The sequence below is a fragment of the Variovorax sp. PBS-H4 genome, assembly GCF_901827205.1.
Taxonomy (GTDB): domain Bacteria; phylum Pseudomonadota; class Gammaproteobacteria; order Burkholderiales; family Burkholderiaceae_C; genus Variovorax.
In genome coordinates, this window is the sequence record NZ_LR594675.1 from 2,231,235 (window position 1) to 2,343,513 (window position 112,279).

The window sequence follows — 112,279 nt, forward strand, 5'->3', positions numbered from 1 at the left end:
TGGGCGTGACCGGGCCGTACGGCACCTGCCGGCTGCCCGAGGGCGAGGGTCCGGTGCTAGGCCTCGCGGGCGGCACCGGCCTGGCGCCGGTGCTCTCGATCATGGAGGACGCGCTCTCGAACGGCGACACAAGCCAGATGACGCTGGTGTTCTCGGTGCGCGACGACGCCGAGCTGATGTTGATGGACCGCCTCGCGCGGCTGGCCCGTGCACATCCGAACTTCCGCTACGCGCTGCTGGTGACCGAGGCGCGCAGCCGCTTCTGTCCGAAGCAGCAGTACGCGCCCTCCTGGCTGCGCGAGAACCATGGCTCGCTGGCGGGCGCACGGGCGGTGATCGGAGGCTCGCCGGGCTTCGTTACCGCCTGTTCCGACACCTGCATCGCGTTGGGCATGGCGAGCACGGCGATCTCGGCCGACAGCTTCACGCCGGTGGCGCAGACCTAGCTTTTCGATTTTTTCCCGGCACGACAGACACATAAAAGGAGACAACGATGATCAAGATTGCAAAGGCCCGCTTCCGGGCTGCCGCCTTCGGCGCGGCACTGTGCTTCGCGGCGCTCTCGGGCGCGCGGGCGGACATCAACGTGGGCGTGGTGGTCTCGGCCACCGGGCCCGCGGCCTCGGTGGGCGTGACCCAGCAGCGAACGGTAGCGGTGCTGCCCGCCACCGCGGGCGGCGAGAAGATCAACTACATCCTGCTCGACGACGCCTCCGACACCTCGACCACGGTCAAGAACGTGCGCAAGCTGATCTCCGAGTCGGCGATCGACCTGCTGATCGGGCCGAGCCTCACGCCCAACTCGCTGGCCGTGCTCGACGTGCTGGTGGAGAGCGGCACGCCGATGATCAGCCTCGCGGGGTCGGGCGCCATCGTCGAACCGGTGGACGATCGCAAGCGCTGGGCCTTCAAGACGCCGCAGAGCGACACCCACATGGCGACCGGCATCGTCAAGCACATGGCCGACAACGGCGTGAAGCGCGTGGCCTTCATCGGCTTCAACGACGCCTACGGCGAAGGCTGGTGGCGCGAGTTCGGCAAGCTCGCCGAGCTGCGCGGAATCGAGGTGGTCGCGAACGAGCGCTACACGCGCACCGACGCCTCGGTCACCGGGCAGGTACTCAAGCTGCTGGCCTCGCAGCCCGACGCGGTGTTCATCGCGGCCTCGGGCACGCCCGCGGTGCTGCCGCAGGCCACGCTGTTCGACCGCGGCTACCGCGGCAAGGTCTACCAGACCCATGGCGTGGCGAACAACGATTTCCTGCGCGTGGGCGGCACCAAGCTCGAGGGCACCTTCGTGCCGGCCGGCCCGGTGCTGGTGGCCGAGCAGCTGCCCGACAGCCACCCGGCGAAGAAGCCCTCGCTCGAATTCATCCGCAAGTACGAGGCGCTGCCCAATGCGGGCCAGCGCTCCACCTTCGCGGCCTACCTCTGGGATGCGGCGCTGATCCTGCAGGACGCGGCGCCGCGCGCGCTCAAGGGCGCCAGGCCCGGCACGCCCGAATTCCGCAAGGCGCTGCGCGACGCGATCGAGTCCACGCAGGACCTGCATGCCACCAACGGCGTCTACAGCCTCGGGCCCAAGGACCACATCGGCCTGGATCAGCGCAGCCGAGTGATGGTGCGCATCGAGAAGGGCAGCTGGAAGTACATCCCCTGACGCGCGGCGGACCCGACAGATCATGGACATGCAGATCTTCGGCCTGCTGGTGCAGGACGGCCTCGCGAGCGGCGCCGTCTACGTGCTGCTGGCGCTGGCGCTCGTGATGGTCTTCACCGTGACGCGCATCGTGTTCGTTCCGCAGGGCGAATTCGTCAGCTGCAGCGTGCTGACCATCGCGGCCTTCCAGCAGGGCCAGGCTCCGGGGCTGGCGGTGCCGGTCGCGGCGGTGGCCCTGCTGGCCTGCGGCATGGAAACCGCCGAGCGCCTGCGACAGCGCAACCTCGCGGGGCTCGGTGCCCGGCTCGCGCTGCTCGGCGCGCTGCCGCTGGCGGCCTGCGCCTTCGCCTGGTTCGGCGTCGATGCGCGCTCGCCGGCCTGGATGCAGACGGCCGCTGCGGTGGCGCTGGTCACGGTGATGGGGCCGCTGATCTACCGCACGGTGTTCCGGCCGATGGGCAATGCCTCGCCGCTGGTGCTGCTGGTGGCGGCGATCGCGCTGCACTTCGTGCTGGTGGCGCTGGGCCTGTACGTGTTCGGGCCCGAGGGCTCGCGGCTGCCAGGCTTCGAACTGCCGGCCGGCCTGCTCGCGGGACTGCCGGTGGCGCCGCAGACGCTGGCGGTGGTGGCGGCGAGCGCCGTGCTGGTGGCCGTGTTCTTCGCCTTCTTCGGCCACACCCTGAGCGGCAAGGCGCTGCGCGCCACCGCCGTGTGCCGCGACGGCGCGCGGCTGGTCGGCATCTCGCCCGACCACTCGGGCGAACTGGCGCTGACCATCGCCGCCTTCATCGGCGCGGTCTCGGGCGTGCTGATTGGTCCGTTCACCACCATCTACTACGACTCGGGCTTCCTGCTCGCGCTCAAGGGCTTCGTCGGCGCGATCGTCGGTGGTCTCTCGGGCTACGTCCTCGCCGCCGCGGGCTCCCTCGTGGTGGGCCTGCTCGAGGCCTTCTCGTCCTACGGCGCGAGTGCCGCCAAGGAGATCATCGTGTTCGCATTGATCGTGCCGCTGCTCTTGTGGCGTTCGCTGGCCGACCCGCATTCGCAGGAGGCTTCATGACCTTTCGTTCCTGGGTGCTCGCGGCCGTCGCCGTGGCGGCCGCCGCCGGCGTAGCGCTGTTCGCCTCGAGCTACTACGTCACGCTCGCGAGCTTCGTGCTGCTCTACGCCACGGTGGCGCTGGGGCTCACCTTGATGACCGGCTTCGCGGGCCTGATCTCCTTCGGGCAGGCGGCCTTCGTCGGCATCGGCGCCTACGCGGCCGGCTACCTCGCGGTGGCGCACGGCGTGCCGGGCTGGGCCACGCTGCTGGCCGGCGTCGCTCTCGCCACGCTGGCGGCCGCAGCCATCGGCGCGCTCACGCTCTCGATGGGCGGGCACTACCTGTCGCTGGCCACGCTGGCCTGGGGCGTCGTCGTCTATTACGGGCTGGGCATCGTCGAGCCGCTGGGCGGCTTCAACGGCTTGTCGGGCACTCCCGCGCTGACGCTGTTCGGCTTCGACTTCGCCTCGGAGCGTTCGATGTTCTGCCTGATCGCGCTGGGCTTCGCGCTCGCCTTCTGGCTGGTGCGCAACCTGCTCGATTCGCGCCTGGGCCGCGCGGTGCGCGCGCTGCGCGCCGGCGGCGACCTGCCCGAGGCTTTCGGCGCACATGCGTTCCGGCTCAAGGTCGCGGTGTTCTGCACCGCTGCGGGCTTGGCCGGCATGGCGGGCTGGCTCTACGTCTACATGCAGCGCTTCCTCAATCCCACGCCCTTCGGGCTGCAGATGAGCATCGAGTACCTGTTCATGGCGGTGATGGGCGGCGTGGGCGCGTTGTGGGGCGCGCTCGCGGGCGCCGGCCTGGTGGTGGTGCTCAAGCAGGTGCTGCAGGATGTGCTGCCGGCATTGCTCGGCCGCTCGGGCAACTTCGAGATGGCGGTGTTCGGCCTGCTGATGCTGCTGATCCTCGCACGCGCCAACGCGGGGCTGTGGCCGCTGCTCGCGCGCTGGACGCGTGCAACGCCCGCCGCGCCGCTGCGACCCGTGCCGCGCGGCGAACCGGCCGTGCTGCATGCGCCCGCGGGGCGCGCATCCGGCGCGCCGGGCGAGGTGCTGCTGCGCGTCGACGGTGCCGAGAAGCGCTTCGGCGGGCTGGTGGCGGTCAACCGCGTCTCCTTCGAGGTGCGCGGCGGCGAGATCGTCGCGCTGCTCGGGCCCAACGGCGCGGGCAAGAGCACGCTGTTCAACCTGATCACCGGCCTGCTGCCCGCCAGCGCCGGCGCGATCACGCTGCGCGGCCAGCGCATCGATGCGCTCGGCGCGCGCCACGTGGCCGCGCGCGGCGTGGCGCGGACCTTCCAGCACGTGAAGTTGGTGGCCGACATGAGCGTGCGCGACAACGCGGCGCTCGGCTGCCACCTGCTCGGGCGCGATGGCTGGCTGCGAGCCATGCTGCGGCTCGACCGCCGCGAGGAGGCTGCGATCGAGGCCATGGCGCTGGCGCAGCTGCGGCGCTGCGGCCTCGAGGACCTCGCGGACGCGCCCGCCGCCAGCCTGCCGCTGGGCAAGCAGCGCGTCCTGGAAATCGCGCGCGCCCTGTGCGCCCGTCCGCAGCTGCTGCTGCTCGACGAGCCCGCAGCGGGTCTGCGGCACCAGGAGAAGAAGACCCTGGCCGCGCTGCTCAAGCAGCTGCGCGGCGAGGGCGTCACCGTGCTCATCGTGGACCACGACATGGAATTCATCATGGACATCGCCGACCGCCTGGTCGTGATGCAGTTCGGCCAGAAGATCGCCGAGGGCGAGGCGCAGGCGGTGCGCGACGACCCGCGCGTGCAGCAGGCCTACCTCGGGAGCGCGGCATGACGCTGGAAGCCCGCGCCCTGTGCGCCTTCCATGGCCGCATCCCGGCGCTGCACGAGGTCGACGTGGCGGTGCCGCCCTCGGGCATCGTCACCGTGGTCGGTCCCAACGGCGCCGGCAAGTCCACGCTGCTGGCCGCGCTCATGGGCCGCCTGCCGATGAGCGGCGAGGTCCGGCTCGACGGCACCGACCTGCGCTTCGTCTCGCCCGAGCGCCGCGTGGCCATGGGCCTGGCGCTGGTGCCCGAGCAGCGCGACCTGTTCGGCACCATGAGCGTGGCCGACAACCTCGAGCTCGGCGCCTTCTGCTGGCGCCGCGCGGGCCGACGGGCGATCGCGGCCGAGATGGGGCGCGTGTACGCGCTGTTCCCGCGCCTGGGCGAGCGGCACGCGCAGCTCGCGCACACGCTCTCGGGCGGCGAGCGGCAGATGCTCGCGCTGGGGCGCGCGCTGATGGCGCGCCCGCGCATCCTGCTGCTCGACGAGCCGAGCCTGGGGCTTGCGCCGCTGGTGGTGCGCGACATCTTCGCGACCGTGCGGCGGCTGCAGGCGCAGGGCGTGGCGATCCTGCTGGTCGAGCAGAACGCGCGCGCCGCCTTCGAGGTGGCCGACCATGCCTACGTGCTCGAGATGGGTCGCGTGAGCTTGCAGGGGCCGGCCGCCGAGGTCGCGCGCGATGCGCGGGTCGCCGACAGCTACCTGGGGCGGGCTGCGGCGCCCTTGGCCCCTGTCGAATCGATGCCGCCGGTCAAGCGGGTGGCCTGAAGGAGATCCTCGATGAACGAAGCATCCCTCGCGCCGCGCGCGCGCCCAGTCGCCGCTGTGATCCGCCAACTGCGCGGACGCTTCAGCGATCGCTGCGCAACCGGCCAGGCGCTGCGCGACCAGCACGGCAAGGACGTGTCCTTCCACCCGCTGCATGCGCCCGACGCGGTGGTGTTCGCCGAATCGACCGAGGAGGTGTCCGCCATCGCGCGGCTGTGCCACGCGGCCTCGGTGCCGATGATCCCGTTCGGCACCGGCACCTCGTGCGAAGGCGGCGTCGCGGCGCTGCATGGCGGCATCTGCATCGATCTTTCGCGCATGAATGCCGTGCTCGAGATCCACGAGGCCGACTTCGATTGCCGCGTGCAGGCCGGCGTGACGCGCAAGCAGCTCAATGCGGCGCTGCACGGCAGCGGCCTGCATTTCCCGATCGACCCCGGCGCCGATGCCTCGATCGGCGGCATGGTGTCGACGCGCGCCTCGGGCACCAACGCCGTGCGCTACGGCACCATGCGCGAGAGCGTGATGTCGCTCGAGGTGGTGCTGCCCGACGGCGAGGTGGTGCGCACCGGCGGCCGCGCCCGCAAGTCGGCCGCGGGCTACGACCTCACACACCTGTTCACCGGTGCCGAGGGCACGCTGGGCATCGTGACCGAGGTAGGCCTGCGGCTGCATCCGCTGCCGGAGCAGATCGCGGCCGCGCGCTGCGGCTTTCCCGATCTGCGCGCGGCCATCGACGCGGTCACCGCGATCATGCAGACCGGGGTGCCGGTGGGCCGCATCGAGTTCCTCGATGCGCAGCAGGTCGAGGCCTGCAACCGCTACGCGAAGCTCGGGCTGCCGGTCATGCCCACCCTGTTCCTCGAGTTCCACGGCGCGCCCGAGAGCGTGGTGCAGCAGGTGCGCGTGGCCGAGGAACTCGCGGCCGAGCACGGCGGCGTGGGCTTTGCCTGGGCCGACACGCCCGAGGCGCGCAGCCGGCTCTGGCAGGCGCGCCACGATGTGTGGTGGGCCGCGCTCGCGCTGCGCCCCGGCTGCCAGGGCATGCCCACCGATGCCTGCGTCCCGATCTCGCGCCTGAGCGAGGCGGTGCTGGCGGCGCGCGCGGACGTCGAGGAACTCGGGCTCACGGCGCCGATGTGCGGCCACGTGGGCGACGGCAACTTCCACCTGTGCGTGGTGGTCGATCCCGCCGATGCCGACGAGATGGCGCGCGCCGAGACGCTCAACGCGCGGCTGATGCGCCGCGCCATCGCGATGGGCGGCACCTGCACCGGCGAGCACGGCATCGGCTACGGCAAGATCGACTTCCTCGAGCTCGAGCGCGGCGCCTCGATGCGCGTGATGGCGGCGATCAAGCAGGCGCTCGATCCGCGCGGGGTCATGAACCCCGGCAAGGTGCTGCGGCAACGCAGCGTCTGAACCGTTCCCCTAGAGCGGCACCCGCGTCAGGTCGAGCCGGGTGTCGTTCTTCACCTCGCGCAGCGCGACCGAGGTCTTGATCTGCCGGATGCCCTCGAGCTTCAGCATGAAGCGGTGCAGGAAGCGGTCGAAGGCCAGCGGGTCGGGCACCACGATCTTGAGGATGTAGTCGCCGTCGCCGGTCGTGACCCAGCACTCGAGGATCTCGGGTGTGGCCTGCACCGCGCGCTCGAAGGCCGCCACCACCGATTCCGAATGCCGCTCCAGGCTGATCTGCGTGAACATGCAGCCATGCAGCCCGACCTTGTTGCGGTCGACCAGCGCCACGAAGCGGCGGATGATGCCGCTGTCCTCGAGCTCGCGCAGCCGGCGCCAGCAGGGCGCCGAGGACAGGCCCACCTCGTCGGCCAGCGCCTGCACCGTCATGCGGCCATCGGCCTGCAGCAGGTCGAGGATGCGGCGGGTGGGCGCGTCGGACAGCGGCGTCGAATCGGTCTTTCGCATGGCGGCGATCTCCGGAATGAAACATGCCGGGTTGTCACCAACGCCGCACGGATTGCAATTATATATGCTGTCCAGACGGATTAATATTTGATCTACCCCCCGACGGACGGATCCCCACCATGCAGACAGAAGAAGCAGCGCCCGCGCTGGAGACAGCCTACCGGCTCGAAGACAACCGCACCGCGCGCGAAGGCCGCGTGTTCCTTACCGGCACGCAGGCGCTGGTGCGCCTGCTGTTCCGCCAGCAGCAGGAGGACCAGGCTCGCGGCTGGAACACGGCCGGCTACGTGAGCGGCTATCGCGGCTCGCCGCTCGCGGGCGTCGACACCGAGCTGTGGCGCGCCAAGTCGGACCTGGCCGAGCACGGCATCCGGTTCCTGCCGGCGATCAATGAGGACCTGGCCGCCACTGCGGTGATGGGCACGCAACAGGTCGGCCTGGACCCCGAGCGCCAGGTCGATGGTGTGTTCGCCATGTGGTACGGCAAGGGGCCGGGCGTGGACCGCGCGGGCGATGCGATCCGCCATGGCCACGCGGCCGGCACCTCGCGCCGCGGCGGCGTGCTGATGGTGGTGGGCGACGACCATGCGGCCACCTCGTCGTCGATTCCCCATGCGAGCGACCTGTCGCTGATGGGCTGGGGCATCCCGATCGTGCATCCGGCCTCGGTCGACGAGTACGAAGCTTTTGGCCTCTGGGGCTGGGCCGCCTCGCGCCATGCCAGCACCTGGGTTGCGTTCAAGGCGATCTCGGAGACGGTCGAGAGCGCGCGCTCGGTCGAGGCCTCCGCCGGCGCGGCGTTCGCATTGCCCGAAGCGTCCGAATTGCCGGACACCTCCGCGCTCGAATACCGCACCGACGACTTCCTCACGCCGGCCGTCGAGCTGCGGCTGGCCGCCAGGCTCGAGGCCTTCAGCGCCTTCGCGCGCGGCAACCCGCTCGACCGCCTGGTGGTGGCAGCGCCCGGGGCCACGGCCGGCATCCTGGCGGTCGGCAAGTCCTTCCACGACTTGATGGAAGTGCTCCAGCGTTGCGGCCTCGAGGCCGACGACCTGCCCGCGCTCGGCCTGCGGCTCTACAAGCCCGGCCTTGTGTTCCCGCTCGATGCCGAGGGCGCCGACCGTTTCTGCGAAGGGCTGTCGCACGTGCTGGTCATCGAGGAGAAGGCCTCTGTGGTCGAGCAGCAGCTCAAGGACCGGGTGTTCAACCGCGCACGGCGGCCCACGGTCTGCGGCAAACAGGACCTCGAGGGGCATCCGCTGCTGGCCTGGACCGGCCAGCTCTCGCCCACGAGCATCGCCGCCGCGCTGCTCGCCTGGCTGCGCGCCGTCGACCATCCGCTGGCCGAGCGCATCGACACCGCGCGCTTCACCGCGCGCGCGGCGCTGTCGAACGAGGCCGACGGCATGCGGCGGCTGCCGTACTTCTGCTCGGGTTGCCCGCACAACAGCTCGACCAAGGTGCCCGAGGGCAGCCAGGCGCAGGCCGGCGTGGGCTGCCACTACATGGCGAGCTGGATGGACCGCGGCACGGGCGGCCTCACGCAGATGGGCGGCGAGGGCACCGACTGGCTCGGGCGCGGCGCCTTCACGCGCGTGCCGCACGTGTTCCAGAACATGGGCGAGGGCACCTACTTCCACTCGGGCTACCTCGCGATCCGGCAGGCGGTCGCGGGCGGTGCCAACATCACCTACAAGATCCTGTTCAACGACGCGGTGGCCATGACCGGCGGCCAGCCCGTCGACGGCCAGACCAGCGTGCCGCAGATCTGCACCCAGGTCGCGAGCGAAGGTGCGCGCAAGGTGGTGGTGGTCACCGACGAGCCGCAGCGCTACCACGGCGTGGCGCTGGCCGCGGGCGTGCACGTGCGCCACCGGCGCGAGCTCGACGCGGTGCAGCGCGAGCTGCGCGAGATCGCCGGCGTCACGGTGCTGGTCTACGATCAGACCTGTGCCGCCGAGAAGCGCCGCCGCCGCAAGCGCAAGGGCTATCCCGATCCGGTGCGGCGCGTGCTCATCAATCCCGAGGTCTGCGAAGGCTGCGGCGATTGCGGCACGCAGTCGAACTGCCTGTCGGTCGCGCCGCTCGAGACCTCGTTCGGCCGCAAGCGCCAGATCGACCAGTCGAGCTGCAACAAGGACTATTCGTGCGCCGAGGGCTTCTGTCCCAGCTTCGTGAGCGTGCTCGGCGGCAGCCTGCGCAAGGGAACAGCGGCTGCGCCCGCGCAGGACCCCGAGGCGCTGGCGGCAGCGCTGCCGTCGCCCGCGCTGCCTTCGCTCGCGCAGCCCTTCGACCTCATGATCGCGGGCGTGGGCGGCACCGGCGTCATCACGCTCGGCGCGCTGGTCGCGATGGGCGCGCACCTCGAGGGCAAGGGCATCTCGGTGCTCGACTTCACCGCGCTCGCGCAGAAGGGAGGCTCGGTGGTGAGCCACGTGCGTCTGGCCGACACGCCCGATCGCCTGCACGCAGTGCGCCTGCTGCCGGGCACCGCGCGCACCCTGATCGCGGCCGACCTCGTGGTGGGCGTGCTGCCCGACGTGCTGGGCGTGATCGGCGAGGGCCGCACGCGCGTGGTGGTCAACACCCACCTGCAGACTCTGGCCGAGTTCACGCGCCAGCCCGACCTGCCTTATCGCGAGGACGCGCTGCTCGCCAAGATCGAGGCCGCCGCGGGCGCCGCGCAGGTCGAGCGAATCGATGCGCACGCCACCGCCAAGGCGCTGCTGGGCGATGCCATCGGGGCCAACATGCTGATGCTGGGCCATGCCTGGCAGCAGGGCGGCGTGCCGGTGAGCCTGGCGGCGCTGATGCGCGCTATCGAGCTCAACGGCGTGGCCGTGGCCGCCAACAAGCGCGCCTTCGCGGCCGGCCGACTCACGGCCGCCGACCCGCAATGGCGCCAGACGCTGATGGGCGAGCAGCGCAGCGTCGTCACGCTGAACCTGCCGCAGTCCTTCGAGAAGCTGCTCGAGGAGCGCGTGCGCTTCCTCACCGACTACCAGGACGCGCGCTATGCGCGCCGCTACCTGGACACCGTGCGCCGGGTCGAGGCTGCCGAGCGCGGCATCGCGCCCGGTGCACGGCGGCCGCGGCTCGCGGAGGCGGTGGCGCGTTCGCTGTTCAAGCTGATGGCCTACAAGGACGAGTACGAAGTCGCGCGGCTGCATGCGCGGCCCGAGTTCCTGCAGAACCTGCGCAGCCAGTTCGAGGGCGACTTCAAGCTGCAATTCCACCTGGCGCCGCCGATCTTCGAGAAGCGCGGTGCCGACGGAAAGGTGCTGAAGCGCAGCTTCGGGGCCTGGATGCTGCCGGTGTTCCGCACGCTCGCGGCGCTGCGCCGCCTGCGCGGCACGCCGCTGGATCCTTTCGGCTTGATGGCCGAGCGGCGCGAGGAACGCGCGTTGGTGGTGGAGTACGAGGGACTCGTCGCGCGCCTGCTCGACGGACTGACGAGCGAGCGCATCGGCAGCGCGGTGGCGATCGCGGTCCTGCCCGAGAAGATCCGCGGCTATGGGCACGTGAAGGCGCGCGGCATCGCCGCGTATCGCCACAACCTGGCCACGCTGCTGGCCGCGCACGATGCACCGCCGCCCACGATGCAGCCACCCGCGTTGAAGACCGCCTGATCCAGAAGACGTCCCATGCCCATCGCTCTCGATTGCTACTACCGCCCCGGCGGCGCGCAGGACCGTCTGCCGATCCGTGCTGTCCACCTGGACTACATGATCGCGAACCGGGAACGCGTGCTGCACGGCGGTCCGTCGCTGGCCGACGGCGAACTGGTCGGCATGTTCCTGCTGCTGGCCACCGACGATCCCGCGCAGTCCGACGACTTTCTGGCCAGCGAGCCCTATGCGCGCGCCGGTCTTTTCGCCGAGGTGAGACGAACGCTCTTCACGGGCTTCCTGCCCGAGCCGCGCGAAGGCTTCTTGCAGGAACTCCGGCATGAGGCATCGCGTGGGCTCGCGGCGTCGGATTAATGCGGCATGGCGGCCAGCCAGCGGCATGGGCCTGCTGATGGCATTGCTCAAACCTCGTGTTTCCTGCGACTCGATGAGCACTGTTGCGCTCGCCTGCCTCACCATGCCAGAGCTCGCCGTTTCATCTGCTCTTCAGCGCACGCGCGCGTTTCGACTGCGGGCTGCACCGGCGCAAGCCGCCGTCACTGCAGTATCGGTCGAAGACCTTGAAGAGGTACGTCGAAAGGACGGACAGGCCTTGCGGCTCGCCGGGCACGAGAGGAAGTCCGAACAGCTCGATGCCGAGGAACAGCATCAGCACGGTGCAACAGCGAATCGGATCAGCGCGATGCGAAGCTTGCGAGGCATCGACTACCTGCCCCGCAGGACGGTTTTCATTCGTGTTGGGGATATCTTGCAGAAGTCCTTCGTGCTCGAGGGCCAACGAGTGCACCAGCGGCAGGATCCGCTCACCGAGCTCGGTGAGCGCCATGCCCCTGCCGGTGCGAAAGAACCAGGCTCTCAGCAGCTTGTTCTGTGAAAACAAACTCGTAGTTTGGCGACTAGAGTCGCAGTCCTTTGATAAAGACGTAGAGAAGTGCCTGGCAACTCACCCCGCTGCGTCAACGCATGCTCCAGGACATGCGGTTGCGCAAGTTCGAGCCTCGAACTCAGGAGGCCGACGTGCGCGCCGGCGCTCCAACCGACCCGCCAACTCACCTACCCGCCTTAGCGCCTGCCGGTGCGGCTCGTCCCACTCGCCGCCCAGTCCCAACCTGATGCAGTGCCGGAAGTGGTCGGTCGCGCTGAACATCGTCCCCGGCGCGATAACGATGTGTTCTTCCAGGCAAGCATGGAATAGTGCAAGGGCGTCGACTTCCCGGGGCAGCTCCACCCAGAGGAAGAGGCCACTGGCAGGGTTGGTGACCCGCGTGCTCGTCGGGAAGTGCCGCGCAATGATTTCGCGAGCTTCATCAAGGCGGGCTGCCAACGCCGTGCGCAATCGTCGGCGTCCCGCCTCGACACCCGGGCGGGTGAGCAGCGCCGCCAGAGCAACTTCCAGCACCGCGGCCTGAGCGCCGCTGGTGGCCTGCTTGAGTCGAGCAACGTCGGAACTCCAGCGACCGGCCTCGACCCAGCCCAGGCGCAAACCAGGCGCCACGGTTTTGGAGAATGAGCCGCAAAGCATCACGTGGCCGGTGGCATCGAAGGCGCGCACCGCATTCCGATGCTCGTCGCTCTGCGCGAGGTCATTGCAAAGCACGTCTTCGATCAGCGGCACTCGGCGCTGCGTCACCATCTGAGCCAGGCGCTGCCGCTCGGCCACGGGCATGCAGGCGCCGATGGGGTTGGACAGCGTGGGAACTGTCAGCACGACCTTGACTGGTTGGGTGTCGAAGGCGAGCTGCAGCGCGTCCAACGACATCCCCGTGCGCGGATGCGTCGGGATTTCCAACGCCCTGAGGCCCAGGCTCTCCAGGATCACCAGAAAGCTGAACAGCGTGGGCGACTCCAGCGCCACGACATCGCCGGGTTGCGTGACAGAGCGCAGGCAGAGCGTGATCGACTCCAGGCAGCTGTTGGTGACGACGATGTCGCGTGCGTCAAGCTGGCAACCCAGGCCCAGCGCATGCCGCGCGATGGCTCGGCGCAGCACGTCGTGGCCGGGGCCGATGGCATAACGCGTCAGCGCCGCGCCTTGGTGTTCGGCGGCGCGCCTGACGGCGCGACGCACGAGATCCTCGGAGAACAGCTCGGGACTGGGGCACGCCGCGCCGAAGGAAATGCATTTGGGGTCGTGCGCGAGCTGCATGACGCGCTCTGCCAAGGAGCTGACGTCCACGGCCAGTGAGCTGGCCGGCGGGTTGGACAGCTCCGGCTCCGGTGGTCCCGAGGGACGCGGCGCGACGAAGTAGCCGGAGCGCGGCCGCGCTTCGATGAGGCGAGAGTCCTCGAGCACCCGATAGGCCTGCACCACGGTGCCCAGCGACACGCCGTGCCGCCGCGACAGCTCGCGCACCGACGGAATGCGTTCGCCGCTGGCCAGCGTTCCGCTGCGTATCGGCGCGGCAATGCTGTCCGCGATTTGCAAGTACAGCGTCGTGGGCTCGCGTGGACCGGGTGGGCGTGACATGAGGCCATTTTCTATCGCTACCGCCGCTGCGACTGGTACAGAAGACCGCCATCGCAGCTGGTACAGGGCAGGCGAGCACCGGATCTGTACCAGTCGGAGCGGACTGTCGTTGTGGCTGTGCGGCGCGCTATGGGGTTGTTATCGTGCCCTTCAGTCGAAATGCAACACAACAGGAGCCCTGCATGCTCAAGCTCTACGGTTTTTCCAAGGTCAACGCCGGCGCCCGCACTCACACCCGAGATCTTCGGGTGCTGTGGGCACTGGAGGAAATGCAGCTGCCCTTCGAAATGGTGGGCATGGATCATCCGGCAGGCGACCTGAGCTCAGGGGCCTACCACCGGCTCAGCCCCTTTGATCAGATCCCCGCCATCGACGACGACGGGCTGGTGCTGTCCGAGTCCGGGGCCATCCTGGTTCATCTTGCGAAGAAGGTGGGCCGACTGATCCCCGGCGACAGTGCGGGCGAGGCGCAGGTGCTGCGCTGGTGCTTCGCCGCGCTGGCCACGGTCGAGCTGCCGCTGATGGCGCTGATGGTGCACGACTGGACGGCCGACGGCGGCTGCGCCAAGCCGCGCGAGTTCCTGGTGGGATGGGGGCATCGGGCGCTGGGAAATCTCGAGGGCTGGCTCGCCGGCCGCGAGTTCGTCGCCACCGATGAATTCACCGTGGCCGACATCCTGATGGCCCACGTGCTGTCGGCGGGTATCAAGGATTCGACGCTGATCGCGCCATACCCGAGCCTCAAGGCTTACCGTGACCGCTGTCTGGCCCGGCCCGCCTGGACGCGGGCCTTCCAAGCCTATTGCCAGCGGGTCGAGGCGGCTTGAGGTACCCATGCGATGGGCTTGCACACTTGGCTCCTGTACGTCGCCGCGGTCCTGGGCCTGTCGATGTCGCCTGGCCCGAACGGCCTGTTGGCGCTCACGCATGGGGCCGCCTGCGGCTGGCACAAGACGACATTCACGGTCCTCGGGGGCGTGATCGGCTTCGTTGCCCTCATCGCGATGTCCATGTTCGGGATCGGCGCGCTGCTGCAAGCCTCTGCCACCGCGCTGACGGTCATGAAATGGCTGGGGGGCGCCTACCTGGTGGGGCTCGGCTTCCATGTCTGGCGTTCCCCTCCCGTGGGCGTGCAGACCCACGCCGAACAAGGAGCAGGTTCGGGCAAGGCCATGTTCCTGCAGGGCTTGCTGTCGGCAGGCACCAACCCCAAGGTGCTGCTGTTCTTCACGGCCTTCCTGCCCGGCTTCATCGACCCGGTGCGCAGCCTCTTCACGCAATTCCTGATCATCGCGAGCACCTTCGCTGCCATCGAGTTCGCTTGCGAGATGCTGATCGCCGGCATGGCGCAGAGGATCAACGCCTGGCTGGCCCGCGTGGGGCGCACGTTCAACCACGTGTGCGGCGGGATCATCGTGGTCATCGGGGTCACGTTGCCGCTCCTGTGATTCAAGCAACCACTTTCACAAGCGATGAACCGCCGACTGATCGTGCAGATGCAGATGTCGAGCCGGACGAAGCCAACCGGGATCAGCAGCTCCGCTCCGCGATGGCGAACGCCTCCGCCTTGAAGAACGCAGCCTCCGCTTCCAGGGCCCGCTCGATGTTGTGGGCTTGCCGAAAGCCATGCTGCTCGCCCGCAAAGAGCAGGTACAGCGTCGGGATGCCTCGGGCACGCAGGGCGGACACCATCTTCTCGGTTTGGCTCGGCGGCACGATCCTGTCCTCCGCGCCCTGAAAGAATGCGACGGGCACGTTCAAGCGCTCGGCGTGGTGCAGCGGGGCTCGGTCAAAGTAGGCCTGGGCATCGGAGATCGGGCCTACCAGCCAGTCCAGATAGCGCGATTCGAACTTGTGTGTGTCGCGCGCGAGTGCGCTCAGGTCGCTCACGCCATAGTGGCTTGCACCGGCCTTGAAGCAGTTCCGGATGGCCGGGTCCTCGTGGGTGAGGCAGCGCAGGGCGGTAAACCCGCCGGCACTGCCGCCGGTGATCACGATGCGCCTCTTGTCGACCCGTCCCGCATCGGCCAGGTACGACGCCGCGGCCGCGCAGTCCTGCGCATCCACGAGTCCCCATTTCCCCTTCAGGCGCTCGCGGTAGGCCCGGCCGTAGCCCGTGCTTCCGCCGTAGTCGACATCGACGACGGCAACGCCGCGGCTGGTCCAGAACTGCGTTCGCAAGTCCAGGCTTCTCGATGCCGCAGAAGTCGGCCCCCCGTGGCACTTGACCACCAGCGGCGGCAAGGTGCCCTGCGGCGCGCAGAAGCCGGCATTGGCCGGCGGATAGAACAGGGCGAAGGCGCTGTTGCCCCCCGAGGTCGGGAACTCGATGAGCTGCGGCGACGAGAGACACCCGCGCAGTGACGTGTCATGCGCTGCGCCTGCGGCGCACCAGACGAGGCTGGCGGCGCCGGTGGCCGCATCGATCACGAGCACGGCCGCCGCCGTGGCTGGGCCGCCGGCCTTGACCGCCACCTTGCCGCCGCTGGCGCGCACCGCCGAGAACTCGGTGTAGGGCAGGTCGAAGGGATCGAGCGTGCCGTCGCGCAGGTCCAGCCGGGCGAGCCTGCCGACGCCGTCTTCGACGTAGGTGCACACGAGCGCATGCGCCGACAGGAACGCATAGGTCGACATGCCCAGGCTCCATTGCGCACGGCCGAACTCCGCCGCCATCGGGCATACGTTGGTGTGGCTGCCGTCCGCATGGCGCCGATAGAGGTTCCACCAGCCTGACCGGTCCGAGACATAGTGGAGCAGGCCGTCGGGTGACCATTCGGGCTGGAACACCGATTCACCCGCGCCCCCCGCGATGCGGGTTGCGTTGGACACCGTGGTGCCGTCGAACTCCCCGAGCCAGAGTTCTGCCGCAGTCCAGGGCATGTCGGGATGGTCCCATGCCAGCCACGCCAGCCGTGTTCCGTCAGGGCTCAGGCGCGGCGCCGCGTAGAAGTCGCGCCCGTGCAGGATCACGCGGCCGGCATCGCCGCCGTCCAGGCTCACGGCAACGATGTCGTTGATCGCCTCGGCGCCGCTCGCGCGGTGGTCCTCGCGAGCGCCGATCCAAAGCCGGCGCCGGGTGTCGATCAGGCCGTCGCCATAGCGCAGGGCGGCGCCTTCGGTGGGAGGCGTCAGCGCCACCGGGACGCCGTCGCCGCCGAGGCGGTACAGGCGCTGGTCCGCGAAGTTCGAGAAGTACGCGGTGCCCCGCGACACCAGGGCGGCGCCACCGCCGTACTCGTGCACCCGCGTGCGGGCGGAAAAGGGCGCCGGGACAAAGTCGGACGGGACGCCGGCCCGGCTGCGCCGCACCAGCACCTGCCGCCCGGCCTCCAGCGGCCTGCCCTCGATCCACCAGACCTCGTCGCCGTCCAGCAGCACGTCGGCGAGCGTGACCTGGGCCGACGCGACGTGCTCTGCCGTGATGGGCGAAGCCCAGGTGCCGAAGGGGGCGCAGACGGGCTCGGCGGCGGGGTCGGCGACGGGGACAGTGACGACAGGATCGGACATGCGTCGATTGTTCCATCGGCGGACGTCCCAGGCCGCCATGGCCACTGTGGCGCGAGGGCACGCCGCTGGCGGCCCAGTGTTCTGCCTTGGAGCAGTTCAACGGGAAAACCCGCACGCCGACCCTGCCCCGAAGTTGGTTGCGCGGCCGCGAGATGCCTTTGCGCCCATGGCATGGCATTTGCCCCTGCGAGGGGCGGAGGGCGCGCACTTTCAGCGCTCCCGTGACCACGATCCCACCAAGGAGACCCCATGCAACTGAAGCTCTTGACGGCCCTCATCGCGGCTGGCCTTGCCGCCGCGACGGCCCACGCACAGGTCACGGACCGGATGATCCAGTCCGAAGCCACATCCAAAGGCAACGTCCTGACCTGGGGGATCAACACCCAGGGGCAGCGCTATTCGCCGCTCAGGCAGATTACGGCCGGCAACGCCTCGAAGCTGCTGCCCGTCTGGGCCTTCTCCTTCGGCGGCGAGAAGCAGCGCGGCCAGGAATCCCAGCCGGTGATCGCGAACGGCAAGATGTTCGTGACCGCGTCGTACTCGCGCATCTTTGCGCTGGACGCGGCCACCGGCAAGAAGCTGTGGAAGTACGAGCATCGCCTGCCCGAAGGCATCATGCCCTGCTGCGACGTGGTCAACCGCGGCGCTGCGCTCTACGACAACCTCGTCATCTTCGCGACGCTGGACGCCCAGCTCGTGGCGCTCGACCAGAACACCGGCGACGTGGTCTGGAAGGAGAAGATCGACGACTACGCCGCCGGCTACTCGGCCACCGCCGCGCCCATCATTGCCGAGGGCGTGATGCTCACCGGCGTGTCGGGCGGCGAGTTCGGCGTGGTCGGCCGCGTCGAGGCGCGCGACCCGAAGACAGGCAAGCTGCTGTGGACGCGCCCGACCGTGGAAGGCCACATGGGCTACGTCTACGACAAGGACGGCAACAAGAAGGAGAACGGCGTCTCCGGCACCGTCAACAAGAGCTGGCCCGGCGACCTGTGGAAGACCGGCGGCGCCGCGACCTGGCTGGGCGGCACCTACGATGCCAAGACCGGCCTGGCGTATTTCGGCACCGGCAACCCTGCCCCGTGGAACAGCCATCTGCGCGAGGGGGACAACCTCTACTCCTGCTCGACCGTGGCCATCGACGTCAAGACCGGCCAGATCAAGTGGAGCTATCAGGGCACGCCCAACGACAGCTGGGACTTCGACGGTGTCAACGAGTTCGTCACCTTCGACATGGACGGCAAGCGCGTGGGCGGCAAGGCCGACCGCAACGGCTTCTTCTACGTGAACGACGCCAGCACGGGCCAGCTCATCAACGCCTTTCCCTTCGTCAAGAAGATCACCTGGGCCAGCAGCATCGACCTGAAGACGGGGCGCCCCAACTTCATCGCCGACAACCGCCCCGGCAGCCCCACGGCCACGCCCGAAGGCAACAAGGGCAGCCCCGTGTTCGCGGCGCCGGGCTTCCTGGGCGGCAAGAACCAGATGCCGATGGCCTACAGCCCCGACACCAAGATGTTCTACGTGCCGGCGAACGAATGGGGCATGGACATCTGGAACGAGCCCGTCGCCTACAAGAAGGGGGCCGCCTACCTGGGCGCCGGCTTCACGATCAAGCCCCTGAACGAGGACTACATTGGCGCCCTGCGCGCCATCGACCCCAAGACCGGCAAGATGGCCTGGGAAGTCAAGAACGGGGCGCCGCTGTGGGGCGGCGTGCTCACCACCGGCGGCAACCTGGTGTTCTGGGGCACGCCCGAGGGCTACCTGAAGGCCGCGGACGCCAAGACCGGCAAGGTGGTCTGGGAGTTCCAGACCGGCTCCGGCGTCGTCGCCCCGCCCATCACCTGGATGCAGGGCGGCGAGCAATACGTGGGCGTGGTCTCCGGCTGGGGCGGCGCCGTGCCGCTGTGGGGCGGCGAGGTGGCCAAGAAGGTCAACCTGCTCGAGCAGGGCGGCATGGTCTGGGTCTTCAAGATCCCAGGTGCCGGCGGCACGACGCGCAGCGCGCGGGCAGGCCAGGCCGCCCACGTCGCATCCAACTGAGCGGGGGAGACGGCGATGAGCGACATGGACGAGAACAGGCCTGCGGGCATGACGCGCAGGGCCTTCGCGGGCCGTGCCATGGCCGGCAGCTGCATCGTGGCGCTGGTGCCCGTCGCGGCCCTCGCGGCTGCACCGCGCGTCGAGGAGTCGGACGAGACCGCGGTGAGCCTGGGCTACAAGCACGACACCAAGGCGGTGGACGGCAAGAAGTACCCCAAGCATGCGGCCAGCCAGCGCTGCGTGAACTGCGCCATGTGGCAAGGCACCGCCAGCGACCCTTGGGCCGGATGTGCCATGTTCGGCCGCAAGCAGGTCGCGGCCGAAGGCTGGTGCATGGCGTGGGCCCCCAAGCCCGGCGCCTCCTGACGCGCCGGGCGGGGAGGCGCGCGCATGGCTCGCTTCGCACGACCGGTGCCCGCCGTGGCCGGGCCCACGGCGCCGGGCGGCACGCGACGCCGCGCGTTCGCCCTGGCGCCACTGGCATCGGCGGCAGCGGGCCTGCTGCTGTGCGCGCCGGCCCGGGCCGATGACGCGGCGCCGGCGCCGGCGCGCGAGCTGTCCACCATCGTGGTGGTTGCGCCCACGCCGCTGCCGGGCATCGACGTGCCGCGCGATCAGCTCCCCTCGAACGTGCAGACCGCCACCGGCGCCGATCTGGAGCGGCTGCATTCGCCCGACCTGTCCGGCTACCTGTGGCGGGCCGTCGGCGGCGTGACCGTCAACGAGACCCAGGGCAACCCGTTCCAGCCGGACGTCCACTACCGGGGGTTCTCCGCGTCGCCCTTGCTGGGCACGCCGCAGGGCCTGTCGGTGTACATGGACGGCGTGCGGCTGAACCAGCCCTTCGGCGACGTGGTGAGCTGGGACCTGATCCCCCGCTCGGCCCTGTCGACCATGGCCCTGATGCCCGGCAGCAACCCGCTGTTCGGCCTGAACACGCTCGGCGGCGCGCTGGCCATCCAGACCAAGGACGGGTTGCACGATGCCGGCACCGCGGTGCAGGTGACGGGCGGCTCCTGGGGCCGTGCGGCCGCCGAGTTCGAGACCGGCGGCAGCGACAAGGACAGCGGCTGGAACTGGTTCGTGAGCGGCAACCGCCTGCACGAGCGCGGATGGCGCGTGGACTCGCCCTCGGACCTGCGGCAGCTCTTCGCCAAGGTGGGCCGCGTCACGCGCGACGGCGGCATCTCGCTGACGACGGCCTTCGCCGACAACGACCTCACGGGCAACGGCACGCAGGAGCTCGGCGCATTGCGGCGCGACTGGCACGGCGTGCGCACGGTCCCCGACACCACGCGCAACCAGGCCGCCTTCGTCAACCTGGCGCTCACGCAGGCGCTGAACGCGACCTGGACCTTCAGCGGCAACGCCTACTACCGCAACATCAAGACCCGCACCTTCAATGGCGACGTCAACGACGAGGCGATGAGCGAATCGGTCTACCAGCCGGGCGCGGCCGAACGCGCCGCACTGGCCGCTGCAGGCTTCACGGGCTACCCGGCCAGCGGCGCCAATGCCTCGAACACGCCCTTTCCGAAGTGGCGCTGCATCGCCAACGCCCTGCTCGACACCGAGCCGAACGAGAAGTGCAACGGCCTGCTCAACCGGACCCGGACGAAGCAGCAGAACTACGGCCTCGCCGGGCAGCTGTCCACGGAAGCCAGGACTGGCCCGCTCGAGCACCTGTTCGTGGCCGGCGCGGCCTACGACGGCAGCCGCATCCGGTTCGGGCAAGGCACGCAGTTCGGCTACATCAACCCCGACCGCAGCGTCACGCCGGTGAGCGGACCGGGCGCCTTCGCGGATGGCACGCAGGATTCGGAAAACGCATTCGATGCGCGGGTCGCCCTCAGGAGCCGGTCGCGCACCGTCAGCGTGTTTGCCACCGACACCATCGCGCTGGACCCGCGCACGCACATCACGCTCTCGGGCCGCTACAACCGCACCACCGTCGACAACACCGACGAACTCACCCCCGGCGGCGGGCGCGGGTCGCTGGACGGGCACCATGTCTTCAGCCGCTTCAACCCCGCGGTCGGGCTGACCTTTGCGCCGAGCGAGGCCGTCACGTTCTATGCCGGCGCCAACCAGGGCAACCGCGCGCCGACGGCCATCGAGCTGGGCTGCGCCGACCCGGCGAGTCCGTGCAAGCTGCCCAACGCCTTCGCCGGCGATCCGCCGCTCAAGCAGGTGGTCACGACCACCTTCGAAGCCGGCCTTCGCGGCGTGCTCCAGCCGGACATCGCCTGGAACGCAGGCGTCTTCCGCTCCGACAACCGCGACGACCTGCTGTTCGTGGCGGGCGACTCCAGCGGCTTCGGCTACTTCAAGAACTTCGGCAAGACGCGCCGCCAGGGGCTCGAGTTGGGCCTGAGCACCAAGCCCGCCCGCGGGTTGACGCTGGGCGGCAACCTCATGCTGCTGGACGCGACCTACCGCAGCGCGGAAACGGTCGGCGGCGCCGGCAACAGCAGCAACGACCAGGCGCTGGCCGGGCTCCCGGGGACCGACGGCAACATCCACATCCGGCCCGGCGACCGCATCCCGATGCTGCCTTCGCAAGTGCTGAAGCTGTTCGCCGACTACCAGCCGAATGCCCGGTGGCGGATCGGCATGGACATGCTGGCCACGAGCGGCGCAAAGCTGCGGGGCAACGAGAACGGGCTGCATGCGCCCGACGGCGTGTACTACACGGGGCCGGGGCGAAGCGCGGGCTACGTGGTCTTCAACCTCGGCGTCGACTACAAGCCGCGCCCCGGCCTCAAGTTCTTCGTGCAGGTGACCAACCTGTTCAACACCCGGTACACCACGGGCGGGCAACTGGCGGCGAACGGCTTCACCGGCAGCGGCGCCTACATCGCGCGCGAACTCCCGGCCAATGCCAATGGCGCCTACCCGGTGCGGCGTGCGAGCCTGATGTCGCCGGGTGCGCCGCGCGCGGCCTGGGTGGGTCTGCGCTACACCTTCGATCCCTGAACGTCCGTCAGGCCTTCTCGATCCGAAGGCCGGGCGTGGCCTCCCATCGGCCGGCCTTGTCGACCCACAGCGCATCGACTTTCCAGCGATGGGCCAGCGCGCGTGCCTGCGACGGCCCTGCCACGAAGAAGGCCTTGGTCAAGGCGTCGGCCAGCGCGCCGCTGTCCGCCACCACGGTCACCGCCGACAGCTCCGTCGGCGAATACCCGGTGTGCGGATCGAAGATGTGGTGGTGACGATGGTCCTCGCTGAAGGTCGTGAGGTTGTCGGCCGAGGTCGCAACGCAACGGCCGTCGGTCATCAGGCGGGCGAGCAGCGCGCGCTCCGCGTGCGGGTCGGCGATGCCGAGCGTCCAGGGGCGCCCCAGGCTGTTGGTGCTCAAGGGCGCGAACTCGCCCGCGTCGACCAGCGCATGGCCGACGCCGTAAGAGGCGAGCACCGCGCGCACGCGGTCGGCGGCGTAGCCCTGGGCAATGCCGTTGAGCGTGACGGCCATGCCGGGCCTGTCGAGGCTGATGCGCTGCGCCGAGACCTGCACCGCTCGCCAGTCCACCTTGGCGCGTGCGTCCCGGACTTCCCGGCGATCCGGCAGGCGGCCCTCGCGCTGCGCCGCCGCGAACGCCAGCCACAAGGGCTGCACCGTGACATCGAAGGCGCCGTCGTGGTCGCGCGAGACGTTGTGGGCAATGTCCAGGACTTCGGCCAGCTCGGAAGGCGGCGAAACCAGCTCGCCCTCGCGGTTCAGGCGCGACAGGGCGCTCGCCGGGTCGAAGAGGCTCATCTGGCTTTCGATCCGGCGCAGCGTGTGCACCGCGGCGTCGAGCGCGCGTTCCAGCGTGCGGGCATCCTCGTGGCCGGCCTGCAGCGACAGCGTGGTGCCGAAGCCCAGCAGGGATCGCCGGGCCCAGGTCAGCGAAGCCATGGCCGGCGACAGCTCGGCGAAGCCGGCCAGCGCACCCGCGCCCAGCGCCGCGTGCAGGAACTGGCGCCGCTTCATGCCTTGCTCCCCGCCAGCGCAGGCAGCGCGCGAATCGGAATGGCCTGGCCGCGCTTCTTCGCAATGAGCGGCGCGCAGCGCGTCGGGCTGTCGTGGATGGCCACGCAATCCAGGCACTGGAAGCACTCCTCGTAAACGATCGTCCCGGCAGGCCGGATGGCCTGGTATTCGCAGCGGTGGCGGCACGTCTGGCAGGGCGTTCCGCATTCGGGGCGGCGCGCGATCCAGCGCAGCAGCCGCACACGCCCCATCAGCGCGAGGCCCGCGCCGAGCGGGCACAGGTAGCGGCAATAGCCCTTGTAGACAAAGGCGCCGGCCAGCACGCAGCCGAGCGCCCACGCCACGAAGGGCCAGGAGCGCACGAAGCCCAGGGTGATCGCGGTCTTGAACGGCTCGACTTCCACGGCCCGGTCGCTCCACGCCGGCGACACCACCGCCAGGCCGACGATGACGGCCAGCGCCGCGTACTTGACCCATTTGAGCCGGGCATCGAGCGCGCGGTTCAGCCGGATGCGCCGGATGCCCGCCACCCGGGCCAGCTGGGCAACCAGCTCCTGCAGCGCGCCGAAGGGACAGAGCCAGCCGCAAAAAGTGCCGCGCCCCCAGACGACCAGGGTGAGCGCGACGAATGCCCACAGCGCCACGGTCATCGGGTCGTACAGCAAGAAGCCCAGGCTGCGCCCGGCCATGGCGGCCTGCACCACGCCCGTGATGTTCACGATCGACAGCTGCCCCTGCGCGAACCAGCCGACGAACACGAGCGTGAAGAGCAGGTAGCCGAGCCGGAAGCGCGCCAGCCGCGCCGGCGTGGCGACGATCCAGTTCGGCCGGGCGAGCACCGCCGCGAGCAGCGCCAGTGCGACAGCCAGCACTGCAAGTTCCCAGGCGCGGGCGCGCCAGACGCCCTGCCAGCCCGTGCTGTCGGTGCCGGGCATCGAGACCTGGCTGGCCGGCAGCCGGTAGTGCAAGGCAAAGCTGCGCGCGATGCGCTCGGGATAAATGACGCCCTTGTCCCGCACGACCCGAAGCGCGAAGTCCAGCGGCTGTGCCGGGTCGAGTCCGGCCGGGCCGATCACCCGGAAGACCTTGGCGTCGGCGCCGCGCAGGCCGGGCGGCAGCGCCAGCGGCTCGTCCAGGTCGAGGTCGCGCAGTTCCAGCGGCAACCCGTTCTGCTGGAGGGTCAGCCGGTCGGGCACGGCCCCGCGCACGAAGCGATCGCCCACGAAGGTGCGCGGGCCGGACGCGACCACGAGGAACGCGTGGTCGCCCTCGTCGAGGCGCCCCAGCAGGTGCTTCCAGCCCGGCTCCGACAACAGGTTGCGGCCCACCCGCGGCGAGTTGAGGTAGGCGATGAAGAGGTCCGTGTCGCCTTCCGGCCCGCCGGCGCGGCGTTCGACGCCGCTGCCCTCGAAGGATTTCTCCACCGCGGCCTGCGTGATGCGCTGGTGCTGGACCAGACCTTCCTTGCGCAGGGCGTCCCAGTCGCCGGGCGCGTAGGTGTCGCCTCGCACGCGCGCGAGCTGCCCCGGGTCCCGGCCCGCGGCAAAGCCCAGCCGGGCCCGCGCCACGTGCAAGGCCGAAGACAACAGGCTCTGGTTCAGGATGCGCACCGAGGCCGTCGCCTTGGCCACCCCGTCGATGTAGACATTGGCGCTCGCGCGTTCTTCGCCGCGGTTGGCATTGGTGCCGATCTTGATGTTCTGCTGCAGCGAGAGTCCCTTGTATTGCTCGGCAAAGCGCAGCAGCGGCCCTTCGCCCAGCCCATCGAGGAACACCGGCTCGTGCTGCGACAGCACGCGCACCTCCAGGAAGGTGCCCTTGGGATCCAGCGCGACGAGCAGGTTGAAGGGCGTGCCCGAGAAGCCGGGAATCGGCGCGAAGTCGATCGATTCGAAGACATAGCCGGCCAGCACCGTCGTGGTCGTCTCCTGCCGGAAGATCGGCCAGACCGGCAGCTGCGCATCCCGCTCGCCCACCGTCAGCGGCGCCGGCAGCACCTGCTGCAGCGCGGCGCGCGACATCACCCCGCCGTGCGCACAGACGGCCAGGCACAGCAGCACGGCCGCGATGCAGCACTGCCACGGTCTGCGCACTTGGCTCATGCCGGCGCCAGGCCCAGCCGCTGCACGGTGCGCTTCTCTTCGGCATAGACCTCGCACATGCTGCGTGCGTAGTCGGCGCTGTCGAGATAGGCGACCTCCTGGTCGTACTTGGCGAGTTCCGCGATGTGGCGCGGGTCGAACAGCGCGCTGCGGAAGGCGTCATGCAGGCGCCGCACCACCGGCTCGGGCAGGCCTCGGGGGCCCGCCAGGCCGTAGGGCGACATCGCGACGATGCCATGGCCCAGCTCGCGCATCGTCGGCACGTCCGGCCAGCGCGCGGAGCGGGCGGCGCCGAAGGTGGCCAGCAGGCGCAGGCGCCCCGAATCCACGTAGGGGGCGAAGCCGCTGGCATTGACGCCGGCCATCACGTGGCCCGCCGACAGGGCGACCATCTGCTCGGCCACGCCCTTGTAGGGCACATGGACGAAGCTGAGCCCGTGCCGGGCGAACAGCGCCTCGAGCACCACGTGCGGGGTGGTCCCGATGCCGTTGGTGGCGATGGTCACGCGCCCCGGCTGCGCCGCGGCGCGATCCAGCAGGTCGGCGACGCTGTGCAGCGGGCTGTCGGTGGGCACCAGCAAGCCGAAGGTCACGCCGCTGACCTGCAGGATGGGCGTGATGTCGCGGATGGGGTCCCACGAGACCTTGCGGATGAAGGGTGCGCGGAACACGGTCTGCGGCATCTGCGCCAGGGTGTAGCCGTCCGGCGGCGCCTGCTGCAGCACCGGCATGGCCAGGGTGCCGCCCGCGCCGCCCCGGTTCTCGATGATGATGCGCTGGCCGAGGCGCTCCTGCGCCAGCTCGGCCAACAGGCGCAGCGTGAGGTCGGTCCCGCCGCCGGCCGTCCATGGCACCCAGAGGGTCAGGGCGTGCTGCGGAAACGGTGCGGCCTCGACCGCCCGCGCCGGCGTCCATGGCGCGGCTGCCATCGCCGCCAGCGAGGCAGCCGCGCGCAGCAGGTCGCGCCGCGCCGTCATGCGCCGCCCCGATGCCCCAGGCGGCCGAAGCCGCGCTGCGGGTCGTATCCCCGGCAGGCCAGCGTGAAGCAGACCGCGAGCGTGCCCACCACCACCAGCGGCGCCAGGCCCGGGTCCTTGCCGTAGAGCGCGAAGCGAATCCACTCGACCCCGTGCGTGAACGGGTTGAGCTGCGCCACCCGGTACACCCAGGTCGCGCCCGATTCCTCCAGCTTCCACAGCGGATAGAGCGCCGTCGAGAGGAAGTACATCGGGAAGATCACGAAATTCATCGCACCTGCGAAGTTCTCCAGTTGCCGTACGTGGACGGAAAGCAGCAAACCCACCGATGCCAGCATCAAGGCGCAGGCGAAGGTCGCGAGCAGGGCATGCAGCGAGGCGGGCGGCGCGGCCGGCAGCTCGGTGCCCAGCAGCGCCGCGACCGCCACGAAGGCCAGCACCTGCAGCAGGCTCAGCAGCGCCGTGGCGACCATCTTGGACAGCAGCACCCACCAGCGCGGCAGCGGCGCGGTGAGCAGTAGCCGCATGAGCCCCATCTCGCGGTCGTAGACCATGGCCAGCGAGGACTGCATGCCGTTGAACAGGAGCACCATGCCGATGAGGCCGGGCGCGATGTAGACGTCGTAGGGGATGTAGCTGTCGTAGGGCGCGACGATGGCCACGCCGAAGACGTTGCGGAACCCCGCCGCAAAGACCGTGAGCCAGAGCACCGGGCGCACCAGCGCCGAGACCAGGCGCGTCCTTTGCTGCCAGAAGCGCAGCAGCTCGCGCAGCACGATGGCGCGCAAGGCCTGCAGCGCGTGCGGGACGGCGCCCAGGCGCTGCACGGCGCTCGTTAGATCGACCTCCGCGCGACGCGTTGCGGTGCCGTTCGGCTTGGGAACGGCCGCGCGTCTCATGGCGCGCTCCTGCAGGGCGACTCCGGCGCGTCCGTGCCGAGCGTGTCGAGCACGTTCTTCGGATGCAGCACGCCTTCGACCGGCGCGGTGCCGATCACGCCGACGCCATCCGTCAGCAGCAGCGGCTGGCGCAATTGATGGTCCCACGCCCGGAAGCTCAGCCGCACGCCCTTGAATCCGTCCAGCGTGAAGTCGGGCCGGCCGAGCGCGGCGCCGAGCCTGGCGGACGTCGGCGCGCCCGATGGCTCGAGTGCCGCCTGCAACAGCGCCTTGGCGGCGATGTAGGCGGCCCAGTCGTGCCCGGTCATGGGGCGCTGCGCCGCGCGGGCGAAGCGCCGGGCGAGCTGCGGCGCGCCGTAGCGCTCGAAATGCGGCGCCCAGGCCTGCGCGGTCAGGCCTGCATCGCCGACCACCGGGCGCGGCAAGGCCAGCCGGTAGGGCAGGGTGCGCGCGAACTCGCCGTCGCTGTCGACGGCCCACACCACGTCGTAGTCGCCGCCGACCGCCGCAGGCGCGGTCAGCAGCAGCGGGTTGGCCTGTTCGCGCTCGCGCGGATCCGCGGACAGCCTGAAGGGCCGGGCCGCCACCTGCTTGAGGCCGTAGCGCTTGAGCGCCGCCTGCGCGAGCGCCAGCCGGGCCGCATCCTGCGCGCCGGGCCCGTGGACCAGCAGCACCCGCGTCCACTTGCGCGCGAGCAGCGCCTGCGCAACGGCATCGGCGCGCATCCGGTCGCTGGGCAGCGTATGGAACAGGTTGGCGCTGCAGCCGAGCTGCCTCGCCGCCTCGGCGCTTTCGCCGACGTTGATCAGCGGCAGGGTGTGCATGGACGAGACAGCCGGCGCGATCCAGGCCGCGGGAAGGTCGAGCAGCGCGGCGGCCGCGCCGCCCTGGTCCATCTGGCGCAATTGCTCGGCAGCCTCCTGCGCGGACGCGGCGTCGCGCAGGGTGACCTGCACCTGCAGGCCGGCGGCCGCCAGCGCGAAGCGGCTTTCCTCGATGGCCACGTCGACCCCGTCGCGCGCACGGCCGCCCGGCTGCCCGGGGTAGGCCAGGGCGACGCGCGCCGGATCCAGGCGATCGTCGTCGGCGCGCTGGACGATGCCGATCGTCAGCGTGGCGGCGCTCGCCGCTGCCGCACCGGCCGCCGGGCCGGCCAGGGCGAGCGTCGCCGCCAAGCTCATCGTCGCCACCAGCGCCAGCCCGCGCGGACGAAGGAGGCCGCGGACCGGCTCAGTCATCGACGACCACCGTGTGCGGCACGCGTCCCACCGCCAGGGTCTTGATCGGCTTGGCCGTCGCGGTATCCACCACGGTCATGTCGTCCGACAGGCCATTGACCACGAAGAGCCTCGAGCCGTCGCGGCTGAGGGCGGTGCTCCAGGCGCGCTTGCCCACCAGCGCCAGGGCCGTCGTCTTGCGCGACGCCACGTCCACGAAGGCCACGTGGTTGGCCCGCCCGAGGCCGACGTACATCTTGCGGCCGTCGCGCGACAGCGTCATGCCTACCGGCGTGATGTCGTCGGGCCGCATGCCCTTGACCTCGAAGGCGATCGTGGCGACCACCTTGAGCTCCGCCGTGGAGATCACGCTCACGCTGGCGCCCAGCTCGTTGCTCACCCACAGCTCGCGGCCGTCGGCCGAGAAGGCCAGCCGGCGCGGGCGCTGGCCCACCTGGATGTTGGCGATCACCGCGAGCGTGCGCGCATCGATGACGTGGACCATGTGCGCGACTTCCGAGGTCACGTACACGCGCTTGCCATCGGGCGCCAGCTTGACGCCTTCGGGCTCCTTGCCCACGGGCACGGCCTTGACCAGCTTCCCGGCCGCGAGGTCGTACACGTTGAGCGCGCCGTCGTCCTCTGCGGAGACGTAGGCCGTCTTTCCGTCGGGTGACAGGTCGAACGTCTCGGGGTCCTCGCCCAGCGGCACGCGCGCGACGGACTTGCGCGTGGCCAGGTCGATGATGTCCGCACGTCCCGAGTCGCTGCAAGCCACCATCAGCCGGGTGTCGCCCTGGAGGCGCTGCATGTGGCGCGGCCGCTTGCAGGTGGGAATGACGCCGACCACGGCCAGTGTCTTGAGGTCGACCAGGGTGATGGCGTTGTCCTTCTCGCTGGACACGTAAGCGAGCTGGCTGTCCCTGGCCGACGCGGGCGGTGCAGGGAGCATGGCAGCCAGCGCCAGCAGGCAAGAGGCGGTGCGGGTGGTGCGGGTGGTGCGGGTCATGCGGTGATGTCTCCGGGGTGGTTGCCCATGCCCTGGCGCGTTGCGCTCAGGAAAGCATCCTCCAGCGTGGCGCCGCCCAGTGCGGCAGTCACTTGCAGGGGCGGCCCATCGGCCAGCAGCCGTCCGCGGTGCAGGACCAGCACCTGGTCGGCGTGCTCGGCCTCGGCGACCAGGTGCGTGGCCCACAGCACGGTCACGCCGCGTTCGCTTACCTCGCCGCGCAGGCCGTCGATCAGGTCGCGCCGGGATTTCGGGTCCAGGCCGACCGTTGCCTCGTCCATCAGCAACAGCTGCGGGCGGGTCAGCAAGGCGCGCATCAGCTCCACCTTGCGCCGGGTGCCGCCCGACAGCTCACGCACGCTGCGTTGCAAGTCGGCGCCGATTCCGAAACGGACCGCCTCGCCGGCGATGCGCTCCTGCGTTTCGCGCGCCGGCAATCCCTGCAGGGCGGCATGAAACCGCAGGTTGTGCGCGATGCTCAGGTCCAGGTCCAGCGACTGCTGCTGGAACACCACGCCGATGTTCGCGAGCGCGCGCCGCGCGTCGGTGCGCATGGACAGGCCGGCCACCTCGACCTCCCCCTCATGGGCCGCGAAGAGGCCGGTCAGGACCTGGAACAGGGTCGACTTGCCCGCGCCGTTGGGGCCCAGGAGCACCGCGAAATTTCCGCGCGGGATCGACAGGCTCAACGCGTCGAGGGCGACGCGCGCGCCGTAGCGCTGGGTGAGGCCGCGGACCCTCAGCATGGGGCGGCCTGCGCGGCGCCGAGGGCGCGCGAATTCTCGTCGCTGCGATACACCATCTCGGCAGCGCGCGCCGCGCCCGGCACGAAGCGCAGCGGCTGCGGCGCGGCGGCCGCACGGCGCGCCGCTTCGGCGCCTTCGAGCATCGCGTCGATGCGCCCGCGCTGGTCGCTCTTCGGGCATACGGGGTCCGTCGCCGCCGGGTCGCCCGTCACCAGGTAGGCCTGGCAGCGGCAGCCGCCGACATCGTGGTGGCGCTCGTCGCAGGTGCTGCAGGTCTCACTCATCCACGCCTGGCCGCGGTAGCGGTTGAAGGCCTCGCTGTCGTACCAGGCCTGCCGTACGGGCATCGAGCGCAGGTTCGGCAGAGGCGGGCCGGGCAGCAGCCTGGCGCTGTGGCAGGGCATGGCCAGCCCGTCGGGCGCCACCACCATGAACACCGACCCCCAGCCCGCCATGCAGGGCTTGGGCTTGGCGTCGGCATAGTCCGGCGAGACCCAGATGATCTTCATGCGGCCGGCCAGCCGCGCGCGGTGCGCGTCGACGGCGGCTTCGGCTTCGCGCAGCTCGCCGGCCGTGGGCATCAGCGCAGCGCGGTTGAGCCAGGCCCAGCCGTAGTACTGCGTATTGGCCAGCTCGAGGAAGTCCGCGCCCATGTCCTCGGCCATCTCGATGATGCGGCCCACGTGCTGCAGGTTGTACCGGTGCATCACGCAGTTCAGGACCATGGGGTAGCCCTCGTCCTTGATGATGCGTGCGACCCTGGACTTGAGCTCGAAGGTCCGGGTGGAGCTGAGGAAGTCGTTGAGCTCGCGCGTCGAGTCCTGGAACGACAGCTGGACGTGGTCCAGTCCGGCGGCCTTGAGGTTCCTGGCGCGTGCCGGCGTGAGGCCCACGCCCGAGGTGATGAGGTTGGTGTAGAAGCCGAGCGAGCGCGCATGCGCGACGAGCTCCTCCAGGTCGCCGCGCAGCAGCGGCTCACCCCCCGAGAAGCCCAGTTGCACGGCGCCGAGCGCGCGTGCCTCGGCCAGCACCCGTTTCCAGTCGGCCGTGCCCAGTTCGTCCTCGTGTCGCGCGTAGTCGACCGGGTTGGAGCAGAACACGCAATGCAGCGGACAGCGGTAGGTCAGCTCCGCCAGCAGCCACAGGGGCTGTCGCACCGCGGCGGGGGATGGCGCCGGCATGTCTGTGCTGCGCCTATTGCAGCCAGCCGCGCTGGCGCGCCTGGCTCAGGAAACCCACCACGTCTTCCTGCAGGGAAGGCTGCGCGAAGACCGCCTCGAGCTCGGCCACGATGTCGTCCACCGTGCGCTGGCCGTCGCAGCGCTGCAGGATCTCCGCGGCCGAGCCGTTGAGCCGAACCATTCCTTCGGGGTAGAGCAGGACCCAGTGGTCCTGGCTCGGCTCGAACTGCATGCGGTACAGGCTGGACATGCGGGGACGTTCGTCGCGCGCGATCATGGCCGCAGCTCCTGCGGCATGTCGTCGGGAAAGCCCCGCTCGATGGCGTCGAGCATCGACCACAGGACGTCCAGCTTGAAGTGGAGGATGCCGATCGCGCGCTCCTGCCGGGCACGCGTGGTGCACCAGCGCCGCGCGACCGCCAGGCCGTGCTCGACATCGCGCGTGGCCAGCGGGATCCGGCTGCGGAAGTAGGCCAGCCCCTGCACGTCGATCCACGGGTACAGCTGCGGCCAACCGGCGAGCCGGTCCGCATGGATGCGCGGCGCGAACATCTCGGTCAGCGACGAGATGGCCGCTTCTTCCCACGGCCGCTGCCGCGCGAAATTGACGTAGGCGTCCACGGCGAAGCGAACGCCCGGCAGCACATGGCGGTGTGCCCACAGGTCGGCGCGCTGCAGGCCCACCGCCTCGCCCAGGCGCACCCAGGCCTCGATGCCGCCGGCATCGTCGCCGGTGAAGTCGCCGCGCCCGTCGTGGTCGAGCATGCGCAGGATCCAGCGGCGGCGCTCTTCGCGATCGTCGCAGTTGGACATCACCGCCGCGTCCTTGCGCGGAATGCAGACCTGGTAGTAGAAGCGGTTGGCCACCCAGGCGCGGACCTGGAAGGGCGCCAGCTCGCCGCGGTTGAGCCGCTGGTTGAAGCCGTGGTGGATGTGGTAGCGCGCTTCGCAGGCGCGCAGGTGCGCTTCGAACTCGTCGAAGTCCCACAGGCGCTGCAGCTCGCTGCGGCTCGCTTCGCGGGTGGCCGCGGGGGCTGCCAGTGTTTCCGTCATAGCGTGATCTCCATGCCGTCGTAGGCCACTTCGATGCCATGGCCATCGAGCATGCGGCGCTGCGCGCTCGTCTCGTCCAGGATCGGGTTGCTGTTGTTGATGTGGATCAGCACCTTGCGCCGGGCGCTCGAGCCGAGCATCACGTCGACCATGCCGGCGCGCGCCTCGTCGCCCATCTGGGGCAGGTGGCCCATTTCGCTGGCCGTCTTGCGGCCCAGGCCCGCCTGCAGCATCTCGTCCTCGGCCCAGAAGGTGCCGTCGACGAGCAGGCAGTCGGCGCCGTTCATCCACTGCAGTTCCGTTGCACCCACCGCGGCGAGTCCCGGCGAATAGAACAGCCGGCTGCCGTCGTCCAGGTCTTCGATCAGCAGCGCGATGTTGTCGCCCGTGGTTTGCTCGCCCCGATGCGGCGAGTAGGGCGGTGCCTTGCCCGGGATCGCCACCGCCGTGAAGCGCAGCGAGGCAAAACCCTCGACCGAAAAGGCCGCGCTGCGCACGCTCCCGGCCACGCCGAGCATGTGCCAGCGCGTGCCGCAGTAGTGTTCGAGCACGCTGATGACAGGAAAGACGGTGGTCAGGTCCTCGAAGACGCAGGGCGTCGCGTAGATGTCGATGCACGGGCCTTCGCGCAGGCCCAGCAGTCCCGTCACGTGATCGATCTGCGCATCCATCAGGATGACCGCCTTGATGGGCGTGTCGCGCAGGCCATGGCGTGGATGCAGCTGGGCTTGGCCGCGCAACTGCTGGCCGATGTCGGGCGATGCGTTGAGCAGCACCCAGGCGCTGCCGTCGGCCGAGACGGCCACCGAACTCTGGGTGCGCGCACGTGCCGGGACTTCGCCGATGCGCTGGCCCGCGCACTGCCGGCAATTGCAGTTCCACTGCGGGAAGCCGCCACCGGCGCCGGAGCCGAGCACGAGTATTTTCATGAGAAGCAAGGCAAGGGAATGGGGCCGGTGGCCGCGCACGGGGCGCGGCCACCGGAGGACGCGGTCTTCAGCGGTGCGCGATGTACATCGTGATTTCGAAGCCGAAGCGCAGGTCTTCAAACGCGGGGGTGGTCCATTGCATGGTGTCTCCTTGGATGGCGGAACAGGGCCCGGGCGAAATTGCCGGTCGGGCCTGGACACCTGCGCAAGTCGCATGCCTGTCGCGCCGTGATGCGGCGAGCGTCGGCAGGATTGGGGTTGCCCCTGATACAGCGGGCTTTCGAGGCGATGCGCGCCCCCTCGGCGCCTCGCATCACCGGCGTCCGGGAGCGAGTGCTCCAGGCTGGTACAGCGCCGTTCGACGGCGGTACAGGGTAGACCCTGAACCCGTGTGACGCCCGGCAGGCGCTACATCCGGTGGGGCGTCACTTGCCCCAGCGCAGCTTGCGATAGATGGTGTTGCGGCTGATGCCCAGGCGCTTGGAGGCCACCGAGATGTTCCCGTTGGCCGCGGCGAGTGTGCTGCGGATCAGCTCGACCTCGGCTTCGCCGAGCGTGCGCAGCGGTGCCGGCTCGGGGCTCGCCTGCGCGGAGTGAGGCGCGAGGTCCGCCGGGGCCGGGGCCAGCTCTGCGGCCAGGGGTTCGGGCAGCAGCGGTGCGCGTGCCATTGCGTCCGCCACGGGCGCCGCCATGGCGGCCGTCGTCGCGGGTGCCGCCGCAGGGGCAGGGCGGTTCGGCACAGACAGCTGCGGCGGCTGCGGCGCGCGCCCGTTGCGCACGTCCTCCAGGAAATCGTCGGACAGGTGGTGCTCTTCGATCTGGCCCTCGCCAGCGGCCATGACGGCCGCGGTGCGCAGCACGTTGGCGAGCTGGCGCACGTTGCCGGGCCAGCTGTAGGTCTTGAAAAGCGCCATCACCGCCGGGCTGATTTCCGGCGTGCCGTGCGGGCAGTCGGCCAGCAGGATGCGGCGCGCCACCACTTCGAGATCCTGGCGTTCGCGCAGCGCGGGCAGCTTCACCACCAGCCCGTTCAGCCGGTAGTACAGGTCTTCCCGGAACGAGCCGGCCTCGATCATGTCGCGCAGCTTGCGGTGGGTCGCGCCGATGACCGCGATGTCGACCGGGATGGACTTGAGGCTGGCCAGCGGCGTCACCTGGCGCTCCTGCAGCACGCGCAGGAGCCGCGCCTGCAGGGCGAGCGGCATGTCACCGATCTCGTCCAGGAAGAGCGTGCCGCCGTTGGCCTAGACGATGCGCCCGACCGCGCCCTTGCGGCGCGCGCCGGTGAAGGCGCCGTCCTCGTAGCCGAACAGCTCCGCCTCGATCAGCGACTCGGGAATCGAAGCGCAGTTGACTGCCACGAACGGCTGCCTGGCGCGATTGGAGTCCTGGTGCACGGCGCGCGCGAGCAGTTCCTTGCCCGTGCCCGTCTCGCCCAGCACGAGCAGGGGGATGTCGCGGTTGATGACGCGCTGCACCTTCTGGATCAGCGTGCCGATCTGCGGATCGCCGGTGTTGAGGTAGTGCAGGCTCGAGAAGAGCGTGCCGTCGGCCGAATGGGCCGCGGCGCCGGCCAACATCCCCGCGGGCTTGGGTGAATCGGTGATGGGGGCGTGGTCGTGCGAATCGATCACGATGGCCTGGCCCGGCATCGAGCGCTGGGGGCCGTTGAAGCGCGCGCTGACATGGAACTGGCGGCCGTTGGCCAGGCACAGCGTCATCGGCGTCGCCAGCGGCGCGCGGAAGTGGTCGAAGATGGCCGGCGCCGTCGTGCCGAACAGGCTGACCAGGCTGTGCATGCGCAGCGCGGCGCTGCTCATGTCGAGCTGATCGAGCGCGCTGCGGTTGGCGCCCAGGATCTTGCCGTCCGCCCCCACGACGATGATGCCCTCGAGCAGCGTGCCGATGAATTCCGCCCGGGTATGGAAGTGCAGCCGCAACCGGTTGCCGTAATCGTCGGACAGCCACTGGTTCTCGATCATGCGCGCCGACATGCGCACCAGGCCCATGGTGTGGCGGTGGTAGGAGCGCTGGTCGCCCGTGACGTCCAGCACGCCGAGCATGTTGCCGCGCGGATCGAAGATGGGCGCGGCCGAGCAGGTCAGGAAGTTGTTGGCGTGGATGAAGTGCTCGCCGCCGTGCACGACGGTCGGCGCCTCTTCGAACAGGGCCGTGCCGATCGCGTTGGTGCCCTTGGAATGCTCTGCCCAGTTCACCCCCGGAGACAGCGCGACCTTGTTGGCACGCTGCAGGAACCGGTCGTCGCCCACCGAATGCAGGATGGTGCCCGAGACATCGGCCAGCACGATCATGCTTTCGGTATCGACGATCTGCTCGAACAGCATCTCCATGACGGGGGCCGCATGGGTGAACAGGCGCTGATTGCGCTCGCGCGCCACGGCGAGGTCGGTGCGCATCAGGGGCTCGAAGTCGGGCCGCTCGACGCGGGTCAGGCCCAGCGCCGAGCAGCGCTGGTGCCACTGTTCGATGAGCTCGACCCGTTCCTTCTGCTGCGGGAGCGGCACGGCCTCGGGGGCGGTCCAGGTCCTGGCAGTCGTCGCCAGCGCGTGCGGGGTTGCAACCATGATTTGTCTCCACTGCCTCTTCGGAGCAGGTGATCTGCGTTCTGTCCAAAAGCTCTCGGTCTTGCGGCCAGGCTGTGTTGCGTTTCGGAGCAATGGGACAGCCCGCCCCTGTTACGTCTCGGGTGGCAGCTTCAAAGGATGCCACACGCGGGGCATTTGACGCAATTTGTGTTCCCGCCTGAAACAACCTGGGCATGGCACAGCGTTTGCGCATTTGGCCGCGTCATCAACTGAACGTGAAACGGAGACGAAGCGATGCAAGCCAAGCAAGCGAGAGGCACCCCGCTGCACCGAGGAGCCCGCAAGGGATTGAAACTGGCCGCCGCCGCCCTGGCCATGGCCTGCGCCGGCCTGGCCTGGGCGCACGGCGATGTCACGCCGCAGGCGGTGGACACGTCGAGCCTGCCGCCGCTGGGCAAGGAGTGGCGGGCCGAGAATCCATTTCGCGGGAATGCCGCGGCCATCAAGATCGGCACGTCCGCCTACAACCAGAACTGCGCGCGCTGCCACGGCATCGAGGCCATCTCCGGTGGCATCGCGCCCGACCTTCGCAAGATCGACAACGACTGCGCCACGCAGAAGGACGCCCCCAAGCGCACGGCGTGCGTGAAGGAGATCGACGAGTACTTCCAGACGACCGTGCGCCACGGCCGCACGCGCAACGGTGCGGTGTACATGCCGCCGTTCGAGGGCGTGATGAACCAGGAGGCGATCTGGTCGATCAAGGCCTACCTGGAGACCCGCCGCGACAAGCCGATGTAGGAGGCGACGATGCGCGCTTCCCATCTCTCACGCCGCACCGTCCTGCAATGGATGGGTGCGGCCGGCCTTGGCGCCCCGGCATTCGCGGCGCGCGCGGGCGCACTGGACCGCATCCGCGAGCGCGGCACGCTCGTGGTGGCGCTGTACAAGGACATGCCGCCGTTCCACGTCGACGGCCAGGGCATCGACGTGCAGCTCGCGCAGGCGCTCGCCAGCGCATTGGGCGTGCGCCTGTCGATGCTGCCCTTCATCGCCGACGAAAACATGGGCGATGACCTGCGCAACATGGTCTGGCGCGGCCACTACCTGGGCTTCGGGCCCGCGGACGTGCTGATGCACGTGCCGGTGGACAAGCCGCTCATCGACGAGACGCCCCAGGCCCGCATCTTCGCGCCGTACTACCGCGAACGCGTCGTGCTGGCGCGGCGGCTCGAGCAGCTGCCGCATCTCGACAGCCTGTCGGCGCTCGGAGACGCGAAAGTGGCCGTGCCGGGCCAGACGCTGGCCGGCTGGCTGATGATCGGGGCCGACGGCGGCGCCTACCGCAACCAGCTCACCACGCAGTGGAAAGATGGCACCGAAGCAGCGCGCGCCCTGCAGCGTGGCGAGTTCGCCGCGGCTGCCGGGCTCGCCTCGGAGATGGAATCGGTGCTGCGCGGCGATTCGCGCTTTGCCATCGCGCCGCTGCCGTCCCCGCGTGCGCGGCGCGACGGCTGGGCAGTGGGGATGGCGGTCAAGAAGGACGCGAGCGACCTGGCGCAGGCGCTGCAAGCCGGCATCAACGACCTGCAGGGCAGCGGACAGCTGCGCAGCCTGTTCGAAGGCGCCAAGGTGAACTGGCAGGCGCCTTGAAGGCCGGCCTGGCGGAGGCCCTCCGGCCAGGCCCCCGCTACGGCAGAGGGCCCTGCGCCTGCAGGGCCTGCCATTCTGCATCGCCGTACAGGCGCGAGCGCGTGAGGAAGCGCATTCCGGTGGGCCGCTCCAGCGAGAACATCCCACCGTTGCCGGGCACGGCATCGATGATCAGGTGCGTGTGCTCCCAGTACTCGAACTGCGATCGGCTCATGTAGAAGGGCGTGCCCGCGATCTCGCCCAGGCACACGTCGGCATCGCCGGTGATGAACTCTCCCAGCGCGAAGCACATCGGCGCGCTGCCGTCGCAGCAGCCGCCCGACTGGTGAAACATCAGCGGCCCGTGCGCCGCGCGCAAGCGCTCGATGAGCGCTTGCGCGGCCGGCGTCACGGACACGCGAGCGACTGGTGAATCGCTCATGGACGCACTGCTCAGAAGAAGCCCAGCTTGTTCGGGCTGTAGCTCACCAGCAGGTTCTTGGTCTGCTGGTAGTGGTCGAGCATCATCTTGTGGTTCTCGCGCCCGATGCCCGACTGCTTGTAGCCGCCGAAGGCCGCGTGTGCCGGGTACTGGTGATAGCAGTTGGTCCAGACGCGCCCCGCCTGGATGCCGCGGCCCATGCGGAAGGCACGTGCGCCGTCGCGGCTCCAGACGCCGGCGCCCAGGCCGTAGAGCGTGTCGTTGGCGATCTCCAGCGCTTCCTCCTCGGTCTTGAAGGTCGTCACCGACACCACCGGGCCGAAGATCTCTTCCTGGAAGATCCGCATCTTGTTGTGGCCCTTGAACACGGTCGGCTTGATGTAGTAGCCGCCCGCAAGGTCGCCATTCTTCACGTTGCGCGCGCCGCCGGTCAGGCACTGCGCGCCTTCCTGCTTGCCCAGATCGATGTACGAGAGGATCTTCTCCATCTGCTCCTGCGAGGCCTGCGCGCCGAGCATCGTCGCGGTGTCCAGCGGATGGCCTTGCGTGATGGCTTCGACGCGCTTGATCGCGCGCTCCATGAAGCGCTCGTAGATCGACTCCTGGATCAGCGCGCGGCTCGGGCAGGTGCAGACCTCGCCCTGGTTCAGCGCGAACATCGTGAAGCCTTCCAGCGCCTTGTCGAAGAAGGCGTCGTCGGCCGAGAGCACGTCCTCGAAGAAGATGTTGGGCGACTTGCCGCCCAGCTCCAGCGTCACGGGAATGAGGTTCTGGCTGGCGTACTGGGAGATCAGGCGACCCGTGGTCGTCTCGCCGGTGAAGGCGATCTTGGCAATGCGCGGGCTCGATGCGAGCGGCTTGCCCGCCTCCAGGCCCAAGCCGTTGACGACGTTGATCACGCCCGGCGGCAGCAGGTCGCCGATGATCTCCATCAGCACCAGGATCGATGCGGGCGTCTGCTCCGCGGGCTTGAGCACGACGCAGTTGCCTGCAGCCAGCGCCGGCGCCAGTTTCCACACCGCCATCAGGATCGGAAAGTTCCACGGAATGATCTGGCCGACCACGCCCAGCGGCTCGTGGAAGTGGTACGCGTAGGTCTCATGGTCGATCTCGCTGATGCCGCCTTCCTGGGCCCGCACGCAGGATGCGAAGTAGCGGAAGTGGTCGATCGCCAGGGGCATGTCGGCGGCGAGCGTCTCGCGCAGGGGCTTGCCGTTGTCCAGCGTCTCGGCCACGGCCAGCGTCTGCAGGTTCTGCTCCATGCGATCGGCGATCTTCAGCAGGATGTTGGCACGCTCGGTCGGCGAGGTGCGTCCCCATGACGCCTTGGCCTTGTGCGCCGCATCCAGTGCTGCCTCGATGTCCTTGGCGCTGGAGCGCGGGATGCTGGTGAAGGCGGTGCCCGTGACCGGCGTCAGGTTGTCGAAGTACTGCCCGTCGATCGGTGCCACCCACTGGCCGCCGATGTAGTTGCCGTACTGCTTCTTGAAGGGGTTCGCAATGCCGAGGTTGCGCATTTCAGCCATGTCCATGAAATCATCTCCGTTGAAGTTGAGGGAAGGAATCGCATGGAGCACGTCGCAATCGGCGGGCCAGTGCGTGCCAGCCGCTGGTGTGAACGCGCAAGTCCTTGTCGGGCAACGGATTTGAGGGGCGACGGGCGCGACGGGCGGTCGGCGCTGGCCGGGCCAGGTGTGCCGCCGCGGAGCAGACTGCTGCAGATTGAGCCACGAGGGTGACGTCCCGGACGGCCGATGCTGCTGCTCATGCGCTGTGGCCGGAGCGCCGCGGACCGTGTGCGCGTGGTCCTCGGAGAGCCTTGGCGGGCTCGCCCTCATGCAGGACCTGCTGCTCTTCTTGGTTGCTCGCATTCAGGATTGGATGATCGAGGCACAACACCTTTGTGCTCTTTAGAGCGTTGCGGACTTCTGCTTCCCGCCAGAAGCAGCCCTTCACGACGCCCGAACCCGCAGGCCTCCTGGCCGCGTTGCATTCTCCGGGCGAGGACTGGATAGGCACGCCGCGCAATCCAGAACAGAATGCCGAAAAGGCAAACCATGCAAACGTCCATGACGCCAGCCCACCTGCTCGATACCGTCATCGGCGCCGAGCTGCCGATGTTGAGAAGCGATGCCGAAGTGACTGCCTTCGAAAGCACACCCTATCCCGCTCGCGTCGGTGCGCGCAGCACGTATGAGGCGCTATGCCTGGGTGCGGCGGCGGATCCGGACTCGCCGGCGCTGCACTGTTTGTCGCACGCAGACCCCGATGAAACGCCGCTTGCGCTCTCGCACCGGCAAATGCTCGCACGCATCACGCAGGCGGCCAATCTGTTCCACGAATTGGGGGTGGGGCCGGAGGATGTCGTGAGCGTGCTGTTGCCGCTGCTGCCCCAGGCGTTCTTCGCTGTGTTCGGCGCGCAGGCAGCGGGCATTGCCAATCCCGTGAATCCGATGCTGTCAGCAGCCCAGATCGCGGAAATTCTTCGTGCCGCGCGGACCAAGGTTCTGGTCACGCTCGGGCCGGTGCCGGGGTCGGACATCCATGCCAAGGTACTGCAGATCAAAGACGAGTTGCCGGAACTGAAGGCGATCCTGACCGTGGGAGGGGACAGCCTGGACCCCCTGGGAACGCTTGATTTCGACGCCGCGCTCGCGCGGTGCGCGGATGACCGGCTGGTTAGCGGTCGCAGTATTCGAGCCGAGGACACGGCGGGCTACTTTCATACGGGCGGAACCACCGGCGTGCCGAAGCTGGTGCGGCACACCCATGGCAACCAGGTCTACCAGGCTTGGGCGATGGCGCTGATGCTGCCGTTCGAGCGCAATCCCCTGTTGTTCGGGCTGCCGTTGTTCCATGTGGGCGGCGCGCTGACCCAGGCGCTGGCCGTGTTGTCCGCCGGCGGTTCGCTGGTGGTCCTGGGGCCAGCGGGCTGGCGCCAGCCCAATGCATTCGCGAATGTCTGGAAGCTGGTCGAACGTTTCCGCCCGTCGGTGCTGGCCGCTGTGCCCACGGTGCTCGCCGCTGCCGTCCAGGTCCCGTTGAAGGGCGCCGACATCTTGAGCCTGCGCTGTGCGGCGGCGGGCGGGTCGGCCGTGCCGCTGGCCGTCGGACGTGCTTATGGAGAAATTGGCCTGCCCATGTACGAGGTCTATGGCATGACCGAGACTTCGAGCGTGCTCACCCTCGCTTACCCAGGCCGGCCGCTGCGAATGGGCTCGGCTGGGCACGCATTGCCCTACAGCCGCGTCCGCATCGTCAAGCTGGGCAGCGACGGCCGCGCGGCCGGTAACTGTGCACCCAATGAAATCGGCGTGATCGCGATGGCGGGGCCCGGGGTGTTCTCGGGCTACGTGAACGACGCACACAACCACGATGCTTTCATCGAGCCGGAGTGGGTCAACTCCGGAGACTTGGGACGCATCGATCCAGAGGGTTACCTGTGGGTCACGGGCCGCGCAAAGGATTTGATCATCCGGGGTGGCCACAACATCGACCCCGCGGCGATCGAGGAAGTGTTCTTCCAGCATCCGGGCGTGGCGCTCGCTGCGGTGGTTGGCGAGCCGGACCCGCACGCGGGTGAACTGCCGGTGGCCTTCGTGCAGCTACGGCCCGGCATGGCGCTCGATGCCGCTGCGCTCACAGCGTTTGTGCGCGAGCGGACACCGGAGCGTGCCGCCGTGCCGGTGCAGATTTACTTCACAGACGCAATTCCCCTCACGGCCGTGGGCAAGGTCTTCAAGCCTGCCCTGCGCCTGGACGCAACGGAACGGGCGGTGATGCGGTTGTTGGCCGGGCTCCACTCTCAAGGGGCGCGCATTCGCTGCAGCGCCAGCCAGCACGCCGAACACGGCAACCTGATCACGGTCCGCGTTGCGGGATCTGCGCTGCACGCACGTGAGTCGTTGTCCCACCAGATCAAGCAGCGGCTCGGATCGCTGACGCTCCGCAATGAGATCGTGTGGGATTGAGCTGCGGCGAACGTTGCGCGGGTCATGCGCATCGCAGGCATGGCCGGACTGCCGCTGCCACTCGAGCGCATCGGTCGATGCACGTCGGTGATGCTCCGTCAGCGGCCCACCGGCGGGGAGCCTGCTCTAACCCGCCAAGGCCCGGCAAAGATACCCGGCCAGGTGCCGCTTCAGCTCGCCCGTTTGAGAGGCATCGGCTTGCCCGTTCGACAAGGCGGTCATGCGGTTGGCGGGCCCGATGTCCGTCATCGCCAGCATGACCGTGCCAGTCATCAGGTTGTACCGCCAGAGCCATTCGACCCGGCTGACGCGCTTGTCGGTCAGGCACAGCGCGTCGATGAATTCCATGGCGAATGGGTCCAGGTACTGCACGAACACCCGGCGAGTCATTTCGCTGGGATGCAGCCTGTGCTGGATGATGAAGCGCGCGAGGAGGGCGCCGTGCAAGCCCGGCGCGAAATAGGGCCTGAGGAAGCAATCGATCAGGTCCTCCAGCCGCAGTGACGATTTGCTCTCCCTCGCCGCGTCCATGTACCTGGACAGATCCGCGAGCCGCAGCACGGTGACCCGCTGCGCCAGCCGCATGAAGATCTCTTCGGCCAGCGCTTCCTTGGAGCGGAAGTAGTAATTGATCGAAGCCACGTTCACGCCCGCTTCCGCCGTGATGTCGCGCGTGGACGTCTTGTCCACGCCCTGCTTGGCGAAGAGAAGCTCCGCCGTGACGAGGATCCTCTCGCGCGCATCGCCCCCAGCCTGTGCGGGCACAGGTTCCTTTCGATTCTTCATTCCCGAAGTTTAAACAACCGTTTCAAACGAGCGACTAGGGTTTGCACGAAGTGCTCCATGGGGCCGCGACACCTACATTAAACACGTGTTTGATACGACCGCTTTAAGGAGTCCGAGATGAAGATCGATTGGGATGTCGAGATCACAACCAGCGACGGCTCGATCGTCCGCGCCGACATCTTCCGTCCCGACGGCGAAGGCCCTTTTCCCGTGTTGATGTCGCACGGCCCCTACGCCAAGGGCTTGCACTTCGGGGAAGGCTTCCCGATGCAGTGGAAGGGCCTGACCTCCGACTATCCCGAGGTCTTGCGTGGCAGCTCGGGCCGCTATGCCAACTGGGAGACCGTCGACCCGGAACGGTGGGTGCCCTTCGGCTACGCGTGCGTGCGGGTCGATTCGCGAGGCGCCGGCCGTTCGCCCGGAGTCCTCGACTGCTGGTCGCCCCGCGAGATCGACGACTTCTGCGAATGCATCGAATGGGCTGCCGCCCAGCCGTGGAGCAACGGAAAGATCGGCCTGGCGGGGGTCTCCTACTACGCCAGCACGCAGTGGCAGGTGGCCGCCCGGCGGCCCAGGCATCTGGCGGCCATCTGCCCGTTCGAGGGTTACACCGACATGTACCGCGACGCGTGCCGGCACGGGGGCATCCTCAATACCTTCCTGATGAACTGGTATCCCAACCAGATCGCCAACGTCCAGAACGGGCTGGGTTCGCGCGCCCGGGTCAATCCGAACACGGGGGTTTCCATCGCCGGGCCCGACGACTTGAGCGAAGATGAGTTGCTCGCCAACGGGGTGGATATCCCGGGCAAATTGCTGTCGGCGGAACTCATCACCGACAGCTACTACAAGGAACGCACCCCGGACCTGGCCGCGATCGAGGTGCCGGTGCTTTCCTGCGGCAACTGGGGCGGCCACGGTGTCCACTTGCGTGGCAACGTCCAGGGTTGGCTGGGGGCCGGGTCCAAGCAGAAGTGGATGGAACTCCACGGTCGCGAGCATTGGACGGAGTTCTACACAGACTACGGCGTCGCCCTGCAGAAACGTTTCTTCGACCATTTCCTCAAGGGCGAAGACAACGGCTGGGACCAGCAGCCGCCGATCAGCATGCTGGTGCGGCACGTCGACCGCTTCGTTCAACGCGCGGAGCACGAGTGGCCCTTGGCGCGGACGCAGTGGACGCGCAGCTACCTGGATGCGGCCTCGTTGCGCCTGAAGAGCGAGCCCTCCGGCGTGGACGGGCAAGCGCGAATCGACGGCCTGGACGGGAAGGTCGACTTCAGCACCGCCCCGTTCGAGCAGGAGACGGAAGTGACGGGGCCGCTGGCGGCCACGCTGCATGTCTCGACAACCGCCAAGGACGCCGACCTCTTCGTGACCGTCCGCGCCTATGACACGGCCGGCAAGGAGCATCTCATCGTCGCGGCTTCCGAGCTCAATGCGCCGCTGGCGCAAGGCTGGCTGCGCGCCTCCCATCGCAAGCTGGACCCGGTGAAGTCGAAACCGTGGCAGCCCTGGCACCCGCATGACGAACTGCAGTTTCTCGAACCCGGGCAGATCTACGAACTGCAGATCGAGATCTGGCCGATGTCGTTCGTGTTCCCCAAGGGCTGGCGGCTGGTGTTGACGGTGGGCAGCACGGACTTCCAGCATGACCTCCCGGGGCCTTGGCCGCAAATCTACGGCAAGCCCATGCGGGGCTCTTCCGTTCTCCTGCACGACCACCCCGAAGACCGGACCCCGGAGCGCTTCGGCGGTGAGATCACGATCCACACCGGCGGGGCCCATCCGTCTTTCCTGTTGCTGCCCATCGTGCCCGCCAGACCGTAAAGGAAATCCCATGGCCCTCCAACGCCGCGCAATCATCGTCCGCGCCGCCGCCGCATGCGCGGCGGCCACCCTGCAGCCCTGGCAGAGCGCGTCTGCGCAGCAGCCGTGGCCGTCGCGAACCATCAAGTTCGTGAACATGGCGCCGCCGGGAACTGCGCCCGATACCTACAACCGCATCTACTCGGAGCGGCTGGCCAAGGCGCTGAATGCGCCGGTGATCATCGAGAACCGGCCCGGTGTGGCGGGAAACATCGCGTCGGATGTCGTGGCCAAGGCTGCCCCGGACGGCTACACGTTCCTGTACACCGTCTCGAGTTCGTTCACGGTCAATCCCTGGATCTATCACAAGCTCGGCTTCGACCCAGAGAAGGATCTGCGGCCCGTGACGCCCCTGCTGTCGCAAGGTGCCTTCATCGTGGCGAACAACGCCGTGCCGTTCAAGACGGTGAAGGAACTCGTCGACTACGCCACCGCCCACCCGGGCCAACTGAGCTACGGTACCAACGGCGTGGGCAGCTTCCTGCACTTGATCATGGAACTGTTCAACCAGAGCGCCAACGTGAAGATGCTGCATGTGCCGTACAAAGGCACGGCGCTCGTCGACGTGGTGTCCGGGCAGCTTCCGCTGTGTGTCGAACCCTCCGCGACGGCCATTCCCATGATCGCCTCGGGCAAGGTCCGCGCGATCGCCTATAGCGGCGGCCGCCGCCATGCGCAATTGCCCAACGTGCCGACCATTGCAGAAACCTATCCCGCCGTCGCCGTCGTGGGCTGGCATGGCATCTGGGCGCCGGCCGGCGTGCCGAACGAGGTCGTCCAGAGGCTCAACGCCGAGGTCACGCGCATCACGCAGGCGGCCGACGTGCAGAAGCTGATCGCCGAGACGGGCAGCGAGCCCATGAGCGCAAGCGTCGATGCCATGGCGAACATGGTGCGCCAGGAGAAGCGGACCTGGGGCGCCCTGGTCAAGGCCCGAAACATCACCATCGAGTGAGTAGCCGAAGGACACCATGCCCCGCAGCTTCATCGACCTGTCCATCTACCTGGAGAACGGCGTCCTGAGTGATCCGCCCGCCTTCGCGCCGCACATCGACTACGTGACGCACCAGGATTCGCCGGAGCAGATCGCCGCGTTCTTCCCCGGACTTCGCAAGGGCGATCTGCCCGATGGCGAAGGCTGGGCGGCCGAAACCGTGCGGCTCTCGACGCACAACGGCACGCACCTCGACGCGCCCTATCACTTCCACAGCACGATGAACAAGGCGCTGGGCCAGGCCGAACGCTCCACGACCATCGACGAAGTTCCGCTGGAGTGGTGCTTCCAGCCGGGCGTGAAGTTGGACTTCCGGCATCTGCCGGACGGCCACGTCGTCACGGCCCGGGAGGTCGAGGTGGAACTGGAGCGCATCCAGCACACGCTGCAACCTCTGGAGATCGTGGTGGTCAACACGCGTGCAGGCGACCGATACGGCCAAGCGGACTACCTTTCTGCCGGGTGTGGCATGGGCTACGAGGCGACCATGTACCTGTTGGAACGTGGCGTGCGGCTGACCGGAACGGACGCGTGGAGCTGGGACGCGCCTTTCGTGCACACGGCGAAGAAGTACGAGGCCACGCGCGACCCTTCCCTGATCTGGGAAGGACACAAGGCGGGACGCGACATCGGCTACTGCCACCTCGAGAAGCTGCACAAGCTCGAATCGCTGCCGGCGGACGGCTTCTACATCAGCTGCTTCCCGCACAAGATCCGCGGCGCCTCGGCGGGCTGGACGCGTGCGGTCGCCATCTTCGACGACGCGCTGATGCCCAAGCACAAGCAAGCCTGATGTCGAACTTCACCCATGACCCCACCACCCGCAGCTGGGTCGCCGCCGCGCAGGCGCCCGGCTGCGACTTCACGCTGCAGAACCTGCCCTATGGCGTGTTCTCCCGCAAGGGCGCGCAGGAGCGGCCCCGCGGGGGCGTTGCGATCGGTGACCAGGTGGTCGACCTTGCGCAGCTGGCCGCAAGTGGCCTGCTGCCCGAGCACGCACGGACGGCCTGCAGCGTCGCGGGCGGTGAAACTCTCAACGCATTCATGGGCATGGGGTTGGCTGGCTGGCAGCCCTTGCGGCACGCGCTTTTCAGGCTGCTGTCCGCCGACACCGATCCTGCGACGCAGGCCCAGGTCCGCGACTGCCTCGTCCCACTCGTCGACGCCGAGATGAAGATGCCGGCGCAGGTGCGCAACTACACGGATTTCTACACCTCCCTGCACCATGCGCTCAACGTTGGCCGCGTGATCCGGCCGGAAGACCCTCTGACCCCCAACTTCCAGTGGCTGCCGATTGCCTACCACGGGCGTGCGTCGAGCCTCGTTTTGTCCGGAACGCCTTTTCGCAGGCCCAATGGCCAGTCACGGCCGGCGGCGGGCCAGGTGCCGGCGTTCGGTCCGTGCCGACGGCTCGACTTCGAGCTCGAGATGGGTTTCTTCGTGGGCCCCGGCACCGCGCTCGGCGAGCCCATTCCGCTCGCACGGGCACGTGACCACATCTTCGGGGTGTGCTTGCTCAATGACTGGTCGGCGCGCGACCACCAGTTCTGGGAGATGGACCCGCTGGGGCCCTTCCTCGGCAAGAACTTCTGCACCAGCATCTCTCCGTGGATCGTCTCCATGGAAGCGCTCGAACCGTTCCGCGTCCCCTTCGAGCGCCCCGAAGGAGACCCGCGGCCCTTGCGCTACCTGGACGACACCGCCGACCGCGCGGCGGGCAGCCTCGACGTGCAGCTCGAAGTGCTGTTGCAGACCCGCCGGCACCGTGAGCGGGACCTGCCCGGTGACAACATTTGCGCGACGAGCTTTCGCCACCAGTACTGGACCGTGGCGCAGATGCTCACTCAGCACACGGTCGGCGGCTGCAACGTGCAAAGCGGTGACCTGATGGGCACCGGCACGATCTCGGGCCCCACACCGGGCGAGGCCGGCGCGCTGGTCGAACTGAGTGTCGGCGGCACCCGGGAGGTCCCGTTGCCGGGCACCGGCGAAGTGCGCCACTTCCTCGAGGACGGCGACTGCGTGGTGTTCAAGGGCTGGTGCGAAAAGCCGGGGGCGGCGCGCGTCGGCTTCGGCGAATGCCGTGGCGAAGTGCTGCCTTCCATCGATCTGGATCACGCGTGAGCAGAGCATGACCTCCATCTTCGACCAGCACCTGCCGCGCACGCCCGCTAATCACGCGCCGATGACGCCGCTCGCGTTCCTCGAGCGCTCGGCCGAGGTCCACCCGCAGCGCGTTGCCATCGTCCAGGGTCCGCTCACGCGCACCTGGGCCGAAACCTACGAGCGGTGCCGGCGACTTGCCAGCGCGCTGCGGGCCCGGGGCATCGGCCGCAACGACACCGTCGCCGTCATGCTGCCCAACACGCCCGCGATGGTCGAGGCGCATTTCTTCGTGCCCATGGCCGGCGCCGTCCTCAATGCGCTCAACACCCGCCTCGACGCCGCCACCATCGCCTTCATGCTGGACCACGGCGAGGCCAAGGCCCTGATCGTGGACCCCGAGTTCGCCGGCGGGATCGAGCACGCCCTCTCGCTGCGAAAAAGCCGCGATGCCTTGCTCGTGATCGATGCGGAGGATGCGCAGTTCAACGAAGCGGCCGAGCGCGTGGGTGAGCTGACGTACGAAGAACTCGTGGCCGAGGGAGACCCGGCGTATGCGTGGGAGTGGCCGCAAGACGAGTGGGATGCCATCGCCCTGAACTACACCAGCGGCACGACGGGCAATCCCAAGGGCGTCGTCTACCACCACCGCGGCGCGGCCATGAACGCCGTCTCCAACGTTCTCGAGTGGGACATGCCCAAGCATGCGGTGTACCTGTGGACGCTGCCCATGTTCCACTGCAACGGCTGGTGCTTCCCCTGGACGGTGGCCGCGCGCGCCGGCGTCAACGTCTGCCTGCGCAGGGTCCATGCCGATGCGGTCATCGACGCGATCAAGCGCCATGGCGTGACGCATTACTGCGGCGCGCCCATCGTGCACAGCATGCTGGTGAACGCGCCCCGGGACAAGACGCAAGGCCTGCCCCGCGGCGTGAAGGCGATGGTGGCCGGTGCGGCGCCTCCGGCCTCCATGATCGAAGGCATGGAGCGTCTCGGCTTCGACCTGACGCATGTCTACGGCCTGACCGAGGTGTACGGTCCGGCGACTGTCTGCGCAAAGCACGACAGTTGGGACGACCGCGACATCGGTGAGCGCGCGCAGCTGAACGCCCGACAAGGCGTGCGCTATCACCTGCAGCGGGCCGCGACGGTGATGGACCCCGTCACCATGAGGCCGGTACCCACCGATGGCGAGACCATCGGTGAGGTCATGTTCCGCGGAAACATCACGATGAAAGGCTACCTGAAGAACCCGGCGGCAACGCAGGAAGCGTTTGCCGGCGGTTGGTTTCACACCGGCGACCTCGCGGTTCAGTATCCCGATGGCTACATCAGGATCAAGGACAGGAGCAAGGACGTCATCATCTCCGGGGGAGAGAACATTTCTTCCATCGAGGTGGAAGACGTGATCTACCGCCACTGCGACGTGCTCGCGGCGGCGGTCGTTGCGATGCCGGACAAGAAGTGGGGTGAGACGCCCTGCGCCTTCGTCGAACTCAAGGCCGGGGCGAGTTTGACGCCCTCCGACATCGTGGCGCATTGCCGCCAGCACCTGGCCGCGTTCAAGGTCCCGCGGACGGTGGTCTTCGGTGAACTGCCCAAGACGTCGACCGGCAAGATCCAGAAATTCGAACTGCGTGCCCGGGCGGGCTCGGTCGAAGCGATCACGGCTTCCGAAGGTGCGGCACGAGACTCCGACCAGTAGCGGACCCGTGGGAGAGCTGTTGTCGCCCGAAGTGGCGGCACTTGCTTTATTTGCCCAGCCCGAGTCGCTAGTGGCCGCTGCCAGGAGCGCACCGCGCACGACCTCATAATCGGCCACCCGATGCAAGTTGTCCGCCTTCGATGAGCCAGCCACCCCGAACCGATGCCCCGGCGGCTGGACCGCGCCGGCGCACCGGCGGCCGCAGTGCCCGCGTGATGGCGGCCGTGGCTGACGCGGTGATGAGCGAGCTTACCGAATCGGGCCTCGGCGCCTTCTCGATCCCAAAGGTGGCCGTGCGCTCGGGCGTCAGCAGGTCGTCGATCTATCGCCGCTGGCAGACCAAAACCGACCTGATCACCTTCGCGGCGATCCACCACATCGAAGAGGCGATCCCGATGCCGGACCTGGGCTCGCTGCGCGCCGACCTGCTGCGCATCGTGGAAGAAGTGGCGGTGTTCGTCACGCAGCCAGCCAGCAAGGCGCTGTTCGCCATCGCCTTCGGACCGAATACGGCGGAGAGCGACAGCGTGCAGAACGCGCTGTGGCACATGCGCACCGAGCGGCACCAAGCCGTCTTCGACCGCGCGTTGGCGCGCGGCGAGATCTCGCACGACACCGACACCGGCGAGATCATCGAGCGGGCGATCGGCCCGATCTACATCCGCACCTTCCTCAGCCGCCGTCCGGTCACGCCGGATTTCCTCGAACGGCTCCTCGACGGCACTTTGCCGTCTGCGCCCACGGCCAAGCGCCGCTGAGCCGCGCTTTCCACGCTTCCGTGCCTCTCGGCGCTGCCCGCGAGAAGTTCATCCACGCTCGTCGGAGATAGGTGCTTTCCCTAGATTGCGCAGCCTTCTTGACCGACAACAATGCAACCATTAACGCAGCAAATGTCGCGTTACCGAGTCAAGCCAACTGCTGGAGACACCATGCACCGAGCCCCGTCCCTTTCCCGCGCCCTCGATTCCGGCCGCCGAACCTGGCTGCGCCAGGCAGGCGCGTCGGTGGCCGCATCCATGCTGGGCAGCGGTGCCTTCGCCCAGGACGACACCGTGCGCATCGTCGTGCCTTTCCCCGCGGGCAACCCGATCGATGCCGGCGCGCGCGTGCTCGCCGAATGCCTGCGCGCCACCACCCGGCGCAACCACATCGTGGACAACAAGCCCGGCGCGGGCGGGATCATCGGCAGCGCGGAAGTCGCGCGCGCCAAGCCGGATGGCTCGGTGCTGCTGTTCACCACCGGCGGGCACAACACCACCGCGGTGCTGTACTCCAAGCTGCCCTACGACGTGCTGCGCGACTTCACGCCCATCACGCAGCTGGCCACCTCGCCGGGCTTCGCGCTGCTGGTGCGCAGCGAGTCGCGCTTCAAGACCGTCGCCGACGTGCTGCGCGAAGCCAAGGCCAAGCCCGGGACGGTGAGCTACGGCTCCTTCGGGCCGGGCAACACCACGCACTTGGTCGGCGCGCTGTTCGCCCGCTCCGCCGGCGTCGACCTGCTGCACGTGCCCTTCAAGAGCTCGCCGCTGCAGGACTTGATGGGCGGGCACATCGACCTCACCTGGTTCAACACCTCCGGCGCGCAGGAGTTCATCGACCACGGGAAGATGCGCGCGCTGGCCATCAGCTGGCCGAGCCGCGTGCCGGAGCTGCCCAACGTGCCCACGCTCGCCGAGCTGGGCGTCAAGGACGTGGACATCCCCGCCTGGACCGGCCTGTACGGCCCGCCCCGCATGCCCGCAGCGCTCGTGCAGTCGCTCTACGCCAACGTGGTGGCGGCCTCGCGCCAGCCCGAATACACCACGTGGGCCAAGGGCTCGCGCGTCATCGTCACCAACGTGCCGCCACAGCAGTTCGCCTCGGAAAACGCCGACGAGCTGCGCCGCTACCGCCGCGACATCACGCCGCTGGGCATCAAGCTGGATTGACCCCGGCCCCACCTTTCAACTCCCGAATGCCATGACTTCCTCTCCTTCCTCCTCCACACAAGACACGCAGGTCTTCATCGTCGGCGGCGGGCCCGTCGGCCTCGCCATGGCGGTGCTGCTCGATCGCTTCGAAGTGCCCTTCGTCGTCGTCGAGCGCAACCCGTCCACCACCAACCATCCCAAGTCGCGCGGCTGCTGGCCGCGCACCATGGAGTTGTTCCGCCAGTGGGGTGTGGAAGACAAGATCCGCGCGCGCGGGCTGAACGACGGCACCGACATCTTCGCCTTCGTCGAAAGCATGGCCGGGCGCGAGATCGGCCGCACCACGCCCGAGCCCAGCGCCGCTGCCTTCACGCCGGCGCGCAAGTCGCTGGTCGCGCAGGACGCGGTGGAAGAGGAGCTGTATGCGCTGGCGCGCGAGTCGCGCCACGGACAGGTCCTGTTCTCCACCGAGTGCCTCGGCTTCGAGGATCTCGGCGGCGGCGTGGCGGTGACGACGCGCAACGTGTCCACCGGCGAAGAGCGCCGCTGGCAGGCCAGCTACCTGATCGCGGCCGACGGCGCCGGCAGCTCGGTGCGCCGCAAGCTGGGCATCGAGTTCGACGGCCCCTCGACGCTCGCCGTCATGGCCAACGACTACTGGCGTGCCGATCTTTCGCGCCTGCGCGTCGCGCGCGAGGCCGCGATGTTCCGCGTGCTGCCGAAACAGGAGGGCGTGCCGGTGGCCACCATCCTGAACACCAACGGCCGCGACCGCTGGCTCACGCTGACGCAGATCGGCCTCACGCAGGACGAGCGCGACCACGTGCCGACCGACGACGAAGTCATCGCCATGGTGCGCGCGCACGCCGGCATCCGCGACCTGGAGGTGGAGATCCTCAATCGCTCCACCTGGCGCGTGAGCCGCCAGGTCGCCAAGGAATTCCGCCGCGGCCGCGTGTTCCTGGCGGGTGACGCGGTGCACCGCTTCCCGCCCACGGGTGGCTTCGGACTGAATTCGGGAGTGCAGGACGCGCACAACCTGGCGTGGAAGCTCGCCTACGTGCTCAAGGGGCTGGCGGGCGATCATCTGCTCGACTCGTACGAGGCCGAGCGCCGCCCCGTGGCCGAATCGAACGCGAACTTCAGTTTTGCCAACCGCGAGCGCTACCAGCTGGTGGAGGACGCGATCCGCTCGGGCAACGAGGACCGCATCGCCTTCTGGATCGGCGACTCGGACAACCACCTGCACAGCATCGGCCAGTCGCTGGGCTTCAGCTACGCGAGCGACGCAGTCGTGCCGGACGGCACCGCCGCCAAACCGCTCAATCCGCGCTTCTACGATCCGAGCGACCGGCCCGGTTCGCGCTTTCCGCACATGTGGCTGGATGCCGCGCGGCAGCACTCCACGCTCGACTGGTTCGACCGCGAGTTCGTGCTGGTCGCAGGGCCGCTCGGACACGCTTGGAACGAAGTGGCAGCCCGCGCCGCCGCAGCAGCCGGCGTGGCCGTCCACTTCCGGCAACTGCCGCTGGCCATTCCTTCGCAGGGCTTCCAGATGGGCATGCGCGGGGCGGCGCTGGTGCGCCCCGACGGCCACGTCTGCTATCGCGCCGCATGGCTGCCGCAGGATGCCGCCACTGAAGTGACCGCGGCGCTGGGCAAGGTCCTCGCGCCGGCGGCAAGATCATGAATGTCCTCGGCATCCATCACTTCACCATCCGCTGCCGCCCGGCGGATCTCGAAGGAGTGCGTGCCTTCTACTGCGACGTGCTGGGCATGCGCACGGGGCCGCGGCCCGGGTTCGAGTTCCCCGGGTACTGGCTCTACGTCGGCGACACCGCGGTCGTGCACCTGGCGGCGATCGTGCCGGACGGCGACACGGCCACGCAGGCGGCGGGCAGCGGGTTCGACCACGTGGCCTTGCACGGCACGGACATCGCCGCCACGCGCCAGCGGGTGAGGGCGCTCGGCCTGCCGCTAGAGGAACTGCCGGTGCCAGGTTGGCCGCTGCGGCAGATCTTCCTGAAAGACCCGGTGGGCTCGAAGATCGAACTCACCTTCGACGTGAAGCCCTGAGCGCTTCGGCTCGCGTCGCTAGAGTGCCTGAATGGACCTTCGCCAACTTCGCTATTTCGTCGCGCTCGCCACCCAGCAGCATTACGGCAACGCCGCAGGCGTGCTGCACGTCACGCAGCCCGCGCTCAGCCGCCAGATCCGGCTGCTCGAGGAGGAACTGGGCGTGAAGCTGTTCGAACGCCACGCGCGCGGCGCGGCGCCCACCGACGAGGCGCGGCTGCTGCTCGAACGCGCGATGTTCCTGCTGCGCTATGCGGAGCAGATGAAGTCGGACCTGCAGGCGCGCCAGCGCGAGCCGCGGGGGCCGGTGGCCATCGGCATGTCGCCGGGGCTCGCGCAGCAGCTGTCGGTGATGCTGACCAAGGCGGTGATGCAGAACCTGCCTGAAGTGCGGCTGCGCATCTTCGAGGGCTTCGCGCCTTCGCTGCAGGCGCTGCTGGCCGACGGCGAAGTGGACGTCGCTTTCCTCATCGAGCCCGTCGACCGTTCGAACCTCACCACGGTGCCGCTGCTGAAGGAGCGCATCTGCCTGATCGGCCGGCCTGACGATCCGCGCCTGAACCAGGCGAGCGTGGCCGTGCGGGAGCTCGCGGGCGTGCCGCTCGTGCTGACCGGCATGGTCAAGTCCGGCGTGCGGCTCGAGCTGGAGCTGGCGGCCGCGCGGGCCAAGGTGGAGCTGCGGCACGTGGTGGAGGTGCAGACCGCCGAGGTCGCGCGCAGGCTCGTGCTCGAAGGTGTGGGCCTGGCGGTGCATTTCGCCGCGGCGGTGCAGGAGGACGCGCAGGCGAAGCGGCTGCGCGCCGTGCCGATCGAGGCACTGGCCCTGCAGCGCGTGATCGCGCGCGCGTCGGACCGGCCGGCCTCGCGCGCAACCGAAGGCGTGATGAGCGTCATGCGCATGGTGGTGGAGCGGCACGTGCGGGAAGGCCGGTGGCCGAATGCCGAGCTGTCCTGAAAGCGCACGCCCGATGCCGCCCGGTTATCGAACGAATCAGCCGATTCACTTGGACGTGAACGCGCCGCAAACCTAACCTCCTGCCGTTCCAACGACTGCAGGCAAGCAAGGAGACAAGCCATGATGTACGACCGAAGATTCTTTCTGGCGAGCGCGGCCGCCGCGGCGCTCGCCCCCCATCTCGCGCGAGCCGCGGATCAGGCGCCGCTTCGCATGGTCGTGCCGTTTTCCGCGGGCAGCGGAGCGGACATCCTGGCGCGCGTGCTGGCCGACGCCATCACCACCGGCACCGGGCGTGCGGTCGTGGTGGACAACAAGGCCGGCGCGGGCGGCGTGATCGGCGCGCTCGAAGTGGCGCGCGCGCGGCCCGACGGCAACACGGTGCTCTACACGACAGGCGGCTTCACCACCAATGCGGTGCTGATGAAGAAGCTGCCGTTCGATCCGGTCGCGGACTTCACGCCCATCTCGCGCGTCACGCGAGCCTCGGGGTTCGCGCTGCTGGTGAGCGAGAAGTCGCCCTACAAGACGCTGCACGACTTCGTCGCCGACGCGATGAAGCGGCCGGGCCGGGTCACCTACGGCTCCTCGGGCATCGGCAACACGACGCACGTGATCGGCGCGCTGTTCTGCAAGGGCGTGGGCGTCGATCTGCTGCATATCCCCTTCAAGGGCACACCTTTCACGGACCTGATCGCGCAGACGGTGGATTCGGCCTTCGTCTCGCCGTCGCTGGCCGCCCAGCAGATCCGCTCGGGGCAGCTGCGCGCCCTGGGCATCTCGGGCGACGTGCGCTCGTCGCTGCTGCCCGACACGCCGACCTTCGCGGAGGCGGGCTACAAAGTGCAGGACATCCCTGCCTGGAGCGGTGTGTGGGGGCCGGGCCGGATGACGCCGGCGGCGGTGCAATCGGTCTACGCCGCGCTGGCCAAGGTGGCCAAGGCGCCCGCGATCGAGAAGTACATGCGCGAGAGCGGGGGCGAGCCGGAAGCGTTGCCGCCCGCCGCGTTCGAGGCGTACGTGACGAGCGAGATCGAGCGCTATCGCCGCGTGCTGCCGCCGCTGGGCATCGAGCTCGGCGCTTGAGGAGAAGCACCTTGACGACTTTCATCGATGTGCGCGGAACGCGCACCGCAGTCGAAGTCGAGGGCTCCGGGCCACCGCTCGTGATGCTGCACGGCGCCGAGGGCAGCAGGCGCCAGTTCGCCGCCATCCGGCCGGAGCTCAGTGACCGCTACACCGTCATCACCTACGACCAGCGCGACTGCGGCGAAACCACGGCCCCGGAGGTCGCACCCACGCTCGCCGAGCTGGCCGACGATGCACGCGCGCTGCTCGAAGCGCTGGGCCATGCGTCGGCTTTCGTGTTCGGCACCTCCTTCGGCGGGCGGGTGGCGCAGGCCCTGGCGGTGCGCCATGGCTCCGCGGTGCGCCGCCTCGTGCTGGCCAGCACCTGGCCTTCATCGGTGTCGCTCGCGAGCGCCAACCCGGAGATCGTGCAGGCGCTCGGGCGCCTGCGCGCCGGCCTGCCGGCCACGGCAGAACAGATGGCGGAGATCTTCTTTCCGGCGGATTACCTTCAGGCGCATCCGGACGCGCGCGCGTACTTCAAGTCGGCGCCAGCGCGTTCGGCGCGTTCCGACCGCCGGGCGGCGGCGGTGGGGGACCTGCCCGACCTGGACCTCTCGCGCATCGCGCAGCCCACCTTGGTGATGGCCGGCACGGCCGACCGCCTGGTGCCCGCCGAACTGACGCTGTCGCTGAAGGACCGCGTCGGCGGGGCCGTGCGGACGGTGCTGCTGCCCGGCGTGGGACACCTGAGCGTCGCGCAGGCGCCCAAGGAAGTGGCCTCGCACCTGCGCGAGTTCCTCGTTTGAATTTCCTGGATGACCTTCGGCGCAAGGCGCGCCTGGAGATGCTTCGATGATTGATGTTCCCGTTCTGATCGTGGGGGGCGGCCCGGTGGGCCTGACCGCTTCCATCTACCTGTCGCACTTCGGCATCCGTTCGCTGCTGGTGGAGCGGCACCCGGGCACCGCCGTGCTGCCCAAGGCCCGTGCGCTCAATGCGCGCACGATGGAGATGTACCGGCAGATGGGCCTGGAGGAGGAGATCCGCGCCGTGAGCATGCCGCAGAAGTTCGCGGGCGCGGTGCTCTGGTCCGAGACGCTCGGCGGCCCCGTCATCAAGCGCCTGGAGGCGCCGAGGGGGCATGGCGAGGCGGTTTCATTCTCCGTGTCGGGCAACCTGGGCTGCTCGCAGGACGTGCTGGAACCGGTGCTGCGCCGCCGCGCCGAGGCCGCGAGCGCGGCGCAGGTCTGCTTCGGCACCGAGCTGCTGTCGTTCACCCCTTCGGACGAAGGCGTGCGCGCCACCGTCCGCCATGAGTCGGGCGAGCAGGAAGAAGTCAAGGCGCGTTACCTGGTCGCGGCCGACGGCGCGCGCAGCAAGATCCGCGAGCAGCTGGGCATCGCGCGGCGCGGCGAGCCCGACGTCTACGACAGCGTCAACATCCACTTCCGCGCCGACCTCACGCCCTGGATGGCCGATCGCCCCGCGGCGCTCTACCTGATCGAGCAGCCCGAGCTGCGCGGGACCTTCCTTACCATCAACGGAACGGACCGCTGGGGCTTCCTCGTCACCTCGCTGTCGCACTACGGCTTCACGCCCGAGCAGTTCACGCCCGAGTTCTGCATCGAGATCATCCGCCGCGCGGTGGACGACAAGCAGGTGCCCATCGAGGTGCTGGGCGTGGGCGCGTGGAAGGCTTCGGCCATGGTGGCCGAGCGCTACCGCGCCGGGCCCGTGTTCCTCGCGGGGGATGCGGCGCATGAGATGCCGCCCACCGGCGGCTTCGGCCTGAACACCGGTGTGCAGGATGCGCACAACCTGGCGTGGAAGCTGGCGGCGGTGCTGCGCGGCGAAGCGGGTGAGGCCTTGCTGGACACCTACGATCCCGAGCGCCGCCCCGTGGGCGAAGCCGTGACGCAGTCCAGCCTGCTCAACGCGCTCTCGATGGGCCGCACCTCGAAGCAGGACAAGGCGGTGCTGCCGCGCAAGGAGTTTCTGGCCGAGATCGGCCTGGTGTTCGGCGCGCATTACGCGTCCAGCGCGGTCGTGCCCGAGGGCGGCGCCGCGCCGGCAGGCGACCCCATCCTCGAGTACGTGCCCAGCGCCGCGCCGGGCTGCCGCGCCCCGCACGTGGCGCTGACGAAGTCGGGCCAGCGCTTGTCCACGCTCGACCTGTTCGGCCGCGGCTTCGTGCTGCTGACGGCGCCGCAAGGCGTAGCCTGGCGCGACGCCGCGGGCACGCTGGCCGTGCAAGTCGAAAGCATCGTGATCGGCGAGGCGCTGCGCAGCGAGGAGAACGGGCGCTGGCTCGCTGTCTACGGGCTGCAGCAAGACGGCGCCGTGCTGGTGCGCCCGGACGGCCACGTCGGCTGGCGCTCGACGTCGGCAGCGGACCACCCGGCGCAGGCGCTGCAGGCCGCGCTGGACGCGATTCTTTCGCGGAGCAGCTGATGGCCGTCGCGGTCTCGACCATCCATCACTTCACCATCGGCTGCACCGTCGAGGAGCTCCCGCCGCTGCTGGCGTTCTACACGCGCACGCTGGGCCTGAAGGAGGGCTACCGGCCCGCGCTGCGCCACCCGGGCCACTGGCTCTACGCGGGCGGGCACGCGATCCTGCACCTCAATGCGCTGCTGCAGACCTCCCACGCGCAGTCCGTGGGGCCCGTCGACCACATCGCGCTGAAGGCGACCGGACTGGCGTCCACGCGCGAGGCCCTGCGTGCCGCCGACGTGGCCTTCCGCGAGACGCCGCTCACGGGCACCTCGCTCTACCAGGTGTTTCTGCAGGACCCGCTGGGCCTGACGGTGGAACTCAATTTCGATCTCACCGCGGAAACCTCGGAAGCAGGAACCGTCGCATGAACGAAGCCCCCGAGTGGCGCGTGCCGGTGACGCGCGAATTCATCGCACGCGACTTTCGCTTCCACACCGGCGAGACCGTGCCCGAACTGCGCCTGGGCTACACCGTCCTGGGCAACCCCGAGGGCAAGCCCGTGCTCGCGCTGCACGGCACGGGTGGGCATGGCGCGGGCCTGCTGACGAAGGAATTCGGCGGCGCGCTGTTCGGCTCCGGCGGTGTGCTCGACGCCGCGGAGCACTTCATCGTGCTGCCCGACGCGATCGGCCACGGCCGCAGCGCCAAACCCTCCGACGGGCTGCGCAGGAGCTTCCCGCGCTACAACTACGAAGACATGGTGCAGGGGCAGTACCGCGTGGTGCATGAGGCGCTGGGCCTGCGCCATCTGCGGCTGGTGTTCGGCATCTCCATGGGTGGCATGCACGCGTGGCAATGGGGCATCCGCCATCCGCGGTTCATGGACGCGCTGGTGCCGCTGGCATCGTCGCCCGTGGCCATGGGCGGGCGCAACTGGCTGCTGCGCCGCCTGCTCGTCGACCAGGTTCGCAGCGACCCGGCCAGTGCCCGGCGCGCGTGGGAGTTCTTCAACGTCGCGACCAATGGCGGCACGCTCGCGCTGCAGGCCGCGGCGCCCGACGTCGAGGCCGCCGACCGATGGCTGGCGGCCCGGCGCGCGCAGCCCTTCGAGACCGACGCCGACGACCTGCTGTACCAGTACGACGCCTCGCGCGACTACGACCCGTCGCCCGCGCTCGAAAGCATTCGCGCGCACGTGCTCGCCATCAACTCGGCCGACGACGAGCGCAACCCGCCCGAGCTCGGCGCCACCGAAAGCGCGATGGCGCGCCTGGCCCATGGCCGCCAGCTGCTGATCCCCGGCAGCCGCGAGACCGCCGGCCACGGCACCGTGCGCGCCGCGCGGCTGTGGGTGCAGGCCTGCGGCGATTTCCTGGCTGCCGTGCCTTCACCCGAGAGCCTTACGACATGAAAACGCGAATCACCGAACTCTTCGGCATCGAGCATCCGATCGTGCAAGGCGGCATGCATTGCGTGGGCCTGGCGCCGCTGGCCGCGGCCGTTTCCAACGCCGGCGGGCTGGGCATGGTCACGGCCCTCACGCTGCCCACGCCCGAGGCGCTCGCGGCCGAGATCCGACAGTGCCGTGAGCGCACCGACAAACCCTTCGGCGTGAACCTCACCTTCCTGCCCTCCGTGCGCCAGCCGGACTACCCCGGCTATGTGCGCGCCATCATCGAAGGCGGCGTGAAGATCGTAGAGACCGCGGGCCGCAACCCCGAAAGCGTGCTGCCGACGCTGCACGAGGCGGGCGTGGCGGTCATCCACAAGTGCACCTCGGTGCGGCACGCGCTCAAGGCGCAGAGCCTGGGCTGCGACGCCATCAGCGTGGACGGCTTCGAATGCGCCGGCCACCCCGGCGAGGACGACGTGCCCAACTTCATCCTGCTGCCGCGCGCGGCCGACGAGTTGAAGGTGCCCTTCATCGCCTCGGGCGGCATGGTGGACGGGCGCTCGCTCGTCGCGGCGCTGGCCCTGGGGGCGGCGGGCGTCAACATGGGCACGCGCTTTCTCGCCACCCGGGAGGCGCCCGTGCACCCGAACGTCAAGAACGCGATCGTGCGCGCCACCGAGCTGGACACGCGCCTGGTGATGCGGCCGCTGCGCAACACCGAGCGCGTACTGTCCAACCCCGCGGTCGAGGAGCTGATCGCGCGCGAACGCCGCATCGGCGCCGGCGTGCAGTTCAGCGACATCGCCGACCTGGTGGCCGGCGTTTACCCCAAGGTCATGCACGAAGGCCAAGTGGACGCGGGCGCGTGGAGCTGCGGCATGGCCGCGGGGCTGATCCACGACCTCCCGTCAGTGGCCGAGCTCGTGGCGCGGATCATGGACGAAGCACGCACTCTCGTGCGCACGCGCCTGGCCCGCGTGTTCGACTAACCCTTTCTTTCGGAGACACGCCCATGCTGGGTCTGATGCAGAACCAACCCTTGCTCATTTCCTCGCTGATCGAGTTCGCGCAGCGCCACCACGGCGACGGCGAGATCGTCTCGCGCCGCGTGGAGGGCGACCTGCACCGCTATCGCTGGGCCGACTGCGCGCGGCGCTCGCGCCAGGTCGCGCGCGCGCTGGACGCGATGGGCCTGCAGTTCTCTGACCGCGTGGCCACGCTGGCGTGGAACGGCTACCGGCACCTCGAGCTGTACTTCGGCGTCAGCGGCTCGGGCCGCGTGCTGCACACGCTCAACCCGCGCCTGCACCCCGACCAGGTGATGTGGATCGCGAATCACGCCGAGGACCAGGTGCTGTGCTTCGAGCTGAGCTTCCTGCCGATGGTGCAGGCCATGCACGCGCGCTGCCCCGGCATCCGGCAGTACGTGGCGCTGTGCGACGCCGACCGGCTGCCGGCCGACAGCGGCATCCCCAACCTGGTGAGCTACGAGGCCTGGATCGGCGCGCAGCCCACCGACTATGCGTGGCCCTCGTTCGACGAGAACTCCGCATCGAGCATGTGCTACACGAGCGGCACCACCGGCAACCCTAAGGCGGCGCTGTACAGCCACCGCTCGACAATCCTGCACGCCTACGCCGCGGCGCTGCCGGACGTGATGAACCTGTCGGCATGCGACTCGGTGCTGCCGGTGGTGCCGATGTTCCACGTCAACGCTTGGGGACTGCCATATTCGGCGGCGCTCACGGGCTGCAAGGTGGTCTTCCCTGGCGGCCAGCTCGATGGCAAGTCGGTGTACGAGCTGATCGAGGCCGAAGGCGTGACCTTCGCGGCCGGCGTGCCGACGGTGTGGCAGATGCTGCTGGCGCACATGAAGCCGGACGGCCTGCGCTTTTCCACGCTCCAGCGCACCATCATCGGCGGCTCGGCGTGCCCGCCCGCGATGATCGAAGCCTTCCGCGACGATTACGGCGTGGAGGTGCTGCACGGCTGGGGCATGACCGAGATGAGCCCCCTGGGCACCGTGTGCACGCTCAAGAAGAAGCACGATGCGCTGCCGCGCGAGGAGCAGACCAAGATCCTGCTCAAGCAGGGCCGCGCGCTGTTCGGCGTGGACATGAAGATCGTCGGTCCGGACGGGGCCGAGCTGCCGTGGGACGGCATGACCTTCGGCAACCTGCTGGTCAAGGGCCCATGGGTGCTGCGCGAGTACTTCAAGGGCGAGGGCGGCGATCCGCTGGTCGACGGCTGGTTTCCCACCGGCGACGTGGCCACCATCGATGCCGACGGCTTCATGCAGATCACCGACCGCAGCAAGGACGTGATCAAGTCGGGCGGCGAGTGGATCAGCTCCATCGACGTCGAGAACATCGCGATGGCGCATTCGGCCGTGCAGATGGCCGCATGCATCGGCGTGCGCCACCCCAAGTGGGACGAGCGGCCCATCGTGGTGGTCGTGAAGAAGCCGGGCGCGCAGCTCACGCGCGAGGCGCTGCTGCGGTTCTTCGAGGGCAAGATCGCCAAGTGGCAGATGCCCGACGACGTGGTTTTCGTCGATGCCATCCCGCTGGGCGCCACCGGCAAGATGCTCAAGGCCAGGCTGAGGGAACAGCTCGAAGGCTACCAGCTGCCCAGCCTGCAGGCCGTGGACGCATGAGGAGGCTCGCATGATGGGACTGTCTCCACTGGCCCTGGCCGAGCTTGCGGCTCTGGGCGTCGCCACTGGCTTTCTCGCAGGCCTTCTGGGCATCGGCGGCGGCATGCTGATGGTGCCCTTCATCACCATCATCCTGGCGGGGCGCGGGGTCTCGTCCGCGCTGGCCGTGAAGATCGCGATCGCCACCTCGATGGCCACGATCGTGTTCACGTCGGTGTCGAGCGTGCGCGCGCACCACCAGCGCGGCACGCTGCGCTGGGACATCGTCGGCCGCCTTGCACCCGGCATCGTCGTCGGTAGCCTGGTGAGCAGCATGGGCGTGTTCGCGCACGTCAAGGGCAGCTGGCTGGCCGTGTTCTTCGGCCTGTTCGTGAGCTTCTCGGCCACGCAGATGTTCCTGGACCGCAAGCCGCAGCCCACGCGTCAGATGCCGGGTCGCGGAGGCCAGATCGCTGCGGGCGGCGCCATCGGTTTTCTCTCGGGGCTGGTCGGCGCCGGCGGCGGCTTCATCAGCGTGCCGTTCATGACGTGGTGCAACGTCGCGATTCACAGCGCGGTGGCGACCTCCGCGGCCCTGGGTTTTCCGATCGCGCTGGCCAACGTGCTGGGTTACGTGGTGGCGGGGCAGGGTGTCGCCGATCTGCCGGCGGCCTCGTTCGGCTACATCTGGCTGCCGGCGCTGGCCGTGCTGGCCGCCTGCAGCATCGCCACCGCGCCGCTGGGCGCGCGCGCCGCGCACGCCTTGCCCGTCAAGGTGCTCAAGCGGGTGTTCGCCGCGGTGCTGTACGGGCTGGCGGCGTACATGCTCTACAAGGGCATCGCGACCTGGCACGCCGCATGACGAACCATGATCCACAAGGGCAAGACAGCGCATCGGCGGCGCTGGCCGGCATCGCGTCGGGCGACACCGTGAGGGTCGGCGGATTCGGCAGCGCGGTCCTGCCGGTCGATCTGCTGCATGCGGTGCTGGACAGCGGCGTGCGCGACTTGACGGTGATCTCCAACAACGCGGGCTACGACCGAGAGGGCGTGGCGGACAAACGGATCGCCGCTCCGCATATCGACGGCTATCCGGAGCAATGCTCCGTTAACCCAGTTCCAGGGAAAGGACAAGACGATGACCACCAAGACCACGATGAAGGCGGTGCGCCTGCATGGGTTCGGCGGGCCCGAAGTGCTGCGCTACGAGGATGCGCCGGTGCCTCGACTGCAAGCGGGCGAAGTGCTGGTGCGCGTGCGCGCCGTGGGGCTGAACCCGCCCGACTGGTACCTGCGCGAGGGCTACAAGTCGCTGCCGCCCGAGTGGCGGCCCAAGGGCGCGTTCCCGCTGATTCCGGGCACCGACGTGTCGGGCGTGGTGGATGCCGTCGCGCCGGACGTGAGCGGCTTCGCGCCCGGCGACGAGGTCTATTCGATGGTGCGCTTTCCCAGCGGCGTGTTCGAGGGCAGCAAGGCCTACGCCGAGTACGTGAGCGTGCCGGCCAACGAGCTCGCGCGCAAGCCCACGGCCATTGACCACGTGCATGCGGCGGCGGCGCCGATGTCCCTGCTGACGGCCTGGCAGTTCCTGATCGATCTGGGTCACGACGAGCAGAACCCCCTGCAGCCGCATCAGCACGTGCCGGTGCCGCTGCAGGGGCGCACAGTGCTCGTCAACGGCGCGGCCGGCGGCGTCGGCCACTTCGCGGTGCAGCTGGCGAAGTGGAAGGGCGCACGCGTGATCGCGGTGGCGTCCGGCAGGCACGAGGCGCTGCTGCGCGAACTGGGCGCCGATGAATTCATCGACTACGCGAAGACGAACGCGGATGAAGCGGTGCGCGACATCGATCTCGTCGTTGATTCCATCGGTGGCCCGGCCACGGGTCGCTTCCTGCGCACGATCAAGCGCGGCGGCGCCCTGTTCCCGATCTTCCCTCTCGGCTTCGACGCAATCGAGGAGGCGCGCAACCGGGGCGTGACCGTCTCGGCCACGCAGGTGCGATCGAACGGCGCGCAATTGGCGCAGCTCTCGCGGCTGCTGGACGACGGCACGATCCGCGTCGTGGTGGACAGCACCTTCGCGCTGGCAGATGCGCGCACCGCGCACGAACGCGCCGCGCGCGGGCACATTCAGGGCAAGATCGTCCTCACCGTCGACTGAGCCGCGGAGAGCGTCCCCATGAATCGAATAGAAAAGCCCGAAGATGTGCCTCCAGCGTTTGAAGCCGCTTGGAACACCCACGACATGAAGGCCCTCGGGGCACTATTCCGTGACGATGCGACATTCGTCAACCGGTTCGGGCACTACGTGCGCGGCATCGAGGAGATCGTCAAGCTGCATGCGCCCATCCACGCAACCATCTACAGCGATTCCACGCTGGAGAACGAACTCATCGACGTGGCCCCGATCAGCGACGATGCGGCAGTCATGCACTTCTGGAGTCGCCTCACGGTCGGTGTGGCTCATCCTGCGGGCCCGCACGTTGTCGACACATTGATCCTTGCTGTTCTCACACGGCAGGTTGGCCAGTGGGGAATCAAGGCGCTTGAGAACGTCACGCTGACGAATCCAAGAACGGGAGAAGCCGTGTTGAGAGCCGACCGGGGTTCTTGATCGAGCGGCAGAATGCGGCCAGAAGTGGCCTTCGGGCCACTGCGGCGTCAGCGACCGATCCGAGTAGAAGCGGACGCTGAAGCTCTGCTCCGGTTGGCGGTCGCCACAAGTGCGACAGTGGCGCACGCGCTGCCTGTCTGTCGACTGCAAGCGCCCAGAGAAGACCGGCCAACGTATCGCCGTTCTGCGCGCTTGGCTGAATGACAGTTACTGCGGAGGAGGCAGCTTGATCTGACGCGCGATCCTCGCCCACTCCACCGTCTCGCTGCGAAACGAGCGATCTGTCTCTTCAGGTGTCGAGGTCGCGACATTGAGGCCGAGGTCAGCCAGCTGCCGTTTGACGGCTGGCTCGTTCAGGACTTGGGCGGTATCCTGGTGGATCTTCTGGAGAATCGGGCCCGGCGTTCCCTTGGGGGCGATGAAGGCGAGGTAGGGCGTGATGTCGACGCCGGCATACGACTCGTTGACGGCAGGCACCTTCTCGAAGCCCGCGATCCGCTTCGGGCCGAACGACGCGATCATCTTTATGCGGTTGGCCTTGACGAACTGCACGCTCGAATCATGCGGATTGATGACCAGGTCCAGGCGCCCGCCCATGAGTTCTGACAGCGCTTGCGACCAACCCGGGAAGTTCACATGGACCATGTCAATCCCTGAGGCGTACATGAATTGACGGAATCCCGCGTAGGTGGCGCCGAAGCCGCCCGTGCCCCAGTTGAGTTGGCCCGGATGGGCCTTCGCATAGGCCACCAACTCGGGAATCGAGTTGAACGGGGCATCGTTGCGGGCGACCAGAGCCATCTCCAGGTTCACCACGCGCGTGATTCCACTGAAGTCGTCGTAGGTGTAGGGAATGATCTTGTAGAACAGCGGGTTGTTGGCGACCGTCGCACCGGTCACGCCGATCGTGTAGCCGTCCGGCTTGGACTTGACGATGTAGTCGGTGGCGATGATGTTGCTGGCGCCGGGCTTGTACTCGATGACGACGGGCTGCTTCCACTTTTCCTGCAGCAGCGGCGAGATGATCCGGAACACCTGGTCACCGCCGCCAGGGGTGAACGGCAGGATGATGCGGACCGGCGCCTTGGGCCAGTCCTGGGCAGGAGCCGGGGTGGACATGAGCGTCGTGGCGGCGATGCCGGCCGCGGCACACAGGGACAGCATCGATTTCGTCATCGTCATTTCAAAAGCTCCGCGCGTTGCGTTTCGGTCAGGCTGTCCCGTTCCCAGGCCACCTGCGAACGACAGCGGCTGGGGTCTTGATCCCGGTCTTCGTAGTAGCAGTGGTAGTGGGCGAAGGCGTGGTAGACGCGCCGCAGTTCCTCCACGGCGGTGCGGTGCAGGTCCACGCGCAGGTCCCACAGGGCCTGGGGCTTTTGGGGCCCGGTGACGACCACGCATGCCGAGCGCTCGGCCATGTGCGAGGTGGCGCTGCCCTGGCCTCCGGCGTCGCGGCCGCATTCCAACGACTGGATGAGCCGTTCGACCAGCGGCTGTCCTGGCTCGGCACAGAAGCCTGCGGCCATCGCGTCCAGCACGTGTTCGCCGACCAGGACGTTGCCGAACACCACGTGGTCGGTGCCGACCTTCTGGCCGGCCCATCCGGCGACCGCACTGCCTGTGTGGGCGGCCACGCGTCCATCTCGGGTCATGACAGCGATCTGGCGCAGGCTCTCGTGTGCGTCGTCCTGCACCAGCGCCTGCACGACGCTCTGGCTGGAGTAACCGAGGGCAAGCAGCTTGTTCGCCAAGTGGGCGTTTCCTTTGCGCACGTTTGCCTGCGTCATGGCGACGCCGAAGCCACCGTGGGCGCCCTGGGCAAAAGAACCGCACGCCAGGGAGTAGGTTGCTATTGCGATGCCGACCTCATGGGTCTTTGGGCATCGGCCAATCACGGAGTAGGTCATGTCGGGGAAAGTGGGTTGATGCCCCCGATTCTTCCGATCTCGTTGCGCTGCGAAAAGCAGGAAATCTGGAGTGACCCTTCGGAAAATCCGCTGGCCACAAGGAGGCCTCGGAGCGCAGAAGGCGCTGCGGGACCTTAGCTCACGCGGACCGCAGCTTCGGTCGCTCCTGATGCTCCTGGTTGGCAAGGAAGTCGAGCAGCGCCCGTGACTGCCTGGACAGCTCGTCGCGACTGCGCACGCAGAGCTTCAGCGGGAGCTTGGCCCACGAGTCCTCCAGTTCGGTGACGCGCAAGGGAACGCGCTTTTGCATGCGTTCCGCGGCGGACGCCGGCACGATGCCGATGCCGACCCCATCGGCGACCAGCTCGCAGGTCATCGAGAAGCTCCGCAGCTGCACGCTGTAGCGCAGCGGCTTTCCTTCGTCGGCCGCATGCTGCTGCAGCATGGTGTGCATCCAGCTGCCGCGACCGGGTCCGACAAACTCGAAACCCAGGAAGTCGACGAAGCGCCGGCCGACCAGCGGCGCGACATCCGTGCTGGAAATCACCACGTAACGGTCCAGCGCGAACGGGATCGTCTCCAGCCCCTTGGTGTCCACGGGCTCCGCCACCACCCCGATGTCTGCACTGCCATCGACGACCGCCTGGGGAATCTGGTGGTTGACCAGCTCCTCGATGGTCAACGTCGTGCTGGGATTGCGGCGCAGGTAGGTGCTGATCGGCTTGTGCAGGAACTCGTACAGCGACACCGTGTTGCAGTAGAGCTTGATGAAGCTCTTGGCGCGATTTCCGTACTCCGCCAAGTCGTCGTTCATGCGTTGAACTTCGTTCAGCAGGCGAAAACCGTGCTCCAGCAGCTTGCGGCCTGCCTCGGTGGGCACTACGCCAGTGCGCGCGCGGGTCAGCAAGGGCGTGCCCATCTCGATCTCCATCTCCTTGATGCGAGCGCTGATGGACGCCGCTGCGCGGTGGGACCGCTCGGCGCCCAGTGCGATGCTGCCGGCCTGCACCACGTTGACGAAGATTCGCAGGTCGGAGATGTCGAAGCGCACCATGTCATGGTCCAGAAAGTGATGCAGGAGGAGGAGGGTCGCAGTCGGGGCAAGGCTCGCATGCAAGCTTGGTGCCTGCAACAGGTCAAACGCCAACATCGGATTTTCCGAAGCTTGCCTCGACAGAATCAGTTTGTGCAGTCATTGCGATCGCTGAAGAATGGACCGCGTCACACAACTGCAACACACCGGATTCGACACGGACATACGCCCCAACCTGCAAGCGCTGCAAGCGCTGATCGCGCGCAAGAACATCGACGCACTGGTATGCATGAGCCCGGAGAACTTCACCTATCTGGCCGGCGCCTACATCACCACGCTCAAGACGATCCGCCCGCGGCACGCCTTTGCCATCCTGACCCGGCGAGGCTGCGCCCGCGCTATCGTCTGCGGCATCGAAGAAGACCTGGTGCGCGTCGAAAGTTGGATGGCGGACGTGCTCCCCTACACCGAGTTCCGCGACGATCCCATCACCTGCCTGGCGGATACCTTGCAGGAAATGGGACTGGGCTCCGCCAGCATCGGTTTCGACATGGAGTACGTGCCGGCCGCGGCATTCGCCCGCCTCACCGCCTTGCTGCCCGAAGCGCAGTTCATCGACACCACCGAGGCTGTCGCAGCCGTGCGCGCCATCAAGTCCGCCACCGAGGTTGCGTGGCTGGAGAAGACCACACGCGAGACACACCGGGCCATAGTCGAAGCGCTCGCCGAAAGCCGCCTGGGCGACACCGACCAACTGATCGCCAACCGCATCATCAAGCGCATGTTCGACCAGGGGGCCAGCGGCGTCCAGCATTTTCACTTGGCCTCGGGACCTCGCACGCCGCAGATCCACAACGCACCGTCGCCGGACGCCACCCGCGTCTCGGAGATCCTGCGGCTGGACGTCGGCGGCACCTACGGCGCGTATGCGAGCGATGTTGCACGAACTTATTCCACCGGGGAACCCCGTCCGATGCACCGCGAGGTCTACCGCGCGCTCTGCGAGGTACAGGCGCTGACCATCGCTTCCATCAGGCCCGGCGTCACCGCAGGCGAGTTGTTCGAGACCTGCCGTGCAGCGTTCGCAGACCGTGGCCTGCCCTGCACGCTGCCGCATGTCGGCCATTCCTTCGGCATCGAAGCGCATGAGAGTCCCATGATCCGCCCTGGCGAGGACACGGTGCTGGTGCCCGGCATGGTGATCAACATCGAGCCGCTCACCAGGGACGAGGACGGCAACCTCTACCACACCGAGGACCTGGTGGTCGTCACCGAGGGCGGAACCCGTCTACTCACCCATGGCCTGGCACCGCGCGACATCCCGGTACTCGGACAAGCACTGACGCTGGCGTAGCCGGCCTTCTCCGCAGCCCGTGCGCTGCGGCTTCCGATCCATCCCAGCTATTTCAACCAGGGCAGCGTCCCCCCAGGGGACAGACCACGTCCGCCTCTCGCGCGGCCAGCCCGCATCGCACTTGTGCAGGAGTCTTTCATGCGCTTTCTCAAGACCGGTCTGGTGCTCGCCGCCTTCGCCCTAAGCCCTGCGGCGTTCGCCCTGAAGAAGTGGGACTTGGCCTCGGCCTTCGTCACCAGCAATCTCCATGTGGCCAACCTGGCGGAATTCGCCGCCGATGTCGAGAGGGGAACGCAGGGACAGCTGCGCATCACCCTGCATGCCAATTCCAGTCTGTTCAAGGGCAGCGAGATCAAGCGCGCTGTGCAAGGCGGCCAGGTCCAGGCCGGCGAAATTCTGATGACCGCCTACGAGAACGAAAGTGCCGTCCTGGGCGTTGACGGCGTGCCGTTCCTTGCGACCAGCTACGCCGATGCGCGCAAGCTGTACCAGGTGCAGAAGCCGGTGCTGCAGGCCTACCTGGAGAAGCAGGGCATAGTGCTGTTGTACTGCGTGCCGTGGCCGGCTTCCGGCATCTACAGCAAGCGGGCGGTCGACTCCATCGCCGACATGCGGGGCATCAAATGGCGCGCCTATTCGCCGGCCACGACGCGCATGGGAGAGCTGATGCAGGCGCAGCCGGTGACCGTGCAGCCGGCGGAGCTCAGCCAGGCCCTCATTACTGGCGTGGTCGAGGCCTTCATGACATCCACGCAGACCGGTGTCGACAGCCGCGCATATGAGCAGGTCAAGTATTTCTACGACCTGCAGGCTGGCCTGCCCAAGAACGCCGTCTTCGTGAACGCCAAGGCGTTCCGGTCTCTCAGTGTGGAGCAGCAGCAGGCCGTGATGAAGGCCGCCGAGGCCGCCGAGGACCGGGGCTGGCAACTGAGCAACGAGTGGAACGAGGCTTCGAAAAGAACTCTGCGCGAGAAGGGCATGACCGTCTCCGAGCCCTCGCCAACGCTGCGCGCGGACGTGCAGCGGATGGGCCAGCAGTTGCTGCAGGACTGGCAGAAGAAAGCCGGTCCGGATGCGGCCGGGATCGTCACGCAGTATCAGCAACTGCGCGCCAGCGACAGTCAGGCGGTGCGCAAGTGAGGCGGCTGCTCGACGCCGTCTACGAAGCCTGCGGTTACCTGGGCGCGTTCTGCGTGCTGACCATCTGCGTGGTCATGGTTGGGCAGAGCCTGGGCCGGGTTGCGGGCATGCCCACCGGTGGCGCCAACGACCTGGTCGCGTGGCTGTGCGCAGCGGCCGCGTTCCTGCCCATGGCGCATGCATTCAGGCATGGCGATTTCGTCCGGGTGACCCTGGTCTTCGACAAGCTGGGAGCTCGGTCCGGGCGTGTGCTCGAGGTGGTGGCCCTGTGCGTGGCGTGCATCGCCATCGCCTACCTGGCCTGGTGGGCCACCGTGTTCACCTGGGAAAGCTGGGAGTTCCACGAAATGGGCACCGGCATGCTGGCCTGGCCACTGTGGATTCCCCAACTCAGCTTCGTGGTGGGTGCCTGGGTCTTCTTGATCGCCGTGCTCGACGAGGCCGCCATCGTGCTGCGCGGCGGTGTGCCGACCTACGTCGCCGCCGTCCAGGAACGCCATGCGCGAGGCGACTTCTCTTCCGACATCTGAAAGCACCTTTGCGATGGAAACTCTTGGAATCGGCCTGCTGCTGCTCGTCCTGATGCTGGTGTTGCTGGCAGGCGGCTTGTGGATCGCGATGACGCTCGCCCTCTGTGGTTGGGTCGGGCAGTTCTTCTTCACCGCCACTGAGCCCGGTAAGAATCTGTTCTCGGCGTTCTGGGACAGCAATGCCTCCTGGGAGCTGGCAGCACTGCCCCTGTTTATCTGGATGGGTGAGATTCTTTTCCGGACCAAGCTCAGCGAAGAGATGTTCGAAGGCTTGCGGCCGTGGCTCAACCGCATCCCTGGCCGGCTTATGCACACGACCGTGCTGGGCTGCGGCATCTTCGGGTCGGTCTGTGGCTCTTCGGCCGCCACCTGCGCCACCATCTCCAAGGTCGCCCTGCCGGAACTCAGAAGGCGCGGCTACGACGAGAACCTGGCCTTGGGCGCCCTGGCCACCAGTGGAACCCTGGGCATCCTGATCCCGCCGTCGATCACCATGGTCGTGTACGCCGTGGCTGCCGATGCTTCAGTGATTCGGATCTTTCTGGCCGGCTTCCTGCCCGGGCTGCTTCTGATGGGGCTGTTCATGGGCTACATCGGCTGGTGGTCGGCACGCCATCCTGAGCGCATGCCGCCTGCCGATCCGCCAACCAGTTTGCGCCAGAAGCTGCGCGCGAGCGGCAACCTCATTCCTTGTGCGGCGCTCATCGTCTTCATCGTGTGGGTGCTGGTGGCCGGCTACGCGACGGCGACGGAGTGTGCAGCCTGCGGCGTGGTGGGCTCGCTCGCCATCGCGGCCTGGGGGCGGTCGCTAACCGTGCGCAACTTCATGGACGGGCTGGTCGGCGCCACCCGCGCCAGTTGCATGATCATGTTCATCTTGGGCGGCGCCGCATTCCTGACAAAGACGATGGCGTTCACTGGCATTCCGCTCGCGCTCGCCGGTTGGGTGGACGGCATGCAGCTGTCGCCTCAGGCAATGATTGCTGCCCTGGTTGTGGTCTACCTCGTGTTGGGCACGGCGCTTGACGGCATCTCGATGATCGTGCTGACCACCGCGGTCGTGCTGCCCATGATCCAGAAGGCAGGTTTCGACTTGGTCTGGTTCGGCATCTTCGTCGTCATGCTGGTGGAAATCGCCCAAGTGACGCCCCCGGTCGGCTTCAATCTGTTCGTCCTGCAGAACATGACGGGCAAGGACAGCACCGTCATCGCCAAGGCAGCCATCCCGTTCTTTTTCTGCCTCATCGTCTGCATTGCGCTGCTCACGGTGTTTCCGAGCATCGTGACCGTTCTCCCCAACCTTGTCATGGGGCCTGAGCGATAGCCACGCCCTGCCCATCCATTTGTCTAGAGGGAAATCCGACGATGACTTACCGCTTGATCGCCCGTTGCCAGCGCTCTCAAGGCAGACGAGCTGGTGCGCCGCTGCTCAGGCATCGTCGTCGAGCAGGTTCAGGGAAGGCTCTTCCATGGTTGATCGCAGAGCAAGGCATCCGGCCTCCCAAGCGCTCTTGTCTGTGGTGAAGCTGAGTTCCGAGCGCGCGAAGGCTCAAAGCTGGGCACGTCATCGAGAGTTTCGAGCAGCACCCATTCGAAAGCTCCGGACCGGAGTGCTTCAATCCTCAATACAAGAAAGCGGAAGCGGCTCATGCAGCAATGCTGTCCTCAGCCCCATCACGAGTCGGCGACGCTCTCCCGTACCCTCTTGCGATCGACCTTGCCCGTGCCGTTCTCGGGCAACGATTCGACGAAGTGCATCGTGGCCGGTTGATGGATGGGCGACAGGCGCGCGGCCACGGCGCGCCGGATCGTTTCGCATTCGACGTCCGCGCCTTCGGAACTGCGCTGCCGCACGATGACCGCGACGGGGACTTCACCGAGATCTGCATGAGCCTTCCCCACCACACAGCAGGCCGCCACTCCGGGGACCGCCGAGATCGCTTCTTCGATCAGCCTGGGTGACAGGTTCTCGCCTCCGCGGATGATCACATCCTTCAGCCGCCCGGTCACGAACAGGTAGCCGTCTTCGTCGAAACGGCCTATGTCGCCAGTGCGCACCTCCCCACCAGGCGACTGCGCGACGCCATTGCCGCCTTCCAGGAGATAGCCGCTCATCAAGCTCGGTCCGGCAATGCAGATCTCCCCGTCCACGCCGGGCTCGGGGACCCGTTCACCATCGGCGCTGCGCAGATAGACCGACTGGCCCTGGAGCGGTGTGCCGACGGAGCCGAGCTTGCGTCGTGCTGGAGGATTCATGGTGGACGTGCACGTGGCCTCGGACAAGCCGTATGAAATCACCAGTGGCAGGCCGAACTTGTCCTCGATGCGCCGGTGCAGTTCTTCGGTGATCGGCGCGGAGCCACAGCGCATCATGCGCAGCGAGGCGAGCGACGATCGCGGGAAGTTCAGCGGCAGCATGCGCGCGAACATCGTCGGCACGCCGGTCACGATCGTCGGCTGCGCAGCGGCCATCAGGTCGGGCATCTGCTCTGCCCTGAAGCGGGCCCCCAGTACGACGGCGCTTCCTGCCGCGAGCGGCGCCAGCAGCTGGTTGTTCACGCCGTTCGTGTGGTGCAGCGGCATGATGTGCAGCAGCCGGTCGGCGGGCGCCAGCCCAGTGTGCCGGATCACGCCCAGCGCGTTGGCCAGCATGCCTCGGTGGCCCTGGAGCACGCCTTTCGGCTTGCCGCTGCTGCCCGAAGTGAAGAGCAGGAAACCGTCGCTTTCGGGCGCGAGATCATGGGTCCAGTAGAGGCTGTCGAAGGGCAGGGCTTCAAAAGCCAGGCGGCACTCGGCGGCGATTCCGGTGGCCTCGGCCTCGCGCGCGTTCGCCGCATCCGCGACGATCCAGCGGATGCGGGCGACGTCGATGCGCCGCCGTGCTTCTTCCTCGCTCAGCCTCGGTTCCAGCGGGCAGGGGCAGGCGCCGGCGGCCATGGCGCCCAGGATGCCTATCACCAGCTCGACCGAGCGTTCCATGACGAGTGCGATCCGGTCGCCCTCGCGTACGCCCACGTCACGCAGCCCGCCGGCGCAGCGGCCGACCGCTTGGTGGAGTTCGGCATACGTGCAGCGGCGACGCTCGTCTTGAAGCGCAAGCCTTGAAGCCCAGGAAGGATCGGTCCAGCGCGCCTCGAAGAGCTCCAGCAGGTGCGACGCAGCAACGCCCGCTTCACTCATCACAGCTTCACCGCCGCATCGCGTTCGAAACGTCCCGCCGCGTCCAGCGATGCCAGGGCCTCGCGTTCGCGCGGCGTCGGCGGCTCAGCGGGCGCCGCACCGGTGGCGTCGAAGTCGAATCCGGTGCGCTCCCGCACTTCCTGCAGGCTGGCTTCGGGATGCCACGACTGCAGCGCAAGGTGCCCATCCCGCCTCCTGAAGACGGCGATCGGGGTCACGACACCGTGGAAGCCGCCCCACGACGTGCGGAAGTCGAGCTTGTCGACCAGGGTGCGTTTCGAATGTTCCGTGCGCCACGTGCAGGAGCGCTTCGCGGTCGGCAGCATCACCGCGCCACCGCCGCCACCGGGCAGCCGTACCTTGGGCCTGTGCCAGTCGCCGATAACGGAGTTGTTGGCGCAACCCTCCCCGTCGATCTGCGCGGCGCCCAGGAAGGTCAGGTCCATGCGGCCGCGGGTGCACAGGTCGTAGAAGTCCTCGTTGGCGAAGATGGAGGCGGACTGCTCGGCCAGCACCGGGTCAGAGCTCGACAGGGGAATTTTGGACGGCACCGGGTCGACGCCGCCGGCCACGTTGATGTAGGTGAAGTCGAAGTCGTAGGCGCGCTTGGCGAGCAGGCACGCCAGCATCGGCATCGTCGAGTTGACACCACTGAAGGTGATCTCGTTCGGACGGATGAAGCGCGCGAGGTGGGTGACGATGAAGGAGAAGCCGGACCACTCAGACATGGCTGGCCTCCATCGCTTCCGGTGCCTTCGCCATGTGCGCCGCGAGCACGTCTTCGCCTGGCGGCAGGTAGGCCTCGACTGCTGGATAGTCGATCTCGTACGTCGGCCAGCATGAGCCGGGCCATGCGCCGTGCGGTACGACGGCAAAGGCCTCGACCATGAAGTGCGGAACCAATGTCGCCTCCGGCTGACCCGCAAAGATGGCGGTGTCGACCAGCTTCTCGGCGACCACCAGCACGCTGCCGGCAGCGCGGCTCATGATGCGGTCCCAGTGGTGCGTGCCGGCGACGCGAACGTTGCCCTGCACATCGACCTCGCTCGCGTGGATGACCGCGAAGTCCGGCCGGATCGACGGGATCACCCAAACCGGCTCGCCTCCACCATACGGGTCCTCCAGGCACTTCCAGCCGTTCAGGGCAGGGATGTCGCTGCCGTGCAGCCCGCCGCAGGGCTGGAACGGAATGCCGAAGGCGGCGGCGCGCAGGCCCGCGGTGAGGCTGGCGCAGGCGTGCTCCTCGAGCGTCGTGGCGCCGGTCTCGATGGCGCGGCGGTAGTACGGTGCCAGGCCGAAATTGCCTTCCATCGCCACGATTCCCGCACGCACCTTCTTCACCACGCCGGCACGGCAGAGAATGTCGATGTCGTAGCCGGGCGACTGCTTGATGATTTCGAGCTCCGTCTTCCCCTGGCGGATCAGCTCGCGTACGAACGCGAACGGCCCGCGGTGCAGGAAGCTGCCGCCAAGAGCAAGCGAGGCGCCGTCGGGCACCTTCGCCACCAGTTCTTTCAATTCCAGCTGCTTGCCGGAAGCGCCGAATCCACTGCCCATGTTCTTTCCTTCTAGGTAGAGCGGAGGTAATCCGCGATCCGCTGCTTCAGTCCCGGCCGCGCGGCGGAGCGCACGAGCCAGGCCAAGTCAATGTCCGGCTCCCGCGTCGCGAGCACTTCGTAGAGTGCGCTGCGGCTCCACGCCGGCAGAGCCGACGCCCTGAGGCGGGCCTGCTCGACGAGCGCAGGCCATTCCGCCTGCTCTGCGATGCCGTGCAGGAAGCCGAGCTGCACCGCCTGCGGCGCGTCGAAGGTCGCGGCCGCTTCCTGCAGCGACGCGGCATGCTCGCGCCCGACGATCTCGCCGAAGCGGCGCGTACCGAGGACGAGGCCGAACTTCAGTCCCGGCATGCGGAAGCTGGTGTCGGCCGTGGCATGGCGCTGCCGGCAAGCAGCCACCAGGTCCACGCCCGCGCCGAAGGTGCGGCCGTGCGCGAGCGCCACGGTCAGGCAAGGCGAGGAGGCGACCGCTTGCAGCAGCATCTCCACGCGCACGAAACGCAGCAGGAGATCGCCTTCGGTCTGTTGTTCCACTTCGGAAAAATCGAAGCCGGCGCTGAAGTTCTTCCCTTCACCGCGCAGCACCAGCACCTTCGCGCCCTCCGCGGGCGCGCGTTGCACGAGTTCGATCAACGCCTCGACGAGCTGCGACGAGAGCGCATTGCGCTTGCCGGGGCGCGCGAGCGTCAGGGTCCAGACCTCGCCGTCGCGCTGCAAGGCGACCGCGTCGGTCATGCGCCGGACTCCGCGGCCGCAAGCAGCGCGCCCAGTACCTCGTCGTTGTGCTCGCCCAGGCTCGGCGGACGGCGCGAGACCGGGAGGTTCTTGCCCCGGAAGCGCATCGGCGACGCAAAGGTGCGCGTGCGCACGCCGTTAGGCAGTTCCAGCGGCTGCACCCACTCCATGTGCTCCACCTGGGGATCAGCAAGCACCTGCGAATACCGGTTGATCGGTGCACAAGGCACGCCCGCGTCGCGAAAGCGCACCAGCCAGGTGGCCGTGTCAGTGGATGCGAACTCTTCTTCCAGGATGCCCAGCAGCGCATCCTGATGCCTGGCGCGCAGGGTGGGGGAGCCGAAGCGCTCGTCGGCCAGCAGGTCCTCCCGGCCGATCACGTCGCACACGGACTTCCACAGCGCGTTGTTGCCCGCGGCCATTCCGAAGTAGCCGTCCTTGCTGCGGAACACCCGATAGGGCGCATTGCGCGGGTGCGCGGAGCCAAGCTGGACCGGGTCGCGCCCGCTGCCGAAGTACTCGGAGGTCTGCAAGGCGGCAATGCCCAGCGTGGCGCCGAGCATCGGTACGTCGAGGTGCGTTCCCTCGCCGGTGGCTTCGGCGTGCCGCAGCGCGGACACGATGCCGAACGCGGCGTAGAGGCCGGCGGAGAAATCAGCGAGCGGCACGCCGCATTTCACCGGCGGGCGGTCCGGCTCTCCGGTCACGCTCATGATCCCGCTCATGGCCTGGATGGTCAGGTCGAAGCCGCCTTCCTGCGAGCGCGGCCCGCTCTGGCCATAGGCCGAAATCGAGCAGTAGACGAGTGCCGGATTGAGTGCGCTCAGGCTCTCGTAGCCGACGCCGAGTCGCTCCATCACGCCGGGGCGGTTGTTCTCGATCAACACCTGAGCATCCTGCGCAAGGCGCCGCAACAGCATCACGTCGGCCGGCGCCTTCAGGTCAAGCGTCACCGATCGCTTGTTGCGGTTGAGGGAGGCGAAGTTCTCGCTGAAGCCCTCGTTGATCGGCGGCCAGCTGCGCAGCGTGTCGCCGCCGTCCGGATGCTCGACCTTGACGACGTCGGCGCCCATGTCGGCGAGCAGCATCCCGCAGTAGGGCCCGGCCGCAACATTGCAGACCTCGATGACGCGCACGCCCGCCAGCGGAAGAGGGGAAAGTGCCATGGAAGCTTCTTTCTTCAAAGTTTGATCTGTGCCGTCTTCTGCACACGGGCCCATTTCTCGATTTCGGCCTGGACCATCGCCTGCATGCGTTCGGGCGTGGTCGTGACGACGTCAGCGCCGGCCTTGTTCATCGCGGCCAGCAACTCGGGCTTCTTCGCGACATCCCGCATGGCGGCAGACACCTGGCCGACGATGGCCTTCGGCGTGCCCTTGGGCGCGAGCAGGCCGTAGTAGGTGGTGACATCGAAGTCCGCCACGCCGGCTTCGCGCAGGGTCATCAGCTCGGGCAGCATGCTGCTGCGAGTCCCGCTGGTGACCGCCAGGATCTTGATCTTCGGGTTGGCGTAATGGGCGCTGAGCGCAGGCAGCGTCTCGAAGACCACGTCGATCTGCCCGCCCAGCAGATCCGTCATGGCCGGGCCGCTGCCCTTGTAGGGCACATGCAAGAGGCCGACGTTGGCGGCCTGCTTGAAGTACTCGCCGGTCATGTGCTGCGTCGAGCCGTTGCCTGCGGAACCGTAGGTGAGGGGCTGCTTCTGCGCGCGTGCGTAAACGAGGAATTCCTTGACGCTGTTCACCGGCAGCGATGCGCGCACGGCGAGCGCGAGAGGCACCCCCGCGCCCATGGACACGGGCATCAGGTCGGTGTTGAGGTCGTAAGGCTTGCTCGTCGCAGCCACTGCGTGGATGGTGAGCGTGCCGATCGCGGCGAAGAGCAGCGTGTAGCCGTCGCCCACGGAGTTGGCCGCTGCCTCTGCGCCGATCTCTCCGCCCGCACCCGCCCGGTTGTCGATCACGATCGACTGGCCGAGGGCCGAGCCGAGGTGCTGCCCGTAGATCCGTGCCGTGATGTCGTTGGCGCCGCCCGGCGGGTAGGGAACGATCATCCGGATCGGCTTGGAGGGCCAGGACTGTGCGAACGCAGTACGGGTCGTGGCCACCGCGGCGAGTGTCGCGCAGAGGAAGTTGCGTCGCTGCATATTGTCTCCAGTGAATAGGTATTCGTCGCGGGTGCTGTGCGAGTCCCACTGTTCACAGCAACGGGTCAAACGTTCCGTATTCTGGAACTGGGCCATGGCCATTCTCGCCATCGCCCGCGGTGGTTTCAGCCGTTGTAGAAGCGGCGGCCGCGCGTGCGCAGCCACAGCCGCACGAGGTGACGCTTGCGGTCCTCCTCGGCAAAGTCGGTGTAGCCGGTGCGGCGATGGCCCAGCCGGCGGTTGTCGACGATCTGGATCTGGCCCGGCTCGAAGAAGAACTCGCGGATCAGGTGCGGCTGGTTCATCGTGGCTTCCAGCGCCTCGAGCGCGTCCTCGCCAAGTGCATCGAGTTCGATGCCAGCCATCTTGTAGCCATTGACGACGTGCCGATGCGAGAGCCGGCTTGTTAGCCGCCCGTCCGTCACCTGCATCAGCGGGTGGCTGATGACCGGCGGTGCCTCGGGCGCATGCTCATGGTTGCGGTCGAAGAGGTAGGGCGCGAAGAGCCTGTCGATCAGCTTCGGGTGCTTGGCGAGCATCTCGTTGTAGACCGTGTGAAAGCTGACAATGCTGCTGATGCCGCCTTCCTTGGCCGGACGCAGGCACAGCAGTGCGACGTAGTCGGGCGGGCAGAGGTTGTAGCTGTTGTCGGTGTGGAAGTTCTGCTCGGCGTTGGTCACGTCGGGCCTCACGCCATTGCCCGGCGGTCTTCCGAGGTCGCGCACGTCGTAGATCATCTTCCCGTCCCAGCTCTGCGCGACGGGACGGGACACGAGCTGCGAGAGGATCCAGTAGATCGCCTTGGCATCGTCCTTGGAGAACACGTCCATGGGCAACTTGTCGATGATCACGAAGCCGACACCGGTCTCCAGCGTCTCGCGCACACGCGCCATCATGCGGCGGCACGCGTCGATGCGGAACGCGTCGGGCTCCAGCATCTCGACCGGCAAGGGATTGTCCCGAAGCAGGGCCACCACATCCGCCAGTTCGCGCAGGACCTCGGCTTCGAGCGTCACGATGCCGTCCGTCGGCCGCAGGCTCCTGGCGTCCCACACCACGCTGCCCACGAGCGGCGTGCGGGGAATGTTGGAGGCAGGGCTGTGCTCTGCTTCGCTGAGGATGTTGCCCGTGCCTTGCATGAAGTCTCCTGGGTGCATGTGTTGAATGGATGCGAGGCAGTCTAGGAGCGCTCCGCTAGACTTGCCAACGAATTCGGGCGATGGCTATCCATCGCTGGCGGCGATGAACGTCAAGCAACTAGAAACCTTCCTTCAGGTCGTGGAGAAGGGCAGCTTCGCGGCGGCGGCCGAGGCGCTGCACACCACGCAATCCACGGTCTCCGCGCGGGTGAAAGACCTCGAGCACTATTTCGGTGTCGCGCTGTTCGACCGCAGCACGCACAGGGCGCATCTGACGGCCAAGGGCCGTGAGCTGTTCGCCATGTCGCGGCAGGTGGTGGGCGCACTGGAACAGCTGCGCGAGCGCATTTCCGACCGCGCGTCGCTCACCGGCACCTTGCGGCTCGGCGTGGTGGGCGTGGTGGCTGGCACCTGGCTGCCGCCGCTGGTACGTGAACTGCGCGCCCGGCATGCGGCGCTGCAACTGCAGGTGGAGGTGGCGCTTTCCAAGGTGCTTGCACAGAAGCTGCGCGGCGGCGAGCTTGACGTGGCGATCATCGCGGGGCGCCTGGATGACGACGAGCTGCGATGCGAACTGGTCGGCCAGGAGCGCTTTGCGTGGATGGCGAGCCCCGCGCTCGGCGCCGCGCGGGGCGCGATGACCCCGGGCGATCTGGCGGCCTATCCGGTGATCGCCTTCTCGCAGGAGTCCTTCCACCACGCCGCGATGAAGTCGTGGTTCAAAGCCGGCGGCGTGCGTTTCCAGCCGGCAATCACCTGCAACAGCATGGAAGTCATTGCGCGGCTGGTGGCGCGAGGGGAGGGCGTGGGACTGCTGCCTTGCGACTACTACGGCACCGAAGTGTCCCTGGGCAAGCTGGAAATCCTGAATGTCACGCCTGCGATGCCTGGCGTGGAGCTCACGCTGTTGGCTTTCGCGCAAAGACCGACGGCGTTCGTCTCGGCGGTGACCGAGGCGGTCATGGCAGTGCGCCGCGGGCGGCATGCTGCCGCTTGAGCTGGATCACGTGGGAGGAGCCGAGCTCGTTCCAAACCGCAGCCGATTCAACGCCGCAGGCGACCGCTCGCCCGCCAGCGCGTCGGAGATGTCTGCCGCGGTCGCGATCACGGCATCGGCCCACGCCGGCAGCACCGTCTTGCGGAATCGCTCGGCCGGCCCCGAGATGCCGACGGCAGCGATGACGAATCCGCGTGCGTCCATGATGGGCGCTGCAAGGCCATGGACGCCCTCGCGCCACTCCGCGCGGTTGGTCGCAAAGCCGCGCTGGCGGACCTTGCGCATCTCCTTGAGGAATTCGTCGCGGTCGATGATCGTGGCGTCGGTGTGGCGCTTGAGGGCCGCGCACGCGGATTCCAGCACGTGTTCGCGCGCGAAGGCCAGCTGCACCTTGCCCGTTGCGACGCAATAAGCGGGAACGCGCCCACCGATCTGCGTGTAGGCGCGTACCGGCCGTTCGCTGTCAACCTTGTGAACGTACACCACCTCCGTGCCATCGAGCACCGACAGGTGAACGCTCTCGCCGGCAAACTCCATGAGGCTTTCCATCTGGCGCTCCGCATGTCGGCGCAGGTCCAGCTTGCCGAGTACCGCGGATCCGAGCTCCCAGAGCTTGATGGAAGGCGTGTACGCACCGGTTTGTTCGTCGCGCAGCACGAAGCGCGTTTCCACGAGCGCTTGCATCAGGCGATGCACATTGCTCTTGGACATCTCCAGTTCCTTGCCGATCTGGGTCAACCCGAGCGCCTGGCGGCTGCGCGAAAGAAGTTCGAGAACGGCGAGGCCTTTGAGCAAGGTGTTGTTCATACGCAGCGGGAAGGCTATGCCAGTTCGGCAAACCAGTCCAGTCGTTCTGCAAAATGGAACAAAGAAGTGCGTCGACCTGGGGAAGAGCCGCTCGGGCTGCTCCGGTCGCTTGCCGGGATCGAGTTGATGAGCGACAGCGCGTTGCCGTCGCGGTCCGCCACGCAAAGGCCAAAGGCGCGAGGCGCTGGGGCGGCCGATGTGCTGCGAGGCTTCGTGGACGAATGGGAAACCAGCGAGCATTCAGGACGCGCTCTGTATGAAATCCACAAAGGCCCTTAGCGGCGCGGGCAGCAACCGGCGGCCTGGGTAGTAGAGGTAGGGCCCCGAGAAGCGCGGCCACCAGGGCTCCAGGACCGGTTCGAGCGCACCGCTGTCGAGGTGGGGCCGCAGCCAGTCCTCGAACAGGTAGATCACGCCGGCACCGGCTATCGCCGCATCGACCGAAAGCTCTGCCGCTGCGCCGATCCGCACGACCAGTTGCCCGCCCACGTCGATGCGCAAGGTTTCACCGCCGCGTTCGAACTCCCACGGCGGCATCGACCCGCTGGCGAAACGCCCGCGCAGGCAGTTGTGGCCGAGCAGGTCGCGCGGATGCTCCGGCCTGCCGTGGCGATCGAGGTACAAAGGAGCGGCCGCCACGGCAAAGCGCTGCAAGCGCGGACCGATGGGCACGGCGACCATATCCTGCTCGAGCCGCTCGTCGTAGCGAATGCCGGCATCGCAACCGGCGGCCAGCACATCGACGAAGTCGTCCTCCGCGATCACTTCAAGGGAGATATCAGGGTAGGCGGCAAGGAAGCGCGGCACGATCGATGGCAGCACGAGCCGCGCGGCGCTGATCGGCACGTTCAGCTTGAGCGTGCCGGCGGGCCGATCGCGAAAGCTGTTCACCAGATCGAGCGCGGCTTCGACTTCAGTGAGCGCGGGCCTCAGCCGCTCGAGCAGGCGTTCTCCTGCTTCTGTGGGCCGAACGCTGCGCGTCGTGCGGTGGAGCAACCGTACGCCGACCTGAGCTTCCAGCCTTCGCACTGCTTCGCTCAAGCCCGATGCGCTGGCGCCGCTCAGGCGCGCGCCATCGCGAAACCCCTTGGCTCCGGCGACGGCTACGAAGGCGTTGAGATCTCCGAGGTCGACTTTCATTGTTCCGAATTCTGCACGGCCCGTGCCGATTGCGGCCGCTTATCAAACAGAGGTGCGCTGCCTAGACTGGCTTCACCACCCGTTCGACTCTTCGGCTCCTCAGGAAAAACACCATGTCCACAACGCAAACCCCTGGCACCTACACCCTCGGGGACCGTACGGTCCATCGGCTCGGCTACGGCGCCATGCAGCTCGCCGGACCCGGCGTGTTCGGCCCGCCGAAAGATCGCGCGGCCGCGTTGGCCGTGCTGCGCGAAGCGGTCGCCGGCGGTGTCGATCACATCGACACGAGCGACTTCTACGGCCCGCACATCACGAACCAGATCATCCGGGAGGCCCTCGCGCCCTACGCGAAGGACCTTGTCATCGTTACCAAGATCGGGGCGCGGCGCTCCGACACGGGCGGTTGGCTGCCTGCGTCTTCGCCCGAGGAACTGACACAGGCGGTACACGACAACCTTCGGAACCTCGGACTGGACGTGCTGGACGTGGTGAACCTGCGCATCATGTTCGATGTGCACGGTCCGGCCGAGGGATCGATCGAGGCACCGCTCGCGGCATTGGCCGAGCTGCAGCACCAGGGCCTCGTACGCCAGATCGGCTTGAGCAACGTGACGCACGCACAGGTCGTCGAGGGACGCGGCATCTGCCACATTGCCTGCGTGCAGAACCAGTACAACCTCGTGCACCGCGGCGATGACGCGCTCATCGACGATTTGGCACGCGACGGCATTCCATACGTTCCATTTTTTCCACTCGGCGGCTTTACGCCACTGCAGTCTGCCGGGCTTTCCGACGTCGCGCAGCGTCTGGGCGCCACGCCGATGCAGGTGGCGCTGGCCTGGCTCCTGCAACGCTCACCCAACATCCTTCTGATCCCCGGCACCTCGTCCGTGGGACACCTTCACGAAAACCTCGCTGCCGCGAAGCTGGAGCTGCCCGACGACGCGATCGAAGCGCTCGATCGCGTGGCTGGCCCCGTCGTCGGGTGATGGCTTGCCGACCGCCACGAAGACCGGTTCGGTGCCCGTCGCCAGTGCGTCGTAGGGATAGTCGTCATTCCGAGAAAGCGGTCCTTCGGGTTGTCGCCTCGAGACGTCCGGTGCTTCCGGGCAGTTCTTCTGAAGCGAAGGTCGGAAACGAGTCTCCCTGCAGTTCGGTCCCAGTCAAATCTGCTGACCACCACTCCTCAGGTTGCCTTGATTCCAAACCGCTTGATGATTTCGCCGTAGACCTGGGTCTCCCGGCGCATCCGCTCAGCAAAAGGTCCTGCCGGCATCGCGACGAGGTCAGTGCCGAGAACTGCCAGCCGCGAGCGCGAGTCACTGCGGTTGAGGACGGAGAACGCCGCCTTTGAGAGGACATCGACAATCTCAGGCGGTGTCTTGGCAGGAACAAGCAGGCCGTACCAGGTGACGAAGTCGTCGTTCTGCATCATGCCGAGCGCCTCGCCGAGGGTCGGTACGCTCGGCACCAACGGCGAGCGCTTTGGCTGCGTGACGGCAAATGCGACCAGCTTTCCACTGTTGATGTGCGGCAGTACGGGCGGTGCGCCGACGAGTGCGAAAGTCACCTCCCCGCCGAGCGCGGCGACCGTGGCAGGGCCGGCACCCTTGTACGGCACATGCATGATGTCCATGCCGGTCTGCATGCGCAGAACTTCGACGGCAATGTGCTGTGGCGAGCCATTGCCGGGCGTGCCGATACTGATGGCGCCCTTCTTCTTGGCTGCGTCCAGCGCCTCGCGCAAGCTTTTAGCGCCAAGTGAGGGATTGGCGACCAGGATATTCGGCGACTGGGAAACAAGCACCACGGGCGCAAAGTCGTTCACCGCTGAATAGCTCGTCTTCGCCTGTAGCTGCGGCGTGATGTTGAGTTCCGGATTACCGGCCAGCAGTATCGTGTAGCCGTCAGGCTGCGCTTTCGCCACGACCTCCGCACCAAGCATTCCGCCAGCGCCCGCGCGGTTGTCCACGACGACCGGCTGGTGCAACTCCTCGCCCATGCCCAGGGCCAACATGCGGGCAACTGCATCGATGCCGCCGCCGGCTGAATATGGCACGACCATGCGAACGGCCGCGCTGGGATACGAGGAGCGCGCCGCATACGATGGCGATGCGAGCCAGCCAGCTGACGTTGCGCCCATCAGGGCGAGTAGTGTTCTGCGTTTCATCTCTTGTCTCCTTGGTTCGCCTGATTCATCGCGTTACTCAGCCGAGGATGCGTCCGGGATTGAGGATGTTCGTCGGGTCCAAGGCCTCCTTGAGTTGCCTCATTAGTGCGATTTCCCCTGCGGAGCGAGACACCGAGAGGTAGTCCTTCTTCAGACGACCAACGCCGTGCTCGGCACTCACCGTGCCGCCGCAGCCGCGCAGAGCACCGTACGCGATCTCATCCACCTCATGCACGCCGGCCTCGTCGACCGCGCCGCTGATGAGATGCAGGTTGTTGTCGCCCAGGTGCCCAAGGAACAGGTGCTCGGCTCCCGGCAGCTTCGCCTGCAATTCGGCGTCCACCTTCCTGAGGTATTCACCCGTGCGGGCCCAGGGAAGTCCGATGTCAAGCGTCGCCGCCGGCTTGAGATGCGTGAGGACCTCCGGGATGGCTTCACGAATGCGCCAGAAGGCTCCTCGATGTGCCTCACTTGCAGCGATTGCGCAGTCGCTGACCTCGCCCGTCTCCATGGCGTGCTCAAGGGCCGCCTGCAGCGCCTCCTCCATGGGCTGACCAGCATTTCCGGCGGCCTCAATCAGGACGTGCCATGCGCCTTCGACCGGTACAGGCGCCGCGGCGCCTGTCAATCGGCACGCCAAACGCACATAGCGGTCCGACATGAATTCGAAGGCGCACAGCGCACTGCCCAAGGTTCGCTTGAGCGAACGCAGCAGCCGGGGCAGCGCCTCGAATTCCGAAGCAGCGACCCAAGCCGCCGCCGTCTGCCCCATCGGCGGGTGCAAACGCAAGGTCAATCGCGTGATGATGCCCAGCGTGCCTTCCGTGCCAATGAAGAGGAATCGCGGGTCGAGTCCTGTGCTGTTCTTCACGAGACGGGTAAGGGAGGACACAACGCTCCCGTCCGGCAGCACGGCCTCCACCCCCAGCACCGAATCCCGCATCGTCCCATAGCGAATCACACGAATGCCGCCGGCGTTGGTCGCGGCATTTCCACCGACCTGGCAGCTGCCTCGCGCTCCCAGGTCGACCGCAAACATCCACCCGGCCGCTGCCGCCGCCTCTTGCACTTGTTGAAGCGTTGCGCCGGCTTGCACCTGCATCACGCCTTCCAAGGGGTCGATGTCCTCGATGGCGTTCATTCGCTCGAGGTTGATGACGATGTCGCCATCGGAAGGAACAGCACCTCCGGCCACCCCGGTCATGCCGCCCTGCACGGTGATGGACAAGCCCTCTTGCCTGCAGCGCTGCACCAGGGCAGCCACTTCCTCCGTGCTTCGCGGGCGGTGAACTTCACGCGGTCGCCCGACCGTGAGGCCGCTCCAATCGCTCAGGAAGCGCTCTTCGATTTCCGTGATGGTCGTGCTCATGACAGGCGCTCTTCCGGCTTTGCCGAGACCGGGGTCGAAGTGGACGAGCCGAGCTTGTGCGCAGCGTCGATGCCCCCGTGGCGTTCAATCAGTTCCGCCTGGTCGGCCTTGGCCTGCCTGTCGACGAGCTGCGGGTCGCAGATGGCGTAGAGCGCAAGACGCATGTTTTCCAGCACCCCGGCATAGGCCGGGTCCTCAGCCAGGTCGCGCAGTTCTTCCGGGTCTTCCTGCAGGTCGAACAGCTCGGGGCGGAAGGCCACGTAGTGGTGGTACTTCCATCTGCCCTTGCGCAGCATGAATCCGGCCGAGTTGCTGCCGGCGGCGTGGTACTCGCTGAGAATGGGGCGGTCCGGTTCGGGTTCCGACATCGCGACCTCCAGCAGCGAACGCCCAGGCCGGTCCTGCATCTCAGGCGCGGGGTCAATTCCGGCGCCCTCGAGGATGGTTGGGAACAAGTCCAGCAAGTCGACCGGGGTCTCGCAAACAGATGGTGTGATTCCGGGGCCTGCCATCAGCATGGGAACCTTCACGCTCTCTTCATAAAGCGTTGATTTTCCCCACACGCCGCGAGCGCCCAGGTTGTCGCCGTGGTCCGACGTGTAGATGATCTGCGTGCTGTCCGCCAGCCCCGAGTCGTCGAGGGCACGCACTATCTGCCCGACGTTGTGGTCGAGCCAGCTGCACAAACCGTAGTAGGCCGCGAAGGCGCGTAGGCGCTCCTGCGCGTCGGCGAAGCGGTCCTCCGAGCCCATGAAGTCCGCGTACTCCTGCACCCAGGGGTGCCGTTGATAGCCGTTGCTCGGATGGAGCTTGGGCTCGGGCAAGCTGGCCAGCGGGTACAGGTTGAAGTACTCGTCAGGCACAACGAAGGGGAAGTGCGGCGCGACCAGGCCCACGTACAGCACGAAGCCGTGCTCTTCGTTTCGCGCAGCTGCTTCCTTCAACCACTGCACCGCACGTTGGGTCACGGCACGGTCGTATTGGGTATAGGACGATTCCCCCGCACCGATGCGTTCTCCCAGCATCCGCGGGCCGTCCACTCGGGGACGGAAGGGGTCGCGGATGGAGGCCCATACCATCCCATGGCCGCCGACGACGTGCATCGGCAGGTGCTCTTCGTCGAATCCCGCCGGGTCCTCCACGCTGCGATAGTGCAGCTTGCCGATGCTCTCCACGCGGACATGATGTTCCTGCAGCACATGGCCCCAGCCGCGCTGTTCGCCGGTATAGGGCATGGCGTTGTCCCACAGCCGGACCTGATGCACGCGAAGGCCGGTCGCGAAGGCCGCACGCGCTGGAACGCAAATGGGGCTCGGCGTGTAGGCGTTTGTGAAGCGGATGCCGCGCCTGGCCAGCGCGTCGAGGTGGGGCGTCTTGACGAAGGGATGGCCCGAACACCCCATGATTCGCGGGTCATGCTCATCGGACATGATGACCACAACGTTCTTTCCTGGCATGTCTTGTCTCCGGTTGCCTGAGCCTCAGGGGCTCCCATGCATCGGAGTGTGGGCAATGCCAGCGCTCGAATCCAATACCGTCTTGGACTGGGGGGGCTTCAGATTTTCTTATGGCCTGGTTCGATGAGCCGACCGTACAGCAGGCCCGCCTCCAATTGCTGGCGGACGACCTGTGCGAGAAGGTCTCGTACGGCTGCTGCTGCGGGCGAAAGTGGACGTTCCTGGGGCCAGACGATGGCTTGCACCCGGCTCAGGTTCGTGCCGGCGATGGGGCGACCCACGATTGATTTCGCGGCGACAGCCTCGATGCAACTGCTTGGGGGCAGGATGGCATAGGCCAGTCCCTCCTTCACGACAGCGACCAACATCGGTGGACTATTCAGCTCGTATCGGACGTCCAGCGGTTGATCAATTGCGATGGCCGCACGCTCGATGATTTTGCGCAGGTCGTGGGCGCGGTCGGGTGCTGCCAGCGGCCGCAGGGCAAGCTCTGCAAATGCAATCTCCGCCGGTTCTCGCCGCATCAACTTGGCCGCCCCATAGACCATGAAGTGCTCCTCGAACACCGGCACGGCCTCCATCCCCTGCAACTCTGCGGGACTCGGCATCAGGGCGAGCTGCGCATGACCAGCTTCGACTTCCCTCCGTGCCTCAGACGATAGCGCATCGCTCACGGTGAGCCTGATGTCGGGATACGAGGTGGCAACCGCATGCAGGAGCGGCGCGATGACGACACCGGCCACGGAGCCCGCCACCATCAGTCGGACGGCGCCGGCCGGCTGCGCGTCCCGACCATGAACCTCTCCACGGAGCGTATCGAAGCTCGCGATGAGGTCCAGGGCGCGGTCATAAAGACGTTGGCCTTCCGGCGAGAGGTCGACCCCTTTGGCATGACGTACAAAGAGTTTGGCCCCCAGTTCGTCCTCCAGCGCAGCAATGTTCTGGCTTAGCGCCGGCTGCGCGATCTGGAGACGCTGTGAAGCGCGCGAGAAGCTGCGGCTGCGCGCGATCTCGACGAAGTACTTCAGCTGACGGAGTGTGATGTGCATGGTGACCGGGGAAGAATGGCCCGGAGTCTTATTGCTGGCCGCCCACGCATCCACGGGCTTACCCACGCCAGAACCGTTTTAGGGAGCGACCGCTTTGTGCGCATTTTCCAGGAGTGTGTCCAGTGTCGCCTTCTGGCGCATTCTGCGCGTTGCCGCAGAGGCTTACCTCAGGGCCGGTAGTCGAGCGCCCTCTGACCTGAGGGCATCCCGGATAAGAAGATCGAGACGTCCGACAACTCGGACCAACGGCAAGTTCGCCGGCAATCCGGCGATCGAGCTTCATTCTCTCGACGGCGAGATCACTTGCAGCGGCATTGCAAACACACCTTTGGCCTCATCGCCTTTTTAGCGTCTCGAGGAAGAGGATGAACTGTTCGAATGCGAACAGTGTCTTCTCCAGCCTCTTGTAGTCTTTTGCATCGGTTGCCTTCAGTTCCCTTTGCGATGTGTGCCGCATCAAGAACATGTCCAGCGAAAGGCCTGAGCGACGCAGTCGACTTCACGAATCGCGAAAGATGTACCACTGGGGCTGACGCGCTTTGTCATGATGGTCCTCTTGGCCCCCGCTTTGCCGCGCACGAGTATGCCGTTGCGGGAGCCGGTCGGATAACTTGAAGTACTCAAGCTTCCGAGGGGGAAAAGCCACTCCAGCGAATCGTCCTCGGTTGCCAAGAATCCATCAAGGCTCGTAGATGTGTAGTACTGGGTTTTCAAGGTCTTTCCGATGCAATGGTTGCTTCGTGATTCGGCGGCGCCACGAGTGAGCGAGGATATTGGATCAGCTTGTCGAATGGGTCCCGCGAAGAATCGGCGCACGCCCCAAGGTTCGTCAGCAGGACCGTATTCAATGCCCCAGGGTGCTCGCGGCCTTCACAGGTGCTGGCGACGCTCCTAGCCCTTCACTTTGCTAGGCCGATCAACATGTAGCCCCCGTTCGGCCCGCGTGCACCGACGACTGCGGTGAGCCCCGCGCCTTGCACTGCGAACCAGTGGCCCGGGCCGGCCGTCGTGTCCGCACGGATGTTGAGCGTGGTGGGCTGCCCTATCGGTTGGAGACCGAAGGCGAGCGAGCCGCTGCTGGCGTCCGCGCGGACGAAGTTGTAGCCAAATTGGGTGGTGTCGAGGGCTATGGGCCCCCAGGTTCCGTCGGTGTCAGAAGCGATGCCAGTCGTCAGAGGCCAGGCTGCGACCTGTGGCGTCCCGACGCGGAACACGACGTCACCGTTGGGTGAGCTGCCGGCCGAGAGATAGACGTTCTGCCCGTTGATTGTCGCGACCGAGAAGGCGCCGCTGTCGTTCGGATTCGCCACGTTCACGATGCGCCAGCTCGACGGCGACGTGCCGGGGCTCACCGTGTACGTCATGAGGGAGGCCGGAGGGCAGTTGACAGGCGGCGTGATTGCGACTTCGTTGCACATGAGCACCTGCGCCCCGCCCGCCGTGACCTCGATGCCACGAATGTTGGAGTCGCGACCGCTCGAGTTCAGGTTAATGCCCAGCCTGTTGTAGGTGCCGGCCAACGCGGCCTGCGAGGTAACGAGCGCGTTCGACGCGATAAAGGGCTGTACCGCGAACGTCGGCGTCGCCGCAGTCAGCACGGCGAACGGAAAAGCGCCCACCACAGTGTTGGCCGCCAGCCGGAAGCGCGCGTTGTTCACGGGCGTCGAGATGCGCGAACTCTTGAAAACATAGCCGTCGCTCACCTGAGGATCGGTGACGAAGGCATCGGTCACCACCGCGCCCGCGCCATCCGTCAGCGTGTAGCTCATCGTGTCGAAGTTCAATGCGAGCGTCAGCTGCGAACCATTGGTGGAAAAAACACGATAGGACGCATTGCGCGCATTACCCGCCGCGACCTTGAGCACAGTATCTTTGGCCAGCGACGCGTTTGCGGTGGCCCTGGCAGTGACCGTGAAGGTGGCCGCATCCGTAGTCGTGTTAACGATCTGGGCGCTCCACTTGGTGCTCGTCGTATCGGGATTGCGCAGCGTTACCGCGTCGGCAGGAGCGCTGGCACTGCTCCAGTTGGCGTCCTGGTTCGGCGCGACCTCCACGGTGTCGCCCGGCTTCACGGGAAACTGGCCGTTGGCGTCAGCCGCAGCGGTCGCACCGTTGACCTTGACCGTCGTGCTCATAGATGCCGGTGCGGTCGGCAAGATGGGCAGCATGCCGCCGCCGCCTCCACCCCCTCCGCCTCCGCATCCGACCAGTCCCATCGTCAGCATCGCCCACGCAGCGACCGCACTCCACAGTTTCATTTGTTGGTTCCTGAAGTTCATCGTCATCGCAGCCCCGGCCCGAAGGGCTCGGCACTCGCGCCGCAGAATGTAACTGCTTGAGACATTGAAACATCAAGAATGGACCAAAGTACTAGTTCTGCGTCGCGTGAAGTTGCGTCTCTACAACGGTTCGCCTACAGATTAGTCGGCGTATTCGCCGGCGTCCTTGATTGCCTTCGCCCATCGCTTCTTCTCCGCTTCGACGAACTTCTTGTGGTTTGCCGGGTCGAGGCGCTCGTCGGTGACGACGGTCAGGCCAAGCGCCTCCTCACGCTTGATCAATTCGGGGTCTTTCAGGGCGGCGCGCAGTGCGCTGTTCAGCGTGGCCAGGACTGGCGCTGGCGTTCCCTTCGGCGCGTATAGCCCATGCCACACCTGGACATTGAAATCCTTGAGACCCGACTCGGAGAGGGTCGGCGTGTCCCTGAGCGCCGGCAGTGGCAGGCGCTGCAGGCTTGTGATGCCATACGTCTTGACCTTCTTACCCTCGATCTGCGGCACAGCGTTGACCGCCTGCTCGCACATCAGGTCCACCTGGCCACCGATAAGGTCGGTCATGGCCGGCGCCGTTCCCTTGTAGGGGACGGTTGTCATGGTGATCTTCAGCGCGTCCTGGAACATCAGGCCGCAGAGGTGCGAGGCGGAGCCTAGGCCGGCATTGGCAATGTTCACAGACTTTCCGTTTGCAGCGATCCATTGTCGCAAGTCGGCGAAGTTATTCGCCCCGAGCGATGGCTTGCCGATCACTACCGACGGGGCTTCATTGATGAGACCTAGCGGCTCGAAGTCATCGGGCACCTTGTAGCTCAGCTTCCGGTACAGCGCAGGGGCTGTGGCCATGCCGATGTGGTTGACCAGCAGGGTATAGCCGTCCGGGGTTGCTCGCGCTACCTTGGCAGAGCCGATCGTCCCGCCCGCACCAACGGTGTTGTCGACGATGATCGTCTGACCCAGCGGTTTGCGGAGTGCCTCGGCAAGATCTCGGGCTATCTTGTCCGTCGGCCCGCCTGCCGCGAATGGCACCACCAGGGTGATCGGCTTGTCGGGGAACTCGGCCAGCGCCAGTGAGGCGGCGCTGGCCAGCGCCAGTCCGGCGACGAAGCGCATCGAGTTTGTCATGTTTGTCTCCAATTCATGTTGTCGAGGTTCACGCCGATAGGGCCGCCATCTCGCGGTACAGGTCCGCCTTGCCTTCGAAGCCAATGCCAGGCAGATCCGGCAGCGTGACAAAGCTGTTCTCGACTCTCACGCCATCCGGGAAGCCACCGAAAGGCTGGAAAAGGTCCGGGTACGACTCGTTCCCGCCCAATCCGAGGCCGGCCGCGATGTTCAGCGACATCTGATGGCCACCGTGAGGGATGCAGCGACTGGCCGACCAACCGTGTTCCTTGAGCATGTCGAGCGTGCGCAGGTACTCCACCAAGCCGTAGCTGAGGGCGCAGTCGAATTGCAGCCAATCACGGTCGGGGCGCATGCCGCCGTAGCGGATCAGGTTGCGTGCGTCCTGCATCGAGAACAGATCCTCGCCCGTGGCCATCGGGTTCTTGTAGAAGTTGCGCAGCGCCGCCTGCAGTTCGAAATCGAGCGGGTCGCCCGGCTCTTCGTACCAGAAGAGGTCGTATTGCGACAAGGCCTTGGCGTAGGCGATGGCGGTCTCCAGGTCGAAGCGGCCGTTGGCGTCGACGCAGAGCTTCTGGCCGTCCTGCAGCACTTCCATGATCGAGTCGATGCGGCGCAGGTCCTCATCGAGCGAGGCGCCGCCGATCTTCTTCTTGACGACGGTGTAGCCGCGGTCGATGTAGCTGCGCATCTCGTCCTTGAGCTTGTTGTGGTCCTGACCGGGGTAGTAGTAGCCGCCGGCCGCATAGACGAAGATCTTGCGGTTCGGCTTGCCATCGCCGTAGCGGTCGGCCAGCAGTTGAAACAACGGTTTGCCCTCGATCTTTGCGGCCGCATCCCAGACCGCCATGTCGATCGTGCCGATCGCCACCGAGCGCTCACCGTGGCCGCCGGGCTTCTCGTTGGTGAACATGGTGTTCCAGATCTTGTGCGGATCGAGGTTGTCGCCGGTGGCGTCCACCAGCGCTGCCGGATCCGCTTCGAGGATGCGGGGGATGAAGCGCTCGCGCATCAGCTTGCCCTGGCCATAGCGGCCGTTCGAGTTGAAGCCGTATCCCACCACCGGCTTGCCGTCACGGATCACGTCCGTTACGACGGCGACCAGGCTCAGGGTCATCTTGCTAAAGTCGATGTAGGCGTTGCGGATGGGCGAGCTGATGGGGATAGTCTTCTCGCGGATTTCGACGATCTTCATGGTTGTCTTCAGGCGGGTTGGATGGCGAGACTGAATGGTCGGCGACGCATGCTTTTTCGGCCAATGTTCAATTTCTCAACTTCTATGCGCTGGACGAACCGCTATGAATCTGATCTGGCTGGATGACTTCCTGGCGCTCGCGGCCACGGGGAATTTCTCGCGCGCGGCAGATGACCGGCACAGCTCGCAACCGGCCTTCAGCCGGCGCATTCGCGCACTGGAGGAATGGATCGGGGCCGATCTGTTCGACCGCAGTTCGCAGCCCGCTACGCTGACCGAAGTCGGAGAGTGGTTCGCCGGCGTGGCGCAGGAATTGAACGCCAGGGTAGCGCGGGTGCCCGGCGACGCCAAGAAGATCGCCGAGGCAAGCTCGGTCACTTTGCGAATCGCATCCACGCACGCTCTGTCGTTCACATTCCTGCCGCGGTGGTTGCGAAGTCTCGAATCGCACACGACGCTCGGGCCGGTGCAGCTCATGTCCGATGTGCTCGAGCGTTGCGAAGCACTGATGCTGCAGAGCAAGGTTCAGTTCGTGCTGAGTCATGCGCACGGCAAAGCACACGGCGCGTTGGACGCGGAGCCCTACAGCTCGGCTCGGATTGGCGAGGATGTGCTGGTCGCTGTGTCAGCGCCGAACGAAGGAGGCAGCGCGCGCCACCCATTGGGGAGGGGCGGCATTGCGGTTCCCGTCCTCCAGTACACGGAGGAATCTGGGTTGGGACGCATCATGCGCGCCGTTCTGGGGCGCAGGCTGGAATCGCTGCCGGTTCAAATCGTCTTCACCGCGCACCTTGCCTCGGTTCTTCGGACGATGGCGCTCGATGGCAGAGGCATTGCGTGGCTGCCGCAGACGCTTGTAGAGGATGACCTTGGCCAAGGCCGCCTGGTCGCTGCAGCCAGTAGCGAGTGGGCCGTCCCGCTGGAAATCAGGCTCTACCGCGACAGCGAGCTTTTGGGGAAGGCGGCCAACGCCTTGTGGAATACCGCTGTTGGCGACTGAGCCGCGTGAGCCGCCCTTCCCCGCACGCCGAGCGCGGTCTTAGATCGCCCCAATCCTCAAGCCGAATCGGCCTTCTCCAGCGGACTTATAGCCCGGCCGCAACAGTCGTGTAGGCGAAGTCGCGGCTACGTACTTTCGCAGCGTCGTGTTCGGATTTCCCGGTTGAGAGCATCAACGTAAGAAGAGCAAGCACGAAGCATGTGATCAGCGCACCGATCCCGAAGGCATACACGAGACCGAGGGTGACCAGGGGAGTCAGAAGAAGGGCGAATGATCTAAACATGTGCGTCATCATGAGCACGGACCACGCATTCGTCAGTGACCGATTTCACGGCGGGGCGCTACTTCTTGCGGCGTCTTGCCAGGGCCCAACGGAGCACGACCGGCACTGTTCTATTGTGTGAAACTTGATTCTGGTTCGAGACCATGTGCTGGCAATTTTGCTGTCTTGCTGGCCGCCTGCTCATGCATCAGCGCCGCAAGAGGGATGCGCGTTCCGTGAACAGCTGGGCCATGCGCGCATGGGCAGTTTCGATGATCTCGTCCTGCCGGCGCTCGATGTGCTTCCCGAGAAGACGGGCGCATGATTCGGCGTCACGGTTCCTCAGCGCCTGCACGATGGCCCTGTGGGTGTGATGCGCGGCTTGGCGTGTGGGTCGGCCCACGTCGATCCATCGCACGAACTGGATTCGTGCATTGATGTTGTCCAGGACACGTGACATCTCCAAGTTGCCGGCCAGCGCAACGAGGCGCTCGTGGAACTGCTCGTCCTGTGCAATCAGTTCTGCCGCGGGGCATTCTTCCCCGGTGAGATCGTCGCTCACCATCGCGGCAAGCGCGTCCACCTGCTCCGTGCTGGCGCGTTCTGCGGCCAGACGCGCCGCTGCCGTCTCGAGGGCCGCACGCAGCTCGTACAGGTCGAAGAGTTCCTTGGGGTCGAGTTCCCTGAAAAAGAAGCCCTTGCCGGGCACGGACCGCAAAAAACCCTCAGTGGCCAACCGGTTGAGCGCTTCTCGCAGAGGGGTGCGCGACACGCTCAGTTCCTTGGCCAGTTCGCCCTCGTTCAAGCGCTCACCGGGCAAGAAGGAATGCGTGATTGCCTTGGCGCGAAGCGCCTCATAGACCGCCGCGCCGACCTTGTCTGCGCCCGAAGCACGGTCTTGTGTATGAGCAATGGACATGTTCGTTCGATGAGCGACGCCTGACCTTGGCCGGAAGGGCTGCTCGCAGACAGCGCTCTGGATGGATGCGGGGTCATTCCCGAGCCGATCGATCATAACCCTGTTGCATTTCTCTCTGAGTTCTGCGCAAAATACAGTTCTGTATTCAGAACGACGTTCTGTCTGCAAGAATTTCTTTGTTAGGGCATGAATCACCTTTGCTGTTCTTCGCGAGAGCGCTACGCGGCATCTGAGATGCGCTCAACCTGGGGTGCGCAGCGCCCGCAGGCTCGCATCCCCGCGCCCGTTTCTGTCATTCATTCGGATCCTCTTTCATGACCATCAAGGGAAAAGCCTGCATCGTGGGCGCCTTCGAACATCCTCTGCGCAAGGCGGAGCGTCACTCGGTCGCCCAGCTGCACGCCGAATGCGCCCGGGGAGCGCTGGCTGACGCGGGGCTCTCGATCCAGGACGTGGATGCCTACTTCTGCGCGGGAGATGCGCCGGGTCTGGGGCCGCTGTCCATGCTGGACTACATGGGGCTGCGGGTGAGGCACCTGGACACCACCGAAACGGGCGGCTCGTCCTACCTGATCCATGTGGCGCACGCTGCGCAGGCCATCGCGGTAGGCAAATGCAATGTGGCGCTGATCACGCTGGCCGGCAAGCCGCGCACAGATCCGTCCATGGGCAAGCCGCGCGAATACGGAGCGACTTCACCCGACGTAGCCTTCGAGCAGCCCTTCGGCATGAACACCCTTGCCGGCTACGCGCTGGTGGCGCGACGCCACATGCACGAATATGGCACCACGCCCGAGCAGCTGGCGTGGATCAAGGTCGCGGCCTCCACGCACGCGCAGCACAACCCGCACGCCATGCTGCGCAAGCCGGTGACCGTCGAGGAGGTTGTCAATTCGCCGCTCGTAGCCGATCCGCTCCGCCGCCTGGACTGCTGCGTGGTCAGCGACGGTGGCGGCGCGCTGGTGGTCACCCGGCCGGAGATCGCCCGCAGCCTCGCGCGCCCGGTAGTGAGCGTGCTAGGCGCGGGCGAGGCCGTGCGCGGGGCGTATGGCGGATGGGAGGGGGGCCTGCTGACGACCGGCGCCGCGCAATCGGGCGCGCAGGCCTTCGCCGAAGCCGGGGTGACCCCGGCGGACATCCAGTACGCATCCATCTACGACAGTTTCACCATCACCGTGCTGCTTCAGTTGGAGGACCTGGGCTTTTGCCGCAAAGGCGAGGGCGGGCGCTTCGTGCAGGACGGCAACCTCATCTCCGGCGTCGGCCGCCTGCCCTTCAACACCGACGGCGGAGGGCTGTGCAACAACCACCCGGCCAATCGCGGTGGCATCACCAAGGTGATCGAGGCCGTGCGCCAGCTGCGCGGTGAAGCGCATCCCGAAGTGCAGGTGCCCGGCTGCGAAATAGCCCTTGCGCAGGGCACGGGCGGCAACCTGGGTGCCCGCCATGGCAGCGCCACGCTCATCCTCGGACGGAATTGATCACATGTTTCTCTCGGACGACCGCGAGTGGCCGGCTCCCGCCACCAACCCTGAAAACGAGGCATTCTTCGCAGCCGCGGCACAGGGCCGCCTGCTATACGGCCGCTGCCGCGGATGCGGCAAGGCGCACTACTACCCGCGTCTCAGCTGCCCATACTGCTTCGCCGCCGAGGTGGACGGGGTCGAGGCGAGCGGCCGTGGCACCATCTACTCGTACACCGTCACCGGCCCTGCCTCGGATCGCCAAGTGCTGGCCTTTGTCGAGCTGGCGGAAGGCGTGCGCATGCTCAGCAACATCGTGGACGCGCCGCCCGACCGGCTGGCCGTCGGCGCGGCGCTTCGGGTCGCGTTCGGCCGCGCCGGCAGCGTCAGGGTGCCAGTCTTCGTGCTGGAAGAGGCGAGGGCAGGCACGTGAACATCGACGCCGTCAGAGCCTGGAGCCGCACGGTTGTGCACGACTACACGGCGCGCGACACCGCCCTCTACGCGTTGGCTGTCGGTGCTGTCTCCGATCCGCTCGATGCGCGCCAGCTGCAGCTGGTGGATGAGACCGATCAGGTGGCCGTCCCGTCGATGGCGGCCGTGATCGCTTCGCCCGGCTTCTGGGCGCGCGACGAGAAGTCCATGGCAATCGACGCCCAACGTTTGGTCCACGGAGAGCAGCGGATCGCGCTGGAGCGGCCGCTGCCGGCGAAGGGCCGTGTGGTCGGCATATCGCGCGTGTCCCGCATCGTCGACAAGGGCGCCGGGAAGGGCGCCTTGATCACCGTATGCAAGACCCTCCAGTCCGAGAACGGCGATCGTTATGGCCATGCATGGCAGCTCTTCTTCTGCCGCGGCGACGGGGGCTTCTCGGCGAGCGGCGCGGACGATCTGGTCTTGGACGATGCGCCCTTGCCGCCGCTGGCTGCTGCACCCGAACGCGAAGCCGACCGGCATGAGCACTGCGCGGTGCGCGTCGATGCTGCGCTGCTGTATCGCCTTTGCGGCGACAACAACAGGCTGCATATCGACCCTCAGGCTGCGCAGCACGCGGGCTTCCCTCGTCCCATCCTGCACGGCTTGGCGACCTACGGCTTTGCGGCCATTTCTGTCATCCGCGCGTTCGCGGACGGCGACGCGCAGCGGCTGCTTGGCCTGGACGCGCGCTTCTCCGCACCTCTGTACCCAGGCGAGGACGTGGAGTTCCGGATGTGGGACGAGGGCTGCCATGTGGCGCTCGAAGGCCGCGTCGCTGCGCGCTCCGCCGTGGTGATCAGCCATGCGCGAGCACGTCTTCAATGATCAAGGAGGAATCCATGAACGAATCCATGTCCGGCAAGGTGGCCGTGGTCACGGGCGCCGGTGGCGGAATCGGCCGCGACATCGCCCTTCAACTGGCGCAGGCGGGCGCGCGCGTCGTGGTCAACGACATCGGCGCGTCGCTGAGCGGCCAAGGCAATGACGCCGGGCCAGCCGCAGCCGTGGCGGCCGAAATTCGTTCCGGCGGCGGCGAAGCCGTACCCAACACGGACTCCATCGCCACGCGCGAAGGCGCACTGCGCCTGATCCAGCAGGCCGTCGACGCCTTCGGACGGATCGACTGCGTGGTCAACAACGCCGGCATCCTGCGGGATCGCTTCTTTCACAAGATGAGCGAGGACGATTGGGACGCTGTCGTGAAGGTGCATCTGTATGGGTCCTTCTACACCAGCAGCGCCGCGGCCGGCTTCTTCAAGGAGCAGGGCGGCGGCTCCTTCGTCCACATGACGTCCACATCCGGCCTGGTCGGCAACCGCGCTCAGGCCAACTACGCGGCCGCCAAGATGGGCATCGTCGGGCTCTCGCGCACGATCGCCATCGACATGCAGCGCTCAGGCGTGCGTTCCAACTGCATCGCGCCCTTTGCCTGGGGGCGCATGGTGGCCTCCGTGCCCATCACCACTGAAGCCCAGCGCCTGGCCGCCGAGCGCAAGCAGCAGCTGATGACGCCGGCCAAGGTTGCGCCGCTCGCAGTCTTTCTTGCCAGCGATCTGGCAGCCGAAGTCAATGGCCAGGTGTTCGCCGTGCGCGGCAACGAGATCATGCTCATGAGCCAACCGCGGCCGGTGAAGTCCGTGCACCGGTCCGAGGGTTGGACGCCGCAGAGCATTACCGAGCATGCGCTGCCCGCAATGCGCGGCGCGCTCGCCCCGCTGGAGGAGACGTCCGACGTCTTCAACTGGCCTCCCATCTAGCAGGCAGCGCTGTGCGTGCCGCTGCACCGGGGAAGGCGCGCCGGCGTACCTGCCGTCAGCAACAACCCGTACTTACGGAGATAACGTGGATCTGAACTACAGCCCGCAGGACGTCGCCTTCCGCGACACCGTGGTCGCATGGCTACGCCAGAACCTGCCCGAAGACCTGCGGGACAAGGTGCTCAACCACAAGCGGCTCAGCCGCGAGGATTACGTGCGCTGGCACCGCATCGTGGCCGCCCAGGGGTGGGTCGGCGCCGGCTGGCCGGTCGAGCACGGCGGGACCGGCTGGACGCCGGTGCAGCGTCATATCTGGGACGAAGCGTGCGCGGCCGCCGGCGCGCCGATCATCATGCCCTTTGGCGTCAACATGGTGGCGCCGGTCATCATGGCCTTTGGCAACGAGGCGCAGAAGCGCCACTACCTGCCGCGCATCCTGAATTGCGACGACTGGTGGTGCCAGGGCTACTCGGAGCCGGGCGCGGGCTCCGACCTGGCCGCGCTCAAGACCCGTGCCGAGCGCGTGGGCGATCACTACATCGTGAATGGCCAGAAGACCTGGACCACCTGGGCTCAGTACGCCAACATGATCTTCTGCCTCGTGCGCACCGATGCGAAGGCGCGGAAGCAGGGGGGCATCTCCTTCCTGCTCATCGACATGAACAGCCCTGGCATCACCGTGCGGCCGATCATCATGCTCGACGAGGAACACGAGGTGAACGAGGTGTTCTTCGACAACGTCAAGGTTCCGGTGGAGAACCTGATCGGCGAGGAGAACAGTGGCTGGACCTATGCCAAATACCTGCTGGGCCACGAGCGAACGAACATTGCCGCCGTGGGGCGCTCCAAACGCGAACTGCGGTTGCTCAAACAGTTGGCGTGCAAGCAGCACAAGAACGGCAAGACGCTGCTGAAGGACCCGATGTTCGCCGCGAAGGTGGCGTCGCTGGAGATCGAGCTGATGGGGCTGGAGGTCTTGGTGCAAAAGACCATTTCCCAGATGAGCCACGGCAAGACCCCTCCGCCGGAGGCCTCTATGCTGAAGATCAAGGGCAGCGAGATCCAGCTGGGCATTACCGAGCTGATGCTTGAGGCGGTCGGCCCCTATGGCGCGCCCTTCGATCCCGCGTTCCTCGCCGGAGAGCATGCGCAAAGCGCCGCGAACAACGATGACGCGGCGCCCCTGGCATCGCTGTACCTGAACCATCGAAAGATCGCGATCTACGGCGGCTCCAACGAGATTCAGAAGAACGTCATTGCCAAGCTGGTGCTGGGCCTGTGAGGAGCGTGCCGACATGAACTTCGACTACACACAGGAACAGCAGCAGTTTGCCGATGCGCTGCGCCGCTGGATCGAGAGGGATTACGGATTCGAGCGGCGCCGCGCCATCGTTCGCACCGACGAAGGTGTGTCCGGCAACGCCTGGGACGCTCTGGCCGAACTGGGCGTCACGGCGCTGGCGATGCCCGAGTCTGCAGGTGGCTTCGACGGCAGCGCCCTGGACATGTTCATCGTGATGGAGGAACTGGGGCGCGGGCTGGTGGTCGAGCCGTTCTTTGCCACCGCCATGGGGGCGCAGTTCCTCAAGTTGTCCGGCCGGCATGAGGCGCGGCTCGCAGAGGTCGCCGCCGGCCGGCTCAAGCTGGCCTGCGCGCTCGGGGAGCGGCAATCCCGGCATGACCTGTTTGACGTGGCGACGACAGGTAGGTGGGTCGACGGCGGCTACCTGTTGAACGGTGTGAAGACGGTCGTGACGCACGGTGCGCAGGCTCGCCAACTCATCGTGTCCGCCCGCTCGTCGGGCGCGCAGCGCGATACCAGCGGCATCTCCCTTTTTCTGGTGCCCGCCGACGCGCCAGGCCTGCGTGTTCACGACTATCGCACCATCGACGGACTTCGCGCAGCCGACGTCGAGTTGTCTGACGTCCGCCTTCCGGCATCGTCCCTGCTGTGCACCGAGGGCGCCGGCTGGGAGATGCTGGAGGCGGCTACGGACTACGGCATCGTGCTGTTGTGTGGCGAGGCCGTCGGTGCCATGGAGTCCCTGAACAGCGAGACCCTTGCGTACCTCAAGACTCGGCACCAGTTTGGCGTTCCCATTGGCAGCTTCCAAGTGCTGCAGCACCGCATGGTCGACATGGTCATCCATCTTTCCCAGGCGCGCGCTGTGGCCCTGCTGGCGATCGTGAAGCTGTCGACCGACTGCGATCCCCAGGAACGCAGGCGCGCGGCCTCGGCTGCGAAGGTGCGAGTCGGGCAGGCCATGAGGTTCATCGCACAGCAGGCCGTGCAGTTGCACGGCGGCATGGGACTGACAGACGAACTGCCTGTTTCCCACTACGTCAAGCGTCTCACCGTGATCGAGTCGATGCTGGGAGACATCGATCACCACCTGGCCCGATTTGCCAGCCAGCCGGCGTTCCTCGGCGACGGGTTCACGTCTTGAACCGGCGTACGGATTTCTTTTCCTTTCCACGGCCTCGACCAGTTTTCCTGTTTTTAAGCAGCAAAGGAGTCTTCATGAAGCGTCGCGTCTTTTTCTCGGGTTGCAGGGATTTCGCTCTTGCCGCCGCCGTGGCGGCGGCTGGTACGTTGGCCGCGGCGCAGCCGGCCTTCCCCAGCAGGCCCATCAAGCTGATCGTGCCGACGAACCCGGGCGGCAGCATTGACACGATCGCGCGGGTTCTCGGCGAAGAACTCAGCAAGGAACTGAAGCAGCCCGTGATCGTGGAGAACAAGACAGGGGCGGGCGGGATGATCGCGGCCACCGCGGTATCGCAATCGGCTCCGGATGGATACACGCTGCTCGTGACGCACACTGGCGTACTGCAGGCCGACCTCCTGCGCGCGAAATCGTCCTACCGGCTGAGCGATCTCACGCCGGTGGCCGAGGTGTCGAACACGCCGGTGGCCTTCGGGGTGGGAGCCAACGTGCCGGTCACCGACCTGAAGTCCTTCATCGCGTTAGCGAAGGCCGAGCCCGGCAAGCTGAGCTACGGTTCCTATGGAAAGGGGACGTCGGCGCATATCTGGGCTGAGCAGTTCTCTCAGCACGCCGGAATCAAGCTCGTACACGTGCCCTACGGTGGAGAGATCCCCGCGATGCAGGACGTCCTCGCAGGTCACATCACCAGTGGGTGGGGTGCCGTCGGCACGTACAAGCAGCAGGCCGACACCCACAAGATCCGCATTCTTGCGGTCGCGAACCCGGTTCGCTCGGTACTGTTGCCGGACGTGCCGACCTTCATCGAGGCGGGCTTCCCCGAGATGAATGCGAGCGGATGGTGCGGCGTCTTTGCGTCTGCAGCCACGCCCAAGGCCGTCGTGGCCCAACTGTCCCAGTTGATTGTCAAGACGGTGCAGCGCCAGGACGTGGCGGCACGCATCCTCGCGACCGGACAGGAACCTACGGGCGCCGACGAGGCGGCGTTCGGGCAACGGGTGGCCCGCGACCGGAAAACCTGGGCCAAGGCCATTGCCGACTTCAACATCACCCTCGATTGAACGCACGCGAAATTTCGGAGGTGATCGTCCAATGACGCCGCAGCAAATCCGCACCTGGCCCCAGCATCTTCCTCATCAGCTGACGACGCCGGCAACGAACCTCTACTTCAACCTGCTCGTCTCGGCGACACGCTTTCCCGACAAGGCGGTGCTGATCGATCCGCATGGCACCCTGACCTATCGTGGCTTGCTCGACCAGGTGGACCGGCTGGCCGGCTACCTGGAACAAAGTCTGGGCGTGCAGGCCGCCGATCGGGTCATGCTGTACATGCAGAACTGCCGGGAGTTCGTCGTTGCGTACTACGCGATCCTGCGAGTCAGCGCCGTGCTGGTCCCTGTGAATCCGATGAACAAGCGCGGCGAGCTTGGGCACTATCGCAGCGACAGCCAGGCGCGCGTTGCCTTCTGCGGCAGCGAGAGCCTGGCGGAACTGCTGGCCATGGAGGGCGCCGAGGAGCTGTCGGCCGTGATCGTGGCCGACAGGGCCGGAACACAACGCGCAGCCGGGGACCCGCCGCGGAAGGTACACGATTTCGACGCGGCCATCGCGGCCGGGCGCACACCGGACCGGCCCGTCGCACACGATCCCTCGCAACTGGCGGTGATCCTCTATAGCTCAGGGACCACCGGCAGTCCCAAGGGTTGCATGCACACCCATCGTTCGATGATGGCGAGCACCAACGCGGTGGCGCACTGGATGGGCATGCAGTCGGAAACCGTCGTCCTGGCGGCGCTGCCCTTCTTCCACATCACGGGGATGCAGAACATGATGAACACGCCGATCTACGTCGGCGGGACACTCGTTCTGCTGCAGCGGTGGAGTCGGGATACCGCCGCCGAACTGATTGCGCGCCACAGGGTGACGCACTGGAACACGATGCCCACCATGCTCATCGACTTTCTGGCCAGCCCGCAACTGGCCAGCTACGACCTGAGTTCGCTGCGGCGTCTGGGCGGCGGCGGCGCCGGCATGCCGCAGGCGGTAGGCGAGCGCGTGAAGGCGCGGATCGGGCTTGATTTTCTCGAAGGCTATGGGCTGTCCGAAGGCATGCCATTGACGGGCAATCCCGCTGCGCACTTCAAGCGCCAATGCCTGGGCGTGCCGCTGTTCGACACGGACGTTCGCATCGTCGACGCGGGGAGCCTGCAGGAGATGCCCCAGGGCGAGGTGGGTGAGATCGTCGTCTCCAGCGACAAGTTGTTCGAGGGCTACTGGCGCAACGAGCAGGCCACTCGCGAGGCGTTCATCGAATTGGAAGGAAGACGTTTCTTTCGCAGCGGGGACCTGGGCTATGTGGACGACGAGGGGCATTTCTTCATCGTCGATCGGCTCAAGCGCATGGTCAACGCCTCTGGATACAAGGTGTGGCCCACGGAGGTCGAGGCCCTTCTGCATGAGCACCCCGACATCCTCGAGGCCTGCGTGATCGCCGCCAACGACCTCTACCGCGGCGAAACAGTGAAGGCGGTGATCGTGCTGCACGAGGCGGCCAGGGAGCGCGTGCACGCCCAGGACATTATCGACTGGTGCAAAGCCAGGATGGCTGCCTACAAGTACCCGCGGCTGGTGGATTTTGTGGACGAGCTTCCGAAGCTGGCCACCGGAAAGATCGCGTGGCGCCAATTGCAGGAGGCCGAGCGGGCCAAGGCTCGCGCGACATCCGCTATTGGCTGACGCGTCCAGCCGCTGACCGCCGGAAGCCCTGGCGCCATTTGCTGAAAGACATCGGAGTGATTGCCACATGAACGGCGCCAGAAGTCTTGTCCATACCTTGCGTGCAGCCGGCATAGAGCTGTGCTTCGCCAATCCTGGAACCAGCGAAATGCATTTCGTCGCGGCACTCGATGAGACCGACGGGATACAGTCCGTGCTCGGTCTTCAGGAGAATGTCGTAACAGGCATGGCCGACGGGTACTACCGCATCGCCGGCATTCCGGCCTGCACCTTGCTTCACTGCGGCCCTGGGCTGGCAAACGGGCTGGGCAATCTGCACAATGCGCGCCGCGCGCGCAGCGGTATCGTCAACGTCGTGGGTGACCAGGCAACCCATCACCGCCCCCTCGATGCGCCTCTGACTGCGGACACGGACTCGCTCGCCCGCACCGTCTCTAGTTGGGTGAGGACCAGCTCCGATGCGCGGCACGTGGGACATGACGCGGCAGCCGCAGTCCAGGCGGCGCGCACGAAGCCTGGGCAGATCGCGACACTGATCCTGCCGTCGGACGTGTCCTGGAACGAAGGCGGTGTCGTGGCCGAGGTGCTCAGGTCGCCAGCGCCGCCGCCAGTGGATCCGTTCGCGATCCAGAAGGTAGCCCAGACCCTGCGCTGTGGCTCAAGGGTGCTCATACTGCTAGACGGCCAAGGTACCGGCGCGCGGTCTCAGAAGTTGGCGTGGCGAATCGCGAAAGCTACAGATGCATCAGTGATGGTCAGCTACGGGGTTTCTCATTTTCCGCGCGGGCGCGACAGCATTCCTCTCGAGAGAATTCCGTACGTTTCTGCTCAGGCGACGCAGGTTCTGAGCGAGTTCGAGCATATCGTTCTCGTCAACTCAAGTGCGCCGGTCAGCTTCTTTGCCCATCCCGGCAGGCCATCGACTCTGTACCGTCCGGAAACGCAGGTTCACGTCCTCACGAGGTTTGATCAAGATTCGGATGAGGCGCTGCAGGCGCTGGCCGATGAACTCGGCGCGCGCGAAGTCGGCTTTCCAAATGTGGGGCCACGACCCGTCCCGGCCAGCGGTGCACCTACGCCAGAAGGCTTGGCGCAAACAATCGCCGCGCTTATGCCTGATAACGCTATTGTCTCGGACGAAAGCGTTTCCTATGGGCGTTCGTTCTACCAATACACCCACGCTGCCGCACCTCACGAATGGCTTCATTTGACGGGCGGTGCCATTGGAGACGGACTGCCTGTGGCAACAGGGGCTGCCATTGGGGCCGGGAGGCGGCGAAGGGTCATCAGTCTTCAAGCGGATGGTTCAGCGATGTATTCGCTCCAATCGCTGTGGACCCAGGCGCGGGAGCGGCTTCCGATCACCACCGTACTGCTGAACAATCGAAAATACAGCATCCTCATCGAAGAGTACAAGAACGTCGGAGCAAAACTGGGCACCACGGCGATGAATATGCTTGATCTTGGAAATCCATCTCTCGACTGGGTCAAGATTGCTAATGGGCTCGGCGTGGAGGCTGCCAAGGCTACCAATTTGGAGCAACTTGCCGACCTGTTGAATCAAAGCTTCAAAGATCCAGGACCATTCCTGATCGAACTGATGGTCTGAATGGTTCGCAGATGCAGCCATAGCCTGGAGATTTGCGAGTCTGGTCCAACCCGTTCTGTGACAATCCGCACCTGGAACGTCTACATGCCACCATGCGAACGCCCTGGCCACACGCCTTGCGAAAGCCATGAAGATCGCGACATTCAACGTCAACGGCATCAGGGGGCGTATGGCGCGTCTTCTCGACTGGCTTCAAGACGCCGAGCCGGACATCGCCTGTCTGCAGGAAGTCAAAACGGGCGACGCGACTTTTCCCCATGAGCCCCTCGAGGCGGCGGGCTACCACGTCATCTGGCATGGCCAGCCGCGGCACCACGGCGTTGCGATCCTGTCCCGAAACGCCGAGCCGGCAGAGGTTCGGCGAGGACTTCCCAACGACGACTCGGATGGCCAGGCGAGATACCTCGAGGCTGACGTCGGCCCCGTGCTGGTGGCGTCCGTGTATCTGCCGAACGGGAATCCGGTTCCAAGCAACAACTTCGACTACAAGCTGCAGTGGTTTGAGCGCTTCAACGCCCACGCGAAAACGCTGGTGGGGCGCGACGTCGTCCTGTGCGGAGACTTCAATGTGGTCCCGACCAATGCCGACATCTACAACGCCGGATCCTGGCGCTTCGATGCGGTGCTGCAGCCAGAAACGAGGGATGCCTACCAGAGGCTGCTCGCCCAAGGCTGGGTCGACAGTGCGCGCTTCCTGAATCCGCAGGGGCGTCGGGAGTTGTACACGTTCTGGGTCAATGACCACGCATTCCGTCGGGGCGCCGGATTTCGAATGGACTTCGTTCTGCTCAGCCCAAGTCTCGTCGGCCGTCTTCAAGCATCGGGCGTCGATGCGGAACAGCGCGGGCGCGAGAAGCCGAGCGACCACGCTCCGGTCTGGGTGGAGCTCCGGGACGACTGACCGCTCGGGAGACCACCTGCTTCAATGAGGCGGTCGCCAGTTCGACCATCCGCTTGCCGAGCATTGAAGGCGCGAAGCCCTGGTGCGTGATCGCGAAGATCTCCAGCGACGGACTGCCGGCGATGGGCCGGAAGTCCAGCTCCTTGGTCTGGCAGGCGCGAGCGGTCAGGTCGTCCACGATCGCGATGCCGGCGCCGCAGGCGGCCAGCGCGCAGGCCATCTGCCCGGAGCGAACCTCGACCGATGACGCTGCCTCGACCCCGCTGCTGGCGCACCACTCGGCGATGATGCGGCCCTGCGGCGTATCCGGGCTGAACGAGATCAGACGCTCGTTCAGCACGTCGCGCGGGCGCAGCAGGCGTTTGGCCGCAAGCGCGTGGCCCGTGGGGAACACACAGACGAGCCGCCAATGTCCGATCGGCTTCGAGGCCAGCAGCGCGTTGTCGGTCGGGAGGGTCGAGATCGCGACGTCGGCTTCGCGGCTGGTCAGGCGGCTTAGCATTTCGCGCGTCGGCAGCGTCTCGAGGTAGATCCTGGCCGCCGGATACTCGGTCGCCAGCGCTGCGACAGCGCGTGGCACGGCGACCAACGCAGTGCTCGGGCTGGCGAGCACGCGCAACGACAGGCGCGCACCCGACTTGAGTTCCTCGGCTCGTTCGCTCACCCGCCGGATGCCGCCATACACCTCGGACACTTCTGCGTAGAGCGCCTGCGCTTCGGGCGTGGGCAACAGCCGGCCCTTCGTGCGCTCGAAAAGCCGCAGGCCCAGCTGCAGCTCGATGTGCGCCAGCATCCGGCTGATACCGGGCTGAGAGACGTGCAGCAGGTGCGCAGCATCCGTGACGGAGCCGGCCAGCATCACGGCACGGAACACCTCGATCTGTCTCAAGTTCATGCGGCCTCCTGATAACACGATGTTATGGGAATGACAAATCTTGGTATTGGCGCCGTGATGTCGCCATTCCTATGATCGATCGGAAAACCCCAGATTGGAGACAAGCGAATGAACCATCCCGTTGCAACAGTGAACCGGCGCACGGTGCTTTCCACCCTCGCGCTTGCCCTGACCGCCGTGCACGTCGGACACGGCTGGGCCGCGGATGCGTGGCCGAGCAAGACGGTGCGCATCATCGTTCCATTCGCTCCCGGTGGTGGCGCCGACAGTTCGGCGCGCGTGCTGGCCGAGGTGCTGGCGCCGAAGCTGGGACAAAGTGTCATCGTGGAGAACCGGCCGGGTGCGGGGAGTGCCATCGGCGTGATGGCTGCGGCGCAGAGCAAGGACGGCCACACCCTTCTCATGGGCAGCAACAGCATGGTGATCAACCCCGTGCTGAATCCCTCCATCACCTACGACGTGGCCCGCGACTTCGACGCGGTCGGCATGGTTTCGGCGCAGCCGCTGGTGCTTGTCGTGCCCGCGACGTCGAAGATCGCGAGCTTTGCCGACCTGGTGGCCCAGGCCAAGGCGCAGCCCGGCACGCTGACGGCCGGCAACAGTGGCAACGGCACGCTGGCGCACCTGACGGCCGAGTTGTTTTCGATCCAGACGCAAACCACGATCACCAGCGTCCCTTACAAGGGTGAAAGCGCGCTGCTGCCCGACCTGATCTCGGGCCTGGTTTCTTTTGGATTTCTCAACCTGCCGAGCGTGATGGCGCACATCCGCTCAGGCCGGCTGCGCGCCTTGGCGGTGTCTTCGCCTGCGCCGGTGGCCGACCTGCCCGGCGTGCCGACACTGCGATCGCTGGGCCAGCCCAGCCTCGAGGTCCAAGGCTGGGCCGCGCTCCTCGCGCCGAAGGGCACCATTCCCAAGGAGGGCCTGGTCCGTCTCGAAGCCCTGCTGATCCAGGCCTTGGAAACCGATGTCGTGAAGACGCGCTTCGCCGCGTTGAGCGTCGAGCCCGTCGTCAGCGGCCGCGACGCGACGGCGCAGCACCTGAAAGCCGAGGGCGCCCGCTGGCAGGAGGTGATCAAGGCGCGCGGCATCAAGGCCGACTCATGATGGACAGCGAAAAAGCCTTTGGCTATTGCCTCGCCTCCACGATGAGCGCTGATGTGGTCGTCTGCGGTGGCGGCGTCGCGGGAGCGATGGCAGCGGTCGCAGCCGCGCGCGCCGGTGCTTCGGTGGTGCTGGTGGAACGCTACGGCTTTCTCGGCGGCAATGCCACGGCCGGCGCCGTGGCGCAGTTCAACAGCTGGCAGACCGCCGGCGGCCGTCGGGTGGTGGCGGGGCTGGCCGACGAGGTCGTGACGCGGCTTGGGCGCTACGGCGGGGCCGGCGAGCACGGGACCTTCGTCATGTCGACCGGTCACAAGATGGACCGGGTCGAGTACGCGCCCGAAGTGCTCAAGCTGGTGCTGGACGATATGGTCCAGGAGGCCGGTGTGCGCCCGCTGCTGCATGCCAGCGTGCTCGACGCGCCCGTGAATGATCGGCGCATCGATGGCTTGCACGTGCTGACCAAGAGTGGCGTGGTCGAGCTGTGCCCGCAGGTGCTGATCGAGGCTTCCGGCGACATGGATGCGCTCCAACGCGCAGGCGCCGCCTTCCTCGGACTGGAAGAGGGCGAGGCGCTGCAGCCGGCCACGATGATGTTCCGCTTCGGGCCCATCGACTTTGCGCGCATCGATGCGCTTTCGAAGGAAGAAGTCGCCGCCCTGGCGCGCGCTGGCTACCAAGACGGCCGGCTGGCGCGCGCCGCCTTGCACTTCAGCCGTGATCCGTTCAGCAACGACGGCTGGTTCAACATCAGCCGCCTCGGCATCGACGCCACGGACGCAATGGCACTGGGCGCTGCCGAGATCGAGGGACGGCGGCAGGCCTGGAGCGCGGCCCAGTACCTGCGGCAATGCGTGCCGGGTTGTGAGGCAGGCCAGTTGCGTGCGTTCGGCACCCAGGTCGGTGTTCGCGAAACGCGGCGCATCGTCGGCGACCACGTCCTGACCAGCGAGGAGTTGCTGCGCCCCGAACAGTTTCCCGATGCAATCGCCGCCGGCGCATACCCGATCGACATCCATCCTGCGACTGGCGGCGAACTGCGCTACGAGGGTCTTGGAGATGACCACGCGTACGGGATTCCCTACCGCTGCCTGATTCCTGTCGGCTTCGACAACGCCCTGGTGGTCGGGCGCGGCGTCTCGGCCACGCACAGCGCGCATGCGGCGATTCGCGTAATGACCATTTCGATGGCCGTGGGCCAGGCAGCCGGCACCGCGGCTGCGATGGCAGCGCAGTCGAATCAGCAGGGGAAGGTCCGCGCCGTGCCGATGCCGGCGCTGCGCGAACAGCTGCTCAGCGACGGCGCAAAGCTGGCCTGAGCTAAGCGGTTGGTGCTGCCGCTGGCGCACTACCTGCTGCAGACGCCGGCTTGCGCGCTGGGCTGCGTCCCCACGTAGCGTCCTCTGGGCCGGATGACCTGCGGCCTGCCGAGTTGCTCGAGGCTGTGTGCCAGCAGCCCGATGCTTCGCGCGGTCGCCTGCAAGCCGAACGCTGAATCCTGTGGGAGCCGCATCTTCGCGACCAGCGCAGCGAGCGCCAGGTCGATATTCGGTTTCAACCCCGTGAGAGCCTGCGCTTTCTCGATGAAGCGCGAGATGGGTTCCAGCGGTTCGAACATGGAAAAAAGCGCTCCCGCGCGCGGATCGCCTTCCGGGTAGATGTGGTGACCGAACCCCGGAAGGGAAAGGCCCGTGGAGAGGTAGTGACCCAGGACCGCGTCGGCGCCGAGGCGTTCCACTTCGCTGAACAGGGCGCGTACCCTGCCGGACGCATCGCCATGGAGCGGTCCCGAAAGGGTCGTCAGTCCGGCCAGGAGACAGGCCGGCAGCGACGCGCCGGTCGATGCCGTGATGCGCGCCACGAAGGCGGAGCTCGTCAACTCGTGGTCGACCATCAACACCATGGCCACGCGCAAGACCTCCGCCACGCGCGCGGGCTGTCGCCAACCCGTGGCGAAGCGCCTGTGCAATGGCTGCGTGCCAGGCTGCGCCCCGAACGCGCAGGCCACATGCCCCACCAGGTCCTGCGCTTCCTCGTGCAGCACGCGGGTCATGCGGCCACCGGTCGAATGACCCACCGCCGCGCGTGCAGCCAGAGAGGTGAACGCGGCGACCCGCCCCGCCTGCACCGGGCGCGTGGCGCCGGCAGCTGAGAAGTCCACCGCCTGCTCGGCGCCCCAGAGCAGCCGGGCGGCTTCTTCGAGGCTGGCTGTCCGGGCAAGCTCCACGGCGTCCTGGCCTCGGTAGAAAAGCCGACCGCGGTAGAAGGTGCTCAGCGCGGTGGGAATACTGGGCTCGGCGCCGTACAGGGTGTTGGCGGCGACCGTCTCGCGCTTGCGGCCAGCCTGCTTGCGCCTGGCCAGGGCTTCGACGTCCTCGGTCCGGTACAGGCTGCGCCGCGAGTCCGCCGGGTCGGCAATGACCTCCAGCTTGCCCCGACTTGCGTAGGCGTAGAGCGTTTGAGGTCGCACGTCCAGTTGCCGGCACGCGTCGTCCAACGAGATCCAGAGGGCCATGAAGGGTAGGTATCAAGGAATTTATGTTGATTTTAATGATCAAGATTGTCATCACGATCAACTAAATACACACTTCACTGCATGAAAGCGCAGGTCCTTCAACTCAATCCCATCCTGGTTCCGTCGGTCAACGAGCGGCTGGCGGCGCTGTACGAGGTGCACAGGTTTTTCGAGATCGACGACAAGCAAGCCTGGCTCGATGCGCACGCCTCGAGCATCGCCGCCGTCATCACGGGAGGCCACACGGGCGTCTCCCGGGCCTTGCTGGAGACAATGCCGGCACTCAAGGTGGTGGCGATCAACGGCGTCGGAACGGACGCCGTCGATCTGGCCTACTGCAGGGCCCGCGGCTTGCCCGTCACAGCCACGCTCGGCGCGCTCACGGAAGATGTCGCCGACCTGGCGATCGGACTGCTCATCGCCGCTTGTCGCAACCTGTGCGCGGGCGATCGCTTCGTGCGCGAGGGCCATTGGGTCCGGCATCCGCAGCCGGGTGCGATCCCGCTGGCACGCCGCTTCAGCGGCATGCGTGTGGGCATCGTCGGCATGGGTCGCGTCGGCCGCGCGGTGGCACAGCGAGCCGCTGCATTCGGCTGCACCATCAGCTACACCGATCTGCAGCGCATGGACGATGTGCCACACCGGTTCTGCGCCGGGCTGATCGACCTGGCAAGGGAAGTGGATGCGCTGGTGCTCTGCGCCGCTGCAGACAAGGCTGATGGCATCGTGAATGCGGCAGTCCTCGATGCCCTGGGGCCCCGCGGGTTCCTGGTGAATGTGGCACGTGGCCGTCTGGTCGACGAAGTCGCGCTTGCCCGCGTGGTGGCCGCCGGCGGCATTGCCGGTGCAGCCCTGGACGTTTTCGTCGACGAGCCGAACGTCCCGGTCGAACTGCTCGAATCCGACCGCACCACGTTGCAGGCGCATCGCGCGAGCGCCACCTGGGAAACGCGCACGGCCATGGCCGAGATGGTCCTTGACAGCCTGGCCCAGGCGCTCGGCGGCGACCGACCGGCGATGAGCCTCACGACCTGAGCCAATCACGACTCATCTGGCGGATCGAAGCATCGGGCGATCGAATCGCCCATCGAAAAAGCAGGAGACAAGACATGTTTGCAACCCGCGTTGCTGCCACGCTGGCCGGACTCTTGATGGCGATCGCGCACGGCGTGTGCCTGGCCCAGGCCTTCCCTTCGAAGCCGGTGACACTGGTGGTGCCCTTTCCGCCGGGCGGAGGCACCGACACCGGTGCCCGAATCATGGCCGAGCAACTTGGCAAGCGCTGGGGCCAACCCGTGTTGGTGGACAACAAGGGGGGTGCCGCCGGACAGATCGGCGCCGATGTCGTGGCCAAGGCCCGGCCTGACGGCTACACGATGCTGTTCGGCAATGTCGGAACGCAGTCGATCAACCCCTCTCTCTATCGCAAGCTTCCATACGATCCGGACAAGGCCTTCAGTCCTGTGTCGCTGGTCGCCGAGCTGCCGCTGGCGCTGATGGTCAATCCTGCCGTTCCCGCGAGGACGCCGGCCGAGCTGATCGCGCTTGCCAAGTCGCAGCCGGGCCGGATGAGCTACAGCAGTTCGGGCGCGGGCAGCGCGCCGCACCTGGCGGCGGAACTCTTCAAGGACAGCACCGGCACCTTCATCCTGCATGTGCCTTACCGCGGCGGCGGACCGGCGATCACCGACCTGCTCGGCGGCCAGGTGCAGATGTCATTCCTGACGGTGCTGGAAGCCTCCGGGCATATCAAGGCAGGCAAGCTGCGCGCGCTCGCCGTGACGAGCGACAAGCGTGTCTCGGCGCTGCCCGATGTACCCACCCTCGC

Annotated in this window: 99 protein-coding genes and 3 pseudogenes (2 of these 102 only partly in view); 60 read left to right on the forward strand and 42 right to left on the reverse strand. The window is 67.3% G+C overall.

The window, feature by feature from the left end; genetic code table 11:
* The 6 genes in view from E5CHR_RS10745 to E5CHR_RS10770 are tightly spaced (at most 47 nt apart) and all read left to right on the forward strand, a layout consistent with a single transcriptional unit that may run on beyond the window.
* Window positions 1-446: the 3' end of a 2Fe-2S iron-sulfur cluster binding domain-containing protein gene (locus E5CHR_RS10745; protein ID WP_162579660.1), read on the forward strand. The gene continues 568 nt to the left of window position 1, outside the view; the window shows 446 of its 1,014 coding nt (coding positions 569-1,014); its start codon lies beyond the left edge, outside the window; the stop codon is at window positions 444-446.
* Between the two features lie 47 nt (window positions 447-493).
* Entirely contained in the window at window positions 494-1,660 is a 1,167-nt protein-coding gene (locus E5CHR_RS10750; RefSeq protein ID WP_162579661.1) for an ABC transporter substrate-binding protein, read from the forward strand.
* 22 nt (window positions 1,661-1,682) lie between these two features.
* Complete coding sequence (locus E5CHR_RS10755; protein ID WP_162579662.1) at window positions 1,683-2,720, forward strand: branched-chain amino acid ABC transporter permease; 1,038 nt, start codon at window positions 1,683-1,685, stop codon at window positions 2,718-2,720.
* Window positions 2,717-4,504 carry a branched-chain amino acid ABC transporter ATP-binding protein/permease gene (locus E5CHR_RS10760; protein WP_162579663.1) on the forward strand — a complete coding sequence of 596 codons (1,788 nt, stop codon included), beginning with the start codon at window positions 2,717-2,719 and terminating at the stop codon, window positions 4,502-4,504. Before E5CHR_RS10755 ends, E5CHR_RS10760 begins: the two co-directional genes overlap by 4 nt.
* Window positions 4,501-5,265, forward strand: a complete 765-nt coding sequence (locus E5CHR_RS10765; RefSeq protein WP_162579664.1) for an ABC transporter ATP-binding protein — start codon at window positions 4,501-4,503, stop codon at window positions 5,263-5,265. Before E5CHR_RS10760 ends, E5CHR_RS10765 begins: the two co-directional genes overlap by 4 nt.
* A 12-nt stretch (window positions 5,266-5,277) precedes the next feature.
* Window positions 5,278-6,687 (forward strand): FAD-binding oxidoreductase, encoded by a 1,410-nt coding sequence (locus E5CHR_RS10770; RefSeq protein WP_162579665.1) that lies wholly within the window; start codon window positions 5,278-5,280, stop codon window positions 6,685-6,687.
* Between the two features lie 9 nt (window positions 6,688-6,696).
* Here the strand turns inward: E5CHR_RS10770 and E5CHR_RS10775 are convergent, their stop codons facing one another.
* The gene (locus tag E5CHR_RS10775; protein WP_162579666.1) at window positions 6,697-7,191 is read right to left on the reverse strand and encodes an Lrp/AsnC family transcriptional regulator; all 495 of its coding nucleotides are present in this window, start codon (window positions 7,189-7,191) and stop codon (window positions 6,697-6,699) included.
* Window positions 7,192-7,310: 119 nt separating this feature from the next.
* Between E5CHR_RS10775 and E5CHR_RS10780 the strand changes: the two genes are divergently transcribed.
* From E5CHR_RS10780 to E5CHR_RS10790, 3 genes are read left to right on the forward strand one after another with little or no spacing between them, the layout of a single operon-like run.
* On the forward strand, window positions 7,311-10,820 hold the full coding sequence (locus E5CHR_RS10780) for an indolepyruvate ferredoxin oxidoreductase family protein (protein WP_162579667.1): 3,510 nt from the start codon (window positions 7,311-7,313) through the stop codon (window positions 10,818-10,820).
* Between the two features lie 15 nt (window positions 10,821-10,835).
* Window positions 10,836-11,174: a YciI family protein gene (locus E5CHR_RS10785; RefSeq protein WP_162579668.1), complete on the forward strand. Its 339-nt coding sequence runs from the start codon at window positions 10,836-10,838 to the stop codon at window positions 11,172-11,174.
* The gene (locus E5CHR_RS10790) at window positions 11,140-11,694 is read left to right on the forward strand and encodes a hypothetical protein (RefSeq protein ID WP_162579669.1); all 555 of its coding nucleotides are present in this window, start codon (window positions 11,140-11,142) and stop codon (window positions 11,692-11,694) included. Before E5CHR_RS10785 ends, E5CHR_RS10790 begins: the two co-directional genes overlap by 35 nt.
* A gap of 69 nt (window positions 11,695-11,763) precedes the next feature.
* On the opposite strand, the gene E5CHR_RS10795 is transcribed toward E5CHR_RS10790, so the two are convergent.
* On the reverse strand, window positions 11,764-13,287 hold the full coding sequence (locus E5CHR_RS10795) for an aminotransferase-like domain-containing protein (protein ID WP_162579670.1): 1,524 nt from the start codon (window positions 13,285-13,287) through the stop codon (window positions 11,764-11,766).
* A gap of 182 nt (window positions 13,288-13,469) precedes the next feature.
* On the opposite strand from E5CHR_RS10795, the gene E5CHR_RS10800 reads away from it, so the two are divergent.
* Window positions 13,470-14,114, forward strand: a complete 645-nt coding sequence (locus tag E5CHR_RS10800; RefSeq protein ID WP_162579671.1) for a glutathione S-transferase family protein — start codon at window positions 13,470-13,472, stop codon at window positions 14,112-14,114.
* Between the two features lie 12 nt (window positions 14,115-14,126).
* Window positions 14,127-14,735: a LysE family translocator gene (locus tag E5CHR_RS10805; protein WP_162579672.1), complete on the forward strand. Its 609-nt coding sequence runs from the start codon at window positions 14,127-14,129 to the stop codon at window positions 14,733-14,735.
* Window positions 14,736-14,817: 82 nt separating this feature from the next.
* On the opposite strand, the gene E5CHR_RS10810 is transcribed toward E5CHR_RS10805, so the two are convergent.
* Complete coding sequence (locus E5CHR_RS10810; RefSeq protein WP_162579673.1) at window positions 14,818-16,794, reverse strand: S9 family peptidase; 1,977 nt, start codon at window positions 16,792-16,794, stop codon at window positions 14,818-14,820.
* Window positions 16,795-17,043: 249 nt separating this feature from the next.
* On the opposite strand from E5CHR_RS10810, the gene E5CHR_RS10815 reads away from it, so the two are divergent.
* From E5CHR_RS10815 to E5CHR_RS10825, 3 genes are read left to right on the forward strand one after another with little or no spacing between them, the layout of a single operon-like run.
* Window positions 17,044-18,840 (forward strand): PQQ-dependent methanol/ethanol family dehydrogenase, encoded by a 1,797-nt coding sequence (locus E5CHR_RS10815; RefSeq protein WP_162579674.1) that lies wholly within the window; start codon window positions 17,044-17,046, stop codon window positions 18,838-18,840.
* A gap of 15 nt (window positions 18,841-18,855) precedes the next feature.
* Window positions 18,856-19,206: a high-potential iron-sulfur protein gene (locus E5CHR_RS10820; RefSeq protein ID WP_162579675.1), complete on the forward strand. Its 351-nt coding sequence runs from the start codon at window positions 18,856-18,858 to the stop codon at window positions 19,204-19,206.
* Between the two features lie 24 nt (window positions 19,207-19,230).
* Window positions 19,231-21,816 (forward strand): TonB-dependent receptor, encoded by a 2,586-nt coding sequence (locus E5CHR_RS10825; RefSeq protein WP_162579676.1) that lies wholly within the window; start codon window positions 19,231-19,233, stop codon window positions 21,814-21,816.
* 7 nt (window positions 21,817-21,823) lie between these two features.
* Here E5CHR_RS10825 and E5CHR_RS10830 read toward each other — a convergent pair whose 3' ends face one another.
* From E5CHR_RS10830 to E5CHR_RS10890, 13 genes and pseudogenes are all read right to left on the reverse strand, one after another.
* On the reverse strand, window positions 21,824-22,813 hold the full coding sequence (locus tag E5CHR_RS10830; protein ID WP_162579677.1) for an FAD:protein FMN transferase: 990 nt from the start codon (window positions 22,811-22,813) through the stop codon (window positions 21,824-21,826).
* Window positions 22,810-24,915 carry a 4Fe-4S binding protein gene (locus E5CHR_RS10835; protein ID WP_162579678.1) on the reverse strand — a complete coding sequence of 702 codons (2,106 nt, stop codon included), beginning with the start codon at window positions 24,913-24,915 and terminating at the stop codon, window positions 22,810-22,812. Before E5CHR_RS10835 ends, E5CHR_RS10830 begins: the two co-directional genes overlap by 4 nt.
* Entirely contained in the window at window positions 24,912-25,892 is a 981-nt protein-coding gene (locus tag E5CHR_RS10840; RefSeq protein ID WP_162579679.1) for a tripartite tricarboxylate transporter substrate binding protein, read from the reverse strand. The genes E5CHR_RS10835 and E5CHR_RS10840 overlap by 4 nt, the downstream gene beginning before the upstream one ends.
* Window positions 25,889-26,791: an ABC transporter permease gene (locus E5CHR_RS10845; RefSeq protein ID WP_162579680.1), complete on the reverse strand. Its 903-nt coding sequence runs from the start codon at window positions 26,789-26,791 to the stop codon at window positions 25,889-25,891. Before E5CHR_RS10845 ends, E5CHR_RS10840 begins: the two co-directional genes overlap by 4 nt.
* Window positions 26,788-28,029, reverse strand: a complete 1,242-nt coding sequence (locus E5CHR_RS10850) for a branched-chain amino acid ABC transporter substrate-binding protein (protein WP_232062033.1) — start codon at window positions 28,027-28,029, stop codon at window positions 26,788-26,790. Before E5CHR_RS10850 ends, E5CHR_RS10845 begins: the two co-directional genes overlap by 4 nt.
* Window positions 28,022-29,017 (reverse strand): PQQ-dependent catabolism-associated beta-propeller protein, encoded by a 996-nt coding sequence (locus E5CHR_RS10855; protein ID WP_162579681.1) that lies wholly within the window; start codon window positions 29,015-29,017, stop codon window positions 28,022-28,024. Before E5CHR_RS10855 ends, E5CHR_RS10850 begins: the two co-directional genes overlap by 8 nt.
* Window positions 29,014-29,763: an ATP-binding cassette domain-containing protein gene (locus E5CHR_RS10860; RefSeq protein ID WP_162579682.1), complete on the reverse strand. Its 750-nt coding sequence runs from the start codon at window positions 29,761-29,763 to the stop codon at window positions 29,014-29,016. Before E5CHR_RS10860 ends, E5CHR_RS10855 begins: the two co-directional genes overlap by 4 nt.
* On the reverse strand, window positions 29,757-30,944 hold the full coding sequence (pqqE, locus tag E5CHR_RS10865) for a pyrroloquinoline quinone biosynthesis protein PqqE (protein ID WP_162579683.1): 1,188 nt from the start codon (window positions 30,942-30,944) through the stop codon (window positions 29,757-29,759). The genes E5CHR_RS10860 and pqqE overlap by 7 nt, the downstream gene beginning before the upstream one ends.
* Window positions 30,945-30,957: 13 nt before the next feature.
* Window positions 30,958-31,221: a pyrroloquinoline quinone biosynthesis peptide chaperone PqqD gene (gene pqqD / locus E5CHR_RS10870; RefSeq protein ID WP_162579684.1), complete on the reverse strand. Its 264-nt coding sequence runs from the start codon at window positions 31,219-31,221 to the stop codon at window positions 30,958-30,960.
* Window positions 31,218-31,997 carry a pyrroloquinoline-quinone synthase PqqC gene (gene pqqC, locus E5CHR_RS10875; RefSeq protein ID WP_162579685.1) on the reverse strand — a complete coding sequence of 260 codons (780 nt, stop codon included), beginning with the start codon at window positions 31,995-31,997 and terminating at the stop codon, window positions 31,218-31,220. The genes pqqD and pqqC overlap by 4 nt, the downstream gene beginning before the upstream one ends.
* Complete coding sequence (gene pqqB / locus E5CHR_RS10880) at window positions 31,994-32,926, reverse strand: pyrroloquinoline quinone biosynthesis protein PqqB (RefSeq protein ID WP_162579686.1); 933 nt, start codon at window positions 32,924-32,926, stop codon at window positions 31,994-31,996. Before pqqB ends, pqqC begins: the two co-directional genes overlap by 4 nt.
* Before the next feature lie 67 nt (window positions 32,927-32,993).
* Window positions 32,994-33,068, reverse strand: coding sequence for a pyrroloquinoline quinone precursor peptide PqqA (gene pqqA / locus E5CHR_RS10885; RefSeq protein ID WP_153305340.1), 75 nt, complete (start codon window positions 33,066-33,068; stop codon window positions 32,994-32,996).
* 283 nt (window positions 33,069-33,351) lie between these two features.
* Window positions 33,352-35,511 (reverse strand): annotated as a pseudogene (locus E5CHR_RS10890) (sigma-54-dependent Fis family transcriptional regulator).
* A 336-nt stretch (window positions 35,512-35,847) separates the two neighbouring features.
* Here E5CHR_RS10890 and pedF point away from each other — a divergent pair.
* Window positions 35,848-36,273, forward strand: a complete 426-nt coding sequence (gene pedF / locus E5CHR_RS10895; RefSeq protein ID WP_232062284.1) for a cytochrome c-550 PedF — start codon at window positions 35,848-35,850, stop codon at window positions 36,271-36,273.
* Window positions 36,274-36,282: 9 nt separating this feature from the next.
* Window positions 36,283-37,125: a transporter substrate-binding domain-containing protein gene (locus E5CHR_RS10900; RefSeq protein WP_162579688.1), complete on the forward strand. Its 843-nt coding sequence runs from the start codon at window positions 36,283-36,285 to the stop codon at window positions 37,123-37,125.
* A gap of 37 nt (window positions 37,126-37,162) precedes the next feature.
* Here the strand turns inward: E5CHR_RS10900 and E5CHR_RS10905 are convergent, their stop codons facing one another.
* Together E5CHR_RS10905 and adh are read right to left on the reverse strand one after the other, a co-directional pair.
* Window positions 37,163-37,546, reverse strand: coding sequence for a DUF779 domain-containing protein (locus E5CHR_RS10905; protein ID WP_162579689.1), 384 nt, complete (start codon window positions 37,544-37,546; stop codon window positions 37,163-37,165).
* A gap of 11 nt (window positions 37,547-37,557) precedes the next feature.
* Window positions 37,558-39,078, reverse strand: coding sequence for an aldehyde dehydrogenase (gene adh / locus E5CHR_RS10910; protein ID WP_162579690.1), 1,521 nt, complete (start codon window positions 39,076-39,078; stop codon window positions 37,558-37,560).
* A gap of 537 nt (window positions 39,079-39,615) precedes the next feature.
* Between adh and E5CHR_RS10915 the strand changes: the two genes are divergently transcribed.
* Window positions 39,616-41,517 (forward strand): acyl-CoA synthetase, encoded by a 1,902-nt coding sequence (locus E5CHR_RS10915; protein ID WP_162579691.1) that lies wholly within the window; start codon window positions 39,616-39,618, stop codon window positions 41,515-41,517.
* Window positions 41,518-41,643: 126 nt separating this feature from the next.
* Here E5CHR_RS10915 and E5CHR_RS10920 read toward each other — a convergent pair whose 3' ends face one another.
* On the reverse strand, window positions 41,644-42,303 hold the full coding sequence (locus tag E5CHR_RS10920; protein ID WP_162579692.1) for a TetR/AcrR family transcriptional regulator: 660 nt from the start codon (window positions 42,301-42,303) through the stop codon (window positions 41,644-41,646).
* A gap of 117 nt (window positions 42,304-42,420) precedes the next feature.
* On the opposite strand from E5CHR_RS10920, the gene E5CHR_RS10925 reads away from it, so the two are divergent.
* The 21 genes and pseudogenes from E5CHR_RS10925 to E5CHR_RS11025 all read left to right on the forward strand — a co-directional run bounded on the left by E5CHR_RS10925 (window position 42,421) and on the right by E5CHR_RS11025 (window position 64,064).
* On the forward strand, window positions 42,421-44,133 hold the full coding sequence (locus E5CHR_RS10925) for a CocE/NonD family hydrolase (protein ID WP_162579693.1): 1,713 nt from the start codon (window positions 42,421-42,423) through the stop codon (window positions 44,131-44,133).
* Window positions 44,134-44,143: 10 nt separating this feature from the next.
* A complete protein-coding gene (locus tag E5CHR_RS10930; RefSeq protein WP_232062034.1) occupies window positions 44,144-45,127 on the forward strand; it encodes a Bug family tripartite tricarboxylate transporter substrate binding protein in 984 nt (327 codons plus the stop codon).
* Between the two features lie 16 nt (window positions 45,128-45,143).
* Window positions 45,144-45,959, forward strand: a complete 816-nt coding sequence (locus E5CHR_RS10935) for a cyclase family protein (protein WP_162579694.1) — start codon at window positions 45,144-45,146, stop codon at window positions 45,957-45,959.
* On the forward strand, window positions 45,959-47,290 hold the full coding sequence (gene fahA / locus E5CHR_RS10940) for a fumarylacetoacetase (protein ID WP_174255713.1): 1,332 nt from the start codon (window positions 45,959-45,961) through the stop codon (window positions 47,288-47,290). The genes E5CHR_RS10935 and fahA overlap by 1 nt, the downstream gene beginning before the upstream one ends.
* A gap of 7 nt (window positions 47,291-47,297) precedes the next feature.
* Complete coding sequence (locus E5CHR_RS10945; RefSeq protein ID WP_162579695.1) at window positions 47,298-48,974, forward strand: acyl-CoA synthetase; 1,677 nt, start codon at window positions 47,298-47,300, stop codon at window positions 48,972-48,974.
* A gap of 140 nt (window positions 48,975-49,114) precedes the next feature.
* Complete coding sequence (locus tag E5CHR_RS10950) at window positions 49,115-49,732, forward strand: TetR/AcrR family transcriptional regulator (protein ID WP_162579696.1); 618 nt, start codon at window positions 49,115-49,117, stop codon at window positions 49,730-49,732.
* Window positions 49,733-49,903: 171 nt separating this feature from the next.
* Window positions 49,904-50,902 carry a Bug family tripartite tricarboxylate transporter substrate binding protein gene (locus E5CHR_RS10955; protein ID WP_162579697.1) on the forward strand — a complete coding sequence of 333 codons (999 nt, stop codon included), beginning with the start codon at window positions 49,904-49,906 and terminating at the stop codon, window positions 50,900-50,902.
* Window positions 50,903-50,933: 31 nt separating this feature from the next.
* A complete protein-coding gene (locus E5CHR_RS10960) occupies window positions 50,934-52,574 on the forward strand; it encodes an FAD-dependent monooxygenase (protein WP_162579698.1) in 1,641 nt (546 codons plus the stop codon).
* Window positions 52,571-52,960 (forward strand): VOC family protein, encoded by a 390-nt coding sequence (locus tag E5CHR_RS10965; RefSeq protein WP_162579699.1) that lies wholly within the window; start codon window positions 52,571-52,573, stop codon window positions 52,958-52,960. Before E5CHR_RS10960 ends, E5CHR_RS10965 begins: the two co-directional genes overlap by 4 nt.
* A gap of 31 nt (window positions 52,961-52,991) precedes the next feature.
* Complete coding sequence (locus tag E5CHR_RS10970; RefSeq protein ID WP_162579700.1) at window positions 52,992-53,915, forward strand: LysR family transcriptional regulator; 924 nt, start codon at window positions 52,992-52,994, stop codon at window positions 53,913-53,915.
* Window positions 53,916-54,035: 120 nt separating this feature from the next.
* On the forward strand, window positions 54,036-55,001 hold the full coding sequence (locus E5CHR_RS10975) for a tripartite tricarboxylate transporter substrate binding protein (protein WP_162579701.1): 966 nt from the start codon (window positions 54,036-54,038) through the stop codon (window positions 54,999-55,001).
* Window positions 55,002-55,012: 11 nt separating this feature from the next.
* Window positions 55,013-55,792 (forward strand): alpha/beta fold hydrolase, encoded by a 780-nt coding sequence (locus tag E5CHR_RS10980; RefSeq protein ID WP_162579702.1) that lies wholly within the window; start codon window positions 55,013-55,015, stop codon window positions 55,790-55,792.
* A 46-nt stretch (window positions 55,793-55,838) separates the two neighbouring features.
* On the forward strand, window positions 55,839-57,437 hold the full coding sequence (locus E5CHR_RS10985) for an FAD-dependent monooxygenase (RefSeq protein ID WP_162579703.1): 1,599 nt from the start codon (window positions 55,839-55,841) through the stop codon (window positions 57,435-57,437).
* A complete protein-coding gene (locus E5CHR_RS10990; protein WP_162579704.1) occupies window positions 57,437-57,850 on the forward strand; it encodes a VOC family protein in 414 nt (137 codons plus the stop codon). Before E5CHR_RS10985 ends, E5CHR_RS10990 begins: the two co-directional genes overlap by 1 nt.
* Window positions 57,847-58,833, forward strand: coding sequence for an alpha/beta fold hydrolase (locus E5CHR_RS10995; protein ID WP_162579705.1), 987 nt, complete (start codon window positions 57,847-57,849; stop codon window positions 58,831-58,833). Before E5CHR_RS10990 ends, E5CHR_RS10995 begins: the two co-directional genes overlap by 4 nt.
* Window positions 58,830-59,804, forward strand: coding sequence for an NAD(P)H-dependent flavin oxidoreductase (locus tag E5CHR_RS11000; RefSeq protein ID WP_162579706.1), 975 nt, complete (start codon window positions 58,830-58,832; stop codon window positions 59,802-59,804). The genes E5CHR_RS10995 and E5CHR_RS11000 overlap by 4 nt, the downstream gene beginning before the upstream one ends.
* Window positions 59,805-59,827: 23 nt before the next feature.
* Window positions 59,828-61,471 carry a 3-(methylthio)propionyl-CoA ligase gene (locus E5CHR_RS11005; RefSeq protein WP_162579707.1) on the forward strand — a complete coding sequence of 548 codons (1,644 nt, stop codon included), beginning with the start codon at window positions 59,828-59,830 and terminating at the stop codon, window positions 61,469-61,471.
* Window positions 61,472-61,484: 13 nt separating this feature from the next.
* Window positions 61,485-62,312, forward strand: a complete 828-nt coding sequence (locus E5CHR_RS11010; RefSeq protein ID WP_162583680.1) for a sulfite exporter TauE/SafE family protein — start codon at window positions 61,485-61,487, stop codon at window positions 62,310-62,312.
* Window positions 62,309-62,476 (forward strand): annotated as a pseudogene (locus E5CHR_RS31720) (CoA-transferase); the annotation flags it as partial. The gene E5CHR_RS11010 and the pseudogene E5CHR_RS31720, both read left to right, overlap by 4 nt.
* Window positions 62,477-62,588: 112 nt before the next feature.
* The gene (locus E5CHR_RS11020; RefSeq protein WP_162579708.1) at window positions 62,589-63,611 is read left to right on the forward strand and encodes an NADP-dependent oxidoreductase; all 1,023 of its coding nucleotides are present in this window, start codon (window positions 62,589-62,591) and stop codon (window positions 63,609-63,611) included.
* An 18-nt stretch (window positions 63,612-63,629) separates the two neighbouring features.
* On the forward strand, window positions 63,630-64,064 hold the full coding sequence (locus E5CHR_RS11025; protein WP_162579709.1) for an SgcJ/EcaC family oxidoreductase: 435 nt from the start codon (window positions 63,630-63,632) through the stop codon (window positions 64,062-64,064).
* 207 nt (window positions 64,065-64,271) lie between these two features.
* Here the strand turns inward: E5CHR_RS11025 and E5CHR_RS11030 are convergent, their stop codons facing one another.
* The 3 genes from E5CHR_RS11030 to E5CHR_RS11040 form a co-directional block, all read right to left on the reverse strand.
* Window positions 64,272-65,246: a Bug family tripartite tricarboxylate transporter substrate binding protein gene (locus tag E5CHR_RS11030; protein WP_162579710.1), complete on the reverse strand. Its 975-nt coding sequence runs from the start codon at window positions 65,244-65,246 to the stop codon at window positions 64,272-64,274.
* Complete coding sequence (locus E5CHR_RS11035; RefSeq protein ID WP_162579711.1) at window positions 65,243-65,971, reverse strand: DUF1028 domain-containing protein; 729 nt, start codon at window positions 65,969-65,971, stop codon at window positions 65,243-65,245. The genes E5CHR_RS11030 and E5CHR_RS11035 overlap by 4 nt, the downstream gene beginning before the upstream one ends.
* A 139-nt stretch (window positions 65,972-66,110) precedes the next feature.
* On the reverse strand, window positions 66,111-67,025 hold the full coding sequence (locus E5CHR_RS11040; RefSeq protein WP_162579712.1) for a LysR family transcriptional regulator: 915 nt from the start codon (window positions 67,023-67,025) through the stop codon (window positions 66,111-66,113).
* Between the two features lie 157 nt (window positions 67,026-67,182).
* Between E5CHR_RS11040 and E5CHR_RS11045 the strand changes: the two genes are divergently transcribed.
* The 4 genes from E5CHR_RS11045 (at window position 67,183) to E5CHR_RS11060 (ending at window position 71,352) form a co-directional block, all read left to right on the forward strand.
* Window positions 67,183-68,358 (forward strand): M24 family metallopeptidase, encoded by a 1,176-nt coding sequence (locus E5CHR_RS11045; RefSeq protein ID WP_162579713.1) that lies wholly within the window; start codon window positions 67,183-67,185, stop codon window positions 68,356-68,358.
* Window positions 68,359-68,496: 138 nt separating this feature from the next.
* Complete coding sequence (locus tag E5CHR_RS11050; protein ID WP_162579714.1) at window positions 68,497-69,498, forward strand: TRAP transporter substrate-binding protein; 1,002 nt, start codon at window positions 68,497-68,499, stop codon at window positions 69,496-69,498.
* Window positions 69,495-70,028 carry a TRAP transporter small permease subunit gene (locus E5CHR_RS11055; protein ID WP_174255714.1) on the forward strand — a complete coding sequence of 178 codons (534 nt, stop codon included), beginning with the start codon at window positions 69,495-69,497 and terminating at the stop codon, window positions 70,026-70,028. The genes E5CHR_RS11050 and E5CHR_RS11055 overlap by 4 nt, the downstream gene beginning before the upstream one ends.
* Window positions 70,029-70,041: 13 nt before the next feature.
* A complete protein-coding gene (locus tag E5CHR_RS11060; protein ID WP_162583682.1) occupies window positions 70,042-71,352 on the forward strand; it encodes a TRAP transporter large permease in 1,311 nt (436 codons plus the stop codon).
* Between the two features lie 350 nt (window positions 71,353-71,702).
* Here the strand turns inward: E5CHR_RS11060 and E5CHR_RS11065 are convergent, their stop codons facing one another.
* From E5CHR_RS11065 to E5CHR_RS11095, 7 genes are all read right to left on the reverse strand, one after another.
* The gene (locus E5CHR_RS11065) at window positions 71,703-73,208 is read right to left on the reverse strand and encodes a class I adenylate-forming enzyme family protein (protein ID WP_162579715.1); all 1,506 of its coding nucleotides are present in this window, start codon (window positions 73,206-73,208) and stop codon (window positions 71,703-71,705) included.
* Complete coding sequence (locus tag E5CHR_RS11070; RefSeq protein ID WP_162579716.1) at window positions 73,208-73,936, reverse strand: CoA-transferase subunit beta; 729 nt, start codon at window positions 73,934-73,936, stop codon at window positions 73,208-73,210. The genes E5CHR_RS11065 and E5CHR_RS11070 overlap by 1 nt, the downstream gene beginning before the upstream one ends.
* Entirely contained in the window at window positions 73,929-74,765 is an 837-nt protein-coding gene (locus E5CHR_RS11075) for a CoA transferase subunit A (protein ID WP_162579717.1), read from the reverse strand. Before E5CHR_RS11075 ends, E5CHR_RS11070 begins: the two co-directional genes overlap by 8 nt.
* Window positions 74,766-74,776: 11 nt before the next feature.
* Entirely contained in the window at window positions 74,777-75,499 is a 723-nt protein-coding gene (locus E5CHR_RS11080; RefSeq protein ID WP_162579718.1) for an enoyl-CoA hydratase/isomerase family protein, read from the reverse strand.
* Window positions 75,496-76,665, reverse strand: a complete 1,170-nt coding sequence (locus E5CHR_RS11085; RefSeq protein ID WP_162579719.1) for a CaiB/BaiF CoA transferase family protein — start codon at window positions 76,663-76,665, stop codon at window positions 75,496-75,498. Before E5CHR_RS11085 ends, E5CHR_RS11080 begins: the two co-directional genes overlap by 4 nt.
* A 14-nt stretch (window positions 76,666-76,679) precedes the next feature.
* Entirely contained in the window at window positions 76,680-77,645 is a 966-nt protein-coding gene (locus E5CHR_RS11090; protein WP_162579720.1) for a Bug family tripartite tricarboxylate transporter substrate binding protein, read from the reverse strand.
* A 125-nt stretch (window positions 77,646-77,770) separates the two neighbouring features.
* Window positions 77,771-78,784, reverse strand: a complete 1,014-nt coding sequence (locus tag E5CHR_RS11095) for a TauD/TfdA family dioxygenase (RefSeq protein WP_162579721.1) — start codon at window positions 78,782-78,784, stop codon at window positions 77,771-77,773.
* 61 nt (window positions 78,785-78,845) lie between these two features.
* Here E5CHR_RS11095 and E5CHR_RS11100 point away from each other — a divergent pair, with 61 nt between their 5' ends.
* A complete protein-coding gene (locus E5CHR_RS11100; RefSeq protein WP_162579722.1) occupies window positions 78,846-79,781 on the forward strand; it encodes a LysR family transcriptional regulator in 936 nt (311 codons plus the stop codon).
* A 6-nt stretch (window positions 79,782-79,787) separates the two neighbouring features.
* On the opposite strand, the gene E5CHR_RS11105 is transcribed toward E5CHR_RS11100, so the two are convergent.
* Window positions 79,788-80,588, reverse strand: coding sequence for an IclR family transcriptional regulator (locus tag E5CHR_RS11105; RefSeq protein WP_162579723.1), 801 nt, complete (start codon window positions 80,586-80,588; stop codon window positions 79,788-79,790).
* On the opposite strand from E5CHR_RS11105, the gene E5CHR_RS11110 reads away from it, so the two are divergent.
* Window positions 80,472-80,867 carry a hypothetical protein gene (locus E5CHR_RS11110; protein ID WP_162577772.1) on the forward strand — a complete coding sequence of 132 codons (396 nt, stop codon included), beginning with the start codon at window positions 80,472-80,474 and terminating at the stop codon, window positions 80,865-80,867. The genes E5CHR_RS11105 and E5CHR_RS11110 overlap by 117 nt on opposite strands.
* Here the strand turns inward: E5CHR_RS11110 and E5CHR_RS11115 are convergent.
* Window positions 80,829-81,728, reverse strand: a complete 900-nt coding sequence (locus tag E5CHR_RS11115) for a LysR family transcriptional regulator (protein ID WP_162579724.1) — start codon at window positions 81,726-81,728, stop codon at window positions 80,829-80,831. The two genes, E5CHR_RS11110 and E5CHR_RS11115, sit on opposite strands and share 39 nt — an antisense overlap.
* Before the next feature lie 113 nt (window positions 81,729-81,841).
* Here E5CHR_RS11115 and E5CHR_RS11120 point away from each other — a divergent pair, with 113 nt between their 5' ends.
* Window positions 81,842-82,720: an aldo/keto reductase family oxidoreductase gene (locus E5CHR_RS11120; protein ID WP_162579725.1), complete on the forward strand. Its 879-nt coding sequence runs from the start codon at window positions 81,842-81,844 to the stop codon at window positions 82,718-82,720.
* A 197-nt stretch (window positions 82,721-82,917) separates the two neighbouring features.
* Here the strand turns inward: E5CHR_RS11120 and E5CHR_RS11125 are convergent, their stop codons facing one another.
* The 8 genes and pseudogenes from E5CHR_RS11125 to E5CHR_RS11155 all read right to left on the reverse strand — a co-directional run bounded on the left by E5CHR_RS11125 (window position 82,918) and on the right by E5CHR_RS11155 (window position 92,369).
* Window positions 82,918-83,901, reverse strand: coding sequence for a Bug family tripartite tricarboxylate transporter substrate binding protein (locus tag E5CHR_RS11125; protein WP_232062035.1), 984 nt, complete (start codon window positions 83,899-83,901; stop codon window positions 82,918-82,920).
* A gap of 37 nt (window positions 83,902-83,938) precedes the next feature.
* Window positions 83,939-85,270 (reverse strand): FAD-binding oxidoreductase, encoded by a 1,332-nt coding sequence (locus E5CHR_RS11130; RefSeq protein ID WP_162579726.1) that lies wholly within the window; start codon window positions 85,268-85,270, stop codon window positions 83,939-83,941.
* Complete coding sequence (locus E5CHR_RS11135) at window positions 85,267-86,727, reverse strand: sulfatase-like hydrolase/transferase (RefSeq protein WP_162579727.1); 1,461 nt, start codon at window positions 86,725-86,727, stop codon at window positions 85,267-85,269. Before E5CHR_RS11135 ends, E5CHR_RS11130 begins: the two co-directional genes overlap by 4 nt.
* Window positions 86,728-86,825: 98 nt before the next feature.
* Window positions 86,826-87,776: a LysR family transcriptional regulator gene (locus E5CHR_RS11140; protein WP_162579728.1), complete on the reverse strand. Its 951-nt coding sequence runs from the start codon at window positions 87,774-87,776 to the stop codon at window positions 86,826-86,828.
* A 603-nt stretch (window positions 87,777-88,379) separates the two neighbouring features.
* Window positions 88,380-88,490 (reverse strand): annotated as a pseudogene (locus E5CHR_RS31725) (dihydrofolate reductase family protein); the annotation flags it as partial.
* 185 nt (window positions 88,491-88,675) lie between these two features.
* On the reverse strand, window positions 88,676-90,061 hold the full coding sequence (locus tag E5CHR_RS11145; RefSeq protein WP_162579729.1) for a hypothetical protein: 1,386 nt from the start codon (window positions 90,059-90,061) through the stop codon (window positions 88,676-88,678).
* A 135-nt stretch (window positions 90,062-90,196) separates the two neighbouring features.
* Complete coding sequence (locus tag E5CHR_RS11150) at window positions 90,197-91,174, reverse strand: tripartite tricarboxylate transporter substrate-binding protein (RefSeq protein WP_232062036.1); 978 nt, start codon at window positions 91,172-91,174, stop codon at window positions 90,197-90,199.
* A 28-nt stretch (window positions 91,175-91,202) separates the two neighbouring features.
* Window positions 91,203-92,369 (reverse strand): mandelate racemase/muconate lactonizing enzyme family protein, encoded by a 1,167-nt coding sequence (locus E5CHR_RS11155; RefSeq protein WP_162579730.1) that lies wholly within the window; start codon window positions 92,367-92,369, stop codon window positions 91,203-91,205.
* Window positions 92,370-92,472: 103 nt separating this feature from the next.
* Between E5CHR_RS11155 and E5CHR_RS11160 the strand changes: the two genes are divergently transcribed.
* Complete coding sequence (locus E5CHR_RS11160) at window positions 92,473-93,369, forward strand: LysR substrate-binding domain-containing protein (RefSeq protein ID WP_162579731.1); 897 nt, start codon at window positions 92,473-92,475, stop codon at window positions 93,367-93,369.
* 470 nt (window positions 93,370-93,839) lie between these two features.
* Here E5CHR_RS11160 and E5CHR_RS11165 read toward each other — a convergent pair whose 3' ends face one another.
* The gene (locus E5CHR_RS11165; protein ID WP_232062037.1) at window positions 93,840-94,718 is read right to left on the reverse strand and encodes a GntR family transcriptional regulator; all 879 of its coding nucleotides are present in this window, start codon (window positions 94,716-94,718) and stop codon (window positions 93,840-93,842) included.
* Between the two features lie 146 nt (window positions 94,719-94,864).
* Between E5CHR_RS11165 and E5CHR_RS11170 the strand changes: the two genes are divergently transcribed.
* The 10 genes from E5CHR_RS11170 to xth all read left to right on the forward strand — a co-directional run bounded on the left by E5CHR_RS11170 (window position 94,865) and on the right by xth (window position 105,937).
* On the forward strand, window positions 94,865-96,031 hold the full coding sequence (locus tag E5CHR_RS11170; RefSeq protein WP_162579732.1) for a thiolase domain-containing protein: 1,167 nt from the start codon (window positions 94,865-94,867) through the stop codon (window positions 96,029-96,031).
* Between the two features lie 4 nt (window positions 96,032-96,035).
* The gene (locus tag E5CHR_RS11175) at window positions 96,036-96,446 is read left to right on the forward strand and encodes a Zn-ribbon domain-containing OB-fold protein (protein ID WP_162579733.1); all 411 of its coding nucleotides are present in this window, start codon (window positions 96,036-96,038) and stop codon (window positions 96,444-96,446) included.
* On the forward strand, window positions 96,443-97,315 hold the full coding sequence (locus E5CHR_RS11180; protein WP_162579734.1) for a MaoC/PaaZ C-terminal domain-containing protein: 873 nt from the start codon (window positions 96,443-96,445) through the stop codon (window positions 97,313-97,315). The genes E5CHR_RS11175 and E5CHR_RS11180 overlap by 4 nt, the downstream gene beginning before the upstream one ends.
* 14 nt (window positions 97,316-97,329) lie before the next feature.
* Window positions 97,330-98,247 carry an SDR family NAD(P)-dependent oxidoreductase gene (locus tag E5CHR_RS11185; RefSeq protein WP_162579735.1) on the forward strand — a complete coding sequence of 306 codons (918 nt, stop codon included), beginning with the start codon at window positions 97,330-97,332 and terminating at the stop codon, window positions 98,245-98,247.
* An 85-nt stretch (window positions 98,248-98,332) separates the two neighbouring features.
* Window positions 98,333-99,529: an acyl-CoA dehydrogenase family protein gene (locus tag E5CHR_RS11190; RefSeq protein WP_162579736.1), complete on the forward strand. Its 1,197-nt coding sequence runs from the start codon at window positions 98,333-98,335 to the stop codon at window positions 99,527-99,529.
* 13 nt (window positions 99,530-99,542) lie between these two features.
* Entirely contained in the window at window positions 99,543-100,694 is a 1,152-nt protein-coding gene (locus E5CHR_RS11195; RefSeq protein WP_162579737.1) for an acyl-CoA dehydrogenase family protein, read from the forward strand.
* Window positions 100,695-100,768: 74 nt separating this feature from the next.
* Window positions 100,769-101,752 carry a tripartite tricarboxylate transporter substrate binding protein gene (locus tag E5CHR_RS11200; protein ID WP_162579738.1) on the forward strand — a complete coding sequence of 328 codons (984 nt, stop codon included), beginning with the start codon at window positions 100,769-100,771 and terminating at the stop codon, window positions 101,750-101,752.
* A gap of 31 nt (window positions 101,753-101,783) precedes the next feature.
* Entirely contained in the window at window positions 101,784-103,427 is a 1,644-nt protein-coding gene (locus E5CHR_RS11205; RefSeq protein WP_162579739.1) for a long-chain-fatty-acid--CoA ligase, read from the forward strand.
* A 67-nt stretch (window positions 103,428-103,494) separates the two neighbouring features.
* Window positions 103,495-105,036 carry an acetolactate synthase large subunit gene (locus tag E5CHR_RS11210; RefSeq protein ID WP_162579740.1) on the forward strand — a complete coding sequence of 514 codons (1,542 nt, stop codon included), beginning with the start codon at window positions 103,495-103,497 and terminating at the stop codon, window positions 105,034-105,036.
* 127 nt (window positions 105,037-105,163) lie between these two features.
* Window positions 105,164-105,937 carry an exodeoxyribonuclease III gene (xth, locus tag E5CHR_RS11215; protein WP_162579741.1) on the forward strand — a complete coding sequence of 258 codons (774 nt, stop codon included), beginning with the start codon at window positions 105,164-105,166 and terminating at the stop codon, window positions 105,935-105,937.
* Here the strand turns inward: xth and E5CHR_RS11220 are convergent.
* A complete protein-coding gene (locus E5CHR_RS11220; protein WP_162579742.1) occupies window positions 105,825-106,832 on the reverse strand; it encodes a LysR family transcriptional regulator in 1,008 nt (335 codons plus the stop codon). The two genes, xth and E5CHR_RS11220, sit on opposite strands and share 113 nt — an antisense overlap.
* A 108-nt stretch (window positions 106,833-106,940) precedes the next feature.
* Between E5CHR_RS11220 and E5CHR_RS11225 the strand changes: the two genes are divergently transcribed.
* Together E5CHR_RS11225 and E5CHR_RS11230 are read left to right on the forward strand one after the other, a co-directional pair.
* Window positions 106,941-107,939 carry a Bug family tripartite tricarboxylate transporter substrate binding protein gene (locus E5CHR_RS11225; RefSeq protein WP_162579743.1) on the forward strand — a complete coding sequence of 333 codons (999 nt, stop codon included), beginning with the start codon at window positions 106,941-106,943 and terminating at the stop codon, window positions 107,937-107,939.
* Complete coding sequence (locus E5CHR_RS11230; RefSeq protein ID WP_232062038.1) at window positions 107,936-109,255, forward strand: FAD-dependent oxidoreductase; 1,320 nt, start codon at window positions 107,936-107,938, stop codon at window positions 109,253-109,255. The genes E5CHR_RS11225 and E5CHR_RS11230 overlap by 4 nt, the downstream gene beginning before the upstream one ends.
* Before the next feature lie 29 nt (window positions 109,256-109,284).
* Here E5CHR_RS11230 and E5CHR_RS11235 read toward each other — a convergent pair whose 3' ends face one another.
* Complete coding sequence (locus E5CHR_RS11235) at window positions 109,285-110,451, reverse strand: citrate/2-methylcitrate synthase (RefSeq protein ID WP_162579744.1); 1,167 nt, start codon at window positions 110,449-110,451, stop codon at window positions 109,285-109,287.
* Window positions 110,452-110,532: 81 nt separating this feature from the next.
* Here E5CHR_RS11235 and E5CHR_RS11240 point away from each other — a divergent pair, with 81 nt between their 5' ends.
* Complete coding sequence (locus E5CHR_RS11240; RefSeq protein ID WP_162579745.1) at window positions 110,533-111,486, forward strand: 2-hydroxyacid dehydrogenase; 954 nt, start codon at window positions 110,533-110,535, stop codon at window positions 111,484-111,486.
* Between the two features lie 74 nt (window positions 111,487-111,560).
* A protein-coding gene (locus E5CHR_RS11245; RefSeq protein WP_162579746.1) for a Bug family tripartite tricarboxylate transporter substrate binding protein crosses the window boundary here: on the forward strand, window positions 111,561-112,279 show its 5' portion. Its footprint extends 256 nt past the window's final position; the window shows 719 of its 975 coding nt (coding positions 1-719); its start codon is at window positions 111,561-111,563; its stop codon lies beyond the right edge, outside the window.

What these genes read in the sequence shown, in the direction of transcription:
- E5CHR_RS10750 (WP_162579661.1), top strand. Translation starts at nt 494, where the DNA reads ATGATCAAGATTGCAAAGGCCCGCTTCCGGGCTGCCGCCTTCGGCGCG.
- E5CHR_RS10755 (WP_162579662.1), top strand. Translation starts at nt 1,683, where the DNA reads ATGGACATGCAGATCTTCGGCCTGCTGGTGCAGGACGGCCTCGCGAGC.
- E5CHR_RS10760 (WP_162579663.1), top strand. Translation starts at nt 2,717, where the DNA reads ATGACCTTTCGTTCCTGGGTGCTCGCGGCCGTCGCCGTGGCGGCCGCC.
- E5CHR_RS10765 (WP_162579664.1), top strand. Translation starts at nt 4,501, where the DNA reads ATGACGCTGGAAGCCCGCGCCCTGTGCGCCTTCCATGGCCGCATCCCG.
- E5CHR_RS10770 (WP_162579665.1), top strand. Translation starts at nt 5,278, where the DNA reads ATGAACGAAGCATCCCTCGCGCCGCGCGCGCGCCCAGTCGCCGCTGTG.
- E5CHR_RS10775 (WP_162579666.1), bottom strand. Translation starts at nt 7,191, where the DNA reads ATGCGAAAGACCGATTCGACGCCGCTGTCCGACGCGCCCACCCGCCGC.
- E5CHR_RS10780 (WP_162579667.1), top strand. Translation starts at nt 7,311, where the DNA reads ATGCAGACAGAAGAAGCAGCGCCCGCGCTGGAGACAGCCTACCGGCTC.
- E5CHR_RS10785 (WP_162579668.1), top strand. Translation starts at nt 10,836, where the DNA reads ATGCCCATCGCTCTCGATTGCTACTACCGCCCCGGCGGCGCGCAGGAC.
- E5CHR_RS10790 (WP_162579669.1), top strand. Translation starts at nt 11,140, where the DNA reads ATGAGGCATCGCGTGGGCTCGCGGCGTCGGATTAATGCGGCATGGCGG.
- E5CHR_RS10795 (WP_162579670.1), bottom strand. Translation starts at nt 13,287, where the DNA reads ATGTCACGCCCACCCGGTCCACGCGAGCCCACGACGCTGTACTTGCAA.
- E5CHR_RS10800 (WP_162579671.1), top strand. Translation starts at nt 13,470, where the DNA reads ATGCTCAAGCTCTACGGTTTTTCCAAGGTCAACGCCGGCGCCCGCACT.
- E5CHR_RS10805 (WP_162579672.1), top strand. Translation starts at nt 14,127, where the DNA reads ATGGGCTTGCACACTTGGCTCCTGTACGTCGCCGCGGTCCTGGGCCTG.
- E5CHR_RS10810 (WP_162579673.1), bottom strand. Translation starts at nt 16,794, where the DNA reads ATGTCCGATCCTGTCGTCACTGTCCCCGTCGCCGACCCCGCCGCCGAG.
- E5CHR_RS10815 (WP_162579674.1), top strand. Translation starts at nt 17,044, where the DNA reads ATGCAACTGAAGCTCTTGACGGCCCTCATCGCGGCTGGCCTTGCCGCC.
- E5CHR_RS10820 (WP_162579675.1), top strand. Translation starts at nt 18,856, where the DNA reads ATGAGCGACATGGACGAGAACAGGCCTGCGGGCATGACGCGCAGGGCC.
- E5CHR_RS10825 (WP_162579676.1), top strand. Translation starts at nt 19,231, where the DNA reads ATGGCTCGCTTCGCACGACCGGTGCCCGCCGTGGCCGGGCCCACGGCG.
- E5CHR_RS10830 (WP_162579677.1), bottom strand. Translation starts at nt 22,813, where the DNA reads ATGAAGCGGCGCCAGTTCCTGCACGCGGCGCTGGGCGCGGGTGCGCTG.
- E5CHR_RS10835 (WP_162579678.1), bottom strand. Translation starts at nt 24,915, where the DNA reads ATGAGCCAAGTGCGCAGACCGTGGCAGTGCTGCATCGCGGCCGTGCTG.
- E5CHR_RS10840 (WP_162579679.1), bottom strand. Translation starts at nt 25,892, where the DNA reads ATGACGGCGCGGCGCGACCTGCTGCGCGCGGCTGCCTCGCTGGCGGCG.
- E5CHR_RS10845 (WP_162579680.1), bottom strand. Translation starts at nt 26,791, where the DNA reads ATGAGACGCGCGGCCGTTCCCAAGCCGAACGGCACCGCAACGCGTCGC.
- E5CHR_RS10850 (WP_232062033.1), bottom strand. Translation starts at nt 28,029, where the DNA reads ATGACTGAGCCGGTCCGCGGCCTCCTTCGTCCGCGCGGGCTGGCGCTG.
- E5CHR_RS10855 (WP_162579681.1), bottom strand. Translation starts at nt 29,017, where the DNA reads ATGACCCGCACCACCCGCACCACCCGCACCGCCTCTTGCCTGCTGGCG.
- E5CHR_RS10860 (WP_162579682.1), bottom strand. Translation starts at nt 29,763, where the DNA reads ATGCTGAGGGTCCGCGGCCTCACCCAGCGCTACGGCGCGCGCGTCGCC.
- pqqE (WP_162579683.1), bottom strand. Translation starts at nt 30,944, where the DNA reads ATGCCGGCGCCATCCCCCGCCGCGGTGCGACAGCCCCTGTGGCTGCTG.
- pqqD (WP_162579684.1), bottom strand. Translation starts at nt 31,221, where the DNA reads ATGATCGCGCGCGACGAACGTCCCCGCATGTCCAGCCTGTACCGCATG.
- pqqC (WP_162579685.1), bottom strand. Translation starts at nt 31,997, where the DNA reads ATGACGGAAACACTGGCAGCCCCCGCGGCCACCCGCGAAGCGAGCCGC.
- pqqB (WP_162579686.1), bottom strand. Translation starts at nt 32,926, where the DNA reads ATGAAAATACTCGTGCTCGGCTCCGGCGCCGGTGGCGGCTTCCCGCAG.
- pedF (WP_232062284.1), top strand. Translation starts at nt 35,848, where the DNA reads ATGGCCTGCGCCGGCCTGGCCTGGGCGCACGGCGATGTCACGCCGCAG.
- E5CHR_RS10900 (WP_162579688.1), top strand. Translation starts at nt 36,283, where the DNA reads ATGCGCGCTTCCCATCTCTCACGCCGCACCGTCCTGCAATGGATGGGT.
- E5CHR_RS10905 (WP_162579689.1), bottom strand. Translation starts at nt 37,546, where the DNA reads ATGAGCGATTCACCAGTCGCTCGCGTGTCCGTGACGCCGGCCGCGCAA.
- adh (WP_162579690.1), bottom strand. Translation starts at nt 39,078, where the DNA reads ATGGACATGGCTGAAATGCGCAACCTCGGCATTGCGAACCCCTTCAAG.
- E5CHR_RS10915 (WP_162579691.1), top strand. Translation starts at nt 39,616, where the DNA reads ATGACGCCAGCCCACCTGCTCGATACCGTCATCGGCGCCGAGCTGCCG.
- E5CHR_RS10920 (WP_162579692.1), bottom strand. Translation starts at nt 42,303, where the DNA reads ATGAAGAATCGAAAGGAACCTGTGCCCGCACAGGCTGGGGGCGATGCG.
- E5CHR_RS10925 (WP_162579693.1), top strand. Translation starts at nt 42,421, where the DNA reads ATGAAGATCGATTGGGATGTCGAGATCACAACCAGCGACGGCTCGATC.
- E5CHR_RS10930 (WP_232062034.1), top strand. Translation starts at nt 44,144, where the DNA reads ATGGCCCTCCAACGCCGCGCAATCATCGTCCGCGCCGCCGCCGCATGC.
- E5CHR_RS10935 (WP_162579694.1), top strand. Translation starts at nt 45,144, where the DNA reads ATGCCCCGCAGCTTCATCGACCTGTCCATCTACCTGGAGAACGGCGTC.
- fahA (WP_174255713.1), top strand. Translation starts at nt 45,959, where the DNA reads ATGTCGAACTTCACCCATGACCCCACCACCCGCAGCTGGGTCGCCGCC.
- E5CHR_RS10945 (WP_162579695.1), top strand. Translation starts at nt 47,298, where the DNA reads ATGACCTCCATCTTCGACCAGCACCTGCCGCGCACGCCCGCTAATCAC.
- E5CHR_RS10950 (WP_162579696.1), top strand. Translation starts at nt 49,115, where the DNA reads ATGAGCCAGCCACCCCGAACCGATGCCCCGGCGGCTGGACCGCGCCGG.
- E5CHR_RS10955 (WP_162579697.1), top strand. Translation starts at nt 49,904, where the DNA reads ATGCACCGAGCCCCGTCCCTTTCCCGCGCCCTCGATTCCGGCCGCCGA.
- E5CHR_RS10960 (WP_162579698.1), top strand. Translation starts at nt 50,934, where the DNA reads ATGACTTCCTCTCCTTCCTCCTCCACACAAGACACGCAGGTCTTCATC.
- E5CHR_RS10965 (WP_162579699.1), top strand. Translation starts at nt 52,571, where the DNA reads ATGAATGTCCTCGGCATCCATCACTTCACCATCCGCTGCCGCCCGGCG.
- E5CHR_RS10970 (WP_162579700.1), top strand. Translation starts at nt 52,992, where the DNA reads ATGGACCTTCGCCAACTTCGCTATTTCGTCGCGCTCGCCACCCAGCAG.
- E5CHR_RS10975 (WP_162579701.1), top strand. Translation starts at nt 54,036, where the DNA reads ATGATGTACGACCGAAGATTCTTTCTGGCGAGCGCGGCCGCCGCGGCG.
- E5CHR_RS10985 (WP_162579703.1), top strand. Translation starts at nt 55,839, where the DNA reads ATGATTGATGTTCCCGTTCTGATCGTGGGGGGCGGCCCGGTGGGCCTG.
- E5CHR_RS10990 (WP_162579704.1), top strand. Translation starts at nt 57,437, where the DNA reads ATGGCCGTCGCGGTCTCGACCATCCATCACTTCACCATCGGCTGCACC.
- E5CHR_RS10995 (WP_162579705.1), top strand. Translation starts at nt 57,847, where the DNA reads ATGAACGAAGCCCCCGAGTGGCGCGTGCCGGTGACGCGCGAATTCATC.
- E5CHR_RS11000 (WP_162579706.1), top strand. Translation starts at nt 58,830, where the DNA reads ATGAAAACGCGAATCACCGAACTCTTCGGCATCGAGCATCCGATCGTG.
- E5CHR_RS11005 (WP_162579707.1), top strand. Translation starts at nt 59,828, where the DNA reads ATGCTGGGTCTGATGCAGAACCAACCCTTGCTCATTTCCTCGCTGATC.
- E5CHR_RS11010 (WP_162583680.1), top strand. Translation starts at nt 61,485, where the DNA reads ATGGGACTGTCTCCACTGGCCCTGGCCGAGCTTGCGGCTCTGGGCGTC.
- E5CHR_RS11020 (WP_162579708.1), top strand. Translation starts at nt 62,589, where the DNA reads ATGACCACCAAGACCACGATGAAGGCGGTGCGCCTGCATGGGTTCGGC.
- E5CHR_RS11025 (WP_162579709.1), top strand. Translation starts at nt 63,630, where the DNA reads ATGAATCGAATAGAAAAGCCCGAAGATGTGCCTCCAGCGTTTGAAGCC.
- E5CHR_RS11030 (WP_162579710.1), bottom strand. Translation starts at nt 65,246, where the DNA reads ATGACGATGACGAAATCGATGCTGTCCCTGTGTGCCGCGGCCGGCATC.
- E5CHR_RS11035 (WP_162579711.1), bottom strand. Translation starts at nt 65,971, where the DNA reads ATGACCTACTCCGTGATTGGCCGATGCCCAAAGACCCATGAGGTCGGC.
- E5CHR_RS11040 (WP_162579712.1), bottom strand. Translation starts at nt 67,025, where the DNA reads ATGGTGCGCTTCGACATCTCCGACCTGCGAATCTTCGTCAACGTGGTG.
- E5CHR_RS11045 (WP_162579713.1), top strand. Translation starts at nt 67,183, where the DNA reads ATGGACCGCGTCACACAACTGCAACACACCGGATTCGACACGGACATA.
- E5CHR_RS11050 (WP_162579714.1), top strand. Translation starts at nt 68,497, where the DNA reads ATGCGCTTTCTCAAGACCGGTCTGGTGCTCGCCGCCTTCGCCCTAAGC.
- E5CHR_RS11060 (WP_162583682.1), top strand. Translation starts at nt 70,042, where the DNA reads ATGGAAACTCTTGGAATCGGCCTGCTGCTGCTCGTCCTGATGCTGGTG.
- E5CHR_RS11065 (WP_162579715.1), bottom strand. Translation starts at nt 73,208, where the DNA reads ATGAGTGAAGCGGGCGTTGCTGCGTCGCACCTGCTGGAGCTCTTCGAG.
- E5CHR_RS11070 (WP_162579716.1), bottom strand. Translation starts at nt 73,936, where the DNA reads ATGTCTGAGTGGTCCGGCTTCTCCTTCATCGTCACCCACCTCGCGCGC.
- E5CHR_RS11075 (WP_162579717.1), bottom strand. Translation starts at nt 74,765, where the DNA reads ATGGGCAGTGGATTCGGCGCTTCCGGCAAGCAGCTGGAATTGAAAGAA.
- E5CHR_RS11080 (WP_162579718.1), bottom strand. Translation starts at nt 75,499, where the DNA reads ATGACCGACGCGGTCGCCTTGCAGCGCGACGGCGAGGTCTGGACCCTG.
- E5CHR_RS11085 (WP_162579719.1), bottom strand. Translation starts at nt 76,665, where the DNA reads ATGGCACTTTCCCCTCTTCCGCTGGCGGGCGTGCGCGTCATCGAGGTC.
- E5CHR_RS11090 (WP_162579720.1), bottom strand. Translation starts at nt 77,645, where the DNA reads ATGCAGCGACGCAACTTCCTCTGCGCGACACTCGCCGCGGTGGCCACG.
- E5CHR_RS11095 (WP_162579721.1), bottom strand. Translation starts at nt 78,784, where the DNA reads ATGCAAGGCACGGGCAACATCCTCAGCGAAGCAGAGCACAGCCCTGCC.
- E5CHR_RS11110 (WP_162577772.1), top strand. Translation starts at nt 80,472, where the DNA reads ATGCACATTGCTCTTGGACATCTCCAGTTCCTTGCCGATCTGGGTCAA.
- E5CHR_RS11105 (WP_162579723.1), bottom strand. Translation starts at nt 80,588, where the DNA reads ATGAACAACACCTTGCTCAAAGGCCTCGCCGTTCTCGAACTTCTTTCG.
- E5CHR_RS11115 (WP_162579724.1), bottom strand. Translation starts at nt 81,728, where the DNA reads ATGAAAGTCGACCTCGGAGATCTCAACGCCTTCGTAGCCGTCGCCGGA.
- E5CHR_RS11120 (WP_162579725.1), top strand. Translation starts at nt 81,842, where the DNA reads ATGTCCACAACGCAAACCCCTGGCACCTACACCCTCGGGGACCGTACG.
- E5CHR_RS11125 (WP_232062035.1), bottom strand. Translation starts at nt 83,901, where the DNA reads ATGAAACGCAGAACACTACTCGCCCTGATGGGCGCAACGTCAGCTGGC.
- E5CHR_RS11130 (WP_162579726.1), bottom strand. Translation starts at nt 85,270, where the DNA reads ATGAGCACGACCATCACGGAAATCGAAGAGCGCTTCCTGAGCGATTGG.
- E5CHR_RS11135 (WP_162579727.1), bottom strand. Translation starts at nt 86,727, where the DNA reads ATGCCAGGAAAGAACGTTGTGGTCATCATGTCCGATGAGCATGACCCG.
- E5CHR_RS11140 (WP_162579728.1), bottom strand. Translation starts at nt 87,776, where the DNA reads ATGCACATCACACTCCGTCAGCTGAAGTACTTCGTCGAGATCGCGCGC.
- E5CHR_RS11145 (WP_162579729.1), bottom strand. Translation starts at nt 90,061, where the DNA reads ATGACGATGAACTTCAGGAACCAACAAATGAAACTGTGGAGTGCGGTC.
- E5CHR_RS11150 (WP_232062036.1), bottom strand. Translation starts at nt 91,174, where the DNA reads ATGACAAACTCGATGCGCTTCGTCGCCGGACTGGCGCTGGCCAGCGCC.
- E5CHR_RS11155 (WP_162579730.1), bottom strand. Translation starts at nt 92,369, where the DNA reads ATGAAGATCGTCGAAATCCGCGAGAAGACTATCCCCATCAGCTCGCCC.
- E5CHR_RS11160 (WP_162579731.1), top strand. Translation starts at nt 92,473, where the DNA reads ATGAATCTGATCTGGCTGGATGACTTCCTGGCGCTCGCGGCCACGGGG.
- E5CHR_RS11170 (WP_162579732.1), top strand. Translation starts at nt 94,865, where the DNA reads ATGACCATCAAGGGAAAAGCCTGCATCGTGGGCGCCTTCGAACATCCT.
- E5CHR_RS11175 (WP_162579733.1), top strand. Translation starts at nt 96,036, where the DNA reads ATGTTTCTCTCGGACGACCGCGAGTGGCCGGCTCCCGCCACCAACCCT.
- E5CHR_RS11185 (WP_162579735.1), top strand. Translation starts at nt 97,330, where the DNA reads ATGAACGAATCCATGTCCGGCAAGGTGGCCGTGGTCACGGGCGCCGGT.
- E5CHR_RS11195 (WP_162579737.1), top strand. Translation starts at nt 99,543, where the DNA reads ATGAACTTCGACTACACACAGGAACAGCAGCAGTTTGCCGATGCGCTG.
- E5CHR_RS11200 (WP_162579738.1), top strand. Translation starts at nt 100,769, where the DNA reads ATGAAGCGTCGCGTCTTTTTCTCGGGTTGCAGGGATTTCGCTCTTGCC.
- E5CHR_RS11205 (WP_162579739.1), top strand. Translation starts at nt 101,784, where the DNA reads ATGACGCCGCAGCAAATCCGCACCTGGCCCCAGCATCTTCCTCATCAG.
- E5CHR_RS11210 (WP_162579740.1), top strand. Translation starts at nt 103,495, where the DNA reads ATGAACGGCGCCAGAAGTCTTGTCCATACCTTGCGTGCAGCCGGCATA.
- xth (WP_162579741.1), top strand. Translation starts at nt 105,164, where the DNA reads ATGAAGATCGCGACATTCAACGTCAACGGCATCAGGGGGCGTATGGCG.
- E5CHR_RS11220 (WP_162579742.1), bottom strand. Translation starts at nt 106,832, where the DNA reads ATGAACTTGAGACAGATCGAGGTGTTCCGTGCCGTGATGCTGGCCGGC.
- E5CHR_RS11225 (WP_162579743.1), top strand. Translation starts at nt 106,941, where the DNA reads ATGAACCATCCCGTTGCAACAGTGAACCGGCGCACGGTGCTTTCCACC.
- E5CHR_RS11230 (WP_232062038.1), top strand. Translation starts at nt 107,936, where the DNA reads ATGATGGACAGCGAAAAAGCCTTTGGCTATTGCCTCGCCTCCACGATG.
- E5CHR_RS11235 (WP_162579744.1), bottom strand. Translation starts at nt 110,451, where the DNA reads ATGGCCCTCTGGATCTCGTTGGACGACGCGTGCCGGCAACTGGACGTG.
- E5CHR_RS11240 (WP_162579745.1), top strand. Translation starts at nt 110,533, where the DNA reads ATGAAAGCGCAGGTCCTTCAACTCAATCCCATCCTGGTTCCGTCGGTC.